Below are 115,343 nucleotides of genomic sequence, written 5' to 3'. Positions count from 1 at the left end.
AGTCCACACCATCCGCCTCGTCGCCGATCAGCCTCAGACTCCCGAGCTGTGGCTGCGCAGCTTCAACGGCAACGACTGGCTGTACTTCAACCCGGAAACCGGTGAACAAGGCCTGCCGACCGATCGCCTGCTGTGGTGGACCGGCGACGAAAACCTGATCACCGTCGACGGCGGCAAGAAAGCCAACGTGACTTTCAGCCTGAACAACAGCGAGATGAACGCGATTCGTCTGGCCAAGCTGACCGACGAAAACACTGACGCCAACTTCCTCGATTATTCGCTGTACGGCTTGCCGCTGCAGACCCAGCAGACCTTCATGATCATGGTGATGATCCCGATCGGCGTGCTGGTGATCCTGATCCTGCGCAACCTGATCGGCCTGCAGACCCTGGGCACATTCACCCCGGTGCTGATCGCCCTCGCCTTCCGCGAAACGCAGCTGGGCTTCGGCATTCTGCTGTTCACGGTGATCACCGCGCTGGGCCTGTCGCTGCGCTCGTATCTCGAACATCTGAAGCTGCAAATGCTGCCGCGCCTGTCGGTGGTGCTGACGTTCGTGGTGGTGTTGATTGCGGCGATCAGTCTGTTCAGCCACAAGCTGGGGCTTGAGCGTGGCTTGTCGGTGGCGCTGTTCCCGATGGTGATTCTGACCATGACCATCGAACGACTGTCGATCACCTGGGAAGAACGCGGCGCCAACCATGCGCTGAAAGTCGCGATCGGCACGCTGTTCGCCGCCTCCCTGGCGCACCTGATCATGACCGTGCCGGAGTTGGTGTACTTCGTGTTTACCTTCCCGGCGATCCTGCTGATTCTGGTCGGATTCATGCTGGCGATGGGTCGCTATCGCGGCTACCGCCTGACCGAACTGGTACGTTTCAAGGCCTTCCTGAAGAAGGCTGACGCCTGATGTTCGGTTTCTGGAAGACCTGGAAGGCCCTCGAGGCGCGCGGCATCATGGGCATCAACCGCCGCAACGCGGACTACGTGCTCAAGTACAACAAGCGCAGCCTGTACCCGATCGTCGATGACAAGATCCTCACCAAGGAACGCGCCATCGCCGCCGGTATCCACGTGCCGGAGCTGTACGGGGTGATCTCCACCGAGAAGGAAATCGACAAGCTCGACGAGATCATCGGCGGGCGCAGCGACTTCGTGATCAAACCGGCGCAGGGCGCGGGTGGCGACGGCATCATCGTCATCGCCGACCGCTTCGAAGGCCGTTATCGCACGGTGTCGGGCAAGATCCTCGCCCACGAAGAGCTGGAGCATCACATCTCCAGCATCCTCACCGGCCTGTACTCGCTGGGCGGCCACCGCGACCGCGCACTGATCGAATACCGCGTGACCCCGGACCAGATCTTCAAAAGCATCAGCTACGAAGGCGTGCCGGACATCCGCATCATCGTGCTGATGGGCTACCCGGTGATGGCGATGTTGCGTCTGCCGACCCGTCAGTCCGGCGGCAAGGCCAACCTGCACCAGGGCGCCATTGGCGTTGGTGTGGATCTGGCCACCGGTTTGACTCTGCGCGGCACCTGGCTGAACAACATCATCACCAAACACCCCGACACCACCAACGCGGTGGACGGCGTGCAACTGCCCTACTGGGACGGTTTCATGAAACTCGCCGCCGGCTGCTATGAGCTGTGCGGGCTGGGTTATATCGGCGTGGACATGGTGCTCGATCAGGAAAAAGGCCCGCTGATTCTCGAACTGAATGCGCGGCCGGGGCTGAACATTCAGATCGCCAACGATTGCGGCCTGACCTTGCGTACCCATGCGGTTGAAGCGCGGCTGGAAGAGCTGAAGGCGCGGGGCGTTAAGGAATCGGTAGAAGAGCGGGTGGCGTTTACCCAGGAGATGTTTGGGCATATTCCTGCGGTCGAGGTCTGATCCTCCACATTGATCGTTCCCACGCTCTGCGTGGGAATGCAGCCCGTAACGCTCCGCGTCACAGTGGACGCAGAGCGTCCATGGCGGCGTTACCACGCGGAGCGTGGGAACGATCAAAGAACCCGAGCTTCAACTCTGCCGCCCATCTGCCAATCGCCGACATCCCCTCTAGGAGCAATTCCCGCAGAGGACTACAATCCCCACCCCGCCTCAACGGCCGATCTGCCCCGCCCATGCTGACCTGCTCCGTACACCCACTGCCCTACCGCGCCAATCCGGCCGACTATTTCGCGGCCATTCGCAACGCACCCGGCGCCGTGCTGCTCGACAGCGGCCGGCCGAGCGCTGAACGCGGCCGTTATGACTTGCTCAGCGCCTGGCCGCTGGAACAATTGGCAGTATTGCCGGACGAGAACGGTGCGCACTTTGTGCAGCGCCTGCGCGACAACCTCAGCCGCTTGGGCGAAGCTCAGTTGCCTGCCGGGTATGAATTACCATTCGCCGGCGGGCTGATCGGCTATCTGAGCTACGACTTCGGCCGGCATCTGGAAAACCTGCCGAGTCAGGCGCTGGATGACCTGCAACTGCCCGATGCGCGTTTTGGCCTGTACGACTGGGCGCTGATCAGCGATCACCACGGGCAAACCAGCCAATTGGTCTTTCATCCAACGCTTGTCGACAGTGAACGGCAGCGATTGGTCGCGCTGTTCACTCAGCCTCAAGTTGACGCGCTGGCGCCCTTCAAACTGAACGCCCCGATGGCCGCTGATCTCTCGGCCGACGATTACCGTCAGGCCTTCGAACGCATTCAGGACTACATCCAGGCCGGCGACTGCTATCAGGTCAACTTCGCGCAACGCTTCCGCGCGCAATGCCAGGGCGATCCGTGGCTGGCTTACTGCGCTTTGCGTCAGGCCTGCCCGACGCCGTTCTCCGGGTTCCAGAGCCTGCCCGACGGCGGCGCAGTGCTGAGCCTGTCACCGGAACGTTTCGTCAGAGTCAGCCAGCGCCAAGTCGAAACCCGTCCGATCAAGGGCACCCGCCCCCGTGGCGTCACCCCAGCCGAGGACGCCGCCAACGCCGCCGAACTGCTGGCCAGCCCCAAGGATCGCGCGGAAAACCTGATGATCGTCGACCTGCTGCGCAACGACCTCGGGCGCACCTGCCGCATCGGCTCGGTGCGGGTGCCGGAGTTGTTCAGTCTGGAGAGCTATCCGAACGTGCATCACCTGGTCAGCAGCGTGACCGGTGAACTGGCGGCGGATCGTGATGCGCTGGACCTGATCTCGGGCAGCTTCCCCGGCGGCTCGATCACCGGCGCACCGAAGATTCGGGCGATGCAGATCATCGACGAGCTGGAGCCGACCCGGCGCGGTCTGTATTGCGGCTCGTTGCTGTATCTGGACGTGCGCGGCGAGATGGACAGCTCCATCGCCATTCGCAGTCTGCTGGTCAAGGATGGTCAGGTGTGCTGCTGGGGCGGCGGCGGGATCGTCGCCGATTCGGACTGGCAGGCGGAGTATCAGGAGTCGATGACCAAAGTGCGGATCCTGCTCGATACCCTGCAGAACCTCTGACAGCTTAGAAGCTTCGCGAGCAGGCTCGCTCCCACATTTGGAATACATTTCCCTGTGGGAGCGAGCCTGCTCGCGAAGACGTCCTACCAGACGACTACAAACTCAACTCTCTATTACAGGCCTTGAGAAATTCCTGTTTCAGCTCTTCAAACGTATGCACCGCCGGAAACTGCGGAAACTCGCGAATCACGTTGTCCGGCGCATGGAACAGAATCCCCGCATCCGCCTCGCCGAGCATGGTCGTGTCGTTGTACGAATCACCCGCCGCGATCACCCGGTAGTACAGACTCTTGAACGCCAGCACCGACTGACGCTTGGGATCTTTCTGGCGCAGTTGATAGCCAGTCACCCGACCGCTTTCGTCAGTGATCAAGCGGTGGCAAAGCAGAGTCGGGAAGCCCAGCTGGCGCATCAGTGGCTGTGAAAACTCATAAAAGGTGTCCGAGAGAATCACCACCTGGAAACGCTCGCGCAGCCAGTTGACGAACTCCACCGCACCGTCCAGCGGTTTCAGCGTGGCGATGACTTCCTGAATGTCCGAGAGCTTGAGGCCGTGCTCATCGAGGATGCGCAAACGCTGCTTCATCAAAACGTCGTAATCGGGAATGTCCCGAGTGGTGGCCTTGAGGGCGTCGATTCCGGTTTTTTCGGCGAACGCGATCCAGATTTCCGGTACCAGTACCCCTTCAAGATCCAGGCAAGCAATTTCCACAGGACACTCCCATTTGTAGTGATTATTGAGTCAAGCGAGGCCGAACTCTAGCGTCTGCACCAGACGCGCGCAACGCAGAGGACGCCCCGGCCCCGGCAGCTTTTTGTTACCATCGGCCCCCTATAGAGCGCCCGAGCGCCATTGACCTGTAGGAAGCCGCCCTGATGAGCCCATCGTTCGACGTCGTGGAACTCGCCACGACCTATGCCAACAAATCCGCCCAGGACATACTCAAGCTCGCCTTCGCCGAGTTCGGCGATGACTTGTGGATATCTTTCAGCGGCGCCGAGGACGTGGTGCTGGTGGACATGGCGTGGAAGCTGAACAAGAACGTCAAAGTGTTCAGCCTCGACACCGGCCGCCTGCATCCGGAGACCTACCGCTTCATCGAGCAGGTGCGCGAGCATTACCAGATCGATATTGAAATCGTCTCGCCGGACTACACGAAACTCGAACCGTTCGTGAGGGAAAAAGGCCTGTTCAGTTTCTACAAGGATGGCCACGGCGAATGCTGCGGCATCCGCAAGATCGAGCCGCTGCGGCGCAAGCTGTCCGACGTCAAAGCCTGGGCCACCGGCCAGCGCCGCGACCAGAGCCCGGGCACCCGCAGCGCTGTGGCGGTGCTGGAAATCGACACAGCCTTCTCGACACCGGAACGCACCCTGTACAAGTTCAACCCGCTGGCGCAGATGACCAGCGAGGAGATCTGGGGCTACATCCGCATGCTCGAACTGCCGTACAACAGCCTGCACGAGCGCGGCTTCATCAGCATCGGCTGCGAACCCTGCACCCGCCCGGTGCTGCCGAACCAGCACGAGCGCGAAGGCCGCTGGTGGTGGGAAGAAGCCACGCAGAAAGAATGCGGCTTGCACGCGGGGAATATCATCAGCAAGAGCAAGGTTTGATCACTTGCTGAAATGAGTTCCCCTGTGGGAGCGAGCCTGCTCGCGAAAGCGCAGTTCCAGTCAACGTTTCAGTTGCCTGATCCACCGCATTCGCGAGCAGGCTCGCTCCCACATTGATAGGTTCCAGGCACACAAAAGGTGTACACAAGGTTGTCACCATCGGTGCCATTTATGTGTGCACTTTCAGTTCTGACGCCCTGAAAAGTTACACTTCCCAGCAAAATCCCCATCTGCTTGCCCCTCTGCAAACTCCCTCCCCTGAAAAAAATTCCTGTCCAATCGATCAATTTATATCGCCTGTTTTTCAGCCACTTATGTTGCATCGATAACTATTCGAAATGAGCTCTGCCGCTCATAGATTCGCAACTGGCACAAATCTGGCTTTATCGCATACATGTTTTGTATACAAAACTGCAAAACATGCACACTTTCGATCCGCAAGCCTGAAGCGCCCTATCCCGTACAGGCTGCAGATGCCCCGTAACCAGTGATGTTTTCACCGCTGCGACGAAGATTTGTCGAGCCTGAGCGCTCATGCACAGTCATCGCGGGAGTGAACGTCAGGAGCCTGCCGGAATGCGTACAAGTCTTTCGAATAACATCGCGCTGAATCTGCCCTCCTCCACGCTCGATCAACCGTTGCCCGATGACGGACTGAGCGATCCGCTGCAACTGAGCCCGCGTCTGCACAACAGCGATCTGGCGCCGACCAAAGCCGAAGGCCGGCGCTGGGGCCAGTACAGCATCTTCGCCCTGTGGACGAATGATGTGCACAACATCGCCAACTACTCGTTCGCCATCGGCCTGTATGCGTTGGGCCTGGGCGGCTGGCAGATTCTGCTGTCGCTGGGGATCGGCGCGGCGCTGGTGTACTTCTTCATGAACCTGTCCGGGTACATGGGGCAGAAAACCGGGGTGCCGTTTCCGGTGATCAGCCGGATCAGTTTCGGCATTCACGGTGCGCAAATTCCTGCATTGATCAGGGCGGTTATCGCCATCGCCTGGTTCGGTATTCAGACGTATCTCGCCTCAGTGGTATTCCGCGTCTTGCTGACTGCCGTGCATCCGGGCTTCGCTGAATACGATCACAACTCGATTCTCGGCCTGTCGACTCTGGGCTGGGTGTGCTTCGTTGCCATCTGGCTGGTGCAACTGGCGATCCTTGCCTACGGCATGGAGATGGTGCGCCGTTACGAGGCATTTGCCGGGCCGGTGATTCTGCTGACCGTAGCCGCGCTCGCCGGGTGGATGTACTTCCAGGCCAACGCGACCATTGCCTGGTCGATCCGCGAGCCGCTGACCGGTGGCGAGATGTGGCGCAACATCTTTGCCGGCGGCGCGTTGTGGCTGGCGATCTACGGCACGCTGATCCTCAACTTCTGCGATTTCGCCCGTTCTTCGCCGTGCCGCAAAACCATCAAGGTGGGAAATTTCTGGGGTTTGCCGGTGAACATTCTGGTGTTCGCTGCGATTACTGTGCTGCTGTGTGGCGCGCAGTTCCAGATCAACGGGCGAATCATCGAAAGCCCGACCGAGATCATCGCCTCGATCCCCAACACATTCTTTCTGGTGCTCGGCTGCCTGGCTTTTCTGATCGTCACCGTCGCGGTGAACATCATGGCCAACTTCGTCGCCCCGGCGTTCGTCCTCAGCAACCTGGCGCCGAAGTACCTGACCTTCCGCCGCGCCGGGCTGATCAGCGCGACCATTGCCGTGCTGATCCTGCCGTGGAACCTCTACAACAGCCCGCTGGTGATCGTGTATTTCCTGTCGGGCCTAGGCGCCCTGCTCGGCCCGCTGTACGGGGTGATCATGGTCGACTACTGGCTGATCCGCAAAGGCCGGATCAATGTGCCGCAGCTCTACAGCGAAGACCCCAACGGCGCTTATTACTACAGCCGTGGCATCAATTTCCGCGCGGTGGCGGCGTTTATTCCTGCAGCGCTGATCGCCATCGTCCTGGCCCTGGTACCTGGTTTCCACAGCGTTTCACCGTTCTCCTGGCTGATCGGTGCCGGTATCGCCGGCATGCTTTACCTGATCATCGCCAAACGCCAGACGCATTACGCCGAAGTCAGCGGCGAATGCATCGCTGTGGATAACGTCAGCCATTGATCCCTTCGCGGCCCGGTTTTCGGGCCGCACCACTGCCCGCAATAAGGATTTTCCATGCGTATTCTCGTGGTCAACGTCAACACCACCGAATCCATCACCGAGGCCATCGCCCGCTCGGCGCAGGCCGTCGCTTCGCCCGGTACCGAAATCGTCGGCCTGACCCCGTACTTCGGCGCCGAATCGATTGAAGGCAATTTCGAAAGCTACCTGGCCGCCATCGCCGTGATGGACCGGGTGATGGCCTACGACCAACCCTTCGACGCCGTGATTCAGGCCGGCTACGGCGAACATGGCCGCGAAGGCTTGCAGGAATTGCTCAACGTGCCGGTGGTGGACATCACCGATGCGGCGGCCAGCACCGCGATGTTTCTCGGCCATGTCTACTCGGTGGTGACCACGCTGGATCGCACCGTGCCGCTGATCGAGGATCGGCTGAAATTGTCCGGCCTGTGGGATCGCTGTGCCTCGGTGCGCGCCAGTGGTCTGGCGGTTCTGGAGCTGGAACACGAACCGCAGCGCGCACTGGAAGCGATTGTGCAGCAGGCCGAACTGGCGGTGACCCAGGACAAGGCCGAGGTGATTTGCCTGGGCTGCGGCGGCATGGCCGGGCTGGATGAACAGATCCGTCGGCGCACCGGCGTGCCGGTGGTGGATGGCGTGACAGCGGCGGTGATGATTGCCGAATCGCTGGTGCGTTTGAAGTTGTCGACGTCGAAGGTGCGGACTTATGCGACGCCACGGCCGAAGAATATTGTTGGCTGGGCGCAGCGCTTTGCTCGATAGACCGAGTTATCGTTCATCGCGGGCAAGCCCGCTCCCACAGGGTTTTGTGTTCTTTGCAAGATGTGTGAGCAACTCAAAACTTGTGGGAGCGGGCTTGCCCGCGATAGCCGCAACTCGGTTTGGTGCCTGGCTCAGATAGCACTAAACCGCCGCCCCAATCCCTGCTCAACAAACTGTTCAATCACGAAATCCACAAACGCCCGGGTCTTGCCCGGCAACAATTTGTGCTCGGCGTAATAGATCGAAATGTTGCCGTCATCGACAAACCAGTCAGGCAGCACCCGCTGCAACGTCCCTGCCTGAAGATACGCGACCGCAAACGGCATGCTCACCAGCGCAATGCCCAAACCTTGCATCGCCGTTGCACAGGCAGCCTCGGAATCACTCATGGTCATCCGCACCCGCAACATCAGCGGACTGTGTTGCTGATCGCGGTGAGTCAGTTGCCAGGAACGCACGCGCCCGGTCTGCGGTGAGCGAATCAGAATGCCGTCGTGTTGCTTGAGGTCATCGGGATGGCTGATCGGCGCATGTTTTTGCAGATAGTCCTCAGATGCCACCAACACCCGATGCGCCGGTGTCAGCCTGCGCGCAACCACGCCTTGCGGCAGTTCAAAGCCGCCACCAATCGCCGCGTCGAAGCCCTGCCCGATCAGGTCGACTTGGCGGTTATCGAAATGCCAGTCCGGGTTGATCGCCGGATAGCGCCGCAGAAACTCACCGAGCAGCGGCACGATATACAGACGGCCGAACACCGTGCCCATGCTGACTTTCAGCGTGCCGGCCGGTTGCCCGCCGGCACTGGCCAGATTGGCCACGGCATTCTGGATGGTGGTCAGGCTGGCGCTGACTTCACTCAAAAACAGCTGCCCCGCTTCGGTCAGGGTCAGGCTGCGTGTACTACGCTGGAACAGCCGCACGCCAAGCCGCGCCTCCAGTTTCGCCACGCTTTTGCCGACCGCCGCCGGGGTCAAGCTCAAGCGTCGCGCGGCTTCGGCAAAGCTGCCGACTTCGGCGCTGCGCACAAAGCATTCGATACTGCTGAACGTTTCCATGATCGCCACTATAAACTTTTGGTTTACACAGACTATAGCAATCATGGTCTACCCGGTTGTCGATGCCACGCCGATACTCGGCACCAACACCAAGGCATTCCGCCTTGAACACTTGGAGATCGAACATGACCACTCAACACCTCAGCGGCAAAGTCGCTCTGATTCAAGGCGGTTCGCGCGGCATCGGCGCGGCCATCGTCAAACGTCTGGCCGCTGAAGGCGCCGCCGTCGCGTTCACTTACGTCAGCTCCGCCGCCAAAGCCGAGGAACTGCAGAACAGCATCACCGGCAACGGCGGCAAAGCCCTGGCGATCAAGGCAGACAGCGCCGATGCCAGCGCGATTCGCCACGCCGTCAGCGCCACCGTCGAAGCGTTTGGGCGCCTGGACATTCTGGTCAACAACGCCGGCGTGCTGGCCATCGCGCCGCTGGAAGATTTCAAACTGGAAGACTTCGATCAGACTTTGGCCATCAACGTGCGCAGCGTGTTCATTGCTTCGCAGGAAGCGGCGAAACACATGGGCGAAGGCTCGCGGATCATCAACATCGGCAGCACCAACGCCGACCGCATGCCCTTCGGCGGTGGCGGCGTGTACGCGATGAGCAAATCGGCACTGGTCGGCCTGACCAAAGGCCTGGCCCGCGATCTCGGCCCACGGGGCATCACCATCAACAACGTGCAACCTGGCCCGGTCGACACCGACATGAACCCGGCCCACGGCGAATTCGCCGACAGCCTGATCCCGCTGATGGCCGTCGGTCGGTACGGCACCGCCGATGAAATCGCCAGCTTCGTCGCCTACCTGGCCGGGCCGGAAGCCGGTTACATCACCGGTGCCAGCCTGACCATCGACGGTGGTTTCGGCGCCTGACAGACCGGCAAAAAAAAACGCCGCCCTTCTTTATAGGAAGGGCGGCGTTTGTGTTTAAGCGGTCAAGCCAGTTCCAGCATCGGCAGGCCAAATACGCTGGGCGTGAAATCTTTCAGCGAGCGGATAATGCCGTCAGCGTGAGCATATTTCTCGTCTGCCATTGCTGCGTCGGGGATGGCGACTGCGGTCATGCCTGCCGCTTTCGCTGCGGTGACGCCGAACGGCGAATCCTCGAACACCAGACAATCCTTGGGCGCAACGCCCAAACGCCGGGCGGCGGTGAGGAAAATATCCGGCGCCGGTTTGGCTGCGCCGACTTCCGGATCGTCCGCCGTGACGATGAAATCGAACAGCGCAAACCACTCACGGTGCAAGGTGGTTTTCTGCCCGAACGACTGGCGCGACGAACTGGTGCCCACCGCGATCGGGATGTTGTGCGCTTTGAGGTGACGCACCAGCGCTTCGGCCCCCGGCATCGCCTGCGCCTTGGGGAAACGCTCGCGCATCAGCGGCTCGCGAATCTGCAGGAATTCTTCCGGACTGATCGGTAGTTCCAGCGCCTGCACCACGTAATTGGCCAGGTCATTGGCACCGCGACCAATGATGTTTTGTTTGACGCTCCAGTCGAAGGTTTTCCCGTAGCGCCCGGCAATCAGCGAGGTGACCTCGGTGTAAATGCCCTCGGTGTCGAGCAGCAAACCGTCCATATCGAAAATCACGGCCTTGATCGGGCCGAACGTCTTCAGCGGTGCATTCATCATCGGATCCGTTAACAAAGACATCCCGGGCGACAGGCAACGTGCCGCAACGCGGATCTGATTAATGGGTTCAGCAGCATAGCGAGGCCGATGGACATTGAGCAACGGGCAATGCCATCGACGCCTTTTCGCATTTAGCGAAAACTCCTACAGACACTGCCTACTTCCCCGACTTCTTTCCTTTTTGATCCCCCGCAAAGTCCGCGCTCCCGTTTTTTCACATGCGCGAGCGACTGCGAATGTTTCAACCCGATCAGCTCCTGGCACTGAACAACAGCATCGGACTGCTGGTGGTGGCCGCCCTGAATCCGAAGCAGCCAGATTTCGAAGCGCTGATCGACGAGTTCCGCCTGTGCCTGAACAACTACGACGCCTGGGCCGAGCAGTTCTGGACCGGGACCGCGCTGGACATCGAGCAGGTGTTCAAGGTTGGCAATGACGTACAACTGAGCGCGCCGATCACCTCGCGCGCACCCATCAGCTCATCGGTAGTCATGTGCCCGGCCAACGGGTCGCTGACCCTGGTGCATTTGTTTGAAGCCGCGCGCTTCGTGCCGATCGGCGATACCCCGGTGACCCTTGAGCCGCTGCTGGGCGACGTCGACGGTGTGCTGACCTTCGGCGAACCACTGCGCTACACCATCGGCCCGAGCGGGATCCTCGAGGTCACCGATTGCGTGCGGAGCCAGCGCTACCGCGTCACCTTCTTTCCCGATGTTTCTACCGACCATGTCCGCGCCCTGTATGCCTCATATGAAGGCGTGATTGCCGGTCTTGAAGGCTGGCTGCGCAGCGAATGGACAGGCTTCCAACCGCAATGGGCGGAGTTTTCCAGCGCCGGTTTTCTTGATCGTTACGGGCAGTTGCAACGGGCCGATTGGCGCGGTCTGGAAAAAGCTTTGAATGGCGTATGGGATGACATTCAACAACTGTTCGCCCTACTCGCCGATCTGCAGGAGCACAGCGCGAAGCTCCTGGAATACCTGAGCGAAGTCGAACTTGAGGCGCTGCTGGCGGCTTCCAGCGAGGCGATTGCCAACGCTTTGTTGATGCTCAGCGACGAGCCGTTGCTGTTCATTCATCTGGCCGCGTTCACCAGTTGGCTGAAGATGCTGCCGCCGCAATACCTCGCCGAGGTGGTGGCCGAAGTTCGCACCGAGTTGCTCATCAGTTTCCTGTTGATGCGCGTGGCGGGCGGTGCCGGCGTATCGCTGCGTTTGAGCAGCAAGGTCCTGGCGAAGATCAAGTCGCCACGGGCGCGGGAATGGCTGGCCGCGTCAGCCTTACGTCTGGCTGAGCTGACTTCGACGCCAGAGCTCAAGCAGCACGCGAGCACACTGAAGCCGCTGATGTTTCATGCCCGCGAGGTGGAGCTGAAGCCGACGCCATCGATTCCGCTGAACATTCGCCAGGCCGACGCGGTGGTATTGAGCGTGCCGAATCCGGCGCCGCTCGCGCGGGAAAAATCCCAGGGCATGGCGCGCCTTGAGCGCCACGAGCCACATGACGACGCGCCCGACCAATCGAAAAACCCCAACGGCGATGCCGCCGATTGCGTGCCCAAAACCTGTACCAATGGCTGCCCGGTGTCGATGGTCACCGGCGAAGAACTGCTGACCCTGACCGACGCGGTGCTCGATGGCGTGCTGCCCTTCGAGTTCACCCGCTTGTACCGCAGCAGCGCGGTCGAGATCGACATCGGCCTGGGTTTCGGCTGGAGCCATACGCTCGCGCATCGGCTGGCCTTCGACGGCGATGGCGTGATCTGGATCGACCACGAAAACCGCCGCACTCGTTTTCCCCTGCCCAACGTCGCGCGCCCGGCGATCCACAACAGCCTGTCGCGGGCGGCGATCTTTCTCGGCGAGGAACCCGAAGAACTGATTCTGGCGTTGGCCGGCGACAGCGCGCGGTTCTATCACTTTCGCGCCGGCCGGCTGACCGCAATCAGCGATGTCTACGGCAATCGTCTCACCCTGCAACGCGATCGCTCCGATCGCATACAGCGTCTGGACAACGGCGCCGGCCGCTCATTGCTGTTGCGTTATGACCGCGCGCAACTGGTGGCGGTCGAGTATCAGGTGTTCGTTCAGGGCGAGTGGATCACCGAGCAGAACCTCGCCACCTACAGCTTCGATGCCCGGCAACGCCTGCTGGTCGCGACCAACGCGGTGGGCGACAGCGAACGCTACGACTACGACGACCACCACGTCATCCTCCAGCGCCAGTTGACCGGCGGCGCGAGCTTCTTCTGGGAGTGGCAACGCGAGGGCAAAGCCGCCCGCTGCGTGCGCCATTGGGCGTCGTTCTCGCAGATGAACACCCGTTACGTCTGGAACGATGACGACGCCAGCGTGACCGTGCATTACGTCGACGGCACCGAAGAAGTCTACGTCCACGACGAGCGCGCGCGGCTGGTGCGCCAGGTTGCGGCCGATGGTGGCGAGCAGCTCAAGGCCTATGACCAGCAGGGGCGCTTGATCGCCGAGCAGGATGCGTTGGGCGCGGTCACCGAATATCGCTACGACGAACTTGGACGGCTGATCGCGCTGATTCCGCCGGACGATGCACCAACGTCCTACGAGTACCGCAACGGTTTTCTCTACAAGCGTTGCCGTGGTGAGGCGGTGTGGATCTACCGGCGCAACGCCGAAGGCGCCGTCACCGAAGCGGTCGATCCCGACGGCCAGGTCACCCATTACTACTACAACCTGCGCGGCCAATTGCTGTCGCTGCGTTATCCGGACAGCAGCCGCCACCGCTGGGTGTGGAACGAGCTCGGCCAGCTCATCGAAGAAACCCTGCCCGATGGCGGTGTGCGGCGCTTTTCCTACGACGCTCTGGGCCGGCGGATTACCACCCAGGACGAATTTGGTGTCGTCAGCCGTCAGGAGTGGGACGCCGCCGGCCGACTGATCCTGACGACTTCTCCTACGGGCAGCACGCGCGCCTACAGCTACGGCGCCTACGGCCAGATCACCGCAGAACGTGACGAGCTCGGTCGTATCACCCGCTATGAATATGACGATGACCTGCACCTGGTCTCGCGGCGGATCAACCCCGACGGCACCCGCGTGCAGTATCGCTATGACCATGCGCGGCTGTTGCTGACCGAGATTGAAAACGAATCGGGCGAAAAGTACCGCCTGGATTACACGCCGACCGGGCTGATTCGACAGGAAACCGGGTTTGATGGGCGCCGGACTGCCTATGCCTACGACCTCAATGGTCATTTGCTGGAAAAGACCGAGTTTGGTGATTTCGGCCCCAGTCTGGTCACCCACTACGAGCGCGACAAGGCCGGGCGCTTGCTGGTCAAAACCCTGCCCGATGGCGCCAAGATCCGCTACGACTACGACCGCCTCGGTCGGTTGATCGGTGTCGATGACGGTCAGAACCATCCGCTGGCTTTTGAGTATGACCGTCAGGATCGCTTGATCACCGAGCATCAGGGCTGGGGCACCTTGCGCTACGCCTATGACGCCTGCGGTCAGCTCAAGCGCCTGCGCCTGCCGGACAACAGCAAGCTCGATTATCACTACGCCAAGGGCGGTGCGCTGAGCGCCATCGACCTCAACGGCACGCCGCTGACCCGGCATGTGTATCAGTCCGGTCGCGAACAGCAACGCCAGCAAGGTCTGCTGCTCAGTGAGTATTCCTACGACGATCAGGGCCGCTTGCTTGCCCACGCTGTAGGTCATCGCCACGCCTCGCTGTACCGCCGCGATTATGCCTACAGCGCCAACGGCAATCTCGAGCACATCGCCGACAGCCGCCACGGCCAGCGTACTTATGGCTACGACGCCCTCGACCGGTTGATCCGCGTACGCCACTCGCGCGACGAACTGCCCGAATCCTTCGCCCACGACCCGGCCGGCAACCTGCTGATGCAGGACCGCCCCGGCCCCGCGCAGATCAAGGGCAACCGCCTGCTGATGCAGGGCGACCGCCATTACGACTACGACGCCTTCGGCAACCTGATCCGCGAACGCCGAGGCCACGGCCAGACCCTGGTCACGGAATACCGCTACGACTGCCAGCACCGCCTGATCGGCCTGACCCGCCCCGACGGCCAGACCGCCACGTATCACTACGACGCCTTCGGCCGGCGCATCCGCAAAACCGTCGACAGCGCCGTCACCGAATTCTTCTGGCAAGGCGAACACCTCGTCGCCGAAAGCAGCACCACGCAATACCGCAGCTTCCTCTACGAACCCGGCACCTTCCGCCCACTCGCGATGCTGGATGGCAAAGGCCCGAAAAAAGCCTGCCCGTTCTACTACCAACTCGACCACCTCGGCACCCCGCAGGAACTGACCGACTACAGCGGCGAAATCGTCTGGTCCGCGCAATACGACGCCTACGGCAAAGTCGCCGCCGTCACCTTGGCCGGCGAAGACTATCTAGATCAACCGCTGCGCTTTCAGGGGCAGTATTTCGATGTTGAAAGTGGGCTGCATTACAACCGGCATCGGTATTACGACCCGAGGCTTGGGCGGTATCTGACCCCGGACCCGGTGAAGCTCGCGGGCGGGTTGAATCAGTACCAGTACGTGCCGAATCCGACGGGGTGGGTGGATCCGTTGGGGTTGACGTCCAACTGCCCGCCGCCGAATAAGCCTGGGTGTGAGGTGCCGGGGGCGAGTGATGGGGTTAAGGTTGATGAGGGGGAGCCGGATCTACCGGGATTGATCCACGGTGTGGACGCAAGATCTTTGAAGCGAACGCACGCAATCTCGGGGAAAAAATCAACTAAAACGGTTGAAGCAACGGCGAGCAACATGCGCAGCGGCGGATATAATATTCGCTTCCCCATCCATGTGGCTGAGCATGAAGGTACGCTATATATTTTAGATGGGCATCATCGTGCAGCGGCTGCGAGACAAACAGCAACGCCAATAATCATGAAACTGATCACAAATATAAAAGAACATAAAAGTAATTTTGAAACGATAGAAGACGTAATTGAGTCTGCTGAAAATGTTGGGTTTGATCGACTGGAGCCTCAGCGAAGACGATGAATGACTATAACGATACAACGCTCGAAGATCTCATCAAAGACTTTCTTAGTAAAGTGCAAAAAGGAACAACGCTATTACAAGAAAAATTTGGCACTCGAAACATCCTAAGACTTTGGAGGAGCGGCCAAATAGAACGTTGCGGAGAAGTCAACGATGGCGTCGAATATGAATTACATGGCATAGGCTGTGCTATTCATTTTCCCAATGAATCAGTGGATTTCGATTACGGCTCGAATAACAGGATCGATGGTTTTGATGAGTGGCGCCTTTACATGTACGCGACGGACCGGCCTTTAAAATATAAAAAATACACTGACATGAAATTTCTTGAGAGTGAGTTCAAGACCTATATAGATGCAGGCAGAATCGAAAAAATGTCGCCCTCCGATGACCTCTATGTATTTATCGACTCAACCGAAAATGACTGAACAAAGATACGTGGGGGCCTGAAAGCTCAGGCCCTTTAAATCAGTATTCAAAATCTCATTCATCACGAACACTCTCACTGCTCATCCCCATCCTCCTCATATTCCATATCCGCCTCATCCGCATCATTCAACGGCACCGTCGCATCATCCATCAGCGACCCGGGATCTTCATTCCCCGGATCATTGATAAATGGCAATCCACTCGGGCCCTTCTCTTCTTTGCCTTCGGTTTCGGGAGTCATGGCGCACCTCTTGAGCGTGTGGGATGTATCACTTTCGAAAAGCCCTATCGCCAATCGTTCCTCTGCCTGACGGCCACACACGAAAAACCCGGCGCCAGGCCGGGTTTTCGTTGATCAATCAGCGATGTTTATTTTTGTGTTTGTTCTTGTGCTTGTGGCCGCCGGAATGAGATCCGCCGTCGTCGTCGCCAAGATTGTTACCTACCGCGCCGCCTGCTGCGCCGCCCAGGCCTGCGCCAATGGCGGAGCCGGTGGAGCCGCCGAGGCTGTTGCCGACGACCGAGCCGCCTGCTGCGCCAAGACCGCCGCCGATCGCGGCTTCGGTGCGGTTGCGTTTGTTCGCGCCGACGGCACTGCCCGCCGCGCCGCCAACACCAGCGCCGACCGCTGCGCCCGTGCTGCCGCCGAGTTGTCCGCCAACCACATTACCCAGCGCACCGCCGAGACCACCGCCTACGGCAGCGGTGCCATCTCCGGCCGCCATCGCGCCCTGCGCCACGACCAAGCCAAAAAACAGTGCAGATAATGACAATCGCATATGAACCTCGCAGTTCCCGAATCGGGACAGTCCGCCCAAGCGGGGCGTATGCAGATTGGAGATGATTTCGCACGAAACGTTCAGCCATGAAAAAGCCCGACATCGAGTCGGGCTTCTTCTGACAGGCCATCAGTCTCAGTGGCGCTTGTGACCTTTGCCCAGGTTGCTGCCGACGGCACCGCCGGCCGCGCCGCCCAGACCTGCACCGATAGTGGCGCCGTTGCGGCCGCCCAAGCTGTTGCCGATCACCGAACCACCGGCCGCACCGACGCCGCCACCGATTGCTGCCTTGGTGCGGCTGCCCTTGCGTGCCGCGACGGCACTGCCTGCTGCGCCCGCGACGCCAGCACCAATGGCGGCACCGGTGCTGCCGCCCATTTTCTGACCGACCACGTTACCCAGCGCGCCACCCAGGCCACCGCCCAGCGCCGCGGTGCCATCACCGGCAGCCATCGCACCTTGAGCAACCAGAAGGCCAAGAACCAGAGCAGGCAGTGTTAAACGCATGACGAAAACCTCAAATAAACGGGATGACGAAAAGGAGCGGGATTTAATGCCTCGGCGCAGGAAAGTCCAGACGCCGGCGACAGCGTCGATTGGACCGCGATCAGGGAAAAGGTTTTATGCCGGGCAAAAAAAAGCCCGCTGGGGAGACGGGCTGGAGACTTGCTTTCTAACGGATGGCTTCACACTACGTTGGCCAACGTGAAAAGTTTGTGAAAAAAAACCGACATTAATGTCAATGCCCGCCCCCTCATTCTTGCGCACATAAAAAACCCCGTTCAGTGACGGGGTGCGGGATGAAATCACTTTCTGGTCCTTGCCGTGACCTTGGGCAGGAATTTCGCTTTCGGCCCTTTAGGGGCTGTGGATTTGATTTTGCCGATGCTGACCGGATCCTCGCCAAACCCCGACTGATACTCCGACTGACCGCAGCGCACACAGTTGTTGAATGAAAACTCAGCGCCATCATCTTCGATAAATGGACCTGACATAGACTCTCCCCTACGCAACCGGGCCGACACCGGCAAAACAGTTTTGCCTGGAAAATATCGTCCCTCAGCGCTTTTGAGACTAGCCGGTCACTACTGGACTTGCTGTTCAGAAAGGCTGATCACCGACGAATGGAAAAAAGCGTCGCGAGCGATCACTCGCTAAAGATTTCCATCGAACGGCCGCTGCCCTTATTCCTACCAATGAATCTCAAGGAGAGATCATGCAGATCAATGGATTCCCGAACATGCCAATCGTAAAACTCACGGACGAGCAGATCGCTGCCGGCAAGGCCGGTGCGGAAAAACTCAAGGAAAAGATCGCCTCGGGTGAAATCACCATCAAATACCCGGACAAACCGCTTCTGCAGCCGGGCGTCGTCTACCATCCCAGCGAGCCCGCACCATCGGTGCAGCCTGACGGGACACCGCCCCTCGTTGCCATCGATACACCGCTGACCTATGACGCAAGAGGCGCTGTGTTGCTCAAGCCTCAAGGCTGATAGACGCGAAAAAAGCCCATTCCTCGTGCGAGTGGGCTTTGTCTTCATAGCAATAATCAGCGCAGCTTCACCGCCGTTCCGGTGACAAACACCACGACCATGCCACTCTTGCCTGCCGGCATGCTGATCTCGAAGTCCACGCCGACCACCGCGTCAGCCTGCAATGCCCGCGCCCGATCTTTCAATTCATCGGTTGCCTGAATGCGTGCTTCTTTAAGAGCCCGCTCCAACGTCTGCGACCGCCCGCCAAAGAAGTCGCGCATGCCGGCGAACATATCGCGGATCACGTTGACCCCTTGCACAGACTCGGCGCTGACGATGTCCAGATAGGCTGTGATCTGCCGCCCCTCGACGGAATGAGTGGTGGAAATGATCATGAAAGTCGTCCTTTTACTGCAAAAGTGAAGGCGGCGATTGTAGCGCGGCACCAGGCCTGGCACCCGAGCCTCAATTGGATTTAACGACCCACAATTGATCCAGCTTCGTCGTAAAACTCGAGCTCATCATCTCCCGCCGCATGCCCCAGGCCGGATCCGCCGGCACACTCCCCGCTCGCAACGTTCCATGCCCCCAGCGCTGATTGATCTGGTCGAGCACCCCCATCACCCTCTCCGCCGTCTGCGGTTGCGACTGGGCAAACAAGTCGTCGGTAAACTCTCCGGGCTGCCGAAGATCCATCAATAACACTTCAGCCTTGCTGTACTTGAACCCCGGCCGGAACAATCGATCAATCGCTTCGCTCGCGACCTTGCTCAGCAATCGCACATCATTGGTCGGATAAGGCAACTCGATCAGCGCGCCATTGGCGTACTTCGCCTCTTCCGGATTGAACATGCCGGTGCGGATACTCACGCGGATCTTTTTGCACAGCGAATTCTGAGCACGCAGCTTTTCCGCCGCTCGATGCACATAAGTCGCCACGGCTTCCTTGATCGGTTCGATGGTAGTCAAACGGTTGCCAAACATGCGGCTGCTGCAAATTTCCTGCTTCGGCGGTTCTGTTTCCGACAGTTCCAGACAGGATGTGCCACCCAGTTCGCGCGCGGTCTTCTCGATCACCACGCTGAACTTGCGCCGCAGCGTCCACGGATCGGCCTTCGCCAGGTCCATTGCGCTTCTGATCTGCATGCTTTCCAGATGAGCTTTCATCCGCCGCCCGACGCCCCACACTTCACCGACATCGGTATTGCGCAGCACCCAGTCGCGTTTGGACGGATCGCAGATGTCGACCACGCCGCCGGTATGCGCTTGCAAGCGTTTGGCAGTGTGGTTGGCGAGCTTGGCCAGCGTTTTCGTCGGGGCGATGCCGACGCCCACAGGGATGCCCGTGCGCTTATAAACAGCAGAGCGGATGGTTCGGCCAAACGCGGTCAGGTCCCCAGGGATGCCGCTGAGATCGGCGAACGCCTCATCAATGCTGTACACCTCGACCGCCGGCACCATGGATTCGATGATCGTCATCACCCGTTCGCTCATGTCGCCGTACAACGCGTAATTACTGCTGAACACCTGAATGCCATGGCGGCGCAAATCATCGCGAATCTGGAAATACGGCGCGCCCATTTTCACAAAGGGCTTGGCGTCATAACTCCGCGCAATCACGCAGCCATCGTTATTGCTCAGCACGACAATCGGCGTCTTCGCCAGATCGAGCCGGAACACTCGCTCGCAGCTGGCATAGAAGCTGTTGCAATCGATCAGCGCGAAAACCTGCTCACGATTTTCCATGGTCGCGCACGCTGTAAGTCACCACACCCCAGATCACCAGCTCATCCCCTTCCATCACATAGCGAGGCGGGTATTTGCTGTTGGCCGAAAGAAGGATGACGGTGTTGTCGCGCATGTGCAGGCGCTTGCAGACAGGTTCGGAGTTGAGACCGGCGATGACGATATCGCCGTGCTCGGCATTCAGGCTGCGGTCGACGATCACCAGATCACCGCAAAAGATCCCCGCGTCCTGCATGCTCTCGCCTTCGATCTTCGCCAGATAAACGTGCGGTGCACGAATATCAAAAACCTCGTCCAGAGAGATGTGCTGTTCAATGTGATCAGCCGCGGGCGAAGGAAAACCGGCGGGAATCCGAAACGAATACAGCGCAAGCTTTTCGCCCGCACCTGACAAAGGGCCGAGGATGGTGACGCTCATGATACGAACCTGATAGTGAATTTACTGTATGCGCATACAGTAAACTCGGGACGGTTCGGAGGGTCAATGAGGCGTGTAGGAGATTTCGACGGGTGACAGGGGTTTGTATAGCTTTGGAGAGAGAATGATCGCCAAGACACATTCATAGATGCCGAACATCAGCGGTCCCACGTCACCATTTTCCAGACGCCAAAAACCACAAACCCCCGACTTTCTCTAGGAAAATCAGGGGTTTGCGTTTACTGAATGTGGCGGTGAAGGAGAGATTCGAACTCTCGATACAGTTTCCTGTATACACACTTTCCAGGCGTGCTCCTTAAGCCACTCGGACACTTCACCGTATCTCTGCAGACATGTTCTGTCTGTCGAGGCGCGCTAATGTAGTCGAAAGCTTTTCCGATGGCAAACTTTTTTTCAGAATTTTCATGCGCTTAAGAGAGCACGCTTCGTTCTGCCAAAGCGGGCGATGGCAAACCCGCCAATCTCGGGTAAGCCGTGCGCTTCCTTTTATAGCAGGCAACACGCGCGCGACGCTGGCCGAAGCGCAAAACGGTGACTGGCAGGTCAGTCACGGCGCTTTACCTGGCCTGCGGCGGTGGGTAACGTCTGCCCATCTTTCTAATAAGGAATAGCGTCATGAGCGAGTTGATTGCCTACCACCTCGAAGACGGTATCGCGACCCTGACCCTGAACAATGGCAAGGTCAACGCGATTTCTCCGGATGTGATTGCGGCGTTTAACGCGGCGCTGGATCAGGCGGTGGCGGATCGCGCCGTGGTGATCATTACCGGGCAGCCGGGGATCCTCTCGGGCGGGTATGACCTGAAGGTGATGACCGCCGGCCCGAAAGAAGCCGTTGCGCTGGTGACGGCCGGTTCGACCCTGGCCCGCCGCCTGCTCTCTCACCCGTTCCCGGTGATCGTTGCTTGCCCGGGGCACGCTGTGGCCAAGGGCGCTTTCCTGCTGTTGTCCGCCGATTACCGCATCGGTGTCGACGGGCCGTTCAGCATCGGCCTGAACGAAGTGCAGATCGGCATGACCATGCACCACGCTGGTATCGAGCTGGCGCGCGATCGCTTGCGGCGTTCGGCTTTCCATCGTTCGGTGATCAATGGCGAGATGTTCGATCCGCAAAGTGCCGTTGATGCAGGCTTCTTCGACAAAGTCGTCACTGCCGAAGAATTGCAAGGCGCCGCGCTGGCTGCCGCGCGGCAGTTGAAGAAGATCAACATGCTCGCGCACAAGAACACCAAGCTGAAAGTGCGCAAGCAACTGCTGGAAACCCTCGACGACGCGATCCTGCAGGATCAGCAACATCTGGGCTGACTCGTCCAGGATCTGCCGGTAAGAAAAAGCCCGACCCTCGTGTCGAGCTTTTTCTTACGTCATACGTCGAAGATTCGCGGAAAGCTCTAGGACGCGCCTGACAGGCAAGACTGAAACATGCGCTTAAACATCGGCCATCTCCGGACTCTATAGCGGCAATTGCCGAAAACAGTGCACATCCGTACACTGCGCCACCTTTTGTCCCGGTGGGCCTGCAAAAATGCTGTTTGTGTTTCGTATGTTGTTGATGGGCCTGCACTTTATTCTGGCCGGCGTGCTCGGCGTGATCCTTGGACTGTGCCGCCCGTTCAACCCGGACAACAGCCGACTATGCGCCCGCCTCTACGCTTTGCCGGCGATGTGTATCTTGCGTTTGCGGGTCAGGTCCGAGGTCAACGGCTTGATGAACAAGCCCGACAGTTGCGTGATCATTGCCAACCATCAGTCCAACTACGATCTGTTCGTATTCGGCAATGTCGTCCCCCGCCGCACCGTGTGTATCGGCAAGAAAAGCCTGAAGTGGGTGCCGTTGTTCGGCCAGTTGTTCTGGCTGGCCGGCCGGCAATGTGTTGATCGACCGTGGCAATGCGCACAAGGCGCGGCAGTCGATGCTGACGACCACCCACACCTTGCAGAATGAAGACACCTCGATCTGGGTGTTTCCGGAAGGCACCCGCAACCTCGGTGAAGATTTGTTGCCGTTCAAGAAAGGCGCGTTCCAGATGGCGATTGCCGCCGGCGTGCCGATCGTTCCGGTGTGCGTGAGCAGCTATATAAAGCACATGCGCCTGAATCGCTGGCGCAGTGGCAACGTTCTCATACGTTCCTTGCCGGCGATTCCTACAGTCGGATTGACCATGGACGACATGCCCATGCTGATCGAGCGATGCCGCGAGCAGATGCGCGAGTGCATCGAATCGATGGATCGGCAACTGCAAGCATCGTGAAACAAGACCCGCCCTGTGCGGGTTTTCTTTTGCCGGGTGAACTGTAGAAGTTTCACTGACTCTCAAGCAGCGACACGGCTAAGCTGAAGCCTAGTTTCCCTGCCATCTGCCAAGAAGAAGTGAATCACCACCATGGGTCGAGTTGTTGCTGCTGCGGTGTACAGCGAGGGTAAGAAAGTCACCAATATTGCGCTGGACGAAGGTGCTGCCTGGGCGGCCAAACCCGGCCACTTCGTGTGGATCGGCCTGGAAGAACCGGACGCACAGGAATTATCCAACCTGCAACGTCAGTTCAACTTGCATGAACTGGCCATCGAAGACGCGCTGGAAAAACACAGCCGACCGAAACTGGAAACCTTTGGTGACGCTCTGTTTATCGTCACCTACTCACCGGTTCGCGAAAACGGCGTCTTGCAATTTATCGAAACGCACATCTTCGCCGGCAGGGGTTACATCATCACTGCACGAAACGGCCATTCCGCGTCGTACGCCTATGTGCGGCAACGCTGTGAAGCGCGCCCTTTGTTGCTCGAGCACGGGGAAGATTTCGTCCTGTATGCGCTGCTCGATTTCGTTATCGAGAACTATCAGCCGGTGGGCGAAGCGATCCACGCCGAGATCGATGAGCTGGAGCGCAACGTCTTGTGTAGCGCCCTCAACGAGCGTGACATCCAGAAGCTGCACGGTTTGCGCCGTGATGTGGTGCGCTTGCGTCGATATGCGGCGCCGATGGTGGAAATCGGCGAAGAGCTGCAAAAGCTCAGTTTCCCGTTCATCGACAAGAACATGCGTCCGTACTTTCGCGATGTGCAGATTCACGTGACGCGGCAAATGGAAGATCTGAGCACGCTGGCCGACATTGCCAGCCAGACCATCGAGATTGGCGTGTTGCTCGAGGCATCACGGCAGAGCGTGGTGCAGCGCAAGTTTGCAGCGTGGGCGGCGATTCTGGCGTTCCCGACAGCGGTGGCGGGAATTTACGGGATGAATTTCCAGAACATGCCGGAATTGACCTGGCATTACGGTTATTTTGCAGTGCTGGGGTTTATTGCGGTGGGGTGTGTGAGTTTGTGGGCGAGTTTCAAGCGGTCCGGGTGGCTGTAGCCGGGACCGCGTTGCCCCGGATATTCGCGAGCAGGCTCGCTCCCACAGGGATTGTGGAAGCAGACCCTTTTAGCGTTGAGCCGCTTCCGGTTTGTGCGCCACGAAGCGCATCATCCACTCCGCAACCGTAGCGCCGTGGTGCTCCTGCTCAAGACTTGCCACACCCTTGCTGTAGATCTGCGAACCCAGCGCTTCCTGGCGCAGATCGAGCAGCGCGCGCGAGTAATCGTGAATGAATTCCGGGTGGCCCTGGAAGCACAGCACTTGATCGTTGATGTGATAAGCCGCGAACGGGCAGAAATCGCTGGAGGCGATGACCGTGGCGTTTTCCGGTAGTTCGGTGACCTGGTCCTGGTGGCTGATCAGCAGTGTCAGCTCTTCGCGCACCGGGCTCATCCACGGCGCCTTGGCTGCCAGCTGATAGCTGTGAGTGCCGACCCCCCAGCCTTGGGAGGCCCGCTCACTCTTGCCACCAAGCAGTAGCGCCAGCAATTGATGGCCGAAGCACACGCCGAGCAATTTGTCGCCGCGTTCGTAGCGATTCAGAAGATAGGTCTTGAGGGTCTGGATCCACGGGTCAGTGCCGAACGAATCGGCCTTGCTGCCAGTGACCAGGTACGCGTCGAAAGTCTCATCGTCACTTGGGTAATCCCCTTTCACCACGTTATAGACAGTGAACTCAGCGGCAATCGGTTGCTGCGAGAACAGGCGCTGGAACATCTGCCCATAGCCCTGATATTGGTCAATCAGTTCGGGCCGCAGGATGTCGGTTTCGAGAATGCAGATGCGCAGCGACATAAAAAATACCTGACACGTGATGGGAATAATGAACACCCCAGAGCCTGCCTTGAAACACGTGGCCAAGGCAAGCCCCGAAATGCTCGCTGGCCTTAGAACATTTCACCTTTCGCCGCTTTGTCCAGCAGCAGCGCTGGCGGAGTAAAGCGCTCGCCGTACTGCTCGGCCAGATACTGCGCGCGGGCGATGAAGTCCTTCAGGCCATACTGGTTGATGAACTGCAGCGCCCCGCCGGTCCACGCGGCGAAACCGATGCCGAAGATCGAGCCGACGTTGGCATCCGCCGTCGAGGTCAGCACGCCCTCCTCCACACAGCGCACGGTTTCGATGGCCTGCACAAACAACAGCCGATCACGCACATCCTTCGCAGAGATCTGTCCGTCTGCCTTCTCGAAGCGCGTTTTCAGCTCCGGCCATAAATGCTTCTGGGCACCGGCTGGATACTCATAAAAACCGCCTCCGGCAGCTTTACCCGGTCGCTTGAATTCATTGAGCATCAAGTCAATCACGGCAAAGGCCGGGTGCTCAATCAGCGGTTTCCCTTCAGCCTGTAGGTCCTTGGCCGTCTGTTGACGGATATGGCTCATCAGGCTGAGGGAAACTTCGTCGGAGATTGCCAGAGGCCCGACCGGCATCCCGGCCTTGCGCGCTTCGGTCTCGATCATCGGCGCACTGACGCCCTCGCCGAGCATGGCAATGCCTTCGTTGGTGAACGTGCCGAACACCCGCGAGGTAAAGAAGCCGCGACTGTCGTTGACCACGATCGGAGTTTTCTTGATTTGCAGCACGAAATCGAAACCGCGAGCGAGAGTTTCGGCGCTGGTCTGCGCACCTTTGACGATTTCCACCAGCGGCATTTTTTCTACCGGACTGAAGAAATGCAGGCCGATGAATTTGCTTTGATCGGCCACCGCCGTCGCCAGACCGGTGATCGGCAGCGTCGACGTATTGGAAGCAATCACCGCTTCGCCGCCCACCACCTGTTGCGCGGCGGCGGACACCCTGGCTTTGAGTTGGCGATCCTCGAACACCGCTTCGATGATCAGATCGCAACCGGCCAGATCGGCATCACTTTCGCTCGCAACGATTCGCGCCAGCACCGCTTCACGCTGTTCGGCAGTCATTTGGCCACGGGCAACTTTCTTGTCCAGTAGCGCTGCGGAATGCGCTTTGCCCTTCTCGGCAGCGGCAAGGTTGATGTCCTTGAGGACGACGTCGATACCGGCCGAGGCGCTGACGAACGCGATGCCTGCGCCCATCATTCCGGCGCCGAGCACACCGACTTTGCGGGTTTTATAGGGCGCAAAACCTTGCGGTCTTGAACCGCCGGCGTTGATCTCGTTCAACTGGAACCAGAACGTACCGATCAGGTTTTTCGAGATTTGCCCGGTCGTCAGCTCGGTGAAGTAGCGGGTTTCGATCAGGTGCGCGGTGTCGAAATCGACCTGAGCGCCCTCCACCGCCGCGCACAGAATCTTCTCCGGCGCCGGCAGAGTGCCTTGGGTTTTCGCGCGCAGGATCGACGGCGCAATCGCCAGCATCTGCGCCACTTTCGGGTTCGATGGCGTACCGCCGGGAATCTGGTAACCCTTGACGTCCCAGCGCTGCACTGCCGCCGGATTGGCGAGAATCCAGGCGCGCGCCTTGGCCAGCAGCTCATCGCGATCCGCTGCCAATTCATCAATCAGCCCGGCCTGCAACGCCTGTTGCGGGCGCACTTTTTTGCCTTCAAGCAAGTACGGCAGGGCTTTTTCGATGCCGAGCATGCGCACCATGCGCACCACCCCGCCGCCGCCCGGCAAAAGACCCAAGGTCACTTCCGGTAGACCGAGTTGCACCGAGGCGTCATCAACACCAATGCGGTGGTGACAGGCCAGACAGATCTCCCAGCCGCCGCCCAGCGCAGCGCCGTTGATCGCCGCGACCACCGGTTTGCCGAGGGTTTCCAGGCTGCGCAATTGCGCCTTGAGGGTCAGCACCATGTCGTAGAAAGCTTTGGCTTCGGGCTTGCCGACCTTGATCAGTTCATTGAGGTCGCCGCCGGCAAAAAAGGTTTTCTTCGCCGAGGTGATGATCACTCCGGCAATGCTGTCTTTCTCGGCCAGCAAGCGGGCAACGCAAGCGGCCATGGCCTCGCGGTACACGGCGTTCATGGTGTTGGCGCTCTGGCCCGGCATATCCATGGTCAGCACGACGATACCGTCCTGGCCTTTTTCGTAACGAATGGCTTCGCTCATAACAGGGTTCCTTGAAGTCGGGGCTCAGAGGCGTTCGATGATGGTGGCAATGCCCATGCCGCCGCCGACACACAGCGTCGCCAGGCCGTAGCGCAGATGCCGCGCTTCCAGTTCATCAAGCAGGGTGCCGAGGATCGCGCAACCGGTGGCGCCCAGCGGGTGGCCCATGGCGATCGAGCCGCCGTTGACGTTGACCTTGCCGGGATCGACGGCCATGTCCTTGATGAATTTCAACACCACCGAAGCAAACGCTTCGTTGACCTCGAACAGATCGATGTCCTGCACGCGCAGTCCGGCCTTGGCCAGCGCTTTGCGAGTCGCCGGCGCCGGGCCGGTGAGCATGATGGTCGGATCTGTGCTGGTGACGGCCGTGGCGACGATACGCGCGCGTGGCTGCAGCCCCAGCGCGCGGCCCTTGGCTTCGGAGCCGATGAGCATCAGCGCCGCACCGTCGACAATGCCGGAACTGTTGCCCGGCGTGTGCACATGGTTGATCCGCTCGACATGGCTGTAGACCCGCAGCGCCGTGGCGTCAAAGCCCATCTGCCCGATCATTTCGAAACTTGGCTTGAGCTTGCCCAGGCCTTCGAGGGTCGATTCGGCGCGGATGAACTCATCGTGATCAAGCAGGATGATGCCGTTCTGATCCTGCACTGGCACCAGCGACTTGTTGAAGGAGCCGTCGGCCCGCGCTCGTGCGGCTTTTTGCTGCGAGTGCAGCGCGTAGGCATCGACGTCCTGCCGGCTGAAGCCTTCGAGGGTAGCGATGAGATCGGCGCCAACACCTTGCGGGGTGAAATGGCTGTGCAGGTTGGTCTGCGGGTCCAGCGCCCAGGCGCCGCCATCGCTGCCCATTGGCACCCGCGACATCGACTCGACGCCGCCAACCACCACCAGATCCTCGAAGCCCGAGCGCACTTTCATCGCGCCAAGATTGACGGCTTCCAGACCGGAAGCGCAGAAACGGTTGATCTGCACACCGGCGACGCAGACGTCCCAGTCGGCCACTTGCACCGCCGTCTTGGCGATGTCCGAGCCTTGATCGCCGATCGGCGTGACGCAGCCGAGGACGACATCATCGACCTGACTGGTGTCCAGCGCGGTGCGCGCCTGCAAGGCGCTCAGCAAACCGGCCACCAGGTTGACCGGCTTCACGCTGTGCAGCGCGCCATCGGCCTTGCCTTTGCCACGCGGGGTGCGCAACGCATCGAAAATCAAAGCTTCAGTCATGACGTCCTCGAACCTGATTTATTGTCACTTCACTTTCGCCCTGCGCCGACTGGCAAGCAATGACCACATTGCTCAAAGCGCTTGACGCACACGCTCAGACGGACGGTCATCCGACATCAGGTGAACCGGTTCAGGTCACCGAGTTGTCTAGCCAGCGGGCGGCAAAGAAGCTGGCAATACGCCTCATGCCGTTTTAAGAGCTTTTGCAAAGAACTCCATATGAAATGGATCTAAGCGAAGGCAGACGCGGGCTCTAAGGTGAAGATGTACGCCATCGTCGTCGGGTTTTGCCGAGACGGGCGTCCTCCAACAGGAAGTGCAACGCGTGCCGTCAGGGATATGCAGTCAGGCATGCATCAGGAAATAACAATAAAGGCGGTCAAGCCATGTTCAAACAACCGAAAGTACGTCAAGCAGGACTCATTCTTTTCGCCACGACGCTGTTGTTGATCTTGCCGAATCTGACCAAGGTCATCGGCTGATTCAAACGTCGCGTGCTGTATATCGCCACTGAAAATGTGACTGGCCCGCTACCCGGGCCAGCGCGGTTGTGCCAACCTTTGCGCACTCCCACGACATGGACGGCGATCATTTGAAAACGCTCATTGCGCTCGGTGCCTTGCTGCTGAGCTTGCCCTTGTCTGCCGCACAACTGGATCTGCAGTTGGGCGCAAACAGCCGCACCTGGCAGACCGAAGAGCTGCTCAAGCATCCTCAGCTGCAAACGCTCGCGATCAACAATGATGTTTCCTACAAGAAGGACATGACCTATCAGGCGGTGCCGCTGGCCGCATTGCTGACGGGGGTCAAGCCGGAGGATCACTTGCAGGCGGTGGCGCTGGATGGCTTTGCCGCAGAGTTGGCCGCCGCGCCCTTGCTGAACAAGGACGGCGCACGCGCATGGCTGGCAATCGAGGACCCGGCGCGGCCGTGGCCACCGCTGTCTGCCGGCAAGCACAGCGCCGGGCCGTTCTATCTGGTCTGGACCGATCCGCAGGCAGGTAATATCAGCCCCGAACAGTGGCCGTTCGAAGTCGCCAGCATCAAGCTGATGGCTCCGGTGGCCCAACGCTTTCCTGCCCTGCTGCCCGATCCTGCCTTGAAGGCCGATGATCCGGTGAACAAGGGTTTTGCCCTGTTTCAGAAAAACTGTCTGGCCTGTCACCGGTTGAATGGTGCCGGAGACGCGCAGTTCGGTCCGGATCTGAATATTCCGTATAGCCCGACCGAGTATTTTGGGGCGGATTTCTTGAAGCGCTACATCCGCGATCCGCAGAGTTTGCGTCAGTGGCCGCAGGCGAAGATGCCGGGGTTTTCCGCGCAGGTGTTGCCGGATGGAGACCTGGAAATGCTGGTGGGCTATCTCAAGCACATGGCCGGCCGCAAAGCCAAGCCGTAAGCCTTAGGGTGTTATTACTGGCCTCTTCGCTGGCAAGCCAGCTCCCACAGGGTATGCGCAGAGTTCGAATCACCGGTCATCCTGTGGGAGCTGGCTTGCCAGCGATAGCGGTATCCCGAATCTATTGTTGCTGCACGGAAATAACCGGCGTCGGCGAGACGAACACCTTCGCATGCATCTGCTCACAGCCGCCGCCCCGGCGCATGCCACGGACCGGGCAGGCATCGAGATAATCCAGGCCGACCGCCAGCTTCAGGTGTCGCTCCGGGCGCGCCAGTTGGTTGGTCACGTCGAAGCTGTACCACGCGTCGTCCAGCCACGCTTCTGCCCAGGCATGACTGGCCAGATGCTCGCAATCTTCGCTGTACAGATAACCCGACACGTAACGCGACGGCACGCCGAGGCTGCGGGCGCAGGCGAGAAACGCATGGGTATGATCCTGACAAACACCGGCGCGACCGGCGAAAGCTTCGGCGGCGCTGGTGTCGACTTCGGTTGAGCCCGGCGTGTAGGTCATGTGCTGATTCAAACCATGCATCAAGTCGATCAGCGCGGTGCGATCACGCCGTTGCTTGCAGTTCTTCGCGGCAAATTCGCGCAAGGCTTCATCGGCTTCGGTCAGGCGCGTGAAGCGCAGGAACGGCAGCGCCGACTGGCTCTCATGTTCGGCCTCGCGCAATTCATCGATATCGACCTGACCACGGGCGCCGATGATGATCGCTTCGTGCGGCTCGTCCATGGTCAGCACATGCAGGATGTTGCCGAACGGATCGAGCTGCGCACGCACCGGACGCGGCAGGTCGAGTTGCCAACTGAGGACATGCTGGCGCTCGCTGTCGTGGGGCGTAAGGCGCAGGTACTGGATGCTCGCGCGCACCTGATCTTCGTAGTGATAGGTGGTCTCGTGGCTTATGGAAAGTCTCATGCAGCCTCCAGGTAGGAACTGTGAATGGCGTTGCCCAACTGGCGCACCAGCGGGATGAATTCGGTCAGCCAGGCGTGCAGGCCTTCTTCGAGGATTTCGTTGATGCCGGTGTAGCGCAGGCGCGCGTCCATTTCCGCCGCCAGGCGTTGTGCCGGTCGGCCGTTGGCGCCTGGCAGTTGCGCGAGGATCTGGTCGATTTCTTCGGTACAGGCACGCAGCGAACGCGGCACGTCGGCGCGCAACAGCAGCAGTTCGGCGACATGCCGGGCGCCGGGCGCGTCGCGGTAGATTTCGGTGTAGGCCTCGAATGAGGACAAGGCGCGCAGCAGCGCACTCCATTGGTAATAGGCGTGCGCCGTGCCGTCGCTGACTGCTTCGGCCTGATCGCCGGCCATTTCGTAACGGGCATCGAGCAGGCGCAGCGTGTTGTCCGCGCGCTCGATAAACGTGCCCAGACGAATAAAGCGAAACGCGTCGTTGCGCATGATCGTGCCGTATGAGGCGCCACGAAACAGGTGCGAACGTTCCTTGATCCATTCGCAAAACCGGCTCATGCCATAACGACTCAGTCCCTGTTCGGCGATGCCGCGAATTTCCAGCCAGGTCGCGTTGATGTTTTCCCACATGTCCGCAGTGATTCGCCCGCGTACCGCATGAGCACTGGCTCGCGCTGCACCAAGGCAGCTGTAGATACTGGCCGGGTTGGCCGCATCCAGTGCGAAGAAATGCAGCAGGCGCTCTGCGTGCAGGTCGCCGTGGCGTTCAAGGTAATCGTCCAGGGTGCCGGTGATCAGCAACGGCATGGCGAGTTCGTGCAGACCGTCGCCGCGCCCGTCCTGCGGCATCAGCGACAGCGAATAACTGATGTCGAGCATGCGCGCGAGATTCTCCGCACGCTCCAGGTAACGCGACATCCAGTACAGATCCGAGGCAGTTCTACTTAACATGGCAAGCTTCCTTCAATCCTCGACTACCCAGGTGTCCTTGGTGCCGCCGCCCTGGGAGGAATTCACCACCAGGGAGCCTTCACGCAACGCGACACGGGTCAAACCGCCAGGCACCACACGGGTTTCGCGACCGGACAAGACAAACGGACGCAAATCGATATGGCGCGGTGCAATGCCGTTTTCGACAAAGGTCGGACAGGTCGACAGCGATAGCGTCGGCTGCGCGATGTAGGCATGGGGTTTGGCTTTGATGCGCTCACGAAAGGCATCGATTTCCGCCGTCGTCGCGGCCGGCCCGACCAGCATCCCGTAACCGCCGGAGCCTTGGGTTTCCTTGACCACCAGTTCCGGAAGATTGGCCAGCACGTGGGACAGCTCGGACGGGTTGCGGCACTGCCAGGTCGGCACGTTTTTCAGAATCGGTTCTTCGTCAAGGTAGAAGCGGATCATATCGGTGACAAACGGATACACCGATTTATCGTCCGCCACTCCGGTGCCGATGGCATTCGCCAGCACCACGTTGCCGGAACGGTAGGAGGACAGCAGCCCCGGCACGCCGAGCATTGAGTCCGGGTTGAATGCCAGCGGGTCGAGGAAGGCGTCGTCGAGCCGGCGGTAGATCACGTCGACCGCTTTCGGGCCGTCAGTGGTGCGCATGAAGACTTTGTCGTCACGCACGAACAGATCCGCACCTTCGACCAGTTCCACGCCCATCTCCCGCGCCAGAAACGCATGTTCGAAGAACGCGCTATTGAAGCGTCCCGGCGTCAACACCACCACGCTCGGGTTGTCGATCGGGCTTGAGCTTTTCAGGGTGTCGAGCAGCAGATTGGGATAGTGATCGATCGGGGCGATGCGCTGGGCGGAGAACAGTTCGGGGAACAGGCGCATCATCATCTTGCGGTCCTCGAGCATGTAGCTGACGCCGCTGGGTGTGCGCAGGTTGTCTTCGAGAACGTAATAAGTGCCATCGCCATCGCGCACCAGATCGACGCCGGAGATGTGCGAATAGATATCGCGGTGCAGATCCAGACCTTGCATCGCCAATTGGTATTGCTCGTTGGCCAGCACCTGTTCGGCGGGAATGATCCCGGCCTTGATGATGCGCTGCTCGTGGTAGAGGTCGGCGAGAAACATGTTCAACGCTTTGACCCGCTGGATGCAGCCGCGCTCGACAATCCGCCATTCACTGGCCGGAATGCTGCGGGGAATGGTGTCGAACGGAATCAGGCGCTCGGTGCCCTGCTCGTCGCCATAGAGCGTGAAGGTGATCCCGGCACGGTGGAACAGCAGATCGGCCTCGCGGCGGCGCTGCGCGAGCAGCTCGTCGGGCGTCTCGGCCAGCCAGCGGGCAAATTCCCGGTAATGCGGGCGAACCAGGCCGCCGGCATCGTACATCTCGTCAAAATAGGTGCGGATCATGCCGTACTCCTTGTCACTCCGGACATACAGGCCTTCGCAAGGCCCGTGCCATCGGCATAAACGCTTTGATTTCAATCGGTTGTAGATCCACGCCGAAGGCTGCGCACCATTCCTGTGCGGCAAATGCCCCGGCCCGATTGCCCCCGCTTCATTGCGACGCACTGCATCGCCTATCACCAGCATAGTCAGAGTTGATTTCACTGCCCGGCCACGACTACGGATAATCCGCGCATTCGCTGCAAAACTTCCCCGGCACGCCGCCGCGAAGTAGACAGCTCAACTGATCTGAACTGCCTTGGCAGCCCCGTCCCGACAGGACTTTATTGCATACCCGTCTTCCCTTTTAGCCACCCTCTCCGGTGGCTTTTTTTTGTCCTGGATTCTTGTTTCAGGGTTTTGCCACTGCGATGTGCAGAGCCAGAAACGACAACGGCCGACCCGAAGGTCAGCCGTTGCCCGACAGACAATGCGCAATATCAATTCAACCGGTAACGATTGCGCACCTCCTGCTTCACGCCCCAACCCTCGATAATGCCGCCCAGCGGTTCGACCACGGCTGAAAAGCCTTGCTCGAAATCGCCGATGTCGTCATAGGTTGCGTACATCACTTTGCTCAATTCCAGCGACCAGGCGCCGTCGTCGCGCGCACTGACCTGGGCATTGATGGATTCACCACGAAATTTGCCTGCTGCCCTGCGCGCCCGCTCCTCGTCCGGGAAAATCGCGTAGAACTCGATGGGATGGAACCGGGAAAAATCGAAACCGCCTTCTTTCATGCGGCGCAGAACGTTGCTGCTGATGTCTTCTTGATAGGCTGTGCTCATGAATCGTCCCCCTCGATTGATGGATAGACTTTCCGTATTCCCGCCCCGGGCCTTTTGGCCTAAGTACTACGGCAACGTGGTTGCGCGCGGGAAACAAGCATGTAGCTGACAAGACCAGACCTTAGCGATCCATTCGCTGATCTCGCTTGCAGAGTAGCCCCAAGAGAGCGCCGCTGCCAAGGCCTGGTTTACGAGATGACAGGAAGTGTTCAGACAGGGGTGATGCTGCGGATTTCGATGCCGTTCTGGGTCTTGAGGTTTTTCACCCCGGCATCGGCGGTGCGCCCTTCCAGATCGTTGAGATCCAGCTTGGCGGCGACCGGAAGAAGCCGCTCTTTGACGAGCCGTGCGGCTTCATCATCGGACGGGCATTCCTCACGTTCGAAGACTTCATCGACAATTTCACCGTGATCATCCACGAAAGTGACTTTCCACTTTTGCATCAGTGCCTCCTCGATCAACCCGTAAATGGGCTTACCTCTATCTCGACTTTTTTCCGCGATAGTTGGTTCAAAAGGATTACTGCCGACGACGGTGAAAATAACCATCCGATAGATAGGTCGGACTCTGTGGCGAGGGGATTTATCCCCGTCCGGCTGCGCAGCAGTCGTAAGACCGTCCATTGCGGTTTGACGGAGACACCGCGCAGGCCGGTTCAGGGATGCTGCGCATCCCAACGGGGATAAATCCCCTCACCACACAAGCTCCCTTGTAGAGCGACGTCAGCGTGATCAGTCGTTGCTCGGCTTGTTGACCGCTTGCAGCACGTATTGCGGCAAGGCGAACGCGCCGATGTGGATTTCCGGGTTGTAGTAGCGGGTGACGATGCCGCTGCCGATGAAGCGCTGTTGCAGGGTTTCACGGCTGAGCTTGCGGTAGGCCGGGTTGGTCGAGCCCCAGGCGAAGGTCATCGAACCGCCGATGTAGGTCGGCACGGCGGCCTGATAGAAATGCCAGTCCGGGAACAGGCTGCGCAGGCGACCGGCGGTGGTTTTGACTTCGTCGATCTGCATGAACGGCGTGCCGTTCTGAGTGACGAGAATGCCGCCTTCGTTCAGGCAGCGGTGGCATGCCTGGTAGAAGTTCTCGGAGAACAGCACTTCGCCCGGGCCGATCGGGTCGGTGGAGTCGGAGATGATCACGTCGAATTTTTCAGTGGTGGTGGCGACGAAACGCATGCCGTCATCGATCACCAGGTTCAGGCGCGGATCATCGTAGGCTCCGGCGGAATGGTTCGGCAGGAATTCCTTGCACATGTCGACCACGGTGCCGTCGATTTCAACCATGGTGATGTGCTCGACGCCGGCGTGCTTGGTCACTTCGCGCAGCATGCCGCCGTCACCACCGCCGATGATCAGCACGCGCTTGGCAGTGCCATGGGCGAGGATTGGCACGTGAGTGAGCATCTCGTGGTAGATGAATTCGTCGGCTTCGGTGGTCTGGATCACGCCGTCCAGCGCCATGACCCGGCCCATGCGCGGGTTCTGGAAGATCACCAGGTGCTGGTGTTCGGTGCGCACTTCGTGCAGCAGTTTTTCCATGCGAAAACGCTGGCCGTAGCCTTCGTAGAGGGTTTCCAGGTACTCGCTGGTCTTGGTGACGGTCATGGTCAAGTGCTCCGATAAATGCGCGGGCGCCATCGTGGGGACGATTGCCCGGGAAAGGCGCGCATTCTACGTTGCCGAAGATGACAGGTCGAACCTCCGGTTGTTTTTTACCAGCGCAAACCACTGTGGGAGCGAGCCTGCTCGCGAAAGCGCAGCATCAGTTGCCGGTGATGGCGACTGACCCAACGTCTTCGCGAGCAGGCTCGCTCCCACAGGGATGACCGTGTGATCGAAAATCAGATCAGATCCGGACGTTGCCCCGTGGCCCGGCAATCGCCCAGATGATCAGGCCCAGCACCGGCAGGAGGATGATCAGCAACACCCAGACGATTTTCATTCCGGTGGAGGCGCCGCTTTTCAGTACGTTGATGATGGCCCAGATGTCGAGGGCAAGGATGATCAGGCCAATCAGACCGTTGAACGTGGAACCCATGGTGTCGCTCCAGAATAGTGGCATGCACTTTTAGGATAGACGGTCGCGCGCAGGGTTCCCTTTTATTGCGTTCAGACGTGAACGGCGACCTTCAAGGCTTCCAGCGCTGGCGCAGCGGCGATGCCAACCTCGGCGCACAACTCCAGCACGCGGGGCACATCGTTGCCGTAGACCAGGACCATTTGCAACTCATCGTCGAGCAACTGGCTGAAGTTCATCAACGTGTAACCGCCGTTCTCCTTGTTCAGGCTGCTCATCTGCACCTGGATGCGGTTGAGGGCGGTCAGCGCTTCGGTTTTGGCCAGTTGCTTGGGCTTGAGATTGAAATCCACGCCCGGACCAAACGAGGCAACGATTTGTGCGAACAGATCGACGTAGGTATCGGCCTGGAACAGCACGGTTTCCGGCAGGCTACCGACCACTACCCACTCACCCAGCGGGATCGGGAAAGTGTCGTCGTAGTTGATGTCCGGATTGGCGGCCAGAAAAGCCTCGGCATCGGCGTAGGCCTGAGCGGCTTCGTCGGCCACTTTCAGAATCTCATCCTCGCCCATGCAGCCGGAGCTGATTTTGCTGATGAGTTCGACGAGTGCGGCTTTCATGAGGGCGGATCCTGTGGCGGAGGTGAATTTTCAGGGCGCGAAGGATAGCGCATTCTGCCCTTCGCCACAGTCCGTGGACTTTACGCCAGCAACTTTTCCAGCTGCGCGGTGGTATCGACTGCGCCCATGGTCCGCGCCGCATCCAGCGCGGTCACGCCGTTGGCGTCCTTGGCTGTCGGGTCAGCGCCCTGGCCAATCAGGTAGTCGACGATTTCAACGCGGTTGAACATTGCCGCCATCATCAGCGCGGTACGGCCGTCGAAGGAAGAACCTTCAATCTCGGCGCCCGCCTCGACCAGCGCCTTGACCACCGCCAGATCGCCCTTGAACGCAGCGCCGGCAATCGGGCTCTGGCCGTTGCCATTGCGCATTTCCGGATCGGCCTTGTGTTTAAGCAGGACCTTCACCGCATCGACATGGCCGTAGTAGCTGGCGAGCATCAACAAGGTGTCGCCCTTGCTGTTTTTCAGGTTCACCGGCAGCCCGGCGGTGACCAGGCGATCAAGCATCTCGGCATCACCGTCGCGCGCCTTGTTGAAAACCTGCTCGGTGAATTCGGCAGCTTCTTCAGGGGTCATCTGGCGGCTTTGGTCGGACATGGGGCACTCCATTTCGGTCTATCGGAAAGCCGACAGTTTCCCGAGCGCGACGGTGGCTGTCACTCGGTTTTTTCCGAGCGTCCCGATAGCCACACTCAATATCGATGTTTGCCCTGTTGAATTTCAGCGAGGATTTGCTCACTGACATGCACGTAAGTTTCGCTGCCGGGCAACCAGGCGAAGATCGGGTCATCGCCCGTAAGCCCGGGGTCAAAGCCTTCTGTTTTCAAGCGTGTCTTCTGATATTTGAAGGTCCCGGTGGTTTCCATTTTCACTTTCACCCGCAAGAACAACGGCACGGCATAAGCCGGCATGCGTTGCCGGACGAAGCTCAGCAGTTCAGCGAAATCCAGCGTGGCCAAGGATTCGGCGGGAGTAATTGCAGCCATCCCCGCACGCCCGTTGGTGTTGGGGATTTCCACACCGTAGGCCACGGCTTCAGCGATCAGCGGATGTTGCAGCAACAAATTCTCGACTTCGGTGGTCGACACGTTTTCACCCTTCCAGCGATAGGTATCGCCGAGGCGATCAACGAACTGCGCATGGCCGAAACCGATATTGCGCAGCAGGTCGCCGGTGTTGAAAAAGCGATCGCCCTTGTTGAACACATCGTGGAGGACGACGCGGGCGGTTTTCTGCGGGTCGGTGTAACCGTCCAGCGGTGCCTTGTCGTCGATCCGCGCCAGCAGCAGGCCCTGCTCGCCCTTGCCGACCTTGCGCATGAAACCATCATCGCCGCGCAATGGCTCGCCACTGTCATGGTCGTAAGCGACCAGTTCCCACGCCATCAGCGAAAACCCGACGGTGTTGTCGAAATTGAGGATGTTGGTGAAACCGATGTTGCCGTCGCTCGCCGCGTACAGCTCACAAATGTGCTCGACGGCAAAACGCGTCTTGAACTCGGCCCAGGCACCAGGACGCAAACCATTGCCAATCATCTTGCGCACGTCGTGGCGGCTGTCATCGGCGCTGACCGGTTGCTCGACCAGATAGCGACACAGCTCACCGACATAGCCGATGGTGGTTGCGCGATAGCGGCGCACATCATTCCAGAACTGACTGGCGCTGAACTTGCGGCGGATGGCGAAACCCGATGCGCCGTTGATCGCCGATCCCCAGCACACGCACAGGCCCGTGGCGTGATACAGCGGCAAGGTGCAGTAAACGACATCATCCGGGCGCATATCGAGGGCGATCATGCCGAAGCTCGCCGAACTGCGCATCCAGCGTCCATGCTTGAACACTCCGGCCTTGGGCAGGCCGGTGGTGCCGGAGGTGTAGATGTAGAAACACGGATCGTCGAAGAAAATCTGCGCGCTGCTCGGCGGGTTATCGCTGCTGGCGTCAGCACTGGCGCTGATCAGATTGACGTAACCCTCGGGCGCGATGCCCGGATGGCTGTAGGTGTCCTGATCGGCGACGAACCAGGTGCGCGGCGCTGCGATCGCAACCTGATCACGCACGCCGGCATAGGCAGCGGTCAGTTCTTCGCCAACCACAATAGCCACCGGCGCAACCAGATTGATGCTGTGAACAAGCGTGTCGCGCATCAACGAGGTATTGAGCAGCGCACTCACCGCGCCGAGCTTGGCCAGCGCCAGAATCGTCACCAGCAATTCCACACGGTTCTCGATGAACACCGCGACCACATCGCCCTTGCCGATGCCCTGCTCGCTCAGATAATGCGCAATGCGATTGGCCCACTGATTGACCTGTGTATAGGTCAACGCCACGTCGCCCTGCAACAACGCCACACCATCGGGATTGCGCAGCGTCGCCTGCTCGAACGTCCAGCCCAGGCCGCACGTTTGGGTCGGATCCGTGACGTTGGCCACCTTCATGCCTTTGACCACCCGGGGGATGGCCTTGGCGATCATCGGCAGTTTGCGGAGCATCATGCCCCAGGTAATCGTGTCGCTTGGTGCGTGACGCATGAAAGCTCCCCGTTCGATCTTGACGTGCAGACCGCTGTTCTTGTTATCGGGTAATGACTGCGACCGACGCGTTTACGCCGTGGGTCGAGAAGGAAAGTACGTCAGTGCTCGCGGGGCTGTACACGCGGTTTTTGCAATGATTTGTATCCCGTCGCGCCTTCGGGGAAGAGCGGATTCTGGTACGGACGTTTGGTTCCGTTGTACGGAGAAAAATCACGCAAAATGCAGGATGCACGATGGCCATTCATGCAGATTGCACGACGCCTGCAAAATGCAATGCCTTCAACTTATTGATTTTAAAGGGATTTTATTCGCATCAATACTGGCACAAACGCTGCAACTACCTCCGCATGCTTGCCATTCAAGTACATACGGAGCTGATGACATGAGCCTGATTCAAGAAAAATTTACATCGCTGTTCTCCAACTACGAAGTCAGCACTGCCCCACGTCCTGACGGTGGCATCCTGCTCACTCTGCGTAGCAGCGACGGCAAAGTCTTCAAACGCGCCCTCTCGTATCAGCAACTGCATGCCGGTGACCAACTGTCGTGGGCGATCAGCGCGATCCGCCGCGACCTGGCCGAACAAGCCAGCGAGCTGCCGCAAATTGCAATGCTGCAGAGCCAGCAGCGTTTTGCTCTGCCGACGTATCACTCGCTGTAATTTGCTTTAAACAAAAACAGGTCGTGGAGCATGTGCTTCACGGCCTGTTTGTTTATGTCTGCCACATATTTACTGTGGGGTCAGAACGCTTCCGGTTCGATTCCGGTAAAGCTGTCCACCGTCACGTGCCCTGCCAACTCCCCGCCTTCACGCGCCAGACCGCAGGTTTTCATGCCGGCCGACTGGGCAGCGTCTAGTTCTTCGACGATGTCCGAGAGGAACAGGATTTCATCGGCTTCAACACCCACCGCCTGCTGAATGTTGCGGTAGGACTGCGCCTCACGCTTCGGCCCCGATGTGGTATCAAAATAGCCGCTGAACAGCGGCGTCAGATCCCCCGCCTCCGAGCAACCGAAGATCAGCTTCTGCGCCTGGATCGAGCCGGACGAGTAAACAAACAGTTGATAACCGGCCGCATGCCAACGTTGCAGCGCTTCAACGGCATCCGGATAAACATGCCCTTTCAGCTGCCCTGCCTGATAGCCCTGCGCCCAGACCATACCCTGCAATGCCTTGAGCGGCGTGGCTTTGCGGTCTTCGGCGATCCAGCTCAAGAGGATTTCAACAACCCGTTCAACATCGGCCTGCGGCTCGTTGCTGTCGCGACGCACGGCGTCGAGCTGTTCGGCGACATCAGCACGCGAAGCGTTCTGGCGCACAAATTCGGGCAAATGTTCGGCGGCGTAGGGAAACAGCACGTCGAAGACGAAACTCACCGCGCTGGTGGTGCCTTCAATGTCGGTGAGGATGGCTTTGATCGACACGGTTTCAGTCCTCCAGACGCGGGAAGCGACCGGCGATGTCTTCGCCGGTGAAATTGGCAACCCAGCCTTCCGGGTTGTTGAACAGACGGATCGCCACAAAGTGCGGATGTTCGCCCATGTCGAACCAGTGCTTGGTGCCGGCCGGAACCGAGATCAGGTCGTTCTTCTCACAGAGAACGGCATAGACGTAATCGTCGATGTGCAGGGTAAACAAGCCACGACCGGCAACGAAAAATCGCACTTCGTCTTCGCCATGGCGGTGCTCTTCGAGGAACTTGGCGCGCAGCTCGGCTTTTTGCGGGTGATCGCTGTTGAGGCTGATCACATCGACGGTGATGTAGCCGCGCTCGGTCATCAGTTTGTCGATCTGCTCTTTATAAGCACTGATGACTTCTTCCTGACTGGCGCCAGGCTGAATCTTCGCGGCGGCCTGCCAGCGGTCGAAACGCACGCCCTGCTCGGCCAGCGTCGAGGCGATGTCTTCGAAATGGGTCAGCACCTTGTTGGGAATCTCAGGGCTGGAAACGTGGTAAACGGACAGGCTGCTCATGGGCAATTCCTCGGTAGCGGCGGCGCCGTCCGGCTCTTGCAGACCGGTCGGGCGCCGCGTGGCATCAGGCAAACGGGCTGTTTCTGGTGAACTCAGCCTTGGCGGTTCATGACGCTGCGGGTTTTCAACTCGCATTCAAACAGGAATTCAAAGGCCTCGATCTGCCGCAGCGCGTCGCTCATCTGCGCGCCCCAGGTGTAGAGACCATGGCCGCGAATCAGATAACCGACGCAATCAGGATGGGCGTCGAGCCAAGGCTGCACCTTGGCGGCGAGTCGCGCAATGTCCTGATCGTTGTCAAAAATCGGCACACGCACCCGTGATTCATGGGTGGAAATGCCGCTGAAGGCTTTCTGCAATTCGTAGTCTTCGAACTCGATGAAATCTTCCGGGGTCAGACGCGACAGCACCGTGGCATTCACCGAATGGGTGTGCAACACCGCGCCGATTTCCGCGCGCCAGCGGTAGAGCTGGGTGTGCAGCAAGGTTTCGGCGGAGGGTTTCTTGCCTGGTTCCAGGCTACTGCCGGACAGATCGGTGGCGAGCACGTCATCCACACCCAACTGGCCCTTGTGCTTGCCCGATACGGTCAACAGCGCTTCGCTCGGCGACAGGCGTGTCGAATAATTGCTGCTGGTGGCTGGCGACCAGCCACGGCCATATAGAAAACGCCCGGCGTCAACGATCTGCTGGGCGAGCTGTTCACGGCTAAGGCTCATGGCCTGTCCTCTTGCATACATGTGGCAATGATAACGGCAGCGGCAAGCGCTGCGAGACTGGCAATACTAAAGGTCAATGTCGCGCCAAGGGCGTTCCAGCTGTAACCGGAATACAGCGCACCGAGCGCCCCGCCGGTGCCGGCCAGTGCCGCATACAGCGCCTGGCCCTGACCCTGCTGGCGGGCGCCGAAACTACGTTGCACGAAAGCGATGGCAGCCGCATGAAAGCTGCCGAAAGTCGCTGCGTGCAGCACTTGGGCGAACAACAGCACCCAGAGAAATTCAGCGAACGACCCAAGCAGCACCCAGCGCAACGCCGCCAGCAGGAAACTCGCCAGCAGCACCCGACGCAGGGAAAAGCGCGCCAGAATGCGACTCATGGCCATGAACATCAGCACTTCCGCCACCACCCCCACGGCCCAGAGCATGCCGATGACGCCACGGCTGTAACCGAGGCGTTCAAGGTGCAGAGTCAGAAAGGTGTAATACGGCCCGTGGCTCACCTGCATCAGCGCGACGCAAGCATAAAACGCCAGTACGCCGGGATGGCGCAATTGCTTGAGAAAGCCCTCGCCCGCCGGCCGATTGCCTTGCGCCGGCTGTGCATTCGGCACCCACAGGCTACTCAGGACGATACCGGCCATGATCAGCACCAGCGCCGCCGGATAAATGTCCAGACTGAGCCATTCGAACAGCCGCCCCAGCACCACCACGGTGATGATGAAACCGATCGAGCCCCACAGGCGAATCTGGCTGTAGCGCGATGTTTGCCCCTGCAGATGCGCGAGGGTGATGACTTCGAACTGCGGCAGCACCGCGTGCCAGAAGAATGCATGCAGGGCCATGACCATCGCCAGCCAGGCGTAGGTCTGACTGACGAAGATCAGCGAAAAGGTCAGCAACGTGCACACCGCACCAAAGCGCACGATGGCCAGACGCCTGCCGGTGTAATCGCCGAGCCAGCCCCAGATGTTCGGCGCCACACAGCGCATCAGCATCGGAATCGCCACCAGCTCGCCGATGCGCGCGGCGCTGAAGCCGAGGTGATCAAAGTACAGCGCCAGAAACGGCGCTGTCGAACCGAGCAAGGCGAAATAGAACAGATAGAAACTGGACAGCCGCCAGTAAGGAAGCGCCGCCACGCCGGTTATGCCGCGACGGCTTTGAGCGCAGCCATCAGAGCTGGCCCAGCACCGGCGTGCTCACGCGCACATCGGCGTTCTGCCCACGGTGGCGCAGCAGGTGATCCATCAGCACAATGGCCATCATCGCTTCGGCGATCGGCGTTGCACGGATACCGACGCAAGGGTCGTGACGGCCCTTGGTGATCACATCGACCGGGTTGCCATTCACGTCGATCGAGCGGCCCGGGGTGGTGATGCTCGAGGTCGGTTTCAACGCCAGATGCGCAACGATTGGCTGGCCGGACGAGATGCCACCGAGGATGCCGCCGGCGTTGTTGCTGAGGAAACCCTCCGGCGTCAGTTCATCGCGGTGTTCGGTTCCGCGCTGGGCGACGCAGGCGAAACCGGCGCCGATCTCGACACCTTTGACCGCGTTGATGCTCATCAGCGCGTGGGCCAGTTCGGCGTCGAGGCGATCGAAGATCGGCTCGCCAAGGCCCGGCATGACCCCTTCGGCGACCACGGTGATCTTCGCTCCGACCGAGTCCTGATCGCGGCGCAACTGGTCCATGTAGGCTTCCAGCTCCGGGACCTTGTCCGGGTCAGGGCTGAAAAAGGCGTTTTCTTCGACCGAATCCCAGGTCTTGAACGGAATTTCGATCGGGCCGAGCTGGCTCATGTAACCGCGAATGACGATGCCCTGACTGGCCAGATACTTCTTGGCGATCGCACCGGCCGCTACGCGCATGGCGGTTTCCCGCGCGGAACTGCGGCCACCGCCGCGATAATCGCGCTCGCCGTATTTGTGGTGATAGGTGTAATCGGCGTGTGCCGGGCGGAACAGGTCCTTGATCGCCGAGTAGTCCTTGGACTTCTGGTCGGTATTGCGAATCAGCAGGCCGATCGAGCAACCGGTGGTGCGGCCCTCGAACACGCCGGAGAGGATTTCGACTTCATCGGCTTCCTGGCGCTGGGTGGTGTGGCGGCTGGTGCCAGGCTTGCGGCGATCGAGGTCGCGCTGCAGATCTTCCAGGGAAATCTCCAGGCCCGGCGGGCAGCCGTCGACAATGGCGACCAACGCCGGACCATGGCTTTCGCCAGCGGTGGTGACAGTGAACAACTTGCCGTAGGTATTGCCGGACATGCAGGACGCTCCGTGAAATCAAACCCGAATTCTTGATGCGCGCCAGTATACGCAGGCTAACCGAGTAGTTCATCCTCGAACCTTAGTGGTGCTGGCGAGTCCAACCGGCACCTTGACCAATGATGGCGTGATGATGCTGCGAGTTCTGATCTTGAGTCTTACCCTCTTTACCGGCTTTGCCCAAGCGACAGTCCTACAGCGCCCGGTCACTCTGGACACCGGCAGCGGCGAACTTTTCGGTTCGCTGTTGCTGCCCAAGTCCGACAGCCCGGTGCCGATTGTTCTGATGATTTCTGGCTCGGGTCCTACAGATCGCGACGGAAACAACCCCGACGGCGGGCGCAATGACAGCCTCAAGCGCTTGGCCTGGGTGCTGGCCAAACACAACATCGCCAGCGTGCGCTACGACAAGCGCGGCGTCGCGGCGAGTCTGGCGGCCGCTCCCGATGAACGTGAGCTGTCAGTCGAGGGCTATGCGGCGGATGCCGTGGCGTGGGGGCAGAAGCTCAAGGCCGATCCGCGTTTCGGCAAACTGATTCTGCTCGGCCACAGCGAAGGCGCGCTGATTGCCAGTCTCGCCGCGCCGAAGCTGGACGCAGCGGCGGTGATCTCGCTGTCCGGCAGCGCGCGGCCGGTCGATGAAGTGATCCGCGAGCAACTGGCGCGCAGCCTGCCGCCGCCACTGATGCTGCGCAGCAACGAACTGCTCGACAGCCTCAAGGCCGGCCACACCGATGACAACGTGCCGCAACCGTTGCAGGTGATCTTCCGCCCGAGCGTGCAGCCGTACCTGATTTCGCTGTTCCGTCAGGACCCGGCGCAAGCCTTTGCCCAGCTGAAAATGCCGGCACTGATCGTCCAGGGCAGCAACGACATTCAGGTCGGCACCGAAGACGCGAAGCTGCTCAAGGCGGCGAAACCGGACGCGCAACTGACGGTGATCGAAGGCATGAACCATGTGCTGCGCATCGTCCACAACGACATGAAGCGGCAATTGGCCTCCTACAAGGACCCGAATTTGCCCCTGGCCGCCGAACTGGGCGCTGCCGTCATCGAATTTATTGACGGAATTCGTGCAAGTTAACTGCGTTTTACCCTCCAGCCTCACAGAAAACGGCCGATAAGCCTTTGCCGCCAGCGCAACGTCTGGCGGCAAGCAGGGCTTGGACAGGATCTCGCCGTTATGACTGAAACCCAGACTTCACCCGACACCAGCGCTGAAAAAGACGCACCGCCAGCGGTCGAACTGCCGTGGGCGGACGTTCAGGCCGAGCACCACAAGATGCTTCGCCTGGCGCCGCTGCAGACCGACCGCAACACCGGCGGCCGGCCGTTGCGCTTTGTCGAATTCGGTTACGCCGAGCGCAACAGCAAAGAGCGCAGCCTGATGCGCATGGCGATCAAGCTGCCCAACCAGCGTGTGCGCAAAGAGCAGAATCATCTTGATGTGTGGGTCGACCACGCGAGCAAACGAGTGAGTTTCGGTCCCGACAGTGGCTTGCAGATCGAACCGCTGAATCGCGGCATTGGTCGGTTCATGGCCGCGCAAGGCATCAACTGGGCGAAAAAACGCTGGCCCGGCTACACCGTCGACGGCATGGACCTGAACAACAAGGACGCGCTCAACGAAGACACTCGCTTGCGTCGCGACCATTTCCTGCGCGTGCACGGTTTCGATGTGGCTTACGCCGATGCCCAGCATTTGAAAGGCAGCATCAAGGCGGTGCAGGTCGGTGACCTGCTCGGTGACTGGAACAGCGAAAAGCTGCAGATCGTCGAAATTCTTGAAGCCGCGCAGATGCTGCAGCAGGCCGAACAGAATCTCGCCGAGCAGGAAGTGAAGCTGAAGAAGCAGGAAGAAAAAGTCAGCAAGTTCAAGCGCGAAGATGCCGGGTTGCGTTTCACCATTACGTGTCTGGTGGCGTTTGCGGTGTTTCAGGCGGGGTTGTTGATCTGGATTGCTACACACCGCTGAGGGCTTGAGCGCGTACTGATCGTTCCCATGCTCTGCGTGGGAACGATCTGTCACAACCTTAGACGCGGGACGCGAACAGGGCCTGATGCGCGCGGCACTGCTCGGCGGTCAGCATGAACACGCCATGCCCGCCGCGCTGGAACTCCAGCCAGGCGAAATCGACTTCCGGGTACAACGCCTCGACGTGCACCTGGCTGTTGCCCACCTCGACAATCAACAAACCTTTCTCGGTCAGGTGATCCGCCGCTTCGGCGAGCATGCGCCGGACCAGATTCAGACCATCATCACCGCAGGCCAGGCCCAGTTCCGGCTCGTGCTGATATTCGTCCGGCATGTCGGCGAAATCTTCGGCGTCGACGTAGGGCGGGTTCGACACGATCAGGTCGAAACGCTGACCCGGCAAGCCATCGAAACCATCACCCTGCACGGTGTAGACGCGCTCATCGACGCCATGGCGCTCGATGTTCTGGTTGGCCACTTCCAGCGCTTCGAACGACAGGTCCGCGAGCACCACTTCGGCATTCTGGAATTCGTAAGCGCAGGCAATGCCGATGCAGCCGGAACCCGTGCACAGGTCGAGAATCCGCGCCGGTTCGTTGCCGATCCACGGCGCAAAGCGGTTTTCGATCAGTTCACCAATCGGCGAACGCGGGATCAGCACGCGCGGGTCGACGATGAACGACATGCCGCAGAACCACGCCTCGCCGAGCAGATAGGCGGTGGGAACGCGATCTTCGATGCGGCGCTTGAGCAAGCGCTGCAGATTGACCAGTTCGTCATCTTCCAGCGCGCAATCAAGATAGCTGTCGGCGATTTCCCAAGGCAGGTGCAAAGCGCCCAGCACCAACTGGCGCGCCTCGTCCCAGGCGTTGTCGGTGCCATGACCGAAAAACAGATCCTCCCCATGGAAGCGGCTGACGGCCCAACGGATGTGGTCGCGCAGGGTACGAAGTCGGGAAGTGATCACGGCGTAGAACTCCAGAAAAAACGACTGGCGATTCTAGCAGCCAAAACGCGCGACGACGACGCAGGAAAAACCACGCGGTTCCGGTAGGAGTTTTCTTTTTTTTGCATCAGGCATTGAACGGAACGTGTAACTTGACAAGGCTGCAGGCCAAGAACGACGGCGCCTACGATGGTAGCGATTCACAGAACCGCTCAGCCAGAGGACAATGTCGCAAAAGCCCCACCCCGAGGAGCCCCAGAATGTCCGTTCCAAAAACGATGTTTCAACTCAGCGGTCGCGGTTACGCAGCGGCCACCCTGAGCCATGCCACCGTGGTCATCATCGATGCCCAGAAGGAATACCTCAGTGGCCCGCTGGCCCTGAGCGGCATGGACGCGGCCGTCGCGAACATCAAACAAGTGGTTGCCGCAGCCCGTGCCGCCGGTCGGCCGATCGTGCACGTGCGTCATCTCGGCACCGTTGGTGGCCTGTTCGACCCGCAGGGCGAACGTGGCGAATTCATCCCCGGTCTCGAACCGCAAGGCGATGAAACCATTATCGGCAAACTGCTGCCGAGCGCATTCCATGGCACCGAACTGCTCGAGCGCCTGCAGAACCTCGGCTCGCTGGACCTGATCGTTTGCGGTTTCATGAGTCACTCCAGCGTCAGCACCACCGTGCGCGCGGCAAAGAATCTCGGTTTCCGCTGCACCCTGGTCGAAGACGCCTGCGCGACCCGCGATCTGCCGTTCAAGGGCGGCGTGCTCAGCGCCGAACGCGTGCAGGAAGCGGAAATGGCGATCATGGCTGACAACTTCGCCACGCTGGCCAAGACTCAGGACCTGATCTGATCCTGCCCTTGTGAGCGGTGCATTGGCGCCGCTCATCCGCTATATCCGCTGATTTGCCGCAAATGCCATAGCCTCAGGAACAACCCGGTCAACTCCCGGTCGAAGGGCCGATACCATTGAGGAAGGTCGGAATGAAGTTATCCGATGGATTTGACGCACGCCGTTTGCGGCCCAAAGGCCAAAGCAACTGGCGTTTTCGATTTGGCGCGGCGATCTCGGCCATTCTGGCGACGTTCGGCGTGCTGCTGGCGATGGCCGGCGCCGCCAGCCTGCTCGGCCGCCCGCCGGCGCTGGGTGACCTGAACGCATCACCGCTGGGCTCGGCAATCATGCTTGCCGTCGGCTTGCTGTTTCTGTACTTCGGCGTTGCTCTGTGGCGCCGCTGCCGCCGTCGCGCACGGCAATCGCGGGAACTGAACATGTCCCCGCATCTGATGAAAAAACACGACTGACCCAACGGCCTGGCTTTTTGCCGGGCCGTTTTCTGTCGACTTGGGTAAACTGGCCGCCCTTCGCGGAGGCTGACATGCAAGACGACGATTTTTCTCTGTTCAAAAGTGCGATCCAGGGCGTCAAACCGATCAAGCACGACCGCGCCGACACCGGCAAACCCAAGGCTGACCGCGCGCAGATCGCCAAGCTGCGTCAGTCCGCCACCGTGCGCAGCGACACCACCATCATTGACGGCTTGTCCGACCAGTTCGTGATCGACGTCGGCCCGGAAGACGAGCTGATGTGGTCCCGCGACGGCGTGCAGGAAAGCCAGATGCGCAAGCTCAAGGTCGGGCAGATCCCGTTCGAAGGCAGTCTCGACCTGCACGGCATGAGCGTGGAAAAGGCCCGGGAAACACTCTGGGCCTTTCTCGCCGAAGCAACCAAATTCGAAATCCGCTGCGTACGCGTGACTCATGGCAAGGCTGTGCGCCTGGATGGCAAGCGGCCGATGATCAAAAGCCACGTCAACACCTGGCTGCGCCAGCATGCGCAAGTGCTCGGTTTCTGCTCCTGCCAGGCCCGCCACGGCGGCGCCGGCGCGGTTTATGTGATGCTGAAACGGACGATGATGGAAGGCCGCGACGAATAAAGCCGTCACACCGAACTTGCAGGGTTGTGTCCGCCACCGTACCCTTGCCCTTTGCGAAAATCCCCACAGGTAGTTTCATGTCCCTGGAACAGAATTACACCGCGATTCTCGGCCAATTGGGCGAGGACGTGTCCCGCGAGGGCCTGCTCGACACGCCAAAGCGTGCCGCCAAAGCCATGCAGTACCTCTGCCGTGGTTATGCACAGACGCTCGAAGAGGTCACCAATGGTGCCCTGTTCAGCTCCGACAACAGCGAAATGGTGCTGGTCAAGGACATCGAGCTGTATTCGTTGTGCGAACACCACCTGCTGCCGTTCATCGGCAAGGCGCATGTCGCCTATATCCCGAGCGGCAAAGTGCTGGGCCTGTCGAAGGTTGCGCGGATCGTCGATATGTACGCGCGCCGCCTGCAGATTCAGGAAAACCTCAGCCGCCAGATCGCCGATGCCGTGATGCAAGTGACCGGCGCGCTGGGCGTGGCCGTGGTGATCGAAGCCAAGCACATGTGCATGATGATGCGCGGCGTCGAAAAGCAGAATTCGTCGATGATCACTTCGGTGATGCTCGGTGAATTCCGTGAAAACGCGGCAACCCGTAGCGAATTCCTCAGCCTCATCAAGTAATTCGCAACAGAAAAGAACCGGCGTTGATCGCCGGTTTTTTTTCGCCTGTGAAAAATCGGGTAAGCTGCGCGCCTTTCTTCATTTGCACCGTGAGGCTTTCAACGTGTTCGTCAAAGCGCTTCGTGTCGGCCTCGGCCAACTGGTTATCTTCATCGATTTCATCACCCGCCCGGGCAAGAAAAAACGCCCCGCTGCTGCTCAGGCGCAAGTCGACGCTGCCGCGAAAGATCTGACGCTGTATCAGTTTCACGCCTGCCCCTTCTGCGTGAAAACCCGCCGCGCCCTGCATCGTCTGAATGTGCCGGTGGCACTGAAAGACGCGAAGAACAACGAGCAGGATCGCCAGACTCTGCTGGAACAGGGTGGCCGAATCAAAGTGCCTTGCCTGCGTATCGACGAGAATGGGCAAACCATCTGGATGTATGAATCCAAGGTGATTATCGATTATCTGGATAAGCGGTTTGCGGCGGTCTGATGTTAATGGGTTGGAGCGTTAGCCGCCTTCGCGAGCAGGCTCGCTCCCACCCTTGAAACGCATCCCGCCCTGTGGGAGCGAGCCTGCTCGCGATGAGGCCCACACTGACAACGCCGGCCCTTGAGCCGGCGTTTTTGCTAGGCCGCCCTTTCCATCTGCGCCCGCCGCACCACCGCCGCCAACCGCTTCAACCCCTCATCCAGCCGCGCCGGATCAATGTGGCTGAAGTTCAAGCGCAAATGCCCATGATGCTTGTCCGGCTCAGGAAAGAACGGCTCACCGGGCATGAATGCCACATCATTGGCCAACGCCTCATTGAGCAATGCCCGGGTGTCCAGCGGTTGCTTCAACGTCAGCCAGAAAAACAGCCCGCCCTGGGGCATGTTCCACTCAGCCAGATCGGTAAAATGCAGTTCCAGCGCCAACTGAAACGCGTCGCGCCGCTGCCGATAGAAATCCCGCAACTCGCTCAAATGCTGTTGATACTTCTGCGAGCCGATCCATTGCAGCGCCTGCCACTGGCCGATGCGATTGGTGTGCAGGTCCGCCGATTGCTTGAGTCTGAGCAGGTGCGGGAACAGATCCGGACTGGCGATCAAGTAACCGACACGCAAACCCGGGAGCAAGGTTTTCGACACGGTGCCGGTGTAGATCCAGCTGGCTTTTCTCAGACGCGCGGCAATCGGCTTCGCGCTGCCACCATCGAAAGTCAGTTCGCGGTATGGCTCATCTTCAATCAGCGTGACGCCAAATTCATCGAGCAATGCCGCGACTGCGGCGCGCTTGGCCTCGCTGTAGCGCACGGCGGAAGGATTCTGGAAAGTCGGGATCAGGTAGATAAACGCCGGGCGATGCTGCTCTAAACGATTACGCAATTGCGCCAAATTTGGGCCGTCGGCTTCCTGCGCCACAGTCAGGCAATCTGCGCCGAACAGCTGGAAGATTTGCAGCGCGGCCAGATAAGTCGGCGCCTCCAACAGAATTTCCGTGCCCTTGTCGATGTACAGCTTGGCCGCCAGATCCAGGGTTTGCTGCGAGCCGCTGACCACCAGCACCTGACTCGCCTCGCATTCAAGGCCCAGCGCCCTCGCCTCTGCCGCCAGCGCCTCGCGCAAGGCCGGCTCGCCTTCGCTCATGCCGTACTGCCCCAGCGACAGCGGCATCTCGTCCCACTCCACCTTCGGCAACATCGTCTCAGCGGGCAAACCGCCGGCAAACGACATCACCTCTGGACGCTGGGCGGCGGCGAGGATTTCTCGGATCAAAGAACTTTTCAGGCGCGAGACACGTTCGGAAAAAGCCATGGTGGTCACCGTAGCGAGGCAGGTAAAAAATGAGTCAAACTGGTTGACTGAAACTACGACAGCTTGAGCGAGTACGTCAACATGCTTGACCTTAAAAACCCCGCAAGTCAGCAACAGGCCATGGAAGCGTTCTTCTTCGGCTATCAGTCGTTCACGGCCAAGGCGGATGAAATGCTCGAGCGCCGCGGACTCTCGCGGGTACATCAACGCATCGTGTTTTTCATCGCGCGCTATCCGAACCTGAGTGTGAAAGAGTTGCTGGCCCTGCTGGGCGTGAGCAAACAGGCGTTGAACATGCCCCTGCGTCAGTTGCAGGAAATGCATCTGGTCGACAGCGTCGCTTCACAGACGGACAAGCGTAAGCGCCTGCTTGAGCTGACGGCGGAAGGCGCGAAGTTCGAGCAGGCGTTGCGCCGTGAGCAGGTGAAATTGCTTGAGCGGGTGTTTGCCGAGGCTGGGGAAGCGGCGGTGAATGGGTGGTTGGCGGTGAATCTGGCGCTTGGGGGCAGTCAGACGCCTCTCGATTGACAGGACCGCCCTCTTCGCGAGCAGGCTCGCTCCCACATGGGAACGCTTTACAAAGGTGGGAGCGAGCCTGCTCGCGAAGCCATCCTGGATGGCCATATATCCCTATCAGCAAAAAAATCGGCGACAAAAACCAAAACAATATTTGCTTTATTTGTACACAAAAGCATAATCCACTGCGTGCGAGTTCCTGACTACACGGTCAACAAATTCGCGTATGCCTCAAAGGGCCGCTGCCACCCCTCATGGGTCCGGCCCTGGAAATAACAATAAAACTCTTGAGGAGTACTCGCTGTGGAAAGCCGCAAATCCGAAGCACCGCCGCTCGAGCTCACGCCGCCATTACGCAATGGCCTGCTGGAGCGTCTGTTCAAACTCAGCTTGCATGGCACCACGGTGAAGACCGAGCTGATTGCCGGTCTGACAACCTTCATCACCATGGCTTACATCATTTTCGTCAACCCGAACATCATGGCCGATGCCGGCATCGATCACGGTGCAGCCTTCGTCGCCACCTGCATCGCCGCCGCGCTCGGCTGCCTGTTGATGGGGCTCTACGCCAACTGGCCGGTCGGCCTGGCGCCGGGCATGGGCCTCAATGCTTTCTTCACTTACACCGTGGTCGGCACCATGGGCTACAACTGGGAAACCGCCCTCGGCGCTGTGTTCGTCTCCGGCGTGCTGTTCATGTTCCTGACCTTTTCGCGGATTCGCGAGTGGCTGCTCAACAGCATTCCGGTCAGCCTGCGGTTTGCCATGGGCGCCGGTGTCGGTCTGTTTCTGGGCCTGATCGGGCTGAAGACTGCCGGCATCGTCGTCGACAGCCCGGCAACGCTGATCAAACTTGGCTCGCTGCGCGAACCCGGTCCATTGCTCGCCGCGATCTGCTTCCTGATGATCGCGATCCTCAGTTACCACCGCGTGTTCGGTGCGATTCTGATCAGCATCATCACCGTTACCCTCGCCGGTTGGGGCCTGGGTTTGGTCCATTACGAGGGCATCATGTCCGCGCCGCCGAGCCTGGCGCCGACCTGGATGGCAATGAACGTCGCCGGCGTGTTCAACGTCAGCATGATCAGCGTAGTGCTGGCGTTCCTCTTCGTGCACATGTTCGACACCGCCGGCACGCTGATGGGCGTGGCCCAGCGCGCCAACCTTGTCGCCGCTGACGGTCGCATCGAGAACCTTTCACGAGCCATGAAGGCCGACAGCGCCTCCAGCGTATTCGGCGCCGTGGTTGGCGTGCCCCCAGTGACAAGTTACGTGGAAAGTGCCGCCGGCGTAGCCGCTGGTGGTCGGACTGGTCTTACCGCCGTCACCGTGGGTGTGCTATTTATAGCGGCCATGTTTTTCGCACCGCTGGCTGGCATGATTCCCGCTTATGCCACGGCAGGTGCCCTGATTTACGTGGCGATGCTGATGATGGGCGGCATGGCCCACATCGAATGGGACGAGGCGACTGACGCCATTCCGGCGATTGTCACGGCGATCATGATGCCGCTGACCTTCTCCGTCGCCGACGGCATCGCGCTGGGCTTTATTACCTACGTCGCGTTGAAGGCCGGCACCGGCAAGTACAAGGAAATTTCCGTCAGCCTGTGGGTGCTCTGCGCGATCTTCATCGCCAAGTTCATCTTCCTGTAAGCGCTGCGCGGTTCAGGCTTCAAACCAGCCTCACCCTCACCGGTGGGGCTTTTGCACATCTCGATAACAACAAAGGAGCAAAACGATGAGTCTGGAAACCTGGCTGCTGTTCAGTGGCGCTGCACTGGTGGTGATCCTGATCCCGGGGCCACTGTCATTGCTGATGATCAGCAACAGTCTGAATTACGGTTTACGCAGGTCGTACCCCGCGTTCCTGGGTGGCGTGATCGCCTCGATCTGCCTGCTCAGCGCTTCGGCACTGGGGCTTGGCGCTCTGTTGCTGGCCTCGGAACAGTTGTTCAGCGCGCTGAAAATCATCGGTGCGCTGTACCTTTTTTATCTCGCCTGGCAGAGCTGGCAGCAGTCGCGTCAGCCATCGACGGGGGCCGAAGTACCCGAAGCCGCACCGGTGCCGCGTTTTCGCACATTGTTCGGACGCGCTTTTGTCCTGGGTGCGAGCAACCCTAAGGACATCCTGTTTTTCGCCGCGTTTCTGCCACAGTTCCTCCGCGCAGACCAACCGTTTCTGCCGCAATTACTGATCATGATTGCGACCTGGGTAGTGCTCGATCTGTGCTGCAAACTGGCTTACGGTCTGGGTGCCAATGGTGCCGCACGTTATTTGCGCAGCGGCAAAGGCCAGAGTTGGTTCAATCGGGTGAGTGCCGGACTGTTTGGTGGTGCTGGCGCGGCGTCGTTGCTTGGCAGCCACTGACTGAAAAGCGCCACTATTGATTATCCTGCCGGAATGGATCTCGGGCAGGATCATGTTGTTCATGAATCAATTAAGTGCAACATCCAATCCCTGATATGCAATAGATAGCAACAACCCATCGATATACAGGTCTCGAAAGGCCAACGTAATATCCTTGGCCTTAACAACAATTGCCGGAACAAGGAAGTTCTAATGGCCACACTTATACGCGAAGCAACAGCACAAACCGACCCTGCAATACTTGCGGACACGCAACCTGTTTCCGATACCGTCATAATTATGGATTTGGGCTATGAATCCAACGAATACAAGCCTTCAACCATCGACCATGGCCAAACCAATGGAAAATCGAGTCAATTGCAAATGGTGGACGAAGTGTTCGGCCCTTTGGAAATTGGCGATATTTCGATTACCCGTACCGCACTCGACGGACTAGGCGCAACGATTGACGGTCAGCCATTGAATGGCCAGAACAGCTTCTTTCGCCGCCCCAAACTTTCTTTTATCAATAGCCTGCAGTTCGACGCCAATAAAGTTGAACACTTTCTGAAAACTTCAACGGGCAGCGATAGCTACTTGTTACCCACGCTCCTGTTTGAAATGGCCAGCCAGCGCCCGCTTGGCGCCCCTCAGCTCTTGAGGGAAAACAATGCCAATGAAAAGGTAGCCGGCAATTACCGCGACAAACTGGTAAAACTTCTGAGCGCAGCACAGTCGCTCGATCTACAACATGTGCACGTCCCCAGACATCATCCCCGCTGGGCGGCATTGACCAAAAGCTACGCGACGCTGGGCTCCAGCCTGGGCATCCAGGGTTTCGGCATTTTCATGGGGATTCGTGGCGTAATCGATGCGATCAAAGCTGATAACCGTGCTGAAGTAGCGATAAACAGCGCGGGCATTGCATCGGAGCTGGCCTCCATCGCGGCCGATGTCACGGTCAGTAAAATAGCCACGCAGATGCTCACAGCCGGACAGAATGCTTACCGGGACTTCGCCAGAACACGTTTCGCACTCAGACTGGGTCGATCAGGCGGACTGGTCGGCGGCATGCTGACGCTGCCCTTCGACATCTTTACCGCCGTGAGATCCATGAACGCCGCTGAGAATGCCACCGGCAAAGAGGCTATGGATCATTACGTCAGCGCTGGCCTGAGCATTACCAGTGCAGCCATGACCGTCATTCTCGGCACTGCCGCGATGGCCGGTTTCTCGTTTGCCGGCCCCGTCGGGCTTGCAGCCGGCGCGATTCTCGCCATTGGCTCGCAGGTCTACGGTGCGGTACGTATCGTTGACGACATAGATGACTACATCGAATTAACCGTTGACGAGCGGTGGCGTAGCGGATGGTTTTCGTTCTGCATGATGGACGTCGACGAAAGCGTTCAAAACCGCTATATCAAGGCCAAAACACTACTTCAACACTCATTGCAGTTAAAAAAGACCGCGAGAACGCTACTCGATGGCCCCTTGAAAGAGAGCACCGAAGCCATCGTCAATGGCAAGTTTGATGTACGCCTGAAACCGACGCGGGTCTGGAAACGAAACTGGTGGACCAAACAGGATGCGTGGGAGTCGGTCAATGTCCCTGAAGTGGTAGGCACCGATGACATCATTGATGCAAGCGCAGGGGTTACAAAAGATACACCCGGCGCGGAACTGGGAGTTGCGGCAGAGGGCAAAAACATTCTGTGGTTTCTCAGCGAGGGTAACGACTCGATCAAAGGTGTAGAAAAAAAACCCAACACGTTCTATTACAAGTCAGGAAAAAAACAACTGTCGGGCGGTGAAGGCAATGACCAGTTCCTGTTTGAGAACGCAGCCGCTTTCCTCGAAAAGGACAGTCATGTCGCAGAATATTCAACGCTCAGCGGCGGCGCAGGAAATGACACACTGGTACTTGGCGGCAATTACTCCTCTCGTGATACGAACAGAACTGGCTATGACATAGATTTGCTGGCCGGAACATTGCAGATCATCACCAGCGATGTCGATACCGAGAATAACAAGATATCCATCCTGCACAGTTTGCTGGACAGTATCGAAAATATTGAAACAGTCCATCGCGCAGCAAGCGTAGTAACCGGCACTGCGCAAAACAACGTCATCAAATCACGGGGCAGCGACATCATTGAAGCTGGCGCCGGAGACGATCAGATATTCCTCTCCCACGAAAAAGCAAAAGCGTCGGGAGGCGCCGGTGCGGATCAATATTACATTGCGCATGTGGCTGGTCGTTTTTCCATTATCGATGATGGTGAACAGACCAGTTATACCGTCATGAATTGGCGCAAGGACCTGATTGAGTCCTGGGCTATCGAGGGCAATGACCTGGTCATCCGCTCAGGCTTCGAAATTCAAGACAATCCCAAAAACGTATTGACCATTCATGACGTTTACAAGAAATACGAAGGCACGAGAAAGCTGAGCAACAAAAATCTGATTTTCATAACCAGTGATGATTGGCATTTCAGGCTTGACCTGCCTGAAACAATCCCGGATGCCCACACCGCTGATATACCGGAAATTTTCGTCAAACGTGGCAAACCGGTAACACCGATCATTATTTATGCGCCGGAATGCTGGATCCGACACCGCAAGGAAGCGAGCTATTACGTACCGAGAACCGGCAAGGCCAACACTTTCTACGCGGTTTTACGCCCGGATGTCATAACCCGGATATATCTGGACTTCACCAGTGATGAGCTGACAAAAGCCGAGGCGCATTTTTTCTCCGAGAAACCCAAGTCATACCGACTGACTGTCGGTTGCCATCTCGTCTATCACTTCGGCGCGAAGACCATCAAGCTGAATTATTACTCGGCGGCGCGTAGCGAAGACGATCACGACAATATCACGAAGATTTTGCGAACCATGGCCGTTCGACCGTTCGGCCGTTATGTGTTGATTTTCAAGGACGGTGTCGTTGCAAACGCTGGTCTTACAGCGGAAACCGACATCCCGCCAGCCTTTACTGACTTCTCGGTCTCGAGGCATTGGGTAACCCAGATGAAAGTGCCACTCACGGGTCGTTCTCGACAGTGCTTTTATGCGCTGCCTGAGAAAGCGGGTTACTCGCTTGGCACTACAAGGAGTTGCGCAATGCCGATACCACTGGCCGTGCAAACCAGCATGGACGCCTATGAAGGAGTGGGTGCGAGTTATCTCATTCACGTACTGCCTGACATGACTATCAGACTCTCGACTCCTGGCGCGCTCGCCAATGCCAAAGAGCGGCTTCCCTACTCATCCACTTGGGAACTTGATGCAACGCAGCTCGGCGAGGTCGATATAAAACTCGAAGAAAACCGGCTTTCCATCGGCACTACCACTTTTTATCTGCCTGTCTATGAAAGCGAGGACTTGATAGACCAGATCCGCGTTATTACCACCGGTGGAGTTGTACATACGGTCGATCTGGTCTTTGACCGTGTCTATCTGGATGGTCTCGATGCACGTTTTTTCGAAGAGCCCGACGCCTCAAAAGCACTCCCGCAAGCTCTTGCCGCATTGGCCAATGACGAAGTCAAAGCCTGGAACATCATCTGCCTTAACGACCAGACCGCGCGCGTGGGCTACAACTTTGCCGCGCATGGCTGGGTATTGCGTGCCGACAAATCCCGCATCGAAAAGTCTGCTTTAAGGGTCGTGAATCGCTGCAACCACCAAACCAACATTTTCGGCCCCGTTTCTGTGATGAAAGTGCCTCCCGCGTAATTCGCCGGTCGTTCGTCAATAAACCCATTTTTTTTTCGAGCGTTGCTGTCTACGCGGCACTTGCACGCGTCTGCGCGCTCTTTTACCGAGCATTCCCCATGGCCAAGTCACCCAAAAAAGTCCCTGCAGTAAAACCACCCAATGCCCCCGATGCTGGACATTCCGGCTCACCGCCTCTCGTCAGCCGTATGGGCCTGGACATGCCTGACGCCCTGCTTCAGGGCGTCGATTCACCGGCCGTCAGTCAAGCGGCAAGCACATCTGCCGCAGCCAGCACACTGCCCACGGTTACTGTTCACGCCTTGCCGGATGCAACGGAGAACTTCAGCGCCACTCGTAACGCAATCGCTTGGCCGCAAGAGCGTTTCCACGAACTGGTACCCGTGGCGCAGAACGAAGGTTTGTTCACCGGACCGGATCAGCGCACGTACGCTCAGATCGCTAATGAAGGCCAGTTCGTCGTCGAGCAGGACGGGCAAGGCAATTATCATGTGCCTCTGACCTTCGCACCCGGTGTGCCCGGCCTGCCCCTGACGCGCCTCGAGGGTCAGACGACTTGGCGGATCCGGCGGCCCGAGAGGCTATCCAACCGGCCTGCATCCGCCAGCCCCAACCTGCCCTCATACATCTCGCCGGCCGACGCCATGACGCTGAGCAAGCCTGAGCTGGCAACGGAGGGCCTTCGATACAACAGACTCAGGCAGACCTTCGTAACGACGGTGGACGGCACGGTCATGGTGCGCAAAAACAAGGATGGCGAATACCAACAAGCGTTTGCCTCGACGAGCAATGCACCCGACGTTTTCTTCGAGCAAATCCCCGGCACTGTTTTCTGGCGACAAAAACCGCCAGGGGCGAAGCCATCGCAAACGCCAGCCCAATCCAGCCAGCCAGGCGAACAGACCGACCAGGCAACACCTGGCCCGAGCAAGCGTCCCCGACTTGCCGAAGCCGCAGAGACGCTAACCGCGTCGACAGCCAAGCCGTCCTCTGACAACGACCAGACGCCGTATTTCTGGCTTCCCTGGGGGCATCTGAACAAACCTGCGCACACCGAATCGGTACAGCTTGGCTGGCTGCATTATCCAATCGTTCCGGTTGGCTCGAATACGGCGCCCACAGTGTATTTCGTATGTCATCCCGAGTTTTTCCCGAGCGGTTTCGACGCTTTCGAGAACATGCTGAAAAACGCCCCCGAGCAACAGCCGGTGGCGACGTTTCGAATCGGCAGCGATCCAGGTGAAGTCCATCCGGGCAAACGCTTTTTCGAAGAGCCGATAACAACGTCCGTCGCTCGCGCGTTCCCTGATTTTTCGCAAGCGACAACGACAGCCGTTGCCCGCAGGTTATTCGAACTCGCCGATCATTCCCCGACGATTACCGGCACCGGCCTGATCAACGTTCAGGCCGTCTTGCATCAATGGAAGCAACTGCCGTTTTCCACAGCACCTGACTTTGCCGACCCGCTGAATATGCTCGCCATAGCGCCAGACATCGACCTGGGGGGCAAGCGGCTTATCCCGATGCCTTCCCAGACCGACAGCGAATTGCAACGCCTGACCTTTGATCCACAGCACTTCTCCTCCGCCTGGAATCATTACAAGACCTATCCATCAGATCTGAATCTGCGGCGATTGCTCGGCGCGTTACTGGTCGGCTGTGGTTACGAGCTGTTTCCACTGACCTATGAACACAGAATGCCGACGCTGGTATTCAAACGCGCCGGTCACGATCAAATCTTCTTTTTGAAACTGGGGGCAATCAGTCAAGCCGGCCTGACTCACATTCCTGGCAACGAACTGACAGAACCGAGCTTGCCCGCCAGAATCGGTCAGGACGCCTACACCGCACTGACCGATGCAGCGACGCGGAACAAGGTGGTATGGCTGATAGGAGGCGTATTGAAGGTCGCGTCCACGCCAGACTCGGTGTTCATTATTCGCGAGCGTTGACCCGAGACTCGACTGCGCCGGCAGTTGCGCCGTAAAAACGCATAATAAAAAGCCCGCAGTGTGAGCGGGCGAAAGACCAAAGAAGCTATATGCGCAGTCGCTTCCCGGTGGGGGCAGCTGCTTGGGGGTCAGCTGCCCCGATACGTGGAATAGCTGTAAGGCGAAATCAGCAGGGGCACGTGGTAGTGCTCCTGCTCGGCGGAAATGCCGAAACGCAGTACGACGACATCGAGAAACGCCGGCTCGGGCAGTTGTACGCCACGGGCGCGGTAGTAATCGCCGGCATGGAACTGCACCTGATAAACCCCGGTGCGATAATCGTCGCCTTGCAGCAACGGCGCATCGACCCGGCCATCACTGTTGGTTGTCGCACTGGCGACCAATTCCAGCTGTGATCCTTCAACGCGGTACAGCTCGACCTTGATCGAGCTGCCCGGGCAACCGTGTGCAGCGTCCAAAACGTGTGTTGTCAAACGTCCCATTGATTCTGCGCGCCTGGCCGCAACAAGCGGTCAGACTTCGCGCCTCCCGAAGTCAGTTGAAAAGGAGACCGCACCGTTTCAGAGCACGAAACGCTGCGGCGAGCGACTAATTAAGACACTTTTCAAAAAAATTGTACACAATAAAAACGACATTTTTCGCTGCACCCCCGCCATACGGGTCTTTATCACCAATTCGCAGGCAAAGCGCCTGATCATTGAACCTTCTATTCATTAGCTGACTGGTCAGGCAGGTTTCTTGCAGGCTGGAACCATTAACAGCAAAAGATGACAGCCGGTGAAAAATGCGAAAATTCAGGCTTACAAAATGTAAATAAAGTTGTATACAATCAGCCCATCGCTGTGACGCCAGCCTGCCAGGCCGCCACACCAATCTGTCAACGTACAAGAAGGAAGACTGCAGTGAGCGCTGACTACCCACGCGACCTGATCGGTTACGGCAGTAACCCTCCTCACCCACACTGGCCGGGCAATGCCCGGATCGCCCTGTCCTTCGTGCTCAATTACGAAGAAGGTGGCGAGCGCAACATTCTGCACGGCGACAAGGAATCCGAAGCCTTCCTCTCCGAAATGGTCGCCGCTCAGCCGCTGCAAGGCGCGCGCAACATGAGCATGGAATCGCTTTACGAGTATGGCAGCCGCGCCGGCGTCTGGCGGATTCTGAAGCTGTTCAAGGAATTCGACATTCCGTTGACCATCTTCGCCGTGGCCATGGCCGCCCAGCGTCACCCGGACGTGATCCGTGCGATGGTCGAGGCCGGCCACGAAATCTGCAGCCACGGCTACCGCTGGATCGACTACCAGTACATGGATGAAGCGCAGGAACGCGAGCACATGCTCGAAGCGATCCGCATCCTCACCGAACTGACCGGCGAACGTCCGCTGGGCTGGTACACCGGCCGCACCGGGCCGAACACCCGTCGCCTGGTCATGGAAGAAGGCGGTTTCCTCTACGACTGCGACACCTACGACGACGACCTGCCCTACTGGGAGCCGAACAACCCGACCGGCAAGCCGCATCTGGTGATCCCCTACACCCTCGACACCAACGACATGCGCTTCACGCAAGTGCAGGGTTTCAACAAGGGTGACGATTTCTTCGAATACCTCAAAGACGCCTTCGACGTGCTTTACGCCGAAGGTGCCGAAGCGCCGAAAATGCTTTCGATCGGTCTGCACTGTCGCCTGATCGGCCGTCCTGGTCGCCTCGCTTCGCTCAAGCGCTTTATCGAATACGCCAAAAGTCATGAACAGGTGTGGTTCAGCCGTCGCGTCGACATCGCGCGCCACTGGCAAGAAACCCACCCGTACCAAGGGACTGCAAAATGAGCCGCTTTCAAACCCTGCAACCGTCGACCCTGAGCCGCGACGCTTTCGTCAAAGCCTTCGCCGACATCTACGAACATTCGCCATGGGTGGCCGAAAAGGCCTACGACCTCGGTGCGGACGCTTCGATCGACGAGATCGAAACCCTGCACCAGCGCATGAGCGATATCCTGTTGAGCGCCGATCATGCCAGCCAGCTGGCCCTGATCAACGCTCACCCGGACCTGGCCGGCAAAGCTGCCGTCCAGGGCCAACTGACCGAAGCCAGCACCAATGAACAGGCTGGCGCCGGTATTCACCAATGCACGGCCGAAGAGTTCCAGCGCTTCACCGAGCTGAACGAAGCCTACAAAGCCAAGTTCAAGTTTCCCTTCATCATGGCGGTAAAAGGCAGCAACCGGCATCAGATCCTCGCGGCGTTCGAAACGCGCATCAACAATTCGGTGGAAGCCGAGTTCAAATGCGCGCTGGCGGAGATCAACAAGATTGCCCTGTTCCGTTTACTGACTCTTTAGCAAGCCTGGCCCGAGCGTGAATGAACGCGCAAACGCCCAGGGCCCTGCGAGCATCCCCAGCCAACTTATCAAAGGCAGACAAGAAGAATGAAAGCTTACGCCGTACCTTTCGAAAAATACGTCAACCTGGCCGACGCCCGTCTGGGCACCAAGATCATTTCGGTCACCGATGACTGGTTCGCAGACGCCAATCGTCTGTTCCAACCGACCCCGGCCGTATGGAAGGAGGGCGTGTTCGATGACAACGGCAAGTGGATGGACGGCTGGGAGTCGCGCCGCAAGCGCTTCGAAGGTTTCGACAGCGCGGTGATCCGTCTGGGCGTACCGGGCTCGATCAAAGGCGTGGACATCGACACTTCATTCTTCACCGGCAACTACCCGCCATCGGCCTCGCTGGAAGCGTGCTTCCTGGCCTCGGGCGAGCCGGATGAAAACACCCAGTGGACCGAAGTGCTGTCGGCCGTCGAGCTGCAGGGCAACAGCCACCACTACCACGAAATCAGCAACGACAAAGCGTTCAGCCACCTGCGCTTCAACATCTACCCGGACGGTGGTGTTGCCCGTCTGCGCGTATACGGCATTCCGTTCCGCGACTGGTCCGCTGTGGGCGACAACGAGCAAGTGGACCTGGCAGCAGCCCTCAACGGTGGCCGCGCCCTCGCCTGCTCCGACGAACACTTCGGCCGCATGAGCAATATCCTCAACCCGGGCCGTGGCATCAACATGGGCGACGGCTGGGAAACCGCGCGTCGTCGCACGCCGGGCAATGACTGGGTAATCGTCGCGCTGGGTCATCCGGGCGAGATCGAGAAGATCGTCGTCGACACCCTGCACTTCAAAGGTAACTACCCGGACACTTGCTCGATCCAGGGCGCGTTCGTGAAAGGCGGCACCGACAGCCAGATCGAAACCCAGTCACTGTTCTGGCGCGAACTGCTGCCAAGCCAGAAGCTGGAAATGCACGCCGAACACACCTTCGTCGAGCAGATCAAGGCACTCGGCCCGATCACCCACATCCGCCTGAACGTGTTCCCGGATGGTGGTGTGAGTCGTCTGCGTGTATTGGGCAAGGTCGCTAAATAACACTGCAATGATCGTTCCCACGCTCTGCGTGGGAATGCATCACTGGACGCTCTGCGTCCGCTTTGGATGTGACGCGGAGCGTCACGGGCTGCATTCCCACGCAGAGCGTGGGAACGATCACTCAACGAAAAGAAGAACAGCATGCGCACATTGACGATTGAACCGCTGACCAAAGAAGCCTTCGCCCCTTTCGGTGACGTGATCGAAACCGACGGCAGCGATCACTTCATGATCAACAACGGTTCGACCATGCGCTTCCACAAACTGGCGACGGTCGAAACCGCTCAGCCTGAGGACAACGCAATCATCAGCATTTTCCGCGCCGACGCGCAGGACATGCCGCTGACCGTTTGCATGCTGGAACGCCATCCGCTGGGCAGCCAGGCTTTCATTCCGCTGCTCGGCAACCCCTTTCTGATCGTGGTCGCGCCAGTTGGCGATGAACCTGTATCAGGCTTGGTCCGCGCCTTCGTCACCAACGGCAGGCAGGGCATCAATTACCATCGCGGCGTCTGGCACCACCCGGTGCTGACGATCGAAAAGCGGGATGACTTCCTGGTGGTTGATCGCAGTGGCACAGGCAATAACTGCGATGAGCATTTTTTCAAAGAGGATGAGCGGTTGATCCTCGCCCCCCACCAATAAGAGAAGGTCTGATCACTCGACAATAAGAGTGACAGGCGAGAGGTAAAGACTGTGGAAGCACATCTGTTGGAATGGCTGAACCTGAGCGTGCGCTGGGTTCACATGATCACTGGCGTGGCCTGGATCGGCGCGTCGTTCTACTTCGTCTGGCTGGAGAACAACCTCAACCGCGTCAACCCGAAAACCGGTCTGGCCGGTGATCTGTGGGCGATCCACGGCGGCGGCATCTACCACCTGGAAAAATACAAACTGGCCCCACCGTCCATGCCGGACAACCTGCACTGGTTCAAGTGGGAAGCCTACTTCACCTGGATGTCGGGGATCGCGCTGCTGTGCGTGGTGTTCTACTCCAATCCGGTGCTCTACCTCGTGGCACCCGGCAGCGGCCTCAGCGGTCCTGAAGGCGTGGCCATCGGTATCGGCTCGCTGATCGTCGGCTGGTTCGTCTACGACTTCCTCTGCGATTCGGCCCTGGGCAAGAAACCCGCCCTGCTCGGCTTCATCCTGTTCGTGCTGATCATTGCCGCGGCCTATGGCTTCAGCAAAGTGTTCAGCGGGCGTGGTGCCTACCTGCACGTCGGCGCGATCATCGGCACCATCATGGTCGGCAACGTGTTCCGCATCATCATGCCGGCGCAACGCGCACTGGTCGCGGCGATCGCCGAGAACCGTACGCCGGATCCGGCCCTGCCGGCCAAGGGTCTGCTGCGTTCGCGACACAACAACTACTTCACCCTGCCAGTGCTGTTCATCATGATCAGCAACCACTTCCCGAGCACTTACGGCAGCCAGTACAACTGGTTGATCCTGGCCGGGATCGCGGTGTTGGCGGTATTGGTGCGTCACTACTTCAACACCCGTCACGACAGCCACAAGTTTGCCTGGACCCTGCCGGTGGCAGCGGTGGGCATGATCTGCCTGGCCTACGTCACCGGCCCGACGCCGATGTCGACTGCACCTGAAGTGGCCGAGGCACCGGCGAAAATCGAGTACCAACCGCTGCCGGAGACGGCACTGGGCGGTGGCGCGAAACCGGCCGAAGCGGCGCAACCTGCGGCACCCGCAGCCCCTGCGGCGGCACCCGCGCAAGCCTCGAATGCCGGCCCCGGTTTCGACAAAGTACACAACGTGATTCAAGAGCGTTGCACGGTGTGCCACTCGTCCAAGCCGACCAGCCCGTTGTTCAGCGCAGCCCCGGCCGGTGTGATGTTCGACACTCCCGAGCAGATCCGCCAGAACGCCGCGCGCATTCAGGCGCAAGCCATCACTACGCAGATCATGCCACTGGGCAACATCACCCAGATGACCCAGCAGGAACGTGACCTGATCGGTGCCTGGATTGCCCAGGGAGCGCAGACCAATTAATCGTTGAAAGCATCGCGAGCAGGCTCACGCCTACAGAGATCCTGTGGGAGCGAGCCTGCTCGCGAATAGCCGCCGCAACGCGGTCCCCCTGATGCAAAGAAACAGCTGCAAGCAACCCGGCAGCTGTTAATCACAAGAATAAAAAAGATCCGAGGTGTTGCATGTCCGAGCTGTCCAAAGCGCGCATCCCCGACGCACCCGCCATTCAGCGTTTGCCCCTTTTGCAACTGATCCTGGTCGGTCTGCAACATGTTCTGCTGATGTACGGCGGTGCCATCGCGGTGCCGCTGATCATCGGACAGGCCGCTGGCCTGAGTCGTGAAGAAATCGCCTTCCTGATCAACGCCGACCTGCTGGTCGCCGGCATCGCCACCATCGTGCAGTCGCTCGGCATCGGTCCGATGGGCATTCGCATGCCGGTGATGATGGGCGCCAGTTTCGCTGCGGTCGGCAGCATGGTGGCCATGGCCGGCATGCCCGGCATCGGTCTGCAAGGGATCTTTGGTGCGACGATCGCCGCCGGTTTCTTCGGCATGCTGATCGCGCCGTTCATGTCCAAGGTCGTGCGTTTCTTCCCGCCGCTGGTGACCGGCACGGTCATCACCTCGATCGGTTTATCGTTGTTCCCCGTGGCCGTGAACTGGGCCGGTGGCGGGGTCGATGCCGCGCAATTCGGATCGCCGATTTATCTGGCCATCGCCGCGCTGGTGCTGGCCACCATCCTGTTGGTTCACCGCTTCATGCGCGGATTCTGGGTCAACATTTCGGTGCTGATCGGCATGTGCCTGGGCTATGTATTGTGCGGCGTGATCGGCATGGTCGACCTCAGCGGCATGGCCAGCGCACCGTGGATTCAGTTCGTCACCCCGCTGCATTTCGGCATGCCGAAATTCGAGCTGGCACCGATTCTGTCGATGTGTCTGGTGGTAGTGATCATCTTCGTCGAGTCCACCGGGATGTTTCTCGCGCTGGGCAAGATCACCGGCCAGGAAGTCTGCCCGCGCATGCTCCGTCGTGGCTTGTTGTGCGATGCCGGCGCGTCGTTCTTCGCCGGTTTCTTCAACACCTTCACCCACTCCTCGTTCGCGCAGAACATCGGCCTGGTGCAGATGACCGGCGTGCGCTGCCGTTCGGTGACCATCGTTGCCGGCGGCCTGCTGATCGTCCTCAGCCTGTTGCCGAAAGCGGCGTTTCTGGTGGCATCGATTCCACCGGCGGTGTTGGGCGGCGCGGCGATTGCGATGTTCGGCATGGTCGCCGCGACTGGTATCAAAATCCTCCAAGAGGCGGACATCGGTGACCGCCGCAATCAGCTGCTGGTCGCGGTGAGCATCGGCATGGGCCTGATCCCGGTGGTACGTCCGGAATTCTTCGCCCACCTGCCGCTGTGGATGAGCCCGATCACCCACAGCGGCATCGCCATGGCCACCCTCAGCGCGCTGACCCTGAACCTGCTGTTCAACATCCTCGGCGGCAAGGAGCGTGCGGCGATCAATGATTGCCATGCGCACTGATTGAAACCACCACACCACCTGTGGGAGCGAGCCTGTTCGCGAAAGCGCTGTGTCATTCAACATTGATGGCGACTGACACAACCGCTTCGCGAGCAGGCTCGCTCCCACAGGGACTACGCAACTGCTTGTGCCTCAAACAATAAAAACAACAGGGAGCAACAGATGATCCGCACGCAAAGCAACGTTCTGTTGAGTGGCGGCCTGCTGGCCGCGAGTCAGGCCATGGCCGGCGATCTGCTACTGTGGCAGAGCAACAGCCTCAGCTATCTGTACGGCAAGAACTTCGCGATCAACCCGTCCTATCAGCAGACGGTTACCTTCGAGCACGCCGACAAGTGGAAGTACGGCGACAACTTTCTGTTCGTCGACAAGATCTTCTACAACGGCAAGGAAGACCCGAACAAAGGTCCGCACACCTTCTACGGCGAGTTCACCCCGCGCCTGTCCTTCGGCAAGATCCTTGATCGCAAGATCGAGTTCGGTCCGATCAAGGATGTGCTGCTGGCGATGACCTACGAGTACGGCGAAGGCGAAAGCGAGGCCTACCTGATCGGTCCCGGCTTCGATCTGAAAGTGCCCGGCTTCAACTACGTCACCCTGAACATTTTCCGTCGCCAGACCGAAGGCCCGCGGCCCGGCGACGGTGTCTGGCAGATCACCCCCGCGTGGTCCTACAGCTTTCCGTTGGGCAATTCCGATGTGCTTATCGACGGCTACCTCGACTGGGTCGTCGACAACGACGAAAACTCGCGCGGCACCTACCACGCGAACCTGCACATCAATCCGCAGATCAAATATGACCTCGGCAAAGCCATGGGCTGGAGCCAGAAACAGGTATACGTCGGCACCGAGTACAGCTACTGGAAGAACAAATACGGCATCGAAAACAGCCACTCGTTCGATACCAACCAGAACACTGCCAGCCTGCTGCTGAAGGTGCACTTCTGAGATGGCCCGCAACCGTGCGCCATGCCTGTCGTCGGTGCTCTGTTGCGGGGCACTTGAGCGCTGGCCGAGGAGTCAGTATTCTCCGCGGCCTTCCGAATTCGCTCTAAAAAAAAGCCTGAATTCAATTTCTGACCGAAAAGCCAACTTATCCCGGCTGCGGTCAGTCCTGAGGCATCCCGAAAACACGCTCGTCGACTGTTTTTCAGCAGCCGAACGGGCGTTTTTTGGTTTTTCAAAAGCCTTGGCGCAGCTTTTGCTACCAGCATTCAAAGCTGACCGATCGGATGAAATTTGCGGTACGAAAAAAGGCGCCACATCAGAGCGCCGAACTTAAAAAAATAACGTGGAACACCTACTTTGGGAGCAACCGAATGAAACGTATGTGCACCAGCCTGATGCTGGCCGGATCGATGTTCGCCGGCGGCCAGGCCATGGCCGAGGGCCTGCTGCAATGGCAGAACAACAGCCTGACCTATCTGTATGGCAAGGACTTCCAGGTCAACCCGCGCATCCAGCAGACCGTCACCTTCGAGCACGCCGATGCCTGGAAGTATGGGGACAACTTCCTGTTCATCGACAAGATCTTCTACAACGGCAAGGATGATGGCGGCGTCGGCTCCAACACCTACTACGGCGAGCTCAGCCCGCGCCTGTCGTTCGGCAAGATCTTCGATCAGAAACTGGCCTTCGGCCCGGTGACTGACGTGTTGCTGGCCATGACCTACGAGTTCGGTGAAGGCGATACCGAGTCGTACCTGATCGGTCCGGGCTTCGACCTGGCGATTCCAGGCTTCGACTACTTCCAGCTGAACTTCTACCAGCGTCACACCGAGGGCGCACGCGCCGGTGACAATGTCTGGCAGATCACCCCGGTCTGGTCCTACACCATCCCGGTGGGCAAATCGAACATCCTCATCGACGGCTTCATGGACTGGGTGGTCGACAACGACTCCAATTCCAAGGGCGACTACCACGCCAACCTGCACTTCAACCCGCAGGTGAAATACGACCTGGGCAAGGCGCTGAATTTCGGCGAGAAGCAGTTGTATGTCGGTGTGGAGTACGACTACTGGTCGGACAAGTACGGGATCAAGGACAGCCAGTACTTCAAGACCGATCAGAGCACCACAAGCTTCCTGGTCAAGTTCCACTTCTGACCCTGAAAGCTTCGCTCCCACATTGGAACTGGATCGAATGTGGGAGCGAGCCTGCTCGCGAAGGCCTCACCGCAGATTTCAGGCAGGAGCCACCGCTTCAGATATCCGCAAAAACCGGCAAAGCTCCTCGCGCTTGGCCAGCGCATCCCGCCGCCCCAACTCGATCAACTCGCTGCAATACCCCGCCTCGAACAGCAGGTAACTGAGCACCCCCGCCCCGCTCGTCTTCGTCGCCCCCGGACCGCGCAGAAACAGACGCAACGCTGCTGGCAGTTCCTGGCGATGCCGCGCGGCGATTTCGTCGATCGGCTGACTCGGCGCAATCACCAGCACTTCCACCGGCGCCACACCCAGCGCACGAGTGGGTGTGCCGGCCGGGAGCAAATGACTGAACTGATTCAGACGCTGCAGCAACTCGATATCGCTCTCCAGACTGTCAATAAACGTGCTGTTGAGCATGTGCCCGCCGATCTGCGCCAGCGTCGGTTGCTGGCCGCTGTAGGCGTGCTCCAGCGGCTGCTGCGGATCAACGCCGCGCGGGTTGCCGCTAACGCCCACCACCAGCACACGACTGGCGCCCAGATGCAGCGCGGGGCTGATCGGCGCCGACTGGCGCACCGCGCCGTCACCGAAATACTCCTCGCCGATTTTCACCGGCGCGAACAACAGCGGAATCGCTGAACTGGCCAACAGATGATCAACCGACAGCTGCGTCGGCACGCCAATGCGGCGGTGCCGCAGCCAGGCGTCGATGGTGCCGCCGCCCTGATAGAACGTCACCGCTTGCCCCGATTCGTAGCCGAACGCGGTCACCGCCACCGCATGCAATTGCTTGCGCGCGATGGATTCGGCGATGCCGGGCAGGTGCAGTTTTTCCTCGAGCAGTTCGCGCAGCGGCGAACTGTTGAGCAGCGCCACCGGCATCTGTCGACCGAGACCGAGCAGGCTGTGGCTGACGAAGCGGCTGGCTTGATGGATCACGCCCGGCCAGTCGCTGCGCAACACGCGGTGGCTGCGAAAGCCCTGCCAGAACTGGGTCAGGCGTTCGATGGCTGCGCGAAAGTCCGTGGCGCCACTGGCCAGGCTGACCGCATTGATCGCCCCGGCCGAGGTGCCGACGATAACCGGAAACGGATTGTCCGCGCCGACCGGCAGCAACTCGGCAATCGCCGCCAGCACCCCGACCTGATAAGCCGCCCGAGCCCCGCCGCAGGAAAGAATCAAACCTGTAACCGGTTCAGCAGGACTCATCGCAACACTCCACGGTGCTTGTCAGATCGGCTAATCAACGACGCTTGGGATAAAGCTTCGGCTCACCCGGCGGGCGACTCTTGAAGCGCCGATGCGCCCACAGGTATTGCTCGGGGCAGGCACGCAAAGCGCTCTCGACCCACTGATTGATGCGGATGCAATCGGCCTCCTCGCTTTCGCCGGGGAAGTCTTCCAGCGGCGGATGGATCACCAGGCGATAACCACTGCCGTCGGCCAGACGTTCCTGCGTGAACGGCACCACCAGCGCTTTGCCCAGCCGTGCAAACTTGGTCGTCGCAGTGACGGTGGCGGCCTGAATGCCGAACAGCGGCACGAAGACGCTCTGCTTGGCGCCGTAATCCTGATCCGGCGCATACCAGATCGCCCGTCCCGAGCGCAGCAGTTTGAGCATGCCGCGCACGTCATCGCGCTCCACCGCCAGCGAATCGAGATTGTGCCGCTCGCGGCCACGGCGCTGGACGAAGTCGAACAAGGGGTTTTTGTGTTCGCGGTACATGCCGTCGATGGTGTGCTGCTGGCCGAGCAGCGCCGCGCCGATTTCCAGCGTGGTGAAATGCGCGGCCATGAGGATCACGCCTTTGCCTTCGCGCTGGGCCTTCTGCAGATGTTCAAGGCCTTCGACGTGGGCCAGTTTCGCCAGACGCTCGCGCGACCACCACCAGCTCATCGCCATTTCGAAGAAGGCGATGCCGGTGGAGGCGAAGTTTTCCTTGAGCAGGCGTTTGCGCTCGGCGGCGGATTTTTCCGGGAAGCACAATTCCAGATTGCGCCGGGCGATGGTTCGCCGGTCGCTGGCGACGCGATACATCAACGCGCCCAAAACTCGACCGATGGTCAGCAGCGCCGGATACGGCAGCTGCACGATCAGCCACAAAAGCCCCAGGCCGCACCAGAGCGGCCAGAAGCGCGGAGCAAGATATGCTTTTCGAAAACGCGGGCGATCCATTAAAGCTTCCGTAAATACAGTGGCCGCGCATTCTACATCGTTCGACCCGGCTTGCGGCTCGCGGGCGTTCTCGTTATAAGTCTCGGCACTTTTAGTGACAAGCCGTTGTATGCCGACATGAGCCAAACCGACCCGTTAGACCAAGATCCCGTATTCCAGCTCAAGGGCAGCATGCTGGCCATCACTGTGCTGGAACTGGCCCGTAACGACCTCGAAAGCCTCGATCGGCAATTGGCCGCCAAAGTCGCCCAGGCGCCGAATTTTTTCAGCAATGCACCGCTGGTCCTGGCGCTGGACAAACTGCCGCCGAATCAGGGCGCGGTTGACCTGCCGGGGCTGATGCGCGTCTGCCGTCAGCACGGTCTGCGTACCCTGGCCATTCGCGCCAGCCGCATCGAAGACATCGCCGCTGCCATCGCCATCGACATCCCTGTGCTACCGCCCTCGGGTGCCCGCGAGCGTCCGCTGGAGACGCCGGAAGTCGAAGTCAAAAAGAAGCCGGAAAAGCCACCTGAGCCGACGGTCAAACCGACCCGCGTAATCACCACGCCAGTACGTGGTGGCCAACAGATATATGCCCAGGGTGGCGATCTGGTCGTGGTCTCATCGGTCAGTCCGGGGGCGGAACTTCTCGCCGATGGCAACATCCATGTATACGGCCCGATGCGCGGCCGAGCACTGGCCGGCGTCAAAGGTGACACCAAGGCACGGATTTTCTGTCAGCAATTGAGCGCTGAACTGATCTCCATCGCCGGTCATTACAAGGTCTCCGAGGATTTGCGTCGCGATCCGATGTGGGGCTCGGGCGTCCAGGTCAGCCTGTCAGGCGACGTGTTGAACATCATTCGGCTTTAACGGATACTGCCGCATTTTCCAAGCATCTCTAAAACGTAGCGAAAACGGCTCAAACGAAGTAGGAAAAAGGCCTAAAGCCAAATTCCAGCCAAGGCTGTCCGACTGCAGTAGTTTTCAAGAGATGTTTTTCAGGGGCTGAACAGTCCTTCTTCCTTAGGGGTGAAACACCTTGGCCAAGATTCTCGTGGTTACATCCGGCAAGGGTGGTGTGGGTAAGACCACCACCAGCGCCGCTATCGGTACCGGTCTCGCTCTGCGCGGCCACAAAACAGTGATCGTCGACTTCGACGTGGGCTTGCGTAACCTCGACCTGATCATGGGTTGCGAGCGCCGCGTGGTGTATGACTTCGTCAACGTGGTAAACGGCGAAGCCAACCTGCAACAGGCACTGATCAAAGACAAGCGCCTGGAAAACCTCTACGTACTGGCGGCCAGCCAGACCCGCGACAAAGACGCGCTGACCGTCGAAGGCGTGGAAAAAGTCCTGATGGAGCTCAAGGAACAATTCGAGTTCGTCGTCTGCGACTCCCCGGCGGGCATCGAGAAGGGTGCGCACCTGGCCATGTATTTCGCCGATGAAGCGATCGTCGTGACCAACCCGGAAGTCTCCTCGGTACGTGACTCGGACCGCATGCTCGGCCTGCTGGCGAGCAAATCGCGCCGCGCCGAACGTGGCGAAGACCCGATCAAGGAACACCTGCTGATCACCCGCTATCACCCGGAGCGTGTCGAGAAGGGCGAGATGCTCGGCGTTGAAGACGTCAAGGAAATCCTCTCGGTGACCCTGCTCGGCGTCATCCCGGAATCCCAGGCAGTGCTCAAGGCTTCCAACCAGGGCGTGCCGGTGATTCTCGACGACCAGAGCGATGCCGGTCAGGCTTACAGCGATACCGTCGACCGCCTGCTGGGCAAAGAAAAAGCCCACCGATTCCTCGATGTCGAGAAGAAGGGATTCTTCGAGCGCCTGTTTGGAGGTAGGTAATGAACCTTTTTGACTTCTTTCGTGCCAACAAAAAGCCAAGTACCGCCTCGGTAGCGAAAGAGCGTCTACAGATCATCGTGGCGCATGAGCGCGGCCAGCGCAGCACGCCGGATTACCTGCCAGCCTTGCAGAAGGAACTGGTCGACGTGATCCGCAAGTACGTCAACATCGGCAACGACGACGTACATGTTGCACTGGAAAGCCAGGGCAGTTGCTCGATTCTGGAACTCAACATCACCCTGCCCGATCGCTGAGTCGATCCGGCAGGTATGACGGCGGTTCAGGGCCATTCCCCAGTGGAATGGTCCTGAACCGCCGTTGGCATTTGTTACGAGGCTGTTTTAATGCCGCTGTCCAACATCCGCATCATCCATGAGGACGCCGCCGTACTGGTGGTCGACAAACCGACCCTGCTGCTCTCGGTGCCCGGGCGCGCTGACGACAACAAGGACTGCCTGATTACCCGCTTGCAGGAAAACGGCTACCCGGAAGCGCGCATCGTCCATCGTCTGGACTGGGAAACCTCCGGTATCATCCTGCTGGCCCGGGATGCCGACACCCATCGCGAGCTGTCGCGGCAGTTTCATGATCGCGAAACCGAAAAGGCCTACACCGCTTTGGCCTGGGGTCAGCCGGAGCTGGACAGCGGCAGCATCGACCTGCCCCTGCGCTACGACCCACCGACCAAACCACGGCATGTGGTCGATCACGAATTCGGCAAACATGCGCTGACGTTCTGGAAGGTGCTGGAGCGTTGCGGCGATTGGTGCCGGGTCGAATTGACACCGATTACCGGGCGCTCGCATCAATTGCGCGTGCACATGTTGTCAATCGGCCATCCGCTGCTCGGTGACGGACTCTACGCCCACGAGCAAGCGCTGGCGGCCTGGCCACGTCTGTGCCTGCACGCGAGCATGCTCAGCTTCACTCATCCGCAAACCGGCGAACGCCTGCGCTTCGAGTGCCCGGCGCCATTCTGAAATGCGTGAATACTTTGAAAGCCCTTCCTTGCGAAGGGCTTTTTTTGTCCTGCCAGAATTCCACCGGCAATAGATTGACGTAAAGAACTGTCATAAAATTGTAATCAAATATAAAATCATGGCACTTCGATATCAGGCAGGAGGCCTCTTCCGTGTTCTGCAGCAAAACACTTCAATCCGAATACCCCATCGTGTGCGCATTCGGTAACACGACCCTGCACCTGAGCGAAGCACCCAGCATCCAGGCACGCCAAGCCCTGGAGCAGCTGATAAAAAAACGTCGCGCGCGCAAACTGACCCGGGCCAGCGCACCGTTGTCGTCCTGTGAAACACCACTTTTTGCCAAGGTCCAGCCATTGGACACGTTCAAGGCAAAGGTGCGGGTGAGCCTGAACAAACCGCAACGCAACGGGCGCTTCGACTGGCCTCTCGAAGAGCTGATGAATTCCCTCGAAGCTCAGCGCCGGGGCGTGGAGATGCCTCCACTGAAGGGCTATGGCTATACGCGCAGCAGACTCGGCCTGACCGAGGAGTTCTTCCTGCTGACTCATCTGCTTGAAGGCCATATTGATGGGGCCGAGTGCATCAGACGCAATCCCGAAAACATCGAAGCCTTTATCCTCGACGCGTTTCAACTGCTCAACTCGCTCGCCAGCAAGAACATCACTCACATGGATTTCTGGGTGGGCAACATCATGGTGCCCGAGCAAACGCAAAGGCCACTCAAAGCCATCGACTTTGAAAACTGCTTCGCCGGCCCGACCGCGCACGCAAGTGAAACACTCGGTTTTCAACTCGGCTTCTTCTATCGTCGGGATATCTACAAGTTCATTACCGAAGCCGCCTACGATCGCCTGGTCGATCAATATCTCAGCGCGCTGTCCGGTCTATCGAGAGACAGGTTCGAGGCGGTCTATCAGTTGAGCAAACATGAACACGTCGGTCGCAAGCAGCGCCGAGAAGTCTTCCTCAGTGGCAGACTGATCACCGGTTGACGCCCACCCCGGCAACACTTTGAAGCAAGTGCCCGGCCTGCAAATCAGCGGAGCAATACGGTAAACTCGCGCCCCCCGCCGTATGGAGCCGCTTATGCGCGAAGCCTTCCCCCCCATGGAAAAAGTACCGCACCAGTTGCTCTACCTGATCTATGGTGACAAAGACGTTTATCGGCGCGAGGCGAAATTCAGCATCCTCACCGCCCTGGCACAGCTGCAGCCAAGTGAATCATTGTGCATCCGAGTGCTGACCGATCGTCCGCAGGACTATGCCGGCTGGCCGGTCGATACCGTCACTTTGAGCGAGCAGACCCTGATCCAGTGGCAGGGCGACAACGGCTACCACCACCGCCGCAAGGCGTGCGCCATTGCGCTGGGCCTGACACTCGCCGAAAAAACCCTGTTCGTCGATACCGACACGCTGTTTCTTGATTCGCCGCACCGGCTGTTCAGCATGATCACGCCCGGGCGTTACGTGATGGACCGCTTCGAATACGACTGGAGTTACGTCTGTAACCGGGCAGACTACGAAAAACTCGCGCGCTGCCTGCAAGTCCACGGGATTTCGTCGGCGAACAGCTTCAAGCTCTACAACAGTGGCTTGTGCGGCGTCACCGATGGCGATGCAGCGCTGCTGGACAAGTCGATCCGGCTGATCGATGAGTGGACGCAGGACCCGTTCGACATCCATACGATCGAACAGATTGCACTGTCCTTCGCCATGCGCGACCAACCGATCCAGGAAGCGAAGAAATTCGTCTATCACTACTTCGCCGACAAAAACTTCTTCCACGCCATGCAGAGACACTTTTTCGCCCGCCATGGCGAGGCCTTCCACCCCGAACTGCCAGCGCTGTGCACCGAGGTTCCGCGCAGCAAGCCCGTGCCCTCGACCTGGGAGCGCCTGCGCATCAAGTGGAAGCTTCGCAAAAAGCGCGGCGGCATGAAGAAAGTCGGCCGGGCATTGCTGTTCGGCAGTGCTGCACCTGCCCACCCGTATTACGAGATCTGCCGTCACGAATGGTGGGAGTCGGCGTCGCGGGAAATCCTGCGTTGGGACAGCGTTGCGCAGAAGGCCTTCTTCGGCAGCGGCAAGGGCTGGCCGAAGCACCTGCCGAAACCCGCCAGAAAGGATGATCAACAAGCCATCATCGCCTACCTGCGCAAGCGCATCGATCAGCACTCCTGAGCGTGCTTGCGCAAACCACTTGCCCAATGGCGCCGAGTGATGCGTTAAACTGCCGCCCATTGCTGTCTGGAGTTTCTTATGCGCGCAGAGTTGAACCAGGGCCTGATCGACTTTCTCAAGGCCTCCCCTACCCCGTTCCACGCCACCGCCAGCCTCGTTCAGCGTCTGGAGGCCGCCGGTTATGTGCGCCTCGACGAGCGCGAGCCATGGTCCACCGAGGCCAACGGCCGCTATTACGTCACCCGTAACGACTCCTCGATCGTCGCGATCAAAATGGGCCGCAACTCGCCATTGCACGACGGTATCCGTCTGGTCGGCGCCCATACCGACAGCCCGTGCCTGCGGGTCAAGCCGCAACCGGAACTGCAGCGTCAGGGTTTCTGGCAGCTGGGCGTCGAAGTCTACGGCGGTGCGCTGCTGGCGCCGTGGTTTGACCGCGATCTGTCGCTCGCCGGCCGCGTGACCTTCCGCCGTGACGGCAAGGTCGAGAGCCAGTTGATCGACTTCAAGGCACCGATCGCGATCATTCCCAACCTGGCCATTCACCTCAACCGTGAAGCCAACCAGGGCTGGGCGATCAACGCGCAGACCGAACTGCCGCCGATCCTGGCGCAATTCGCCGGTGACGAGCGCGTCGATTTCCGCGCCGTGCTCACTGATCAATTGGCCCGCGAACACGGCCTGAACGCCGACGTGGTGCTGGATTACGAGCTGAGTTTCTACGACACGCAAAGCGCGGCGGTGATCGGCCTGAACGGCGATTTCATTGCCGGTGCGCGTCTGGACAACCTGCTGTCGTGCTACGCCGGCCTGCAAGCGTTGCTCACCGCCGAGACCGACGAAACCTGCGTGCTGGTCTGTAATGACCACGAAGAAGTCGGCTCGTGCTCGGCGTGCGGCGCCGACGGCCCGATGCTCGAACAGACCCTGCGCCGCCTGTTGCCGGAAGGTGACGAGTTCGTCCGCACCATTCAGAAATCCCTGCTGGTGTCGGCCGACAACGCCCACGGCGTGCATCCCAACTACGCGGACAAGCACGATGCCAACCACGGTCCAAAACTCAACGCTGGCCCGGTAATCAAGGTCAACAGCAACCAGCGCTACGCCACCAATAGCGAAACCGCCGGCTTCTTCCGCCATCTGTGCATGGCCGAAGAAGTCCCGGTGCAAAGCTTCGTGGTGCGCAGCGACATGGGCTGCGGTTCGACCATTGGCCCGATCACCGCCAGCCATCTGGGTGTGCGCACCGTCGACATTGGCCTGCCGACCTTTGCCATGCACTCGATTCGCGAACTGTGCGGCAGCCATGACCTGGCGCATCTGGTCAAAGTGCTCAGCGCGTTTTATGCCAGCCGTGAATTGCCGTAACGGCTGACAAGCTTCGCAAGCAGGCTCGCTCCCACAATTGAACTGCATTTCATTGTGGGAGCCAGTCATCTCCCCTTGGAATGCCAATCAACCTGTGGGAGCGAGCCTGCTCGCGAAAGCGCCTGTGCAGACAGCAGAATCCTCTCGGCCTGATGCATTCCTGAGCCACATCACACCCTGCCTCGAAAACCCGCCTAGACTGCAAGAATCCTCTACAGACAAGGCAGTCTCCATGATCTCGATGTCCTCCTTCCACGCCATGCTCATTCCCATCCTCAGCGGAATGATCCTGCTGGCCATCGGCTTCAACTTCCGCGACAAGAACGCCGGGGTTTTCGCCATGTGGATCGGCATGCTGATGATCCTCGCCACGGTGGTCTACAAGATCCTCGCCAAACTCAACGAATGACCGCGCCCGGCTCGCATTGCGCCAAGGGGCCTCGTACACTCCAGCGCATCCGCCTATCGCGAGGTTGTCTTCTGGTGTTTGCTCGTCTTTTTGCTTTGCCCGGTCTGCTGCTTGTCTGCCTGATGACGCTGCTGCCGCTGGCGCCCGCCCAGGCAGTCGGTCTGCCCGGCCTGCTCAACACTTCCAAACCGCAGCCTGAAGCCGTGGAACCCCTCGGCCAGTCGCTGGACGAAGTGATCAAGGCGCTGGAAAACGACAAGCAACGCGCGCAGCTGCTCAGTGATCTGAAGAAGCTGCGCGACGCCACGAAGAAAGCTCAGACCACCCCCGAAGAAGGCGTGCTGGGCCTGATCGGCGGCACCCTCGCCAACTTCGAAAAACAGTTTTCCGGCGCCGACAGCCCGATTACCCGCTGGTCCAACGAATTCGATCTGGCCAAGGACGAACTGACCAGCAAGCTGCTGCCGGCCAATGAATGGCTGCCGATCATCTTCGGTTTCGCGGTGATCCTGATGGTCTGGAGCCTGCTCGCCGCCGCGCTGATCTGGCTTGGCCACCGCGTGCGTCTGCGCTTCGGCCTCACCGAAGAACTGCCGCAACACCCCAAGGCCCTCGACATGCTGCGTTTTGCCCTGCGCAAGCTCGGGCCGTGGCTGATCGCGTTGGTGATCACGGTGTACATGAGCTACGTGCTGCCGTCTTCGCTGGGCAAAAGCCTGGCGATGGTGCTGGCGTATGCCTTGGTGGTCGGCACCTGTTTCTCGGCGATCTGTGTGATCGCCTTCTCCCTGCTCGACGGCCCGCACCGTCATCGCGCGCTGTACATCCTGCGTCATCAAGCGTTTCGGCCGCTGTGGCTGATCGGCAGCTTCGCCGCGTTCGGTGAAGCGTTGAGCGATCCGCGCTTGGTCGAAAGTCTTGGCGTGCATCTGGCGCACACCGCCGCGACCACGGCCAATGTGCTGGCGGCGCTGTCGACCGGCCTGTTCATTCTGCGATTCCGCCGACCGATCGCGCACCTGATCCGCAACCAACCACTGTCGCGGCGCCTGACACGCCGCGCCCTCAGCGACACCATCGAAATTCTCGGCACCTTCTGGTACGTGCCGGCACTGGTGCTGGTCGGCATCTCGCTGTTCGCCACCTTCGTCTCCGCCGGCGACACCAGCACCGCCCTGCGGCAGTCGCTGATCTGCACAGTGCTGCTGGTGTTGTGCATGGTCATCAACGGCCTGGTGCGCCGCCATTCGCTGAAACCGCAACGCGGGCCGAAACGCCATGCGCTGTACTCGGAGCGCCTGAAAAACTTCTTCTACACCCTGACGCATTTGCTGGTGTGGCTGATCTTCATCGAACTGGGCCTGCGCGTCTGGGGTCATTCGCTGATCGCGTTCGCCGAAGGCGATGGCCATGACATCAGCGTCAAACTGTTCAGCCTGATCGGCACGCTGATTTTCTCCTGGCTGATCTGGATCCTCGCCGACACCGCCGTGCACCACGCCCTCACCCGCTCGCGCAAAGGCCTGGCGAATGCACGGGCGCAGACGATGATGCCGCTGATCCGCAACGTGCTGTTCGTGGCGATTTTCATCATCGCGCTGATCGTCGCCCTGGCGAACATGGGCATGAACGTCACGCCGCTGCTGGCCGGTGCTGGCGTGATCGGTCTGGCCATCGGTTTCGGCGCGCAGTCGCTGGTCGCTGACCTGATCACCGGCCTGTTCATCATCATCGAAGACTCCCTGGCCATCGATGATTACGTCGACGTCGGCGGCCACCTCGGCACCGTCGAAGGCCTGACCATCCGCACCGTGCGCCTGCGCGACATCGACGGCATCGTCCACACCATCCCGTTCAGCGAAATCAAAAGCATCAAGAACTACTCGCGGGAATTCGGCTACGCCATCTTCCGCGTCGCCGTGCCGTACAACATGGAAATCGACGACGCGATCAAACTGATGCGCGACGTCGGCCAGAAGATGCGCAGCGATCCGCTGCAACGCCGCAACATCTGGTCGCCGCTGGAGATTCAGGGCGTGGAAAGTTTCGAGTCCGGCAGCGCGATTTTGCGCGCACGGTTCAAGACTGCGCCGATCAAGCAGTGGGAAGTTTCCCGGGCGTTCAACCTTTCGCTGAAAAGGCAACTGGATGAGGCGGGGCTGGATCTGGCGACACCGCGGATGAGTGTGCAGGTGATTACGCCTGGGGGGGAAATCAAAAAGGAAAGCTGAACAGAGATGGCCCCCTATTGGCAGGTAATACCAATAGGGGGCTAGCTTTATCTGGCTTTGAAACCAGGTTTGCCATTAGCGGAACGCCAGTTTTTTACCTCCAAGACAACATTTTCAGGCCCATCCTTACCTTCCTCTGGGTAGTAAATCAAATCGTAACCAGATGGATGTTCAACTAGCCGGGAGAACTCAAGAATGGCAGCAATTTGCTGCTTTTCTGTAGTAAACCCGGAATCATGTATTTTCCTGACAAACTCGAGAAAATCTTCCTCTCTCATATCCTGTATCGATCTCATATCAAAGTCCTTTATGAATTTCAACATGCGCCTTCGGGGTAACGATATTTATGTTGTCAGCATTATATAAATCCCCTCCCTCGGCCAAGCCGACCTTATGATGCAGTTCGTATTTCACTCTTGCTCCTGCTGAATCGTTCATTCTAACTATTGGGGCTTTGCCCTTTTTCATTTCGTTCAAACTTGTTTCATTAAATAAGTCAGCCAGTTTTTCGTCGTTGAAAACAGCTTTCCAGAATGTTTCTCTGAATGCTCTGAAACTGTTGAACTGACGACCCCGTAACTGATCAGCAATGTGCGATGGGATTGGCGCCCCATCACCCTGCGCAGCAGCCCCCAGCCATCCACCCGCAACCGGCGCTCCATGACCACTCGCCACCCCTGGATCATTGCGCGGATCCCGGAACATGACGTACTGCGGTGGCACACCCGACTCCGACGGGAAGACCAGAATGAAGTCGTCGAAACGAATGTTGCCCCGCCCTGGGTGAGCGTCGATCCGTCCGTCAATCGGCACGAGGTTGCCGCCGATATATCGCGGTGGGGACGGATTCTCGATGGGGAATAGCGTTGAACTGTCTGCCGGCGTTACTGCGGGAGTCCAGACCGCGGTTGTCGGCGGGATGTCAGTGAGGGTCGCGCTGTAAGTGTTGTTCCCTGCGTTGAAACCAGCTGCAACCACGCGAACGCCGGAAGGCCGTTTTGTCCCCGCTACCGGAACGACAAGCAGTTCGGCGAGAGAGCCCGTCAGCGGCCGGGCGCTCAAACGCACCGGCAGATTCAGTCGTGCCCTTTCGCTTGCCAGCCTGTCCAGATCAGGCAGTTGACCGGGCAGCAGATCTGCCAGTGGGAGGCTGAGCAGAAAGCGTTCAGGCAATTCCCCATTGCCCAACACCGGGGAGTAGACAAACGCACTTACCCCGACCATCAGACCCGACGCCGTGCCAGCAGCCAGCCCCGATAAACCTGCCACCGCCGAGCGAATCGAACCGGCAAGACCCGCCATCAGGCTGTCGGCAATTGCGACCGCACCAGCGGACGTCGCAAATACCAGTTGGGCGTGGCTGGTATTGCCCTGAAAGCGCAAAAGGCTACTGTGCCCACCGGGGGTGTCCTGCCGGCGCTTTTCGTCAGCCACCCTGCGTGCTTCGGCTTCAGCCTCAAGCGCCGCCTGTTCCTCGGCACGCTTGCGCTCCAGTGCCTCAGCCGCCAAACGGGCCTGTTCTTCTTCGATCCGCCTGAGTTCATTGGCGGCGGCCTGCCGCGCCAGTTCTTCCGCCAGCCGTCGCGCCTGCTCTTGAGCAACGCGGGCCTGTTCCTGTGCAATCTGCCGGGCGTGTTCCGCCGCCAACCGCGCCTGCTCCTGAGCGATCCGCTCGGCTTCCTGCGCTTGCACCACGGCAATCATGCCCTTGACCGTGTCCGACTGGCTGTTCAACACGCCAATGCCTTCAACCAGTAACTTGGCGTTGAACAAGGCGCTATAGGCCTGCCGTACGCTGACGCTGGCGCTTCGCCGATTGACTTGCGGTAAACGACCTCCGTTGAAAAAAGTTTCAACCTGGGCGTGGCCGAAACGTTCGATGGCCACGTCCTTGGCCACCAAAAGCGCACCAAACTTCCTGGCGATCAGGGAATCCCTGAATCGCATCTCCCGCGCCAGCGCATCCAAAGGCGGCAATACACTTTGATCGCCTGCTGCCCGCACTTCTGCCAGTTCATGTTCGATGACTTGAGCAATATTTCTGGAAGTATCTTTGTAGATACTTTCCATATCGAGTATTTCACCCAACGGCGCAAAGTTAATGCCTGGTCCCGAGCCGTCCCCTGCACCTAAATAATGTAAATATTCATCTTGTTTATCCGGACGCACAACAATCGGCGGAAGCGTTATTCCATTACGCTGCATTTATAAGTCCTCCGTGGACAATAGTTTTGTCGCACTGACCCGTTACCCTCAAACAGCCAATAACGTGACCGGTACCTGGAGAAATTTATGGAAATAGATGTTGTGCGGTGCGGTACATGGTTATCGCCCGCGTTTTATCTGTCACGCCGGACGGAACTGATAAAGCGGTAGGAGTTTTCGCTGATAACTTATGCTCAAACGTAAATCTGTCGGAGCGCATAGCGCTTTCCTGACTCGATCGCACTTGCGTGCAAAGCCTTTGTCACAGGCAAGGAAGCCCACAACAATAATCAAGGAGAAGCCCATGCAACTGACGCGCATTGCCCAGACCCTTTTGCTCACCGTGGTCGCCAGCCACGCCAGCGCCGCGACGATGGACAGCGCCCGCACGCGCATCGCCGAGCAGGCGCAGAAGCTCGAACCGGAGCTGCTGGACACCCGCCGCGATCTTCACGCTCATCCAGAACTTGGCAACACTGAAAAACGCACCGCTGAACTGGTCGCCAAACAGCTGCAAGCCATGGGCCTGGAAGTGAAAACCGGCGTCGCCCGCACCGGCGTTGTCGCCATTCTCAAAGGCGCCCTGCCCGGCCCGACCGTGGCCCTGCGCGCCGACATGGACGCGCTGCCGGTCAAGGAAGTCTCCGACTTGCCGTTCGCTTCGAAAGCCAAAGGCACGTATCTCGACAAGGAAGTCGACGTCATGCACGCCTGCGGCCACGACGCCCACACCGCAATCCTGCTCAGCGCAGCGAAAATTCTGACGGGCATGCGCGACACCCTGCCCGGCACCGTAGTGTTCTACTTCCAGCCCGCCGAGGAAGGTCCGAGCGATTTTATTCCCGACGGCAAAAACACCTGGGGCGCGAAGATGATGGTCGAGGAAGGCGTGATGAAATCGCCGAAACCCGACGCGGTATTTGGCCTGCACGTCTGGGCCGGCGTCCCCGCCGGCCAGGTCGCCTACCGCCCCGGCCCGACCCTGGCCAGCTCCGACGACCTGCGCATCAAGATCCACGGCAAACAAACCCACGCCGGCCGCCCCTGGGACGGCATCGACCCGATCACCGTCGGCGCACAAACCATCGTCGGCCTGCAAACCGTGGTCAGCCGCCGCACCGACATTTCCTCTTACCCGTCAGTGGTCAGCATCGGCACCATCAACGGCGGCACCCGCTACAACATCATCCCCGAATCGCTCGACATGACCGGCACGATCCGCTCCTACGACTACGGCATCCGCCAGAAACTGCACAGCGACGTGCGCCAGACAGTCGAGAAAATCGCCGAAAGCGGCGGCGCGAAAGCCGACGTCACCATCATCGAAAAATACGACCCGACCATCAACAACCCGGCACTGACCGAGAAAATGCTGCCGACGTTGAAGTGGGCCGCCAAGGATGACGTGGTGCAGGGACCGCTGGTGGGCGGCGCGGAGGATTTCTCGTTCTTCGCCAAAGAAGCGCCGGGGTTGTTTGTGTTTCTTGGGGTGACGCCGCGGGATCAGGACATGAGCAAGGCCGCGCCGAATCACAATCCGGGGTTCTTTGTCGATGAATCGGCGTTGGTGGTTGGAGTGAGGACATTGGCGTCGTTGGCGACGGATTATTTGTATGGGAATGCGGCGGTGGGCAAGTAGAGAGGGGGTGACTGTGGGAGCGCAGCGACCAGAAGATCAAACCACATCAACCCCTACGTGAATCGCATCATGCCGCCAAAACTCCAGATCACAATCGATCAACCGCCCATGCTGATCATAATTGACCCGAGCAATCCTCAGTCCCGGACTACCCACCGACACCCGTAGAGCCGCCGCCGCATCGACAGATAAAGACGTAGGCACGATCTCAAACCGCACCCGCCCATAGTGCAAATCGAAATGCCGCGCATACAACTCGGTGATCGACTGATTCAAATCGAAATCAAGAATCCCCGGAAAAAACTGCGGATTCAGATAGTGCTCCACATACAACACCAGTCGCCCATCAATGCGCCGCGAGCGGCAAATCTGAATCACGCTCGACAACGCCGGCAACTGCAACCACGCACACACCGCCGCCGAAGCCGGTTGCAACCGCGCCGAAATCACCTCGGTCGAAGGTTCGCGCCCCTGCGCACTGACCATGGCGTGAAAGTGACTGCGCTGCATCAGGTTGTACGCCAGACGCGGCGGCGACACGAACCAGCCGCGCCGCTCCTCACGGTAAATCTGCCCCTGCGCCTCAAGCTGCAACAGCGCTTCACGCACAGTGATCCGCGTCGTCCCGAACAACTCGCTCAGCTTGCGTTCAGCGGGCAACTTGCTCCCGGCCGCCAGCAAACCGTGACCGATCTGCTCCTGCAGCACCTGGCCAATCGCTGTCACCGCTTTCGTTGCCTCATCGCGCATCAACGTTACCTATCTGGACTAGACCAGCACTGTTTCGGGGCAGATCCGAACGCCGATCAAAGCGCCTTCGTATGTTGCAAGCCTAGGCAGTGCAGATGACCGCCAGATGACAAAACTACCGAACGGTCGCTTTCACGGCTTGCAATACATCGGCCAAGTTCCCTGCTCCACGGGCTTTTGAGCATGGTCTACGCTGATCTGGCACCTTCCTGATAATGGCTGATGGAAGATCAGCCACGAGGCCATCGACATCAAAATGTCATCCAGCCGGCCTAAATTGGCTCAGGTATTGCTGACCTAGACCAACACCAACCGCAATCGCAGCGTTGAACACGACCAAGGAGCTTCGGAATGAAACAGCTTTTCCTGGCAACACTGTTAGGCTCGACCATCGCTATGTGCACCGCCGCCATGGCGGCCGACACCGATCTGAAAACCCTCGAAGCCGCTGCGAAGGCGGAAGGCGCCGTGAACAGCGTCGGCATGCCCGATGACTGGGCCAACTGGAAAGGCACCTGGGAAGATCTGGCCAAGAAATACGGCCTGAAACACATCGACACCGACATGAGCTCGGCCCAGGAAATCGCCAAGTTCGCTGCTGAAAAAGACAACGCCACCGCTGATATCGGCGACGTCGGTGCCGCCTTCGGCCCGATCGCGGTCAAGCAAGGCGTGGTGCAACCCTACAAGCCAAGCACCTGGGATCAAGTTCCGGACTGGGCCAAGGACAAGGACGGCAACTGGGCACTGGCATACACCGGCACCATCGCCTTCATCGTCAACAAGAAGCTGCTGCACGGCTCCGACGTACCGACCAAATGGGCTGACCTGAAAACCGGTAAATACAAAGTCTCCATCGGCGATGTAAGCACCGCCGCCCAGGCCGCCAACGGTGTCCTCGCTGCGGCACTGGCCAATGGCGGTGACGAGAAAAACATCAAGCCTGCCCTGCTGCTGTTCGCCGACCTTGCCAAACAGGGTCGTCTGTCGATGGCCAACCCGACCATCGCCACCATGGAAAAAGGCGAGATCGAAGTCGGCGTGGTATGGGACTTCAATGGTCTGAGCTACAAGGCCAAGATGGCCAACCCGGATGATTACGTAGTGCTGATTCCATCCGACGGCTCGGTGATTTCCGGCTACACCACGATCATCAACAAGTACGCGAAAAACCCCAACGCCGCCAAGCTGACCCGCGAATACATCTTCAGCGACGCCGGCCAGACCAACCTCGCCCGCGGCAACGCCCGGCCGATCCGCGCCGAACACCTGCAACTGCCGGAAGACGTGAAAGCCAAACTGCTGCCAAACGAGCAGTACAAGAAGGTCACGCCGGTCAAGGACGCCGACGCGTGGGAAAAGACCTCCAAAGCCCTGCCACAGCAGTGGAACGAAGAAGTCATCGTAGAAATGAAGTGATGGCTTGACCCATTGCTTGATCCGACAAAGATCCCTGTGGGAGCGAGCTTGCTCGCGAATGCGGTTATTCATTCAACATTGATGTTGGCTGATCTGACGCCTTCGCGAGCAAGCTCGCTCCCACAAGGGATTGAGTTGATTTCGGAATATCTGAATTTCGCGGAGTTCTCGCCCCTATGAAGCACAACGTCATCCTTGTCGTGCTCGACGGCCTCAACTACGAGGTTGCGTGTCACGCCATGGGGCATCTGCAGGCTTATGTTGGCGCAGGACGCGCGGCGCTCTATCAACTGGAGTGCGAACTGCCGGCCCTGTCCCGACCGCTTTACGAATGTATTCTCACCGGCGTGCCGCCGATCGACAGCGGCATCGTCCACAACAATGTCTCGCGCTTGTCCAACCAGCGCAGCATCTATCACTACGCCCGCGATGCCGGGCTGAAAACCGCCGCTGCGGCGTATCACTGGGTCAGCGAGTTGTATAACCGCTCGCCGTTCGTGGCCGCGCGCGACCGCCACACCAACGATCCGACGCTGCCGATCCAGTACGGTCACTTCTACTGGAACGATCATTATCCGGATTCGCACCTGTTCGCCGATGCCGAGAACCTGCGCCTGCGTCACGCGCCGGATTTCCTCCTGATCCACCCGATGAACATCGACGACGCCGGGCACAAGCACGGCCTCGACAGCTCGCAATACCGCAACAGCGCGCGCTCGGCTGACGTCATCCTCGCCGACTATCTGCAGAGCTGGCTCGACGCTGGTTATCAGGTATTGGTAACCGCCGACCACGGCATGAACAACGATCGTTCGCACAACGGCCTGCTGGCGGAAGAACGTCAGGTGCCGCTGTTCGTTCTCGGCAATGCGTTCAGCCTCAACCCTGACGCCACGCCGACGCAGACCGAGCTCTGCGGCACAATTTGCGAACTGCTCAGCGTACCCCACGACAAACCTGTGTGCCGGGAGCTGCTCAAGTGAATGCCATGAATCGCGGCAAATGGCTCGCGGCGCTGTGTCTGGTGCCCTTCGCGCTGTTCTTTATCGTCTTCGAAATCGCCCCGCTGGTCTGGGTGATGATCAACAGCCTGCAATCGGAAGAGTCCGGCTGGGGCCTGGCCAACTTCAGCAAGATCTTCGGTTCGAAGTTCTATCGGCAGGCGATCCAGTACAGCCTGGAGATCAGTTTCTGGTCGAGCGTATTCGGCATCATCATCGCCGTGCTGGGTGCGTATTCACTACGCCGCGTCGATTCGAAGCTGCGCAACTTCGTGAATGCCTTCGCCAACATGACCAGCAATTTTGCCGGCGTGCCGCTGGCGTTCGCCTTCATCATCCTCCTCGGTTTCAACGGCAGCATCACCATCATGCTCAAGCAGTCGGGGATCATTCAGGACTTCAACCTGTATTCGAAAACCGGCCTGATCATCCTCTACACCTACTTCCAGATCCCGCTCGGCGTGTTGCTGCTCTACCCGGCTTTCGACGCCCTGCGTGAAGACTGGCGCGAGTCCGCCGCACTGCTCGGCGCCAACGGCTGGCAGTTCTGGCGGCACATCGGCCTGCCGGTGTTGACGCCGGCGTTGCTTGGCACGTTCGTGATCCTGCTGGCCAACGCCCTCGGCGCCTACGCCACGGTTTATGCGCTGACCACCGGCAACTTCAACGTTCTGCCGATCCGTATTGCGGCGATGGTCTCCGGCGACATTTCCCTTGATCCGAACCTGGCCAGCGCCCTGGCCGTGGTGCTCGTGGCGCTGATGACCATCGTCACCGTCGTGCATCAACTGCTGTTGAAGAGGAGCTACCATGTCTCGCGCTGAATCCGGCCCGGCCGGCCTCTACCACCGCGTCGTGGTCTATCTGCTGTTCGCCATTCTGCTGTTGCCGCTGCTGGGCACGCTGGTCTATTCGATCGCCAGCAGTTGGTCGGCAACGATTCTGCCCAGCGGTTTCACCTTCAAGTGGTACATCCAGCTGTGGAGCGATCCGCGCTTTCTGCATGCATTCGGTCAGTCGCTGATTGTCTGTGTCGGCGCGCTGGTGCTGTCGGTGGTGCTGATCCTGCCGTTGCTGTTCGTCGTGCATTACTACTTCCCGAAACTCGATGCGCTGATGAACATCCTCATCCTGCTGCCCTTCGCGGTACCGCCGGTGGTGTCCTCGGTGGGGCTGTTGCAGCTCTACGGTTCCGGGCCGATGGCGATGGTCGGCACACCGTGGATTCTGATCGGCTGCTACTTCACCGTGGCGCTGCCGTTCATGTACCGCGCGATCACCAACAACCTGCAAGCGATCAACCTGCGCGACCTGATGGACGCCGCGCAACTGCTTGGCGCCAGCACTTTTCAAGCGGCGTTTCTGGTGGTGCTGCCGAATCTGCGCAAAGGCCTGATGGTGGCGCTGCTACTGTCGTTCTCGTTCCTCTTCGGTGAATTCGTGTTCGCCAACATCCTCGTCGGCACCCGCTACGAAACCCTGCAGGTGTACCTGAACAACATGCGCAACAGCAGCGGCCACTTCACCAGTGCGCTGGTCATTTCGTATTTCTTTTTCGTGCTGGTCCTGACCTGGATCGCCAACATCTTGAACAAGGACAAAAGCGAATGAGCTACGTCAGCGTCCAACACCTGCAGAAAAGTTACGCCGGCACCACGGTGTTCAGCGACATCGATTGCGAAATCAACAAAGGCGAGTTCGTCACCCTGCTCGGCCCGTCCGGGTGCGGCAAGTCGACTTTGCTGCGTTGCATCGCCGGGCTGACCCCGGTGGATGGCGGCAAGATTTTGCTCGATGGCGTCGACATCGTGCCGTTGAGCCCACAGAAACGTGGCATCGGTATGGTCTTTCAAAGCTATGCGCTATTCCCCAACATGACCGTCGAACAGAACGTCGCCTTCGGCCTGCGCATGCAAAAGGTCAACGCCGATGACAGCCACAAGCGCGTGGCAGAAGTGTTGAAACTGGTTGAACTGCACGACTTCGCCAGCCGCTATCCGCATCAACTGTCCGGTGGTCAGTGCCAGCGCGTCGCCCTCGCCCGCTCACTGGTAACCCGCCCGCGCTTGTTGCTGCTGGATGAGCCGCTGTCGGCGCTCGACGCACGGATTCGCAAACACCTGCGCGAACAGATTCGTCAGATCCAGCGCGAACTCGGCCTGACCACGATCTTCGTCACCCACGATCAGGAAGAAGCGCTGACCATGTCGGACCGGATTTTCCTGATGAATCAGGGAAAGATCGTCCAGAGCGGCGACGCCGAAACCCTCTACACCGCGCCGGTCGATGTATTCGCCGCCGGCTTCATCGGCAACTACAACCTGCTCGATGCCGATGCCGCCTCGAAGCTGTTGCAACGGCCGGTCAACCACCGCATCGCCATCCGCCCGGAAGCCATCGAACTGAGCCTCGACGGCGAACTCGACGCGCAGATCCGCAGTCACAGCCTGCTCGGCAACGTCATTCGCTATCGCGTCGAAGCGCGCGGCGTGGAACTGGTGGTCGATGTGCTCAACCGCTCCGCCGCCGATCTGCATCCCGACGGACAGCGCCTGGCACTTTCCATCGATCCAACGGCCTTGTGCGAAGTAGCATAAAAGCAGCTGCAAGCTTCGAGCTACCAGCTTCAAGTTGTAGACTGCGGTGCACCTGATTTTAATTCTTGCAGCTATTAGCTCGTAGCTTGCAGCTGTTCTCGGAGAGAACCGATGGCTTTGGCAATTTTTGATCTGGACGAAACGTTGATCCACGGCGACTGCTCCTCGCTATGGAGTGAGCAGATGGTCCGCCTCGGCTGGGTCGATGGCGAGTCGTTCATGCAGCGCGACAAGGAACTGATGGATGCCTACGGCCGCGGACATCTGGCGATGGAAGACTATATGGCCTTCAGTCTCGAACCATTGATTGGCCGTACCCCTGAGGAAATCGAGCACTTGGTTGGCCCGTGGGTGGAAGATTTCATTGAACCGATCATCTTCAGCGACGCGACCAAAACCATCGCCGCCCACCGCAAGGCCGGCGACCGGATTCTGGTGATCTCGGCGTCGGGTATCCATCTGGTCAAGCCGATCGCCGAACGATTAGGTATTGATGAGGTTCTCGCCATCGAACTGGAAGTAGCCCACGGCGCATACAGCGGTAAAACCGTCGGCACCCTGACTTACCGCGAAGGCAAAATCACCCGTTTGCTGGAATGGCTGGACGCCGAAGAAGAAAACCTCGAAGGCGCGAGTTTCTATTCCGACTCACGCAATGATCTGCCGCTGCTGCTGAAAGTGGATTTTCCGCACGTGGTCAATCCGGATCCGGTGCTGCTTGAGCACGCCGAAAAGGCCGGCTGGCCGATCCATCTCTGGAAATAAAAGCAAAAGATCGCAGCCTTCGGCAGCTCCTACTTTTGGAATGCGTGCCTCTGTAGGAGCTGCCGAAGGCTGCGATCTTTTGACCTTGTTTTGCTGTCAGCTCAAACCTTCATTGATTACCAACACCAACTTGCCCGCCACCGTATTGCTCGCCAGTTCGGCAAACGCTGCTTCGGCATCCTTCACCGCAAACGCTTTGGCCAATTGCGGACGCAAGCGGCCCTCGGCAAACAGCGGCCAGACATGCTGGCCCAGGTCACTGATCAGATCGGCCTTGAACTGATCGCCACGACTGCGCAACGTTGAACCGAGCAGTTGCACACGCTTGGCCAACACCTGCGCCAGATCCAGTTTCGCCTCGCGCCCGCCCATCAAACCGATCAGCACCCAACGCCCGTCCAGCGCCATCAGCTTGAGGTTCAATGCTGAATAATTGCCGCCCACCGGATCGAGAATCACGTCGAACGGCCCGAAGTCGCGCAGGCTCTCCAGATCATCGGTGCGCACCACGCCGCCCTGCGCACCCAGCGCTTCACAGTAAGCCAGGCGCTCGGCGGAACCGACGCTGACCCAGCACGGGTTGCCGAAGGCTTTGCACAGCTGAATGGCGGCTGAACCGATTCCACTTGCGCCGGCGTGCAGGAGAATTTTCTCACCGGGCTTCAACGCTGCAAGTTGAAACACATTCAGCCAGACGGTGGCGTACACCTCGGGCAATACCGCCGCCTCGATCAGCGAAACACCTTCGGGCACCGGCAGCACGTGCCGTCCGTCGACGACCACCTCTTCGGCCATGCCGCCCCCGGCCAGCAAGGCGCAAACCCGATCGCCGACCTGCCAGGACGAGCCCGCACCGACTTCGCTGATCACCCCGGAGCACTCAAGACCGAGCACGTGGCTGGCTCCCGGCGGGGGCGGATAAAGGCCTGCTTTCTGTAATAAATCGGCGCGATTGAGGCCGGCTGCCGCCACCCGGATGCGGACTTGTCCTACATCGCAGGTAGGACTCGGCTCTTCAACCCATGCCACTTGACCTTCAACGCCTTGCAATGCCTTCACACTGCCTCCATAGTGAGTCTGGACTGAGCCCGAAGCTGTAGCGCCGGGCTTTTTGCATTATGCGACCGGCTCTCAAAGAACCGGCGACTTCAAAGACGGCCTAATATGCGTTATCAATTGTCCCCGCGTCGAATCAGCATGAAGCATCTGCTCCCCAGCACCGCCCTCGCTCTTTTCATCGGTATCGGCCTGTTGCCGGTGTCGGGCACCACATTCGCAGCCAACAGCTGGGACAAGTTGCAGCCTGATCGCGATGAAGTCATCGCCAGTCTGAACGTCGTCGAGTTGCTCAAGCGTCACCACTACAGCAAGCCGCCGCTCGACGATGCGCGCTCGGTGATCATCTACGACAGTTACATCAAGCTGCTCGACCCGTCGCGCAGCTATTTCATGGCCAGCGATATCGCCGAATTCGACAAGTGGAAGACGCAGTTCGACGACTTCCTCAAAAGCGGCGACCTCAACGCCGGGTTCACCATCTACAAGCGCTATCTGGACCGCGTCAAGGCGCGTCTGGACTTCGCCCTTGCCGAGCTGAACAAAGGCGTCGACAAGATGGACTTCAACACCAAGGAGACCTTGCTGATCGATCGCAAGGACGCGCCTTGGCTCAAGTCCACCGCAGAACTCGACGACCTGTGGCGCAAACGCGTCAAGGACGAAGTGCTGCGCCAGAAGATCGCCGGCAAAGACCCGAAGCAGATCCAGGAAACCCTGACCAAGCGCTACAAGAATCAACTGGCGCGTCTCGATCAGACCCGTGCCGAGGACATCTTCCAGGCGTACATCAACACCTTCGCCATGTCCTACGACCCCCATACCAACTATCTGTCGCCGGATAACGCGGAAAACTTCGACATCAACATGAGCCTGTCCCTCGAGGGCATCGGTGCCGTGTTGCAGAGCGACAACGATCAAGTGAAGGTCGTGCGTCTGGTGCCGGCAGGCCCGGCGGACAAGACCAAGCAGGTCGCTCCCGCCGACAAGATCATCGGCGTTGCCCAGGGCAACAAGGAAATGGTCGACGTGGTCGGCTGGCGTCTGGACGAAGTGGTCAAACTGATTCGCGGTCCGAAAGGCACCGTGGTGCGCCTGGAAGTGATCCCGGCGAGCAATGCGCCGAACGACCAGACCACCAAGATCGTGCCGATCACCCGTGAAGCGGTGAAGCTCGAAGACCAGGCCGTGAAGAAGTCGATTCTCAGCCTGAAACAGGACGGCAAGGACTACAAACTTGGCGTGATCGAGATCCCGGCCTTCTACCTCGACTTCAAGGCGTTCCGTGCCGGCGATCCGGACTACAAGAGCACCACTCGCGACGTCAAGAAGCTGCTGACCGAGCTGCAAAAGGAAAAAGTCGACGGCGTGGTCATCGACCTGCGCAACAACGGCGGCGGCTCCCTTCAGGAAGCCACCGAACTGACCAGCCTGTTTATCGACAAAGGTCCGACCGTGCTGGTGCGTAATGCCGATGGCCGTGTCGACGTCCTCGAGGACGAAAACCCGGGCGCGTTCTACAAAGGCCCGATGGCGCTGCTGGTGAACCGCCTGTCCGCCTCGGCTTCGGAGATCTTCGCCGGCGCCATGCAGGACTACCACCGCGCGCTTATCATCGGTGGTCAGACCTTCGGCAAAGGCACCGTGCAGACCATTCAGCCGCTGAACCATGGCGAACTGAAACTGACCCTGGCCAAGTTCTACCGTGTCTCCGGGCAGAGCACCCAGCATCAGGGCGTGCTGCCGGACATCGACTACCCGTCGCTGATCGACACCAAGGAAATCGGCGAAAGCGCCCTGCCGGAAGCCATGCCGTGGGACACCATCCGCGCGGCGATCAAACCAGCGGCCGATCCGTTCAAGCCGTTCCTCGCCCAGCTGAAGTCCGAACATGACGCGCGCACCAACAAGGATGCCGAGTTCGTGTTCATCCGCGACAAGCTGGCCCTGGCGCAGAAACTGATGGAAGAAAAAACCGTCAGCCTCAACGAAGCCGATCGTCGCGCCCAGCACGCCGACATCGACGCCAAGCAGCTGGCGATGGAGAACATCCGTCGCAAGGCCAAAGGCGAAGAACCGCTCAAAGAGCTGAAGAAAGAAGACGAAGATGCACTGGCCGCTGCCGAGCCGGACAAGGTCAAACCGGAAGACGATGCCTACCTGAGCGAAACCGGGCGCGTGCTGCTGGATTACCTGAAACTGAGCAATCAGGTGGCCAAGAAGTAAGTGATGGCAATTTAGTGCTGACGATCCCCGGATCGTCATCAAACAGTCATCATTCTGTCGTGCAATAAAGGACCGGGAGCAAGCGCTCCCGGTCCTTTTTTTATCGCCAGAGACTGCCATGACCACGACCGAACAGCTGAGCGCGTTGAGCTCGATCCTGACTCAAAGCGGTTTACACAGCCTGTTCCAGCCGATCATCTGTCTTTCCGAACGCCGCATTCTCGGTTACGAAGCCCTCACCCGTGGCCCGTCCAACAGCCCTCTTCACTCGCCGATTGCCCTGTTCGCCGTGGCGCGACAGGCTGGCCGATTGAGCGAACTGGAGATCGCCTGCCGGCAAAGCGCCTGTCGCCGGTTCAATGAGCAGCAACTGCCGGGCAAGCTGTTCCTTAACGTGTCTCCAGAATCCTTGCTCGAAGCCGCGCACCAACCCGGGCGTACGTTGCAACTGCTGCAGGACTTGGGCATTGCGCCGAGCCAAGTGGTCATCGAGCTCACCGAGCAGACGCCAATCGATGACTTTCAGTTGCTGCAAACCGCTCTGCATCATTATCGGGCGATGGGTTTTTCCATTGCGCTGGACGACTTGGGCGCAGGCTATTCGAGCCTGCGCCTGTGGTCGGAATTGCGTCCGGATTACGTGAAGATCGACCGGCACTTCATCGACGGTATTCATCAGGATGCATTGAAAAGAGAGTTTGTCGGTTCGATTCTGCAAATCGCCAAAGCGTCCCGCGCGCAGGTGATTGCCGAGGGCATCGAGTTGCCGGAAGAACTCGCGGTGCTGACTGAAATGGGAGTCGACCTGGTGCAGGGCTACCTGCTCGGCCGCCCTCAGGAACATCCATCCCGGGACGCTCGCGCGATGATGCCCAAACACGACAGCAGCGCCGTCGCGCTGAATGACGAAGGCAGCGACCTCAGCGCCCTGCTCAACGACCAGCCCGCCGTGCAACGCGATACGCCCACCGCGACGGTACTGGAAGCCTTCCGCCGCCAGGCCAATCTCAATTCACTCGCTGTGCTCGACGAACAAGGCCAGCCCTGCGGCATCGTCCATCGCCACTCGCTGTCGGACGCACTGCTCAAACCGTTTGCCACCGATCTGTTCGCGCGCAAACCGATCAGCCGCCTGATGAACGATGACTTCCTCGCCGTGGAAATCAGCCAGTCGCTGCAGCAAGTCAGCCGACTGATCACCAGCCGCGCCCGCCAGCGCATCGAAGAAGACTTCATCATCACCCTCAACGGCAGTTACCTCGGCCTCGGCCGGGTGATCGACGTGCTCAAACTGATCACCGAACTGAAAATCCAGCAGGCGCGCTACGCCAATCCCCTCACCCTGCTACCCGGCAACGTACCGATCCAGCAATGCCTCACGCGCCTGCTGCAACAGGCCCGCGAGTCGATCATCTGCTACGTCGACATCGACAGCTTCAAACCCTTCAACGACATCTACGGCTACGGCCGTGGCGACGAAGTCCTGCTCTGTCTCGCACAATGCCTCAACGAACGCATCGACCCCACCCGCGACTTCGTCGGTCACATCGGCGGCGACGACTTCCTCCTCGTCCTCGGCCCCGAAGACTGGCGCAAACGCCTCAACCAACTGCTCGACGACTTCCAAAGCCAATGCCGCCGGTTCTATCGGCCCGAGCACCTTGAGGCAGGATGTTTTATTGCGCCAAATCGTCAGGGTGTGCGGCAGGAATTTGCATTGTTGTCGTTATCGATTGGGGTGGTGCATCTGCGGCCTGAGGCTTGTGCAGCGCTTGATGCCAGCCAGCTTGCGGAGATGGCTTCGCAGGCTAAGCATCATGCGAAGGGGGTTGTGGGGTTTAGTGTGCACCTGATTGATAGTTTCGCCTTGGGCGATCAAGAACTGCAGTTAGTGGAGCAATGTTAATCTGTTCAAATTTACGAAACGACGAGACAACTCAACGTCACCATTGACTCTGATCCTCAAGGCTCGCCCGAACCAGATCATCCTTCCACGACTCACTCGCGATCTCGAATACATGTTCAAAAAAACCACGAGCATCCATTATTTCCGTCTCATCCCATGCCAGTGTTCTGGGATCTTCATAGTCGCTCTCAAATTCTTTAGAAAAATCAAAATCAGCATCATGCAAATGGCTTTCAAGAAGTTTAAAAATCACAAACCTATGGCGATAGGTTAAATAATCAAAATCGGGAATAATGAAGTCATTAATTATTTTTTTTTGGTCTTCATAACTATTAGGATTGTAAATCCACAACGCCTCACCAAGCGTTTCTTCTCGATCGTAGATCGATATTCCACCCAAAACATGAGAGAGTTTTGGCTCATATGGAAAGTTTGTGAATGGCTGCATCAACATAATTCCACCTATCTCGGAAAGCCAGTAAACGGCCGCTTAACATCTCGTTTATCAAATTTTACTTCCGCCCCATCCAAGCTTTCTACGTAACGAGGATTACTTGGATTTCTTTCATTGGGCTTGTACCCACGACCCGCTCTTGGCAGTTTCATCCTAACAATAGGGTTTCCGTCTGCATCATATCCTGTCGGCTCAGGTATTTTTTTATGCATTCTGGATAAAGCGAAATGCAACGCTCTAAATTGCATCATCCAACTACTGAATTGCGAACTCGGGCCCACTGGGCCTCTAACGCCTTTTTTTGTTGGATGTGAGCCGTCTATTGATCTTTGCTTTAAAGCTGAATCATCGATCTCTGGGCCATGTTTTTCTACTGAGTGCATTCTGTATTGTCTGTTCCAAGCTAATACCCGGCGCTTAGCTTCAGCTTCATTTTGCGGTCCATCTTTGCCAACATCCGGAACGGTCGGTAACCCTTGATTTACATTCGGCCTGTTAGCTAGAGTCGGTGCTTGGCACCTCTCGGGCCTATTAGTTTTCGGCGGCGGACAGTTGGACGTCAACCCCAACGGATCCACCCACCCCGTCGGATTCGGCACGTACTGGTACTGATTCAACCCGCCCGCGAGCTTCACCGGGTCCGGGGTCAGATACCGCCCTAGCCTCGGGTCGTAATACCGATGCCGGTTGTAATGCAGCCCACTTTCAACATCGAAATACTGCCCCTGAAAACGCAGCGGTTGATCCAGATAATCTTCGCCGGCCAAGGTCACAGCGGCGACTTTGCCGTAGGCGTCGTATTGCGCGGACCAGACGATTTCGCCGCTGTAGTCGGTGAGTTCCTGCGGGGTGCCGAGGTGGTCGAGTTGGTAGTAGAAGGGGCAGGCCTTTTTCGGGCCTTTGCCGTCGAGCATCGCGAGTGGGCGGAAGGTGCCGGGTTCGTAAAGGAAGCTGCGGTATTGCGTGGCGCTGCTTTCGGCGACGAGGTGTTCGCCTTGCCAGAAGAATTCGGTGACGGCGCCGTCGACGGTTTTGCGGATGCGCCGGCCGAAGGCGTCGTAGTGATAAGTGGCGGTCTGGCCGTCCGGGCGGGTCAGGCCGATCAGGCGGTGCTGGCAGTCGTAGCGGTATTCAGTGACCAGGGTCTGGCCGTGGCCTCGGCGTTCGCGGATCAGGTTGCCGAAGGCGTCGTAGTCGTAATGGCGGTCGCCCTGCATCAGCAGGCGATTGCCTTTGATCTGCGCGGGACCGGGGCGGTCCTGCATCAGCAGGTTGCCGGCCGGGTCGTGGGCGAAGGATTCGGGCAGTTCGTCGCGTGAGTGACGTACGCGGATCAACCGGTCGAGGGCGTCGTAGCCATAAGTACGCTGGCCGTGGCGGCTGTCGGCGATGTGCTCGAGATTGCCGTTGGCGCTGTAGGCATAATCGCGGCGGTACAGCGAGGCGTGGCGATGGCCTACGGCGTGGGCGAGCAAGCGGCCCTGATCGTCGTAGGAATATTCACTGAGCAGCAAACCTTGCTGGCGTTGCTGTTCACGACCGCAGTGGTAGACGTGGCGCGTGAGCGGCGTGCCGTTGAGGTCGATGGCCGACAGCGCACCGCCCTTGGCGTAGTGATAATCGAGCTTGCTGTTGTCCGGCAGGCGCAGGCGCTTGAGCTGGCTGCAGGCGTCATAGGCGTAGCGCAAGGTGCCCCAGCCCTGATGCTCGTTGATCAGCCGGTCCTGACGGTCATACTCGAAGGCCAGCGGATGGTTCTGACCGTCATCGACACCGATCAACCGACCGAGGCGGTCGTAGTCGTAGCGAACTTTGATCCCATCGGGCAGGGTTTTGGCCAGCAAACGCCCGGCCTTATCGCGCTCGTAGCGGGTGACCAGACTGGGGCCGAAATCACCAAACTCGGTCTTTTCCAGCAAATGACCATTGAGGTCGTAGGCATAGGCAGTCCGGCGCCCATCAAACCCGATTTCCTGTCGGATCAATCCGGTCGGCGTGTAATCCAGTCGGTACTTTTCGCCCGATTCGTTTTCAATCTCGGTCAGCAACAGCCGCGCATGGTCATAGCGATACTGCACGCGGGTGCCGTCGGGGTTGATCCGCCGCGAGACCAGGTGCAGGTCATCGTCATATTCATAGCGGGTGATACGACCGAGCTCGTCACGTTCTGCGGTGATCTGGCCGTAGGCGCCGTAGCTGTAGGCGTGCGTGCTGCCCGTAGGAGAAGTCGTCAGGATCAGTCGGCCGGCGGCGTCCCACTCCTGACGGCTGACGACACCAAATTCGTCCTGGGTGGTAATCCGCCGGCCCAGCGCATCGTAGGAAAAGCGGCGCACGCCGCCATCGGGCAGGGTTTCTTCGATGAGCTGACCCAGCTCGTTCCACACCCAGCGATGGCGGCTGCTGTCCGGATAACGCAGCGACAGCAATTGCCCGCGCAAGTTGTAGTAGTAATGGGTGACCTGGCCGTCGGGATCGACCGCTTCGGTGACGGCGCCTTCGGCGTTGCGCCGGTAAATCCACACCGCATCACCACGGCAACGCTTGTAGAGAAAACCGTTGCGGTACTCGTAGGACGTTGGTGCATCGTCCGGCGGAATCAGCGCGATCAGCCGTCCGACTTCGTCGTAGCGGTATTCGGTAACCGCGCCCAACGCATCCTGCTCGGCGATCAAGCGCCCCTGCTGGTCATAGGCCTTGAGCTGCTCGCCGCCATCGGCCGCAACCTGGCGCACCAGCCGCGCGCGCTCGTCGTGGACGTAGACTTCTTCGGTACCGTCGACGTAATGCACGGTCACGCTGGCGTCGTCATCGTTCCAGACGTAACGGGTGTTCATCTGCGAGAACGACGCCCAGTGGCGCACGCAGCGCGCCGCTTTGCCCTCGCGCTGCCACTCCCAGAAGAAGCTCGCGCCGCCGGTCAACTGGCGCTGGAGGATGACGTGGTGGTCGTCGTAGTCGTAGCGCTCGCTGTCGCCGACCGCGTTGGTCGCAACCAGCAGGCGTTGCCGGGCATCGAAGCTGTAGGTGGCGAGGTTTTGCTCGGTGATCCACTCGCCCTGAACGAACACCTGATACTCGACCGCCACCAGTTGCGCGCGGTCATAACGCAACAGCAATGAGCGGCCGGCGCCGTTGTCCAGACGCTGTATGCGATCGGAGCGATCGCGTTGCAGGGTGAGACGATTGCCGTAGACATCGCTGATTGCGGTCAGTCGTCCGGCGCGAAAGTGATAGAACCGCGCGCTGTCGCCGGCCAGAGCCAGAATCAGTTCTTCGGGTTCCTCGCCGAGAAAGATCGCCGCCCGCGACAGGCTGTTGTGGATCGCCGGGCGCGCGACGTTGGGCAGGGGAAAACGAGTGCGGCGGTTTTCGTGGTCGATCCAGATCACGCCATCGCCGTCGAAGGCCAGCCGATGCGCGAGCGTATGGCTCCAGCCGAAACCCAGGCCGATGTCGATCTCGACCGCGCTGCTGCGGTACAAGCGGGTGAACTCGAAGGGCAGCACGCCATCGAGCACCGCGTCGGTCAGGGTCAGCAGTTCTTCGCCGGTGACCATCGACACCGGGCAGCCGTTTTTGCAGGTATTGGGGACGCAGTCGGCGGCATCGCCGTTGGGGTTTTTCGCCTGGTCGGGCGCGTCGTCGTGTGGCTCGTCCTTCTTCAACATGGCGTTGCGCTTGGCATCCCAGCGCAATTGCATCCGGCCCTTTTTCACCCCGGCGGCGATGCCCCGCGCGGCAACGGCTTTGTAGCGGTCGACGTATTCAATAAAGGCGTTGACGATGCTGAACAGCGCCTTGACCAGACGCTTGGCGACGTTGAACAGCTGCGTTGCGCGGTCAGCCAGACGCAGCGTCAGATAAGCGATCCCCGCCCCCGCTCCGACAAACGTCAGCACCACGCTGATCAAGACATCGATGATCAGTTGCACGATCATCATCGACGCCACTTCAGCAGACTTGCCGGCAACCTCGCTGGGCGGCAGCATGTCCAGCCACAGACTCGCCGACCGTAGCAGCAAGCACATCGCCGCTTCGTCACTGACCAGCAACTGCAGCTTTTCCATGAGATCCGGAGCGGTCTGTGCCAGCTCGATCAGATCAGCCGCGCCGCTGCCTAGACGCTCGGCAAACTTGCCGGGGTCCTGGAGGATTTCCGAGAGCAGACCGAGGCTGTCCCATACCCCCTCGATGGCCGCCCAACTGCCGGCGAGCATGCCGTTGCTGGCTGCGGTCGCCACCGAGTATGACCACTGCGGCTTGAAACCTTGCCACTCGCTACGCAGCCAGCGCTCAAGTTCGCCGGTCAAACCGTCGTAGGATTTGAACAGCTCGTCGACTTGACTGGAGGTGACAGCGCTGTGGACCAGAACGCGGTAGAACTTGCCCTCGTCGCCTCTGAACTCGCCCTTGCCCTGCTGATCAAGGGTGACCGGCGCGGTTTTGCCGCTATCCACGTCGACCACATCGACGGAAATGTTGCCCAGCGGGATGTCGTAGACCGATTCGAACTTGCTCTCGATTTGCATCAGCCCGCCGTGCGGGCACTGGACGACGCTGGAGGAAAATTCGTCGTCGCTGCTGCTGACCGCCGTACTGCTATCGCCGAAGCGGATGATCCGCTCCATACCCACCAGCGATGGCAGGTCTGCTGCCTCGCTGATCTGGTCTGCCCTGCGACTGAGCCAGTGATCAAGCTGTTTGCGGTAGAGGCTGAGCGTTTGCGGAAAGCTGTCGAGTTCCTGCTCGATGCGCGCGATGGCTTCCATCAACACACGCGAGCAAACAAGGTGGACTGAAAAACGGGCTGAAGCATGAGCGGTCCCTCGCGCAAGAAATTAGTCGCGGGAACTGTGCGGGGGATCAAAGAGGAAAGAAGTCAGGCGAGTAGGCAAAGGATGTAGGACTAATCTGCAATCCAGCATCAAGCGAAAAACGTGCAGGCAGAAACGTAAACGCGGCGTGAGGAAAACCTCACGACGCGTTTACTTAGAAGACATACATGGAATTACTGCGTTGAATCACCAGCCTTCAGCTGTTGCAGCTTCAGCTCGGCCAACGGGTGGCCGGCCTTGGCGGCCATGCTCCACCAACGAGCGGCCTCAACGGGATCCGGCGCCTTGCTCGGCGTACCGGCGAGGCTGATCACGCCGACTTGATAAGCGGCTTTACCGTCGCCGGCCAACGCCGCCAGACGCAGCAGACGCACGCCTTCTTCACGCGCGCCTAGCCCGACGCCGCGAAAAGTCAGAATGTACCCATAAAAGCTTTGAGCATCGACATTGCCGAGGTTGGCCATGCGCGCAAACTGGCCTTCGAGCCAGCGCCAGCCACGCGGCTGGCGAACGAACCACGACCAATGAAACAGCCGGCGGGCCAGCCAATAACCGGCCCGCGCCTTGAGCCGCAGAAACACTCAGGCCTCCGCCGATTCCGGGTATTCGTATTCGAAGACCCGCACCACTTCCGACGCATGCCAGGACGCCGCTGCAACGCCATCTGACGGCCCGGAAAAGCGCCCCAGACGCTCGACACATTCAAAGAACCCGGTACGCGGCAAACGACTCGCGCCCTGACTGATGACCAGCGAACTGCGCAACGGCTGCTCGGCTTTGGCATCCAGTGCGGCCAGATGCTCCAGCGCAGCCGTCAGCGTCTGCATCGCCGGCGTCGGCAGCTGCAAACGCTCAAGCAAGGCTCGATAAGTCAGAAGATGGCGCTGACGGCGCGCCTGGTCCAGTTCCCCCAGCAATCCGTCCCAATGTTGACGGCTGATGCGTACGCTCACGATTCGTCCCTCCAACCCGGCACCGTCAGTTCCCAGGCCAGGCTGCGGCGAATCGCGGCGTCGGGCTGACGCTCACCACTTTCGATCATGGCCAGGTAAGACGGGCTGATGCCTACCGTGCGGGCCAGCGCCTCGATGGCGATGCCCTTCCCTTCGCGCAAACTGCGTAATTGATCCAGACCCGGAAGAATCGGCTCCGGCGAGGTGGCGAGCGGCGCTGCTGGCTGCTGCGCCGGTGTTGCGTTGATCCCTGCTGCTTTCAGTAAAGCCTGATATTGAGCCCACGGCAGAACCGCGTATTCGGGTTCGCCATCGCGTGCAATTATCTGAATATCCATGACTACCCCGTAGGACAACACCACTTAGCGAGTCGGCACTTTTCCCTAGAAGTGTAATCCTAACAGCGGCTAAGGTCGCGAGTGGTATCTATCTGTAGGCAGACTTGGTCAGTCAGGGCTTTTTCGGGCCTTGCAACTGCAATTGTTCAGGGGTATCAGGGAGGCGTTCAACCACGGCCAGCTTTTCGGGTTGCTGGCGTTTGCGCCACAGGCGGAAGGCGTTGAGTTCGTCATCGAGGGTTTTCATCAACCAGGCGAGGACAGCGATGTCATCGAGCATGCCGAACATGGGAATGAAATCCGGAATGGCATCGACCGGGCTGAGGAAATACATCAGACCCGCCACCACCGAAATCAGCGACTTGGCACTGATCGCGCGATACTCGCCACGCCAGTAGGCCAGGCATAACGACTGCAGCAAGCGCAGATCATCCTTGAGTTTGCCCAAGCGATTGCCTTGCGCGGCGCCTTTGCTGGCCACCGCAAACAATAGGGTCGGCAGGCGTCCACGGGCCAGCAGGCGACCGGCCAACGGCAGGAATCGAGCGAAATTCCACGGAGCTTTCATCTATTCTTCCCGTTGAAATGTTATCCACACAAATTGTGGATAACCTTGTGAACAGAGCTGCATTTCAGCGCTGAGAGCCCCGTTTCATAAGGGCTGCGCTCAGATCGGGCGTTTTTTACTCACATAAAAAAGCCCAATATTTCATTGACTTGGCAGCTCAGGGCGTCTAGCGCGGGCAGCCTCAAAGCTATGACTGTGTTGAACGGCGTCAGTTCGCTCTGTTTACCTTTCCTGACCTGCAGATGCAACAACGCCCCGCATAAGCGAGGCGTTGTTGGCGATGCCGTTGCGTGTTACTTGGCAGCGGCGTCTTCTTTGGCTGGATCCTTGATGGCCAGCAGTTCCAGATCGAAAACCAGAACCGAGTTGGCCGGGATTGCCGGGCTTGGCGACTGAGCGCCGTAAGCCAGATCGCTAGGGATGTACAGTTTGTACTTCTCGCCAACGTGCATCAGTTGCAGACCTTCAACCCAACCCGGGATCACGCCACTGACTGGCAGATCGATCGGGCTGCCGCGCTCGACGGAGCTGTCGAACACGGTGCCGTTGGTCAGCTTGCCGGTGTAGTGAACAGTGACGACGTCGGTCGGCTTAGGCTGTGGGCCATCGGCTTTCTTCACTACTTCGTACTGCAGGCCCGAAGCGGTGGTGGTGACACCGGCCTTCTTGCCGTTTTCTTCGAGGAATTTCTTGCCGGCGGCTGCCGACTCTTCACTCATCTTGGCCATACGCTCTTCAGCACGCTTTTGCAGCGAGGCGAAGGCTTCGACCAGTTCTTCATCTTTCAGCTTCTGTTCTTTCTTGCCAACGGCATCTTCGATGCCCTGGGCTACCGCTTTGGAGTCCAGATCATCCATGCCTTCCTGGGCAAGGCTTTTGCCCATGTTCAGGCCGATGCCGTAGGAAGCTTTTTGCGCCGGGGTTTTCAGCTCTACGCTGGTCTGCGAGTCACAACCCGCGAGTACCAGGCTAACCAGGGCTACCGCCGCCGCCAACCGATGCTGTTTCATGCTATTTCCTTGTTCATGCGCCGAATGGGCAATCGAGTAAAGCCGCGAGCTTATCAGGCCGCCACGACCAATGGCTACCGGCATGAGAGCAGGAATCTTCCGATAAGTTCAGGGATTAAAACGCATTTGGACGATGGCTGGATGAAGCTTCTGTCATCCGTGGACGACAAGGCTCGTCGGCTCACGACTCAGCATCTGGCGTAATGGCCACTTGCCCAGCCAGCGCCGCTCAGGCATAACAGCGCAACAATTCGACAAGGATGTTCAACTTGCGCCTCTTATTCCGCGTTATCAGTCTGGTGATCGTGCTGGCGTTAATCGCCGTGGCGGTGATTACCTATTACGTCGCCAACCCGAAATTGCCCTTCTACACCCCGCCGCAACAGGTACGTTACCTGGATCAATGGAGCGAAGAGCAACGGCAGACCTACTACTTCACGCCCCAAGGTACGCAAGTCAAAGGCCTGCGTTACGAGTGGTTCCAGGCATTGGAATTGCCCTTCTCCGAGCAGCGCTTCGCCTCCCCTGAATATCTCGCCCGTTTCGGCTTCCTGGTCGACCCGCAGCAGAAAGCGAGCGCGAACAACCCCGGCAACCTCCCCGTCGGTTTTGCCCGGCACCAGAATCCTGGCAACGCCTCCGAGCACTATCTGGACATCACCTGCGCCGCTTGCCACACCGGCGAGTTGCGCTTCAAAGGCCAGGCCGTGCGCATCGATGGCGGCACCGCGCAACACGTGCTGCCTTCCAGCGTTCCTACTTTGCGCGGTGGCAGTTTCGGACAGGCCCTGGTCGCCAGTCTCGCCTTGACTTACTACAACCCATGGAAGTTTGAGCGCTTCGCCCGCCAGGTGCTCGGAGATGATTACGAAGCGCGCCGCGAACAATTGCGCAGCGAGTTCAAGACCTCGCTGAACACCTTCGTCAAAGTGGCCTGGAACGACACTCATCGCGGCCTGTACCCGACCGAGGAAGGCCCGGGGCGTACCGACGCGTTTGGACGAATTGCCAACGCTACGTTTGGCGATGCGATTTCCCCTGCCAACTACCGCGTGGCCGATGCCCCGGTGGATTACCCGCAGCTGTGGGACATGTGGACGTTCGACTGGGTGCAGTGGAACGGCTCGGCCCAGCAGCCGATGGCGCGCAATATCGGCGAAGCGCTCGGCGTCGGTGCCACGCTGAATTTCTTCGACGCCAACGGTCAGCCGCTGCAAGGCGCTGCGCGCTATCCCTCCAGCGTGCGCGTGCGCGATCTGCACGCCATCGAAGAAACCTTGCAGCAGCTGAAGCCGCCAACCTGGCCGGAAGATCTGTTCGGTGCGATCGACAAGCCGCTGGCCGCCAGAGGCCGCGCGCTGTTCGCGGAAAACTGCGCCGGCTGCCATGTCCCGCGCCAATCGCAGGAAGGCGAACGCTGGGTGCAGCACTTGCACATGATTCCCGTGGAGGTGATCGGCACCGATCCGAATGCGGCCAACAACATTGCCAGTCACCGTTTCGACCTGAGCGCACTGCAATGGGATGTCAATGAGCTGAAAAAGATGGACGTCAAACTGCACCCCGAACCCAAGGAGCCGCTTGATCTGAGCCAATTGTCGGTGGCCAAGGGCCTGGCTTACGTCACCGCATTCGTGGAAAACCGTGCCTATCGCGACGCGCAGATCACGCCGGAAGAAGAACCGCGCATGGATGGTTTCGGCCTGCCGATCGGCGTGCGCGAGAAAGTCGCTTACAAGGCTCGACCGCTGGCAGGCGTTTGGGCGACTGCGCCGTTTCTGCACAACGGTTCGGTGCCGAGCATCTATCAGTTGCTGTCACCGCAGGATGAGCGCTCCACCACCTTCTATAAAGGCACGCTCGAATACGACCCGCGCCACCTCGGCTATCGCACCGAGCCTTTCACCAACGGTTTTCTGTTCGACACGCGCATCAGCGGCAACCACAACAGCGGCCACGAATTCCGCGCCGGCGCTCGCGGCAACGGAGTGATCGGCCGACTCCTGCAACCCGAGGAGCGCTGGGCGCTGCTCGAATACCTGAAAGTCCTGGGCGGACCACTGGAGGCGCAGTTGCCATGATCATGCCGACATTCAAAAAAGAACTGCCGCCACTCGCGCGTTTCTGGCTGTGGTTGGGGCGTTTGCTTGGCAAGACGCTGCTGATCCTGCTGGTCATCGCCCTGCTCGGCTGGGCCATCGCCACCGCATGGTTTGCCTGGCAGCATCGCGGGCCGGTGTCCGCGCAGGAACAGATTCCAGCAGGCGAAGCGGCGATGACCCAGGACGTCATCCAAACCGCAGTGCGCATCGTCGACCAGCACCGCGAACCCACGCGTTATCTGCGCGATGCCCACGCCAAGGCGCATGGCTGCGTGAAGGCGCAAGTGCAGGTGTTACCGGAACTGGCGCAATCGCTGCGACAGGGTGTGTTCAGCGAGCCGGGCAAGACCTGGCAGGCGCTGATCCGGTTGTCCAACGGCAATGCCTATCCGCAATTCGACAGCATTCGCGACGCGCGCGGGATGGCAATCAAGCTGTTCGAGGTTCCTGGCACGCAACTGCTCGGCAATCGCCAGGAGCAGCATGAACAGGATTTCGTGATGTTCAGCCATCCGAATTTCTTTGTCAGCAATGTCGCCGAGTACCGTCAGAATGTGGCGGCGCAGGCTGACGGCAAGAAGGTCATGGCGTTTTTTCCGACATGGGATCCGCGCACTTGGCAGGTCCGCCATCTGTTTATCGCCTTGGCCACTCTGTCACCGCCGCCGGACAGTCCGACCGAGACCACATATTTCTCGGTATCGCCCTACAAGTTCGGTGAGGCCAATGCGAAATTCCGCGTCGTGCCGGATCCGGACAGTTGCCCGGCGTATACGTTGCCCAAACAGAATCACGACCAGCCGAATTTCCTGCGCAGTGCACTGAATCAGCAGTTGTCGACGGATCGGGTGCCGGCGTGCTTCGCCTTGCAGATCCAGCGCCAGGACGCGAATAAGTACATGCCGATCGAGGACACGAGCATTGAGTGGCGTGAGCAGGATGCGCCTTTTGCAACGGTGGCGCGGATCACCCTGCCCGCGCAGGACTTCGACACGCCGGCGCTGAATCTGCAATGCGACAACCTGTCGTTCAATCCGTGGTTCGGCATCGAGGCGCATCGGCCGATTGGCGGGATCAATCGCTTGCGCAAGGCAGTGTACGAGGCGGTGAGCGATTATCGGCATGCCCGCAATGCGGTGCAGTAGCGCGGCGATTTTATAAATCGCAGACAGCAAAAAGCCCGCACAAGGCGGGCTTTTTGTGGTGTCTGGCGTTCAGTTCCAGATACCGAATATGGCGCAGCGGACGGGACTCGAACCCGCGACCCCCGGCGTGACAGGCCGGTATTCTAACCGACTGAACTACCGCTGCGCGAAACGCTTGAAACGAATGGTGGGTGATGACGGGATCGAACCGCCGACATTCTGCTTGTAAGGCAGACGCTCTCCCAGCTGAGCTAATCACCCTTCGCTTCGTTACGGGGCGCATTATGCCACAGGTTTTCGTAAAGTGTTGATTTAATTGAATATTTTTCAAAAAAATCTGAAAACCGGTGAAACGATACATCCCGCGGGTACAACCTTGAGACAGAAAAAAACCCGCTTCAGCGGGTTTTTCCGTGGCGACCTGGCGTTCAGTGGTCCAGGTTACCGAATATGGCGCAGCGGACGGGACTCGAACCCGCGACCCCCGGCGTGACAGGCCGGTATTCTAACCGACTGAACTACCGCTGCGCTAAACACTTGAAACGAATGGTGGGTGATGACGGGATCGAACCGCCGACATTCTGCTTGTAAGGCAGACGCTCTCCCAGCTGAGCTAATCACCCTTCGCTTCGGTGTGGCGCGCATTCTACGGAGCACCCCAACCTCTGGCAAGCACTTTTTTAAATAATTTTCCGAGGCCTTCCAAAGGCTTAGAGAAGGGTTGGCCTATGCCCCGGCGAAGACAATAATGCCCCCCTTTGTATAAAGGAGTGACTCGCCCCATGTGGTTCAAGAACCTGCTGATCTATCGCCTGACCCAAGACCTGCCTGTCGATGCCGAGGCGCTGGAAACTGCACTGGCGACCAAACTGGCGCGGCCGTGTGCAAGCCAGGAGCTGACCACTTACGGTTTCGTCGCACCATTCGGCAAGGGCGAAGATGCGCCGCTGGTGCATGTCAGCGGCGATTTCCTGCTGATCTCTGCGCGCAAGGAAGAACGCATTCTGCCGGGCAGCGTCGTGCGTGACGCGGTCAAGGAAAAGGTCGAAGAGATCGAGGCCGAGCAGATGCGCAAGGTCTATAAGAAGGAACGCGATCAGATCAAGGATGAAATCATCCAGGCCTTTCTGCCGCGCGCGTTCATTCGTCGTTCGTCGACCTTTGCCGCGATCGCGCCGAAACAGGGCCTGATCCTGGTCAACTCGGCCAGCCCGAAACGCGCCGAAGACCTGCTTTCGACCCTGCGCGAAGTGATCGGCACCCTGCCCGTGCGTCCGCTCACCGTGAAAATGGCACCGACTGCGGTGATGACCGAGTGGGTCACCACGCAGAAAGCCGCCGACGATTTCTATGTGCTGGACGAGTGCGAACTGCGCGACACCCACGAAGACGGCGGCATCGTCCGTTGCAAACGCCAAGACCTGACCAGCGAAGAAATCCAGCTGCACCTGAGCACCGGCAAAGTCGTCACTCAGCTGTCGCTGGCCTGGCAGGACAAACTGTCGTTCATGCTCGACGACAAGATGACCGTCAAACGCCTGAAATTCGAGGATCTGTTGCAGGATCAGGCGGAACAGGACGGTGGCGACGAAGCCCTGGGCCAACTGGATGCCAGCTTCACCCTGATGATGCTGACCTTCGGCGACTTCCTGCCGGCACTGGTTGAAGCGTTGGGTGGGGAAGAGATGCCGCAGGGGATCTGACACTGACGAGTATTTAACCTGTGGGAGCGAGCCTGCTCGCGAATGCGGTGTGCCAACAACATTAATGTGTCTGGCTCACCGCATTCGCGAGCAGGCTCGCTCCCACAATGTTTTGTGGTGTAACCAAAAATAAGGATCAAGCCATGCGCGCACTGGCTGCACTCAGCCGCTTTGTCGGCAATACCTTCGCTTACTGGGTTCTGATATTCGCCGTCGTGGCCTTTCTGCAACCGGCGTGGTTCATCGGCCTGAAAAGCGCGATCGTACCGCTGCTGGGTCTGGTGATGTTCGGCATGGGCCTGACCCTCAAACTCGACGATTTCGCTGCCGTCGCTCGCCATCCGTGGCGGGTGGCGCTGGGCGTGGTTGCGCACTTCGTGATCATGCCCGGTGTAGCGTGGTTGCTTTGCCAGGTGTTTCATCTGCCGCCGGAAATCGCCGTCGGGGTGATTCTGGTCGGCTGCTGCCCGAGCGGTACCTCCTCAAACGTGATGACCTGGCTGGCGCGCGGTGATCTGGCGCTTTCCGTGGCGATTGCTGCGGTCACTACCCTCCTCGCCCCATTGCTGACTCCGGCGCTGATCTGGCTGCTGGCCTCGGCATGGTTGCCGGTATCGTTCATGGAGCTGTTCTGGTCGATCCTGCAAGTGGTGCTGTTGCCGATCGTCCTCGGCGTGGTCGCGCAGCGGCTGCTCGGCGACAAGGTGCGGCATGCGGTGGATGTGTTGCCGCTGGTGTCGGTGGTCAGCATCGTGATTATTGTCACCGCCGTGGTCGCGGCGAGTCAGGCGAAAATCGCCGAGTCCGGCCTGCTGATCATGGCCGTGGTCATGCTGCACAACAGCTTCGGTTATCTGCTCGGCTACTTCACCGGGCGCCTGTTCGGCCTGCCGCTGGCTCAGCGCAAGTCGCTGGCACTGGAAGTCGGCATGCAGAATTCGGGACTGGGCGCGGCATTGGCCAGTGCGCACTTCTCGCCACTGGCGGCGGTGCCGAGCGCGCTGTTCAGCGTTTGGCACAATATTTCCGGAGCACTGCTGTCGACGTACTTCCGGCGCATGAGCGAGAAGGAAGACCGCGACAACCTCGCGCAACGGGCTGCCGATTGAGGCTGAAAACTTGATCCCCGGGTTAATGCTCGTCACTATATTGCGCAACGCGGGGACGACCCTGCGGCTCGATCGAGTCATTCATCTGGGGACGACCCCGTCAATCGATGGAGGTCCTGCATGTCCTGGATCATTCTGTTTTGCGCCGGCCTGTTCGAAGTCGGCTGGGCCGTCGGCCTGAAATACACCGACGGCTTCACCCGCCCGCTCCCCACCGCCCTCACCGTTGCCGCCATGGCCATCAGCCTTGGTTTGCTCGGTCTGGCGATGAAGGAATTGCCGCTGGGTACAGCCTATGCGATCTGGACCGGCGTAGGTGCGGTGGGCACGGTGATCGCCGGGATCATTCTGTTCGGTGAGTCGATGGCATTGATTCGGCTGGTCAGTGTGGCGTTGATCGTCACGGGTTTGATAGGCCTTAAAGTCAGCGCTTAAGCCACTAGCGTCTTCGCGAGCAGGCTCGCTCCCACATTCAACCGCGTTCCGTCATTGGAATACGGCCAACTGTGGGAGCGAGCCTGCTTGCAAAGGGGCCTTTTAATACACCGACTATCTAACGGATCCGCGCAACTCCCCCACCAACACCTGCAACTTCGCCGGCTCCGTCCCTTCGGTAATCGCCGGCCCCGCCACCAGCGTCACCCGCGACCACAAGCGATGGAACAAGCCCTTGTTCGGATCGCGACTAAAGAAACTCCCCCACAATCCTTGCAACGCCAGCGGAATCACCGGTACCGGCGTCTCCTCCAGAATCCGCGTCACGCCGCCGCGAAACTCGTTGATCTCGCCATCGGCGGTCAATTTACCTTCCGGGAAAATGCACACCAGCTCACCGTCCTTCAGATATTGGGCAATGCGCGTGAAGGCTTTTTCGTAGATCTGGATATCCTCCTGGCGTCCGGCAATCGGAATCGCGCCCGCCGTGCGAAAGATGAAGTTCAGCACCGGCAGGTTGTAGATCTTGTAGTACATGACAAAGCGAATCGGCCTACGCACGGCACCGCCGATGAGCAAGGCGTCAACGAACGACACGTGGTTGCACACCAACAGCGCCGCGCCCTCGTCCGGGATCGCTTCAAGGTTGCGATGTTCGACGCGGTACATGGAATGGCTGAGCAGCCAGATCATGAAACGCATGCTGAATTCCGGAACGATCTTGAAGATGTAGGCGTTGACGCCGATGTTCAGCAGCGACACCACCAGGAACAGTTGCGGGATCGACAGCTTGGCAACGCTCAACAAGACGATCGAAACAATCGCCGACACCACCATAAACAGCGCGTTGAGAATGTTGTTGGCGGCAATCACCCGTGCCCGTTCGTTTTCAGCCGTGCGCGACTGGATCAGCGCGTAAAGCGGCACAATATAGAAACCACCGAAAATGCCCAGGCCAAGGATGTCGATCAACACCGCCCAGGTGTGCACGAAGCCCAGCACCGCAATCCAGCTATGGCCGGTGACGCTGTCCGGGATCCCACCGGAATGCCACCACAGCAACAGGCCGAACACGGTCAGGCCAAACGAGCCAAACGGCACCAGTCCGATCTCGACTTTGCGCCCTGAGAGTTTCTCGCAGAGCATCGAACCCAGCGCGATGCCCACCGAGAACACGGTCAGGATCAGCGTGACCACGGTTTCGTCACCGTGCATCCATTCCTTGGCGTAGGCCGGGATCTGCGTCAGGTAGATCGCCCCGACGAACCAGAACCACGAGTTGCCGACAATCGAGCGCGACACCGCAGGCGTCTGGCCCAGACCGAGTTTCAACGTCGCCCAGGACTGGCTGAAGATATTCCAGTTCAGGTGCATTTCCGGCGACGAGGCCGCCGCGCGCGGAATGCTGCGGCTGGCCAGATAACCCAGCACGGCGATGCCGACGATGGCGGCAGAGACCACTGGCGCGTAGTGCTCGGTCGACATCATGATCCCGGCGCCGATGGTGCCGGCGAGAATTGCCAGAAACGTGCCCATTTCCACCAGACCGTTGCCGCCGACCAGTTCATCGTCGCGCAAGGCCTGCGGCAGGATCGAATACTTCACCGGGCCGAACAACGCCGAGTGAGTGCCCATGGCGAACAGTGCCACCAGCATCAGCGACAGATGATCGAAGAGGAAGCCGATCGATCCTACGGCCATGATGGCGATTTCCGCGAGCTTGATCAGACGGATCAGCGCGTCCTTGGCGAATTTTTCCCCGAACTGCCCGGCCAGCGCCGAGAACAGGAAAAACGGCAGGATAAACAGCAGCGCGCAGAGGTTGACCCAGATCGAGCGATCGCCCTCGATGGTCAGCCGATAGAGGATGGCGAGGATCAATGACTGCTTGAACACATTGTCGTTGAACGCGCCGAGCGACTGGGTAATAAAGAAGGGCAAAAAGCGCCGGGTGCGCAACAGGTTGAACTGTGAGGGGTGACTCATCTTCCGTGTTTCCTGATGTTAGGTAGTGAGGCCTGGGTGCTTGTTATTGGAATCCCGCACCACGATCCAGGCCACACCTTACCTAAACTTTTCGGATTATTTCTTCAAACCTGCAATACACGGCGAGACAAACAGCTCGCCTCGCCACGCGCCCTGCACGGTGCGCTTGCCGACGATCAGCCACATTGCCGCCAACAAAATCACCAGCGCCGTACCGAACACACTGAAAAATGTCAGGTTGAGGACGCTTGCCAGTTTCAGCGTTGCCAGCGAATACACGCCCAATGGGAAGGTGAAGCCCCACCAGCCGAGGTTGAACGGAATGCCGTCACGCAGATAACGCACGGTGATCAGCAGCGCCATCAACATCCACCACAGACCAAAACCCCACAGCGTGATCCCAGCGACCAGACCCAGACCTGAAGCAATTTCACCGACGCCGGGCAGACCATTCGCGGCAAAAATCGCTGGTGCCTCACCGCCCAACAGCAACATGCCCAGCGCACCGGTGCCGATCGGACCCAGCGCCAGCCAGCTCGACGCGGCCATGTTTTCGTGGGGCAGTTTGTGCAAGGCCATGCGCAGCAACAGAATGGTGAGAATGCTGAACGCCACTGGCAGGGAGAATGCCCAAAGCACATAGCTGGTAGTCAGTACGATCAGTTGCCCATGGGCGTCGGTCAGATGCGGGGCGAGCAAGCCGCCGCTGGCCGCTGCCACTTCCGCCGCCACCACCGGCAGCAACCAGACCGCGGTCATCTGATCGATGCTGTGTTCCTGGCGGGTAAACATCATGTACGGAATCAGCACACCGCAGGCCAGCGACATCGCCACATCGATCCACCACAACACTTCAACAAGTTGAATAACACCGTCGCCCCAGCGCGGCAGGCCGAACAACAGAAAGCCGTTAATGATCGTCGCCAGGCCCATGGGAATGGTGCCGAAGAACATCGACACGGTGGAATGACCGAAAATCCGCCGGGCCTCGTCAAAGAACAAAATCCAGCGCGCGGCGTAGGCAGCGGTAAACAGGCTGAACAAGAGAATGTTGAACAGCCACAGCCCCTCGGCCACGGCGCGCAATCCGGGAATGGCCAGCGGCAACTGAGCAAGTGCCAATGCCAGCACACCGGTACCCATGGTCGCGGCGAACCAGTTCGGGGTGAACTGGCGGATCACTTCACGCGGATGTTGAAGCTGGCTGAAAGGTTTGTAGCCGGGGGTGACGCTGTTGGGGCAAATCATCATGAACTCCTGTCCTCTGGTGAGGTTGAGCCCATGGTAGATCCGAATCGAATATCTATATAACGGGTAATATCTCTAACTGTTATCTGTTTTACAGATAAACGCCTACACGCGTTCACGAAGCGCTGCAAACTCTGCCCGCCTGCGGACGCAGGCTGAGCAGCAGCGCAGCCACGGCCAGCACAATCAAGACAGTACCGTAACCGTCGGTGGTCGCCAGCAGTCCAAAGTTGCGCGCCAGATAACCGGCCAGCAGCGCCGGCAAACAGAACGCCAAGTAACTGAGCACGTAATAAGCCGACATTAACCCGGCTCGTTCATGCGGCAAAGCCAGCGGCACCAGACTGCGCACCGCACCGAGGAAACCCGAACCAAAGCCGCAACCGGCGACCAGTGTGCCGAAGAAAAACAGCGGCAGACTGGCGCCATGTACTCCGAGCAGAATCAGGATCAGCCCGACCGGCAGCAGACTTGCCCCCAGCCGCAGCGCCTGAGCGGCCGGGCGATTGCGCATCATGAAGATCATCAATGCGCCGGTCACGGTGAGCGCCGCTACCGTAGCGCCACCGATCAGATTAGAAGTGGAGCCCGTCGCGGTGCGCACCAACGACGGTGCCAGCGAGGCATAAAAACCACCGAGCGCCCAGGTTGCGGTGTTGAGTGGCAGCACGCGCCACAACGTTGAACGCGCTTGCACCGGCACGTGCAGGGTCGGCCGCAACGAGGCCAATGCCCCGCCTTGCCGCGAAACACTTTCCGGCAGGCGCCAGACATACACGCCTTGCAACACGAACAGCGCCAACAGTAACCAGTAAGTCAACTGCAACGGCGCCGGCGCGAATTCTGCCAGCAAGCCACAACCCAAACCGCCCAGCGCCATCCCCAGTAACGGCGCAACACTGTTGATCAGCGGCCCCTGCTGACGGTCGGTGTCGAGCAGCGTTGCGCTCAATACGGCAGTGGCCATGCCGGTGGCAAAACCCTGCAACACCCGTGCGCTGATCAACCAAGCCACGCTATCGGCATAGATGAACAGCAACATGGCCAGCGAATTGAGCAACACGGCGGCGAAGATCACCGGTTTGCGTCCGAGATGGTCAGAAAGCGAACCGACCGTCAGCAACGCTGCCAACAGACTGAAAGCATAAACGGCGAAGATCAGCGTCAATATCGCTGCCGAGAAATGCAGTTGATCCTGATACAAGTGATACAACGGCGTCGGCGCGGTGGAAGCGGCGAGAAAACTGAGTAAGGTGATCGCCAGAAACCACAAGCTGGACCGGTGGGAAGCGACACTATTCAAGGGGCTTGTCATGGGCATACTCCGCAAAAGCTAATTTTTTGCTTTTGCGGAGTGTGCTACCGCCTCGCGCTTAAAGCAAATTCTTTGTGTTAAGGTCTGCCGCATGGCTATTAGAGAAGGTTTACGCCCCGGTGGCCGCAGTGCCCGGGTGCAAGAGTCGATTCATTCGGCGGTCAATGCGCTGCTGCAAGAGCAGGAACGTTCCACCGTGACCGTCCCGCAAATTGCCGCCCGTGCGGGGGTCACGCCGTCGACGATCTATCGGCGCTGGGGCGATCTGGCGGCATTGCTCGCCGACGTCGCCCTCGCCCGCATGCGTCCCGACAGCGAACCGGCAGAGACGGGCAGCCTGCGCGGCGATATCCGTGCGTGGGCCGAGCAATATCTGGACGAGATGAGCTCGGAGGTCGGGCGCAACATGCTGCGTGACGTGCAGGCGAGTGCGACGCCTGGCTATTGCGTGACGATCATCGGTGCGCAGTTGCAGACCATTGTCGATCGCTATCCGCATGAGAAAACGCCGAGTGTCGATCGCTTGATCAATCTGGTGGTGGCGCCGGTGGTGTTCCGGATTCTGTTTTCGGCGGCGGCGCTGGAGGTGGATGAGTTGCATCGGTTGATCGATATTGCATTGCGGCAGGACTGACGCCTTCG

The 115,343-nt window shown here is 59.3% G+C and carries 105 protein-coding genes, 5 tRNA genes and 1 pseudogene (1 of these 111 running past the window's edge); 59 read left to right on the top strand and 52 right to left on the bottom strand.

Features of this window, described 5'->3' with window-relative positions:
- The 3 genes from OK411_RS10030 to pabB form a co-directional block, all read left to right on the top strand.
- Positions 1-910 carry the 3' portion of an inactive transglutaminase family protein gene (locus OK411_RS10030; RefSeq protein WP_016773818.1) on the top strand. The gene continues 626 nt to the left of window position 1, outside the view, so only the last 910 of its 1,536 coding nucleotides appear in the window; the start codon falls outside the window, past its left edge; the stop codon is at positions 908-910.
- On the top strand, positions 910-1,896 hold the full coding sequence (locus OK411_RS10025) for an alpha-L-glutamate ligase-like protein (protein WP_217879655.1): 987 nt from the start codon (positions 910-912) through the stop codon (positions 1,894-1,896). The genes OK411_RS10030 and OK411_RS10025 overlap by 1 nt, the downstream gene beginning before the upstream one ends.
- Positions 1,897-2,129: 233 nt before the next feature.
- Complete coding sequence (gene pabB, locus OK411_RS10020; protein ID WP_264364810.1) at positions 2,130-3,473, top strand: aminodeoxychorismate synthase component I; 1,344 nt, start codon at positions 2,130-2,132, stop codon at positions 3,471-3,473.
- Positions 3,474-3,567: 94 nt separating this feature from the next.
- Here pabB and thrH read toward each other — a convergent pair whose 3' ends face one another.
- Positions 3,568-4,185, bottom strand: a complete 618-nt coding sequence (gene thrH / locus OK411_RS10015; protein WP_217879653.1) for a bifunctional phosphoserine phosphatase/homoserine phosphotransferase ThrH — start codon at positions 4,183-4,185, stop codon at positions 3,568-3,570.
- Positions 4,186-4,349: 164 nt separating this feature from the next.
- Between thrH and OK411_RS10010 the strand changes: the two genes are divergently transcribed.
- From OK411_RS10010 to OK411_RS10000, 3 genes are all read left to right on the top strand, one after another.
- Positions 4,350-5,090 carry a phosphoadenylyl-sulfate reductase gene (locus tag OK411_RS10010; RefSeq protein WP_217879652.1) on the top strand — a complete coding sequence of 247 codons (741 nt, stop codon included), beginning with the start codon at positions 4,350-4,352 and terminating at the stop codon, positions 5,088-5,090.
- A 576-nt stretch (positions 5,091-5,666) separates the two neighbouring features.
- The gene (locus OK411_RS10005; RefSeq protein WP_130927118.1) at positions 5,667-7,205 is read left to right on the top strand and encodes an NCS1 family nucleobase:cation symporter-1; all 1,539 of its coding nucleotides are present in this window, start codon (positions 5,667-5,669) and stop codon (positions 7,203-7,205) included.
- A 54-nt stretch (positions 7,206-7,259) separates the two neighbouring features.
- Positions 7,260-7,988: an aspartate/glutamate racemase family protein gene (locus tag OK411_RS10000; RefSeq protein WP_207807402.1), complete on the top strand. Its 729-nt coding sequence runs from the start codon at positions 7,260-7,262 to the stop codon at positions 7,986-7,988.
- Positions 7,989-8,119: 131 nt separating this feature from the next.
- Here the strand turns inward: OK411_RS10000 and OK411_RS09995 are convergent, their stop codons facing one another.
- Entirely contained in the window at positions 8,120-9,043 is a 924-nt protein-coding gene (locus OK411_RS09995; RefSeq protein WP_038861975.1) for a LysR family transcriptional regulator, read from the bottom strand.
- 125 nt (positions 9,044-9,168) lie between these two features.
- On the opposite strand from OK411_RS09995, the gene OK411_RS09990 reads away from it, so the two are divergent.
- Entirely contained in the window at positions 9,169-9,915 is a 747-nt protein-coding gene (locus OK411_RS09990; RefSeq protein ID WP_056784118.1) for a 3-oxoacyl-ACP reductase family protein, read from the top strand.
- Positions 9,916-9,977: 62 nt separating this feature from the next.
- Here OK411_RS09990 and OK411_RS09985 read toward each other — a convergent pair whose 3' ends face one another.
- Positions 9,978-10,673 carry an HAD-IA family hydrolase gene (locus tag OK411_RS09985; protein WP_264364809.1) on the bottom strand — a complete coding sequence of 232 codons (696 nt, stop codon included), beginning with the start codon at positions 10,671-10,673 and terminating at the stop codon, positions 9,978-9,980.
- A gap of 239 nt (positions 10,674-10,912) precedes the next feature.
- Here OK411_RS09985 and OK411_RS09980 point away from each other — a divergent pair, with 239 nt between their 5' ends.
- Together OK411_RS09980 and OK411_RS09975 are read left to right on the top strand one after the other, a co-directional pair.
- The gene (locus OK411_RS09980) at positions 10,913-15,694 is read left to right on the top strand and encodes an RHS repeat protein (protein ID WP_264364808.1); all 4,782 of its coding nucleotides are present in this window, start codon (positions 10,913-10,915) and stop codon (positions 15,692-15,694) included.
- The gene (locus tag OK411_RS09975; protein ID WP_264364807.1) at positions 15,691-16,122 is read left to right on the top strand and encodes a DUF6896 domain-containing protein; all 432 of its coding nucleotides are present in this window, start codon (positions 15,691-15,693) and stop codon (positions 16,120-16,122) included. Before OK411_RS09980 ends, OK411_RS09975 begins: the two co-directional genes overlap by 4 nt.
- Positions 16,123-16,196: 74 nt before the next feature.
- Here OK411_RS09975 and OK411_RS09970 read toward each other — a convergent pair whose 3' ends face one another.
- From OK411_RS09970 to OK411_RS09955, 4 genes are all read right to left on the bottom strand, one after another.
- Positions 16,197-16,364: a hypothetical protein gene (locus tag OK411_RS09970; protein ID WP_016773805.1), complete on the bottom strand. Its 168-nt coding sequence runs from the start codon at positions 16,362-16,364 to the stop codon at positions 16,197-16,199.
- 118 nt (positions 16,365-16,482) lie between these two features.
- Positions 16,483-16,902, bottom strand: coding sequence for a YMGG-like glycine zipper-containing protein (locus tag OK411_RS09965; RefSeq protein ID WP_024012287.1), 420 nt, complete (start codon positions 16,900-16,902; stop codon positions 16,483-16,485).
- 135 nt (positions 16,903-17,037) lie between these two features.
- Entirely contained in the window at positions 17,038-17,409 is a 372-nt protein-coding gene (locus OK411_RS09960) for a hypothetical protein (protein ID WP_016773803.1), read from the bottom strand.
- A gap of 299 nt (positions 17,410-17,708) precedes the next feature.
- Positions 17,709-17,897: a hypothetical protein gene (locus tag OK411_RS09955; RefSeq protein ID WP_024012286.1), complete on the bottom strand. Its 189-nt coding sequence runs from the start codon at positions 17,895-17,897 to the stop codon at positions 17,709-17,711.
- A 221-nt stretch (positions 17,898-18,118) separates the two neighbouring features.
- On the opposite strand from OK411_RS09955, the gene OK411_RS09950 reads away from it, so the two are divergent.
- A complete protein-coding gene (locus tag OK411_RS09950) occupies positions 18,119-18,397 on the top strand; it encodes a hypothetical protein (RefSeq protein WP_264364806.1) in 279 nt (92 codons plus the stop codon).
- Between the two features lie 56 nt (positions 18,398-18,453).
- Here the strand turns inward: OK411_RS09950 and OK411_RS09945 are convergent, their stop codons facing one another.
- The 4 genes from OK411_RS09945 to OK411_RS09930 all read right to left on the bottom strand — a co-directional run bounded on the left by OK411_RS09945 (position 18,454) and on the right by OK411_RS09930 (position 20,882).
- Positions 18,454-18,774 (bottom strand): YbjQ family protein, encoded by a 321-nt coding sequence (locus OK411_RS09945; RefSeq protein WP_264364805.1) that lies wholly within the window; start codon positions 18,772-18,774, stop codon positions 18,454-18,456.
- A gap of 70 nt (positions 18,775-18,844) precedes the next feature.
- Positions 18,845-20,125, bottom strand: coding sequence for a Y-family DNA polymerase (locus OK411_RS09940; protein WP_264364804.1), 1,281 nt, complete (start codon positions 20,123-20,125; stop codon positions 18,845-18,847).
- The gene (locus OK411_RS09935; RefSeq protein WP_264364803.1) at positions 20,112-20,543 is read right to left on the bottom strand and encodes a LexA family protein; all 432 of its coding nucleotides are present in this window, start codon (positions 20,541-20,543) and stop codon (positions 20,112-20,114) included. The genes OK411_RS09940 and OK411_RS09935 overlap by 14 nt, the downstream gene beginning before the upstream one ends.
- Positions 20,544-20,792: 249 nt before the next feature.
- Positions 20,793-20,882, bottom strand: a tRNA-Ser gene (locus OK411_RS09930).
- A 297-nt stretch (positions 20,883-21,179) separates the two neighbouring features.
- On the opposite strand from OK411_RS09930, the gene OK411_RS09925 reads away from it, so the two are divergent.
- The 3 genes and pseudogenes from OK411_RS09925 (at position 21,180) to OK411_RS09915 (ending at position 23,920) form a co-directional block, all read left to right on the top strand.
- On the top strand, positions 21,180-21,869 hold the full coding sequence (locus OK411_RS09925) for a crotonase/enoyl-CoA hydratase family protein (protein WP_264364802.1): 690 nt from the start codon (positions 21,180-21,182) through the stop codon (positions 21,867-21,869).
- A 220-nt stretch (positions 21,870-22,089) separates the two neighbouring features.
- Positions 22,090-22,816, top strand: a pseudogene (locus OK411_RS09920) (lysophospholipid acyltransferase family protein).
- A gap of 132 nt (positions 22,817-22,948) precedes the next feature.
- Entirely contained in the window at positions 22,949-23,920 is a 972-nt protein-coding gene (locus OK411_RS09915; protein ID WP_016773794.1) for a magnesium and cobalt transport protein CorA, read from the top strand.
- Between the two features lie 69 nt (positions 23,921-23,989).
- Here the strand turns inward: OK411_RS09915 and OK411_RS09910 are convergent, their stop codons facing one another.
- From OK411_RS09910 to OK411_RS09900, 3 genes are all read right to left on the bottom strand, one after another.
- Positions 23,990-24,718 (bottom strand): amidotransferase, encoded by a 729-nt coding sequence (locus OK411_RS09910; RefSeq protein ID WP_123443416.1) that lies wholly within the window; start codon positions 24,716-24,718, stop codon positions 23,990-23,992.
- A gap of 92 nt (positions 24,719-24,810) precedes the next feature.
- Complete coding sequence (locus tag OK411_RS09905; RefSeq protein WP_264364801.1) at positions 24,811-26,955, bottom strand: 3-hydroxyacyl-CoA dehydrogenase NAD-binding domain-containing protein; 2,145 nt, start codon at positions 26,953-26,955, stop codon at positions 24,811-24,813.
- Between the two features lie 24 nt (positions 26,956-26,979).
- The gene (locus OK411_RS09900) at positions 26,980-28,185 is read right to left on the bottom strand and encodes an acetyl-CoA C-acetyltransferase (RefSeq protein WP_130926306.1); all 1,206 of its coding nucleotides are present in this window, start codon (positions 28,183-28,185) and stop codon (positions 26,980-26,982) included.
- 577 nt (positions 28,186-28,762) lie between these two features.
- Between OK411_RS09900 and OK411_RS09895 the strand changes: the two genes are divergently transcribed.
- Positions 28,763-29,584, top strand: coding sequence for a c-type cytochrome (locus OK411_RS09895; protein ID WP_264364826.1), 822 nt, complete (start codon positions 28,763-28,765; stop codon positions 29,582-29,584).
- A 121-nt stretch (positions 29,585-29,705) separates the two neighbouring features.
- Here OK411_RS09895 and OK411_RS09890 read toward each other — a convergent pair whose 3' ends face one another.
- The 10 genes from OK411_RS09890 to OK411_RS09845 all read right to left on the bottom strand — a co-directional run bounded on the left by OK411_RS09890 (position 29,706) and on the right by OK411_RS09845 (position 38,877).
- Positions 29,706-30,509: a transglutaminase family protein gene (locus OK411_RS09890; protein WP_016773789.1), complete on the bottom strand. Its 804-nt coding sequence runs from the start codon at positions 30,507-30,509 to the stop codon at positions 29,706-29,708.
- Positions 30,506-31,456, bottom strand: coding sequence for an alpha-E domain-containing protein (locus tag OK411_RS09885; RefSeq protein WP_016773788.1), 951 nt, complete (start codon positions 31,454-31,456; stop codon positions 30,506-30,508). Before OK411_RS09885 ends, OK411_RS09890 begins: the two co-directional genes overlap by 4 nt.
- Before the next feature lie 12 nt (positions 31,457-31,468).
- Positions 31,469-32,878 carry a circularly permuted type 2 ATP-grasp protein gene (locus OK411_RS09880; protein ID WP_016773787.1) on the bottom strand — a complete coding sequence of 470 codons (1,410 nt, stop codon included), beginning with the start codon at positions 32,876-32,878 and terminating at the stop codon, positions 31,469-31,471.
- Between the two features lie 476 nt (positions 32,879-33,354).
- Positions 33,355-33,702, bottom strand: coding sequence for a ribonuclease E inhibitor RraB (locus OK411_RS09875; RefSeq protein ID WP_003223226.1), 348 nt, complete (start codon positions 33,700-33,702; stop codon positions 33,355-33,357).
- 209 nt (positions 33,703-33,911) lie between these two features.
- On the bottom strand, positions 33,912-34,145 hold the full coding sequence (locus OK411_RS09870; protein ID WP_024012230.1) for a hypothetical protein: 234 nt from the start codon (positions 34,143-34,145) through the stop codon (positions 33,912-33,914).
- 288 nt (positions 34,146-34,433) lie between these two features.
- Positions 34,434-35,309: a polyamine aminopropyltransferase gene (speE, locus tag OK411_RS09865; RefSeq protein ID WP_016773785.1), complete on the bottom strand. Its 876-nt coding sequence runs from the start codon at positions 35,307-35,309 to the stop codon at positions 34,434-34,436.
- Positions 35,310-35,550: 241 nt separating this feature from the next.
- Complete coding sequence (locus tag OK411_RS09860; RefSeq protein ID WP_016773784.1) at positions 35,551-35,742, bottom strand: PLDc N-terminal domain-containing protein; 192 nt, start codon at positions 35,740-35,742, stop codon at positions 35,551-35,553.
- Positions 35,743-35,813: 71 nt separating this feature from the next.
- Positions 35,814-36,344, bottom strand: coding sequence for a hypothetical protein (locus OK411_RS09855; protein WP_122699014.1), 531 nt, complete (start codon positions 36,342-36,344; stop codon positions 35,814-35,816).
- 80 nt (positions 36,345-36,424) lie between these two features.
- Complete coding sequence (locus tag OK411_RS09850) at positions 36,425-36,943, bottom strand: ankyrin repeat domain-containing protein (protein WP_264364800.1); 519 nt, start codon at positions 36,941-36,943, stop codon at positions 36,425-36,427.
- Between the two features lie 95 nt (positions 36,944-37,038).
- Positions 37,039-38,877, bottom strand: a complete 1,839-nt coding sequence (locus OK411_RS09845; RefSeq protein ID WP_071171532.1) for a long-chain-acyl-CoA synthetase — start codon at positions 38,875-38,877, stop codon at positions 37,039-37,041.
- A 385-nt stretch (positions 38,878-39,262) separates the two neighbouring features.
- On the opposite strand from OK411_RS09845, the gene OK411_RS09840 reads away from it, so the two are divergent.
- Positions 39,263-39,541 carry a DUF3509 domain-containing protein gene (locus tag OK411_RS09840; protein ID WP_016773780.1) on the top strand — a complete coding sequence of 93 codons (279 nt, stop codon included), beginning with the start codon at positions 39,263-39,265 and terminating at the stop codon, positions 39,539-39,541.
- Positions 39,542-39,621: 80 nt separating this feature from the next.
- Here the strand turns inward: OK411_RS09840 and mtnC are convergent, their stop codons facing one another.
- From mtnC to aroC, 5 genes are all read right to left on the bottom strand, one after another.
- On the bottom strand, positions 39,622-40,305 hold the full coding sequence (gene mtnC / locus OK411_RS09835) for an acireductone synthase (RefSeq protein ID WP_206420757.1): 684 nt from the start codon (positions 40,303-40,305) through the stop codon (positions 39,622-39,624).
- A 4-nt stretch (positions 40,306-40,309) separates the two neighbouring features.
- Positions 40,310-40,855 carry a 1,2-dihydroxy-3-keto-5-methylthiopentene dioxygenase gene (locus OK411_RS09830; RefSeq protein ID WP_038861971.1) on the bottom strand — a complete coding sequence of 182 codons (546 nt, stop codon included), beginning with the start codon at positions 40,853-40,855 and terminating at the stop codon, positions 40,310-40,312.
- 92 nt (positions 40,856-40,947) lie between these two features.
- Entirely contained in the window at positions 40,948-41,574 is a 627-nt protein-coding gene (locus OK411_RS09825) for a methylthioribulose 1-phosphate dehydratase (protein WP_264364799.1), read from the bottom strand.
- Entirely contained in the window at positions 41,571-42,716 is a 1,146-nt protein-coding gene (locus OK411_RS09820; RefSeq protein ID WP_073472596.1) for an MFS transporter, read from the bottom strand. The genes OK411_RS09825 and OK411_RS09820 overlap by 4 nt, the downstream gene beginning before the upstream one ends.
- Before the next feature lie 34 nt (positions 42,717-42,750).
- Positions 42,751-43,842, bottom strand: a complete 1,092-nt coding sequence (gene aroC, locus OK411_RS09815) for a chorismate synthase (RefSeq protein WP_024012223.1) — start codon at positions 43,840-43,842, stop codon at positions 42,751-42,753.
- 130 nt (positions 43,843-43,972) lie between these two features.
- Here aroC and OK411_RS09810 point away from each other — a divergent pair, with 130 nt between their 5' ends.
- Positions 43,973-44,926, top strand: coding sequence for an alpha/beta hydrolase (locus OK411_RS09810; protein WP_122602888.1), 954 nt, complete (start codon positions 43,973-43,975; stop codon positions 44,924-44,926).
- Between the two features lie 99 nt (positions 44,927-45,025).
- A complete protein-coding gene (locus OK411_RS09805; protein ID WP_125918579.1) occupies positions 45,026-45,817 on the top strand; it encodes a hypothetical protein in 792 nt (263 codons plus the stop codon).
- Positions 45,818-45,875: 58 nt separating this feature from the next.
- On the opposite strand, the gene prmB is transcribed toward OK411_RS09805, so the two are convergent.
- Positions 45,876-46,784 (bottom strand): 50S ribosomal protein L3 N(5)-glutamine methyltransferase, encoded by a 909-nt coding sequence (gene prmB, locus OK411_RS09800; protein WP_016773773.1) that lies wholly within the window; start codon positions 46,782-46,784, stop codon positions 45,876-45,878.
- A 239-nt stretch (positions 46,785-47,023) separates the two neighbouring features.
- Between prmB and OK411_RS09795 the strand changes: the two genes are divergently transcribed.
- From OK411_RS09795 to OK411_RS09775, 5 genes are all read left to right on the top strand, one after another.
- The gene (locus OK411_RS09795) at positions 47,024-47,614 is read left to right on the top strand and encodes a cysteine hydrolase family protein (protein WP_016773772.1); all 591 of its coding nucleotides are present in this window, start codon (positions 47,024-47,026) and stop codon (positions 47,612-47,614) included.
- A 131-nt stretch (positions 47,615-47,745) separates the two neighbouring features.
- A complete protein-coding gene (locus tag OK411_RS09790; protein WP_016773771.1) occupies positions 47,746-48,066 on the top strand; it encodes a hypothetical protein in 321 nt (106 codons plus the stop codon).
- Between the two features lie 74 nt (positions 48,067-48,140).
- Positions 48,141-48,698 carry a Smr/MutS family protein gene (locus tag OK411_RS09785; protein WP_016773770.1) on the top strand — a complete coding sequence of 186 codons (558 nt, stop codon included), beginning with the start codon at positions 48,141-48,143 and terminating at the stop codon, positions 48,696-48,698.
- Between the two features lie 77 nt (positions 48,699-48,775).
- Entirely contained in the window at positions 48,776-49,321 is a 546-nt protein-coding gene (gene folE, locus OK411_RS09780) for a GTP cyclohydrolase I FolE (protein ID WP_016773769.1), read from the top strand.
- 103 nt (positions 49,322-49,424) lie between these two features.
- Positions 49,425-49,796 (top strand): glutathione S-transferase N-terminal domain-containing protein, encoded by a 372-nt coding sequence (locus OK411_RS09775; protein ID WP_264364798.1) that lies wholly within the window; start codon positions 49,425-49,427, stop codon positions 49,794-49,796.
- Positions 49,797-49,933: 137 nt separating this feature from the next.
- Here the strand turns inward: OK411_RS09775 and OK411_RS09770 are convergent, their stop codons facing one another.
- Positions 49,934-51,100: a PLP-dependent aminotransferase family protein gene (locus OK411_RS09770; RefSeq protein WP_264364797.1), complete on the bottom strand. Its 1,167-nt coding sequence runs from the start codon at positions 51,098-51,100 to the stop codon at positions 49,934-49,936.
- Between the two features lie 81 nt (positions 51,101-51,181).
- On the opposite strand from OK411_RS09770, the gene OK411_RS09765 reads away from it, so the two are divergent.
- The 5 genes from OK411_RS09765 (at position 51,182) to OK411_RS09745 (ending at position 59,653) form a co-directional block, all read left to right on the top strand.
- On the top strand, positions 51,182-51,628 hold the full coding sequence (locus tag OK411_RS09765) for a MarR family winged helix-turn-helix transcriptional regulator (RefSeq protein WP_264364796.1): 447 nt from the start codon (positions 51,182-51,184) through the stop codon (positions 51,626-51,628).
- Positions 51,629-51,919: 291 nt separating this feature from the next.
- Positions 51,920-53,269 (top strand): NCS2 family permease, encoded by a 1,350-nt coding sequence (locus OK411_RS09760; RefSeq protein ID WP_024012217.1) that lies wholly within the window; start codon positions 51,920-51,922, stop codon positions 53,267-53,269.
- Positions 53,270-53,354: 85 nt separating this feature from the next.
- The gene (locus OK411_RS09755; protein WP_016773765.1) at positions 53,355-53,984 is read left to right on the top strand and encodes a LysE family translocator; all 630 of its coding nucleotides are present in this window, start codon (positions 53,355-53,357) and stop codon (positions 53,982-53,984) included.
- Between the two features lie 192 nt (positions 53,985-54,176).
- Positions 54,177-57,701 (top strand): calcium-binding protein, encoded by a 3,525-nt coding sequence (locus tag OK411_RS09750; protein ID WP_264364795.1) that lies wholly within the window; start codon positions 54,177-54,179, stop codon positions 57,699-57,701.
- 98 nt (positions 57,702-57,799) lie between these two features.
- Positions 57,800-59,653: a hypothetical protein gene (locus OK411_RS09745; protein ID WP_217879586.1), complete on the top strand. Its 1,854-nt coding sequence runs from the start codon at positions 57,800-57,802 to the stop codon at positions 59,651-59,653.
- A gap of 128 nt (positions 59,654-59,781) precedes the next feature.
- On the opposite strand, the gene uraH is transcribed toward OK411_RS09745, so the two are convergent.
- Positions 59,782-60,135 carry a hydroxyisourate hydrolase gene (gene uraH / locus OK411_RS09740; protein ID WP_024012214.1) on the bottom strand — a complete coding sequence of 118 codons (354 nt, stop codon included), beginning with the start codon at positions 60,133-60,135 and terminating at the stop codon, positions 59,782-59,784.
- Between the two features lie 420 nt (positions 60,136-60,555).
- On the opposite strand from uraH, the gene puuE reads away from it, so the two are divergent.
- The 8 genes from puuE (at position 60,556) to OK411_RS09700 (ending at position 68,706) form a co-directional block, all read left to right on the top strand.
- Positions 60,556-61,482: an allantoinase PuuE gene (gene puuE, locus OK411_RS09735; protein ID WP_024012213.1), complete on the top strand. Its 927-nt coding sequence runs from the start codon at positions 60,556-60,558 to the stop codon at positions 61,480-61,482.
- The gene (uraD, locus tag OK411_RS09730) at positions 61,479-61,994 is read left to right on the top strand and encodes a 2-oxo-4-hydroxy-4-carboxy-5-ureidoimidazoline decarboxylase (protein WP_264364794.1); all 516 of its coding nucleotides are present in this window, start codon (positions 61,479-61,481) and stop codon (positions 61,992-61,994) included. Before puuE ends, uraD begins: the two co-directional genes overlap by 4 nt.
- A gap of 87 nt (positions 61,995-62,081) precedes the next feature.
- Positions 62,082-63,077, top strand: coding sequence for an allantoicase (gene alc, locus OK411_RS09725; RefSeq protein ID WP_016773759.1), 996 nt, complete (start codon positions 62,082-62,084; stop codon positions 63,075-63,077).
- 141 nt (positions 63,078-63,218) lie between these two features.
- A complete protein-coding gene (locus tag OK411_RS09720; protein ID WP_024012211.1) occupies positions 63,219-63,722 on the top strand; it encodes an ureidoglycolate lyase in 504 nt (167 codons plus the stop codon).
- Positions 63,723-63,773: 51 nt separating this feature from the next.
- On the top strand, positions 63,774-65,087 hold the full coding sequence (locus tag OK411_RS09715; RefSeq protein ID WP_264364793.1) for a urate hydroxylase PuuD: 1,314 nt from the start codon (positions 63,774-63,776) through the stop codon (positions 65,085-65,087).
- A 161-nt stretch (positions 65,088-65,248) separates the two neighbouring features.
- Positions 65,249-66,601 carry a nucleobase:cation symporter-2 family protein gene (locus OK411_RS09710; RefSeq protein ID WP_039763799.1) on the top strand — a complete coding sequence of 451 codons (1,353 nt, stop codon included), beginning with the start codon at positions 65,249-65,251 and terminating at the stop codon, positions 66,599-66,601.
- A 162-nt stretch (positions 66,602-66,763) separates the two neighbouring features.
- On the top strand, positions 66,764-67,549 hold the full coding sequence (locus OK411_RS09705; RefSeq protein ID WP_039763797.1) for an outer membrane protein OmpK: 786 nt from the start codon (positions 66,764-66,766) through the stop codon (positions 67,547-67,549).
- A 371-nt stretch (positions 67,550-67,920) separates the two neighbouring features.
- Positions 67,921-68,706 carry an outer membrane protein OmpK gene (locus OK411_RS09700; protein WP_136492256.1) on the top strand — a complete coding sequence of 262 codons (786 nt, stop codon included), beginning with the start codon at positions 67,921-67,923 and terminating at the stop codon, positions 68,704-68,706.
- Between the two features lie 78 nt (positions 68,707-68,784).
- Here OK411_RS09700 and OK411_RS09695 read toward each other — a convergent pair whose 3' ends face one another.
- Both OK411_RS09695 and OK411_RS09690 read right to left on the bottom strand, forming a co-directional pair.
- Positions 68,785-69,957 (bottom strand): patatin-like phospholipase family protein, encoded by a 1,173-nt coding sequence (locus OK411_RS09695; RefSeq protein WP_264364792.1) that lies wholly within the window; start codon positions 69,955-69,957, stop codon positions 68,785-68,787.
- 34 nt (positions 69,958-69,991) lie between these two features.
- The gene (locus OK411_RS09690) at positions 69,992-70,924 is read right to left on the bottom strand and encodes a lipid A biosynthesis lauroyl acyltransferase (protein WP_016773752.1); all 933 of its coding nucleotides are present in this window, start codon (positions 70,922-70,924) and stop codon (positions 69,992-69,994) included.
- 117 nt (positions 70,925-71,041) lie between these two features.
- Here OK411_RS09690 and minC point away from each other — a divergent pair, with 117 nt between their 5' ends.
- The 9 genes from minC (at position 71,042) to OK411_RS09645 (ending at position 79,933) form a co-directional block, all read left to right on the top strand.
- Positions 71,042-71,779, top strand: coding sequence for a septum site-determining protein MinC (gene minC, locus OK411_RS09685; protein ID WP_038861964.1), 738 nt, complete (start codon positions 71,042-71,044; stop codon positions 71,777-71,779).
- Positions 71,780-71,948: 169 nt separating this feature from the next.
- Entirely contained in the window at positions 71,949-72,761 is an 813-nt protein-coding gene (gene minD / locus OK411_RS09680; protein WP_007913953.1) for a septum site-determining protein MinD, read from the top strand.
- Positions 72,761-73,015 (top strand): cell division topological specificity factor MinE, encoded by a 255-nt coding sequence (gene minE, locus OK411_RS09675; RefSeq protein WP_003223146.1) that lies wholly within the window; start codon positions 72,761-72,763, stop codon positions 73,013-73,015. The genes minD and minE overlap by 1 nt, the downstream gene beginning before the upstream one ends.
- Before the next feature lie 90 nt (positions 73,016-73,105).
- Positions 73,106-73,741: an RluA family pseudouridine synthase gene (locus tag OK411_RS09670; protein WP_024012204.1), complete on the top strand. Its 636-nt coding sequence runs from the start codon at positions 73,106-73,108 to the stop codon at positions 73,739-73,741.
- A 152-nt stretch (positions 73,742-73,893) separates the two neighbouring features.
- Positions 73,894-74,736 carry a hypothetical protein gene (locus tag OK411_RS09665; protein ID WP_264364791.1) on the top strand — a complete coding sequence of 281 codons (843 nt, stop codon included), beginning with the start codon at positions 73,894-73,896 and terminating at the stop codon, positions 74,734-74,736.
- A gap of 94 nt (positions 74,737-74,830) precedes the next feature.
- On the top strand, positions 74,831-75,925 hold the full coding sequence (locus tag OK411_RS09660; protein ID WP_264364790.1) for a hypothetical protein: 1,095 nt from the start codon (positions 74,831-74,833) through the stop codon (positions 75,923-75,925).
- A gap of 78 nt (positions 75,926-76,003) precedes the next feature.
- Positions 76,004-77,293 (top strand): M18 family aminopeptidase, encoded by a 1,290-nt coding sequence (locus OK411_RS09655; protein WP_016773748.1) that lies wholly within the window; start codon positions 76,004-76,006, stop codon positions 77,291-77,293.
- 232 nt (positions 77,294-77,525) lie between these two features.
- A complete protein-coding gene (locus OK411_RS09650; RefSeq protein WP_016773747.1) occupies positions 77,526-77,702 on the top strand; it encodes a hypothetical protein in 177 nt (58 codons plus the stop codon).
- Positions 77,703-77,776: 74 nt separating this feature from the next.
- Entirely contained in the window at positions 77,777-79,933 is a 2,157-nt protein-coding gene (locus OK411_RS09645) for a mechanosensitive ion channel family protein (RefSeq protein ID WP_264364789.1), read from the top strand.
- A gap of 47 nt (positions 79,934-79,980) precedes the next feature.
- On the opposite strand, the gene OK411_RS09640 is transcribed toward OK411_RS09645, so the two are convergent.
- On the bottom strand, positions 79,981-80,211 hold the full coding sequence (locus OK411_RS09640; protein WP_313869607.1) for a bacteriocin immunity protein: 231 nt from the start codon (positions 80,209-80,211) through the stop codon (positions 79,981-79,983).
- Between the two features lie 19 nt (positions 80,212-80,230).
- Positions 80,231-82,138, bottom strand: a complete 1,908-nt coding sequence (locus OK411_RS09635; RefSeq protein ID WP_264364788.1) for an S-type pyocin domain-containing protein — start codon at positions 82,136-82,138, stop codon at positions 80,231-80,233.
- A gap of 304 nt (positions 82,139-82,442) precedes the next feature.
- On the opposite strand from OK411_RS09635, the gene OK411_RS09630 reads away from it, so the two are divergent.
- Positions 82,443-83,777 (top strand): amidohydrolase, encoded by a 1,335-nt coding sequence (locus OK411_RS09630; RefSeq protein ID WP_264364787.1) that lies wholly within the window; start codon positions 82,443-82,445, stop codon positions 83,775-83,777.
- 36 nt (positions 83,778-83,813) lie between these two features.
- Here OK411_RS09630 and phnR read toward each other — a convergent pair whose 3' ends face one another.
- Positions 83,814-84,527 carry a phosphonate utilization transcriptional regulator PhnR gene (phnR, locus tag OK411_RS09625; protein ID WP_264364786.1) on the bottom strand — a complete coding sequence of 238 codons (714 nt, stop codon included), beginning with the start codon at positions 84,525-84,527 and terminating at the stop codon, positions 83,814-83,816.
- Between the two features lie 351 nt (positions 84,528-84,878).
- On the opposite strand from phnR, the gene OK411_RS09620 reads away from it, so the two are divergent.
- The 6 genes from OK411_RS09620 (at position 84,879) to OK411_RS09595 (ending at position 90,309) form a co-directional block, all read left to right on the top strand.
- Positions 84,879-85,946 carry an ABC transporter substrate-binding protein gene (locus tag OK411_RS09620; RefSeq protein WP_042608517.1) on the top strand — a complete coding sequence of 356 codons (1,068 nt, stop codon included), beginning with the start codon at positions 84,879-84,881 and terminating at the stop codon, positions 85,944-85,946.
- A 176-nt stretch (positions 85,947-86,122) separates the two neighbouring features.
- Positions 86,123-86,929: an alkaline phosphatase family protein gene (locus tag OK411_RS09615; RefSeq protein ID WP_264364785.1), complete on the top strand. Its 807-nt coding sequence runs from the start codon at positions 86,123-86,125 to the stop codon at positions 86,927-86,929.
- 5 nt (positions 86,930-86,934) lie between these two features.
- Positions 86,935-87,771 carry an ABC transporter permease gene (locus tag OK411_RS09610; RefSeq protein WP_161984092.1) on the top strand — a complete coding sequence of 279 codons (837 nt, stop codon included), beginning with the start codon at positions 86,935-86,937 and terminating at the stop codon, positions 87,769-87,771.
- On the top strand, positions 87,758-88,558 hold the full coding sequence (locus OK411_RS09605) for an ABC transporter permease (protein WP_016773742.1): 801 nt from the start codon (positions 87,758-87,760) through the stop codon (positions 88,556-88,558). The genes OK411_RS09610 and OK411_RS09605 overlap by 14 nt, the downstream gene beginning before the upstream one ends.
- On the top strand, positions 88,555-89,544 hold the full coding sequence (locus tag OK411_RS09600) for an ABC transporter ATP-binding protein (protein WP_130888606.1): 990 nt from the start codon (positions 88,555-88,557) through the stop codon (positions 89,542-89,544). The genes OK411_RS09605 and OK411_RS09600 overlap by 4 nt, the downstream gene beginning before the upstream one ends.
- A gap of 111 nt (positions 89,545-89,655) precedes the next feature.
- A complete protein-coding gene (locus tag OK411_RS09595; RefSeq protein WP_264364784.1) occupies positions 89,656-90,309 on the top strand; it encodes an HAD family hydrolase in 654 nt (217 codons plus the stop codon).
- A gap of 96 nt (positions 90,310-90,405) precedes the next feature.
- On the opposite strand, the gene OK411_RS09590 is transcribed toward OK411_RS09595, so the two are convergent.
- Positions 90,406-91,368, bottom strand: coding sequence for a zinc-binding dehydrogenase (locus OK411_RS09590; RefSeq protein WP_264364783.1), 963 nt, complete (start codon positions 91,366-91,368; stop codon positions 90,406-90,408).
- A 138-nt stretch (positions 91,369-91,506) separates the two neighbouring features.
- On the opposite strand from OK411_RS09590, the gene OK411_RS09585 reads away from it, so the two are divergent.
- The gene (locus OK411_RS09585; protein WP_163018905.1) at positions 91,507-93,591 is read left to right on the top strand and encodes a carboxy terminal-processing peptidase; all 2,085 of its coding nucleotides are present in this window, start codon (positions 91,507-91,509) and stop codon (positions 93,589-93,591) included.
- 118 nt (positions 93,592-93,709) lie between these two features.
- Positions 93,710-95,497 (top strand): bifunctional diguanylate cyclase/phosphodiesterase, encoded by a 1,788-nt coding sequence (locus tag OK411_RS09580; RefSeq protein WP_264364782.1) that lies wholly within the window; start codon positions 93,710-93,712, stop codon positions 95,495-95,497.
- 37 nt (positions 95,498-95,534) lie between these two features.
- On the opposite strand, the gene OK411_RS09575 is transcribed toward OK411_RS09580, so the two are convergent.
- The 7 genes from OK411_RS09575 to OK411_RS09545 form a co-directional block, all read right to left on the bottom strand.
- The gene (locus OK411_RS09575) at positions 95,535-95,945 is read right to left on the bottom strand and encodes a hypothetical protein (protein ID WP_309475210.1); all 411 of its coding nucleotides are present in this window, start codon (positions 95,943-95,945) and stop codon (positions 95,535-95,537) included.
- A gap of 14 nt (positions 95,946-95,959) precedes the next feature.
- Complete coding sequence (locus OK411_RS09570; RefSeq protein WP_264364781.1) at positions 95,960-100,723, bottom strand: RHS repeat protein; 4,764 nt, start codon at positions 100,721-100,723, stop codon at positions 95,960-95,962.
- Between the two features lie 239 nt (positions 100,724-100,962).
- The gene (locus OK411_RS09565; protein WP_264364780.1) at positions 100,963-101,370 is read right to left on the bottom strand and encodes a sel1 repeat family protein; all 408 of its coding nucleotides are present in this window, start codon (positions 101,368-101,370) and stop codon (positions 100,963-100,965) included.
- Positions 101,371-101,742, bottom strand: coding sequence for a hypothetical protein (locus tag OK411_RS09560; protein ID WP_003223109.1), 372 nt, complete (start codon positions 101,740-101,742; stop codon positions 101,371-101,373).
- Positions 101,739-102,080 (bottom strand): helix-turn-helix domain-containing protein, encoded by a 342-nt coding sequence (locus tag OK411_RS09555; RefSeq protein ID WP_076566752.1) that lies wholly within the window; start codon positions 102,078-102,080, stop codon positions 101,739-101,741. The genes OK411_RS09560 and OK411_RS09555 overlap by 4 nt, the downstream gene beginning before the upstream one ends.
- Positions 102,081-102,192: 112 nt before the next feature.
- Positions 102,193-102,648, bottom strand: a complete 456-nt coding sequence (locus tag OK411_RS09550) for a YkvA family protein (protein WP_016773733.1) — start codon at positions 102,646-102,648, stop codon at positions 102,193-102,195.
- 293 nt (positions 102,649-102,941) lie between these two features.
- Positions 102,942-103,658 (bottom strand): FKBP-type peptidyl-prolyl cis-trans isomerase, encoded by a 717-nt coding sequence (locus OK411_RS09545; protein ID WP_016773732.1) that lies wholly within the window; start codon positions 103,656-103,658, stop codon positions 102,942-102,944.
- Between the two features lie 269 nt (positions 103,659-103,927).
- Between OK411_RS09545 and OK411_RS09540 the strand changes: the two genes are divergently transcribed.
- The gene (locus OK411_RS09540) at positions 103,928-105,739 is read left to right on the top strand and encodes a cytochrome c (RefSeq protein WP_264364779.1); all 1,812 of its coding nucleotides are present in this window, start codon (positions 103,928-103,930) and stop codon (positions 105,737-105,739) included.
- The gene (locus tag OK411_RS09535; protein ID WP_264364778.1) at positions 105,736-106,905 is read left to right on the top strand and encodes a catalase family protein; all 1,170 of its coding nucleotides are present in this window, start codon (positions 105,736-105,738) and stop codon (positions 106,903-106,905) included. Before OK411_RS09540 ends, OK411_RS09535 begins: the two co-directional genes overlap by 4 nt.
- A gap of 89 nt (positions 106,906-106,994) precedes the next feature.
- Here the strand turns inward: OK411_RS09535 and OK411_RS09530 are convergent.
- The 4 genes from OK411_RS09530 to OK411_RS09515 all read right to left on the bottom strand — a co-directional run bounded on the left by OK411_RS09530 (position 106,995) and on the right by OK411_RS09515 (position 107,528).
- Positions 106,995-107,071 (bottom strand) — tRNA-Asp (locus OK411_RS09530).
- A 19-nt stretch (positions 107,072-107,090) separates the two neighbouring features.
- Positions 107,091-107,166: transfer RNA gene (locus tag OK411_RS09525), tRNA-Val, on the bottom strand.
- Between the two features lie 190 nt (positions 107,167-107,356).
- Positions 107,357-107,433 (bottom strand) — tRNA-Asp (locus tag OK411_RS09520).
- Between the two features lie 19 nt (positions 107,434-107,452).
- Positions 107,453-107,528: transfer RNA gene (locus OK411_RS09515), tRNA-Val, on the bottom strand.
- 159 nt (positions 107,529-107,687) lie between these two features.
- Here OK411_RS09515 and rdgC point away from each other — a divergent pair.
- The 3 genes from rdgC to sugE all read left to right on the top strand — a co-directional run bounded on the left by rdgC (position 107,688) and on the right by sugE (position 110,152).
- Positions 107,688-108,608 (top strand): recombination-associated protein RdgC, encoded by a 921-nt coding sequence (gene rdgC / locus OK411_RS09510; RefSeq protein WP_024012190.1) that lies wholly within the window; start codon positions 107,688-107,690, stop codon positions 108,606-108,608.
- 143 nt (positions 108,609-108,751) lie between these two features.
- A complete protein-coding gene (locus OK411_RS09505) occupies positions 108,752-109,717 on the top strand; it encodes a bile acid:sodium symporter family protein (RefSeq protein WP_041479525.1) in 966 nt (321 codons plus the stop codon).
- Between the two features lie 120 nt (positions 109,718-109,837).
- Positions 109,838-110,152: a quaternary ammonium compound efflux SMR transporter SugE gene (gene sugE, locus OK411_RS09500; protein WP_024012188.1), complete on the top strand. Its 315-nt coding sequence runs from the start codon at positions 109,838-109,840 to the stop codon at positions 110,150-110,152.
- Positions 110,153-110,266: 114 nt separating this feature from the next.
- On the opposite strand, the gene OK411_RS09495 is transcribed toward sugE, so the two are convergent.
- From OK411_RS09495 to OK411_RS09485, 3 genes are all read right to left on the bottom strand, one after another.
- Entirely contained in the window at positions 110,267-112,138 is a 1,872-nt protein-coding gene (locus OK411_RS09495) for an MFS transporter (protein WP_264364777.1), read from the bottom strand.
- 96 nt (positions 112,139-112,234) lie between these two features.
- The gene (locus tag OK411_RS09490; RefSeq protein ID WP_264364776.1) at positions 112,235-113,386 is read right to left on the bottom strand and encodes a TDT family transporter; all 1,152 of its coding nucleotides are present in this window, start codon (positions 113,384-113,386) and stop codon (positions 112,235-112,237) included.
- Between the two features lie 115 nt (positions 113,387-113,501).
- Complete coding sequence (locus tag OK411_RS09485; RefSeq protein ID WP_264364825.1) at positions 113,502-114,689, bottom strand: MFS transporter; 1,188 nt, start codon at positions 114,687-114,689, stop codon at positions 113,502-113,504.
- 103 nt (positions 114,690-114,792) lie between these two features.
- Here OK411_RS09485 and OK411_RS09480 point away from each other — a divergent pair, with 103 nt between their 5' ends.
- Positions 114,793-115,335, top strand: a complete 543-nt coding sequence (locus tag OK411_RS09480) for a TetR/AcrR family transcriptional regulator (RefSeq protein WP_264364775.1) — start codon at positions 114,793-114,795, stop codon at positions 115,333-115,335.
- Positions 115,336-115,343: the final 8 nt, after the last annotated feature.

The sequence above is a fragment of the Pseudomonas sp. RG1 genome, assembly GCF_025910115.1.
GTDB classification, from domain to species: domain Bacteria; phylum Pseudomonadota; class Gammaproteobacteria; order Pseudomonadales; family Pseudomonadaceae; genus Aquipseudomonas; species Aquipseudomonas atacamensis.
Note: the sequence above shows the minus strand (reverse complement) of the source record. Positions and strands in the feature narration are given on the sequence as shown.

What these genes read in the sequence shown, in the direction of transcription:
- OK411_RS10025 (WP_217879655.1), top strand. Translation starts at nt 910, where the DNA reads ATGTTCGGTTTCTGGAAGACCTGGAAGGCCCTCGAGGCGCGCGGCATC.
- pabB (WP_264364810.1), top strand. Translation starts at nt 2,130, where the DNA reads ATGCTGACCTGCTCCGTACACCCACTGCCCTACCGCGCCAATCCGGCC.
- OK411_RS10010 (WP_217879652.1), top strand. Translation starts at nt 4,350, where the DNA reads ATGAGCCCATCGTTCGACGTCGTGGAACTCGCCACGACCTATGCCAAC.
- OK411_RS10005 (WP_130927118.1), top strand. Translation starts at nt 5,667, where the DNA reads ATGCGTACAAGTCTTTCGAATAACATCGCGCTGAATCTGCCCTCCTCC.
- OK411_RS10000 (WP_207807402.1), top strand. Translation starts at nt 7,260, where the DNA reads ATGCGTATTCTCGTGGTCAACGTCAACACCACCGAATCCATCACCGAG.
- OK411_RS09995 (WP_038861975.1), bottom strand. Translation starts at nt 9,043, where the DNA reads ATGGAAACGTTCAGCAGTATCGAATGCTTTGTGCGCAGCGCCGAAGTC.
- OK411_RS09990 (WP_056784118.1), top strand. Translation starts at nt 9,169, where the DNA reads ATGACCACTCAACACCTCAGCGGCAAAGTCGCTCTGATTCAAGGCGGT.
- OK411_RS09985 (WP_264364809.1), bottom strand. Translation starts at nt 10,673, where the DNA reads ATGAATGCACCGCTGAAGACGTTCGGCCCGATCAAGGCCGTGATTTTC.
- OK411_RS09980 (WP_264364808.1), top strand. Translation starts at nt 10,913, where the DNA reads ATGTTTCAACCCGATCAGCTCCTGGCACTGAACAACAGCATCGGACTG.
- OK411_RS09975 (WP_264364807.1), top strand. Translation starts at nt 15,691, where the DNA reads ATGAATGACTATAACGATACAACGCTCGAAGATCTCATCAAAGACTTT.
- OK411_RS09970 (WP_016773805.1), bottom strand. Translation starts at nt 16,364, where the DNA reads ATGACTCCCGAAACCGAAGGCAAAGAAGAGAAGGGCCCGAGTGGATTG.
- OK411_RS09965 (WP_024012287.1), bottom strand. Translation starts at nt 16,902, where the DNA reads ATGCGATTGTCATTATCTGCACTGTTTTTTGGCTTGGTCGTGGCGCAG.
- OK411_RS09960 (WP_016773803.1), bottom strand. Translation starts at nt 17,409, where the DNA reads ATGCGTTTAACACTGCCTGCTCTGGTTCTTGGCCTTCTGGTTGCTCAA.
- OK411_RS09955 (WP_024012286.1), bottom strand. Translation starts at nt 17,897, where the DNA reads ATGTCAGGTCCATTTATCGAAGATGATGGCGCTGAGTTTTCATTCAAC.
- OK411_RS09950 (WP_264364806.1), top strand. Translation starts at nt 18,119, where the DNA reads ATGCAGATCAATGGATTCCCGAACATGCCAATCGTAAAACTCACGGAC.
- OK411_RS09945 (WP_264364805.1), bottom strand. Translation starts at nt 18,774, where the DNA reads ATGATCATTTCCACCACTCATTCCGTCGAGGGGCGGCAGATCACAGCC.
- OK411_RS09940 (WP_264364804.1), bottom strand. Translation starts at nt 20,125, where the DNA reads ATGGAAAATCGTGAGCAGGTTTTCGCGCTGATCGATTGCAACAGCTTC.
- OK411_RS09935 (WP_264364803.1), bottom strand. Translation starts at nt 20,543, where the DNA reads ATGAGCGTCACCATCCTCGGCCCTTTGTCAGGTGCGGGCGAAAAGCTT.
- OK411_RS09925 (WP_264364802.1), top strand. Translation starts at nt 21,180, where the DNA reads ATGAGCGAGTTGATTGCCTACCACCTCGAAGACGGTATCGCGACCCTG.
- OK411_RS09915 (WP_016773794.1), top strand. Translation starts at nt 22,949, where the DNA reads ATGGGTCGAGTTGTTGCTGCTGCGGTGTACAGCGAGGGTAAGAAAGTC.
- OK411_RS09910 (WP_123443416.1), bottom strand. Translation starts at nt 24,718, where the DNA reads ATGTCGCTGCGCATCTGCATTCTCGAAACCGACATCCTGCGGCCCGAA.
- OK411_RS09905 (WP_264364801.1), bottom strand. Translation starts at nt 26,955, where the DNA reads ATGAGCGAAGCCATTCGTTACGAAAAAGGCCAGGACGGTATCGTCGTG.
- OK411_RS09900 (WP_130926306.1), bottom strand. Translation starts at nt 28,185, where the DNA reads ATGACTGAAGCTTTGATTTTCGATGCGTTGCGCACCCCGCGTGGCAAA.
- OK411_RS09895 (WP_264364826.1), top strand. Translation starts at nt 28,763, where the DNA reads ATGGACGGCGATCATTTGAAAACGCTCATTGCGCTCGGTGCCTTGCTG.
- OK411_RS09890 (WP_016773789.1), bottom strand. Translation starts at nt 30,509, where the DNA reads ATGAGACTTTCCATAAGCCACGAGACCACCTATCACTACGAAGATCAG.
- OK411_RS09885 (WP_016773788.1), bottom strand. Translation starts at nt 31,456, where the DNA reads ATGTTAAGTAGAACTGCCTCGGATCTGTACTGGATGTCGCGTTACCTG.
- OK411_RS09880 (WP_016773787.1), bottom strand. Translation starts at nt 32,878, where the DNA reads ATGATCCGCACCTATTTTGACGAGATGTACGATGCCGGCGGCCTGGTT.
- OK411_RS09875 (WP_003223226.1), bottom strand. Translation starts at nt 33,702, where the DNA reads ATGAGCACAGCCTATCAAGAAGACATCAGCAGCAACGTTCTGCGCCGC.
- OK411_RS09870 (WP_024012230.1), bottom strand. Translation starts at nt 34,145, where the DNA reads ATGCAAAAGTGGAAAGTCACTTTCGTGGATGATCACGGTGAAATTGTC.
- speE (WP_016773785.1), bottom strand. Translation starts at nt 35,309, where the DNA reads ATGACCGTCACCAAGACCAGCGAGTACCTGGAAACCCTCTACGAAGGC.
- OK411_RS09860 (WP_016773784.1), bottom strand. Translation starts at nt 35,742, where the DNA reads ATGGGTTCCACGTTCAACGGTCTGATTGGCCTGATCATCCTTGCCCTC.
- OK411_RS09855 (WP_122699014.1), bottom strand. Translation starts at nt 36,344, where the DNA reads ATGAAAGCCGCACTCGTCGAACTCATCAGCAAAATCAGCTCCGGCTGC.
- OK411_RS09850 (WP_264364800.1), bottom strand. Translation starts at nt 36,943, where the DNA reads ATGTCCGACCAAAGCCGCCAGATGACCCCTGAAGAAGCTGCCGAATTC.
- OK411_RS09845 (WP_071171532.1), bottom strand. Translation starts at nt 38,877, where the DNA reads ATGCGTCACGCACCAAGCGACACGATTACCTGGGGCATGATGCTCCGC.
- OK411_RS09840 (WP_016773780.1), top strand. Translation starts at nt 39,263, where the DNA reads ATGAGCCTGATTCAAGAAAAATTTACATCGCTGTTCTCCAACTACGAA.
- OK411_RS09830 (WP_038861971.1), bottom strand. Translation starts at nt 40,855, where the DNA reads ATGAGCAGCCTGTCCGTTTACCACGTTTCCAGCCCTGAGATTCCCAAC.
- OK411_RS09825 (WP_264364799.1), bottom strand. Translation starts at nt 41,574, where the DNA reads ATGAGCCTTAGCCGTGAACAGCTCGCCCAGCAGATCGTTGACGCCGGG.
- aroC (WP_024012223.1), bottom strand. Translation starts at nt 43,842, where the DNA reads ATGTCCGGCAATACCTACGGCAAGTTGTTCACTGTCACCACCGCTGGC.
- OK411_RS09810 (WP_122602888.1), top strand. Translation starts at nt 43,973, where the DNA reads ATGATGCTGCGAGTTCTGATCTTGAGTCTTACCCTCTTTACCGGCTTT.
- OK411_RS09805 (WP_125918579.1), top strand. Translation starts at nt 45,026, where the DNA reads ATGACTGAAACCCAGACTTCACCCGACACCAGCGCTGAAAAAGACGCA.
- OK411_RS09795 (WP_016773772.1), top strand. Translation starts at nt 47,024, where the DNA reads ATGTCCGTTCCAAAAACGATGTTTCAACTCAGCGGTCGCGGTTACGCA.
- OK411_RS09790 (WP_016773771.1), top strand. Translation starts at nt 47,746, where the DNA reads ATGAAGTTATCCGATGGATTTGACGCACGCCGTTTGCGGCCCAAAGGC.
- OK411_RS09785 (WP_016773770.1), top strand. Translation starts at nt 48,141, where the DNA reads ATGCAAGACGACGATTTTTCTCTGTTCAAAAGTGCGATCCAGGGCGTC.
- folE (WP_016773769.1), top strand. Translation starts at nt 48,776, where the DNA reads ATGTCCCTGGAACAGAATTACACCGCGATTCTCGGCCAATTGGGCGAG.
- OK411_RS09770 (WP_264364797.1), bottom strand. Translation starts at nt 51,100, where the DNA reads ATGGCTTTTTCCGAACGTGTCTCGCGCCTGAAAAGTTCTTTGATCCGA.
- OK411_RS09765 (WP_264364796.1), top strand. Translation starts at nt 51,182, where the DNA reads ATGCTTGACCTTAAAAACCCCGCAAGTCAGCAACAGGCCATGGAAGCG.
- OK411_RS09755 (WP_016773765.1), top strand. Translation starts at nt 53,355, where the DNA reads ATGAGTCTGGAAACCTGGCTGCTGTTCAGTGGCGCTGCACTGGTGGTG.
- OK411_RS09750 (WP_264364795.1), top strand. Translation starts at nt 54,177, where the DNA reads ATGGCCACACTTATACGCGAAGCAACAGCACAAACCGACCCTGCAATA.
- OK411_RS09745 (WP_217879586.1), top strand. Translation starts at nt 57,800, where the DNA reads ATGGCCAAGTCACCCAAAAAAGTCCCTGCAGTAAAACCACCCAATGCC.
- uraH (WP_024012214.1), bottom strand. Translation starts at nt 60,135, where the DNA reads ATGGGACGTTTGACAACACACGTTTTGGACGCTGCACACGGTTGCCCG.
- uraD (WP_264364794.1), top strand. Translation starts at nt 61,479, where the DNA reads ATGAGCCGCTTTCAAACCCTGCAACCGTCGACCCTGAGCCGCGACGCT.
- alc (WP_016773759.1), top strand. Translation starts at nt 62,082, where the DNA reads ATGAAAGCTTACGCCGTACCTTTCGAAAAATACGTCAACCTGGCCGAC.
- OK411_RS09720 (WP_024012211.1), top strand. Translation starts at nt 63,219, where the DNA reads ATGCGCACATTGACGATTGAACCGCTGACCAAAGAAGCCTTCGCCCCT.
- OK411_RS09710 (WP_039763799.1), top strand. Translation starts at nt 65,249, where the DNA reads ATGTCCGAGCTGTCCAAAGCGCGCATCCCCGACGCACCCGCCATTCAG.
- OK411_RS09705 (WP_039763797.1), top strand. Translation starts at nt 66,764, where the DNA reads ATGATCCGCACGCAAAGCAACGTTCTGTTGAGTGGCGGCCTGCTGGCC.
- OK411_RS09700 (WP_136492256.1), top strand. Translation starts at nt 67,921, where the DNA reads ATGAAACGTATGTGCACCAGCCTGATGCTGGCCGGATCGATGTTCGCC.
- OK411_RS09695 (WP_264364792.1), bottom strand. Translation starts at nt 69,957, where the DNA reads ATGAGTCCTGCTGAACCGGTTACAGGTTTGATTCTTTCCTGCGGCGGG.
- OK411_RS09690 (WP_016773752.1), bottom strand. Translation starts at nt 70,924, where the DNA reads ATGGATCGCCCGCGTTTTCGAAAAGCATATCTTGCTCCGCGCTTCTGG.
- minC (WP_038861964.1), top strand. Translation starts at nt 71,042, where the DNA reads ATGAGCCAAACCGACCCGTTAGACCAAGATCCCGTATTCCAGCTCAAG.
- minE (WP_003223146.1), top strand. Translation starts at nt 72,761, where the DNA reads ATGAACCTTTTTGACTTCTTTCGTGCCAACAAAAAGCCAAGTACCGCC.
- OK411_RS09670 (WP_024012204.1), top strand. Translation starts at nt 73,106, where the DNA reads ATGCCGCTGTCCAACATCCGCATCATCCATGAGGACGCCGCCGTACTG.
- OK411_RS09660 (WP_264364790.1), top strand. Translation starts at nt 74,831, where the DNA reads ATGCGCGAAGCCTTCCCCCCCATGGAAAAAGTACCGCACCAGTTGCTC.
- OK411_RS09655 (WP_016773748.1), top strand. Translation starts at nt 76,004, where the DNA reads ATGCGCGCAGAGTTGAACCAGGGCCTGATCGACTTTCTCAAGGCCTCC.
- OK411_RS09650 (WP_016773747.1), top strand. Translation starts at nt 77,526, where the DNA reads ATGATCTCGATGTCCTCCTTCCACGCCATGCTCATTCCCATCCTCAGC.
- OK411_RS09640 (WP_313869607.1), bottom strand. Translation starts at nt 80,211, where the DNA reads ATGAGAGAGGAAGATTTTCTCGAGTTTGTCAGGAAAATACATGATTCC.
- OK411_RS09635 (WP_264364788.1), bottom strand. Translation starts at nt 82,138, where the DNA reads ATGCAGCGTAATGGAATAACGCTTCCGCCGATTGTTGTGCGTCCGGAT.
- OK411_RS09630 (WP_264364787.1), top strand. Translation starts at nt 82,443, where the DNA reads ATGCAACTGACGCGCATTGCCCAGACCCTTTTGCTCACCGTGGTCGCC.
- phnR (WP_264364786.1), bottom strand. Translation starts at nt 84,527, where the DNA reads ATGCGCGATGAGGCAACGAAAGCGGTGACAGCGATTGGCCAGGTGCTG.
- OK411_RS09620 (WP_042608517.1), top strand. Translation starts at nt 84,879, where the DNA reads ATGAAACAGCTTTTCCTGGCAACACTGTTAGGCTCGACCATCGCTATG.
- OK411_RS09615 (WP_264364785.1), top strand. Translation starts at nt 86,123, where the DNA reads ATGAAGCACAACGTCATCCTTGTCGTGCTCGACGGCCTCAACTACGAG.
- OK411_RS09610 (WP_161984092.1), top strand. Translation starts at nt 86,935, where the DNA reads ATGAATCGCGGCAAATGGCTCGCGGCGCTGTGTCTGGTGCCCTTCGCG.
- OK411_RS09605 (WP_016773742.1), top strand. Translation starts at nt 87,758, where the DNA reads ATGTCTCGCGCTGAATCCGGCCCGGCCGGCCTCTACCACCGCGTCGTG.
- OK411_RS09600 (WP_130888606.1), top strand. Translation starts at nt 88,555, where the DNA reads ATGAGCTACGTCAGCGTCCAACACCTGCAGAAAAGTTACGCCGGCACC.
- OK411_RS09595 (WP_264364784.1), top strand. Translation starts at nt 89,656, where the DNA reads ATGGCTTTGGCAATTTTTGATCTGGACGAAACGTTGATCCACGGCGAC.
- OK411_RS09585 (WP_163018905.1), top strand. Translation starts at nt 91,507, where the DNA reads ATGAAGCATCTGCTCCCCAGCACCGCCCTCGCTCTTTTCATCGGTATC.
- OK411_RS09580 (WP_264364782.1), top strand. Translation starts at nt 93,710, where the DNA reads ATGACCACGACCGAACAGCTGAGCGCGTTGAGCTCGATCCTGACTCAA.
- OK411_RS09575 (WP_309475210.1), bottom strand. Translation starts at nt 95,945, where the DNA reads ATGCAGCCATTCACAAACTTTCCATATGAGCCAAAACTCTCTCATGTT.
- OK411_RS09570 (WP_264364781.1), bottom strand. Translation starts at nt 100,723, where the DNA reads ATGGAAGCCATCGCGCGCATCGAGCAGGAACTCGACAGCTTTCCGCAA.
- OK411_RS09555 (WP_076566752.1), bottom strand. Translation starts at nt 102,080, where the DNA reads ATGGATATTCAGATAATTGCACGCGATGGCGAACCCGAATACGCGGTT.
- OK411_RS09550 (WP_016773733.1), bottom strand. Translation starts at nt 102,648, where the DNA reads ATGAAAGCTCCGTGGAATTTCGCTCGATTCCTGCCGTTGGCCGGTCGC.
- OK411_RS09545 (WP_016773732.1), bottom strand. Translation starts at nt 103,658, where the DNA reads ATGAAACAGCATCGGTTGGCGGCGGCGGTAGCCCTGGTTAGCCTGGTA.
- OK411_RS09535 (WP_264364778.1), top strand. Translation starts at nt 105,736, where the DNA reads ATGATCATGCCGACATTCAAAAAAGAACTGCCGCCACTCGCGCGTTTC.
- rdgC (WP_024012190.1), top strand. Translation starts at nt 107,688, where the DNA reads ATGTGGTTCAAGAACCTGCTGATCTATCGCCTGACCCAAGACCTGCCT.
- OK411_RS09505 (WP_041479525.1), top strand. Translation starts at nt 108,752, where the DNA reads ATGCGCGCACTGGCTGCACTCAGCCGCTTTGTCGGCAATACCTTCGCT.
- sugE (WP_024012188.1), top strand. Translation starts at nt 109,838, where the DNA reads ATGTCCTGGATCATTCTGTTTTGCGCCGGCCTGTTCGAAGTCGGCTGG.
- OK411_RS09495 (WP_264364777.1), bottom strand. Translation starts at nt 112,138, where the DNA reads ATGAGTCACCCCTCACAGTTCAACCTGTTGCGCACCCGGCGCTTTTTG.
- OK411_RS09490 (WP_264364776.1), bottom strand. Translation starts at nt 113,386, where the DNA reads ATGATTTGCCCCAACAGCGTCACCCCCGGCTACAAACCTTTCAGCCAG.
- OK411_RS09480 (WP_264364775.1), top strand. Translation starts at nt 114,793, where the DNA reads ATGGCTATTAGAGAAGGTTTACGCCCCGGTGGCCGCAGTGCCCGGGTG.